Source organism: Streptomyces sp. NPDC034103 (assembly GCF_055575395.1).
Genome location: NZ_JBVISS010000022.1, coordinates 1 through 84,639, shown reverse-complemented (window position 1 = coordinate 84,639; position 84,639 = coordinate 1). Strand labels below are relative to the sequence as shown.

General features: G+C 71.7%; 82 protein-coding genes. 22 read left to right on the top strand and 60 right to left on the bottom strand.

What is annotated here, in order from left to right; translation table 11 throughout:
- Positions 1-290: 290 nt before the first annotated feature.
- The 20 genes from ACZ56U_RS37235 to ACZ56U_RS37140 form a co-directional block, all read right to left on the bottom strand.
- Complete coding sequence (locus ACZ56U_RS37235) at positions 291-869, bottom strand: TetR/AcrR family transcriptional regulator (RefSeq protein WP_469088358.1); 579 nt, start codon at positions 867-869, stop codon at positions 291-293.
- Between the two features lie 12 nt (positions 870-881).
- Positions 882-1,259, bottom strand: coding sequence for a fic family toxin-antitoxin system, toxin component (locus tag ACZ56U_RS37230; RefSeq protein WP_469088357.1), 378 nt, complete (start codon positions 1,257-1,259; stop codon positions 882-884).
- Positions 1,259-1,498: a hypothetical protein gene (locus tag ACZ56U_RS37225; protein WP_469088356.1), complete on the bottom strand. Its 240-nt coding sequence runs from the start codon at positions 1,496-1,498 to the stop codon at positions 1,259-1,261. The genes ACZ56U_RS37230 and ACZ56U_RS37225 overlap by 1 nt, the downstream gene beginning before the upstream one ends.
- 97 nt (positions 1,499-1,595) lie before the next feature.
- On the bottom strand, positions 1,596-2,666 hold the full coding sequence (locus tag ACZ56U_RS37220) for a methyltransferase (protein WP_469088355.1): 1,071 nt from the start codon (positions 2,664-2,666) through the stop codon (positions 1,596-1,598).
- A gap of 115 nt (positions 2,667-2,781) precedes the next feature.
- A complete protein-coding gene (locus ACZ56U_RS37215; RefSeq protein ID WP_469088354.1) occupies positions 2,782-2,955 on the bottom strand; it encodes a hypothetical protein in 174 nt (57 codons plus the stop codon).
- A gap of 106 nt (positions 2,956-3,061) precedes the next feature.
- A complete protein-coding gene (locus ACZ56U_RS37210; protein ID WP_469088365.1) occupies positions 3,062-3,583 on the bottom strand; it encodes a TetR/AcrR family transcriptional regulator in 522 nt (173 codons plus the stop codon).
- A gap of 154 nt (positions 3,584-3,737) precedes the next feature.
- Entirely contained in the window at positions 3,738-4,034 is a 297-nt protein-coding gene (locus ACZ56U_RS37205; RefSeq protein ID WP_469088353.1) for a DUF1330 domain-containing protein, read from the bottom strand.
- A gap of 87 nt (positions 4,035-4,121) precedes the next feature.
- A complete protein-coding gene (locus tag ACZ56U_RS37200; RefSeq protein WP_469088352.1) occupies positions 4,122-4,646 on the bottom strand; it encodes an anthrone oxygenase family protein in 525 nt (174 codons plus the stop codon).
- A gap of 87 nt (positions 4,647-4,733) precedes the next feature.
- On the bottom strand, positions 4,734-5,222 hold the full coding sequence (locus ACZ56U_RS37195) for a nuclear transport factor 2 family protein (RefSeq protein WP_469088351.1): 489 nt from the start codon (positions 5,220-5,222) through the stop codon (positions 4,734-4,736).
- Positions 5,223-5,252: 30 nt separating this feature from the next.
- Positions 5,253-5,483, bottom strand: coding sequence for an acyl-CoA carboxylase subunit epsilon (locus tag ACZ56U_RS37190; protein WP_469088350.1), 231 nt, complete (start codon positions 5,481-5,483; stop codon positions 5,253-5,255).
- Positions 5,484-5,493: 10 nt separating this feature from the next.
- Positions 5,494-7,023 (bottom strand): acyl-CoA carboxylase subunit beta, encoded by a 1,530-nt coding sequence (locus ACZ56U_RS37185; protein ID WP_469088364.1) that lies wholly within the window; start codon positions 7,021-7,023, stop codon positions 5,494-5,496.
- A gap of 35 nt (positions 7,024-7,058) precedes the next feature.
- Positions 7,059-7,895 carry a 4'-phosphopantetheinyl transferase family protein gene (locus tag ACZ56U_RS37180; protein WP_469088349.1) on the bottom strand — a complete coding sequence of 279 codons (837 nt, stop codon included), beginning with the start codon at positions 7,893-7,895 and terminating at the stop codon, positions 7,059-7,061.
- Complete coding sequence (locus ACZ56U_RS37175) at positions 7,892-8,230, bottom strand: acyl carrier protein (RefSeq protein ID WP_469088348.1); 339 nt, start codon at positions 8,228-8,230, stop codon at positions 7,892-7,894. Before ACZ56U_RS37175 ends, ACZ56U_RS37180 begins: the two co-directional genes overlap by 4 nt.
- Before the next feature lie 63 nt (positions 8,231-8,293).
- Positions 8,294-9,199, bottom strand: a complete 906-nt coding sequence (locus ACZ56U_RS37170; protein WP_469088363.1) for an alpha/beta hydrolase — start codon at positions 9,197-9,199, stop codon at positions 8,294-8,296.
- 491 nt (positions 9,200-9,690) lie between these two features.
- The gene (locus ACZ56U_RS37165) at positions 9,691-11,178 is read right to left on the bottom strand and encodes an FAD-dependent monooxygenase (RefSeq protein WP_469088347.1); all 1,488 of its coding nucleotides are present in this window, start codon (positions 11,176-11,178) and stop codon (positions 9,691-9,693) included.
- A 32-nt stretch (positions 11,179-11,210) separates the two neighbouring features.
- Complete coding sequence (locus tag ACZ56U_RS37160) at positions 11,211-14,453, bottom strand: FAD-dependent monooxygenase (protein WP_469088346.1); 3,243 nt, start codon at positions 14,451-14,453, stop codon at positions 11,211-11,213.
- 2 nt (positions 14,454-14,455) lie between these two features.
- Positions 14,456-15,394 carry an aromatase/cyclase gene (locus ACZ56U_RS37155; protein WP_469088345.1) on the bottom strand — a complete coding sequence of 313 codons (939 nt, stop codon included), beginning with the start codon at positions 15,392-15,394 and terminating at the stop codon, positions 14,456-14,458.
- A gap of 93 nt (positions 15,395-15,487) precedes the next feature.
- The gene (gene fabG / locus ACZ56U_RS37150) at positions 15,488-16,270 is read right to left on the bottom strand and encodes a 3-oxoacyl-ACP reductase FabG (protein WP_391243483.1); all 783 of its coding nucleotides are present in this window, start codon (positions 16,268-16,270) and stop codon (positions 15,488-15,490) included.
- 36 nt (positions 16,271-16,306) lie between these two features.
- Positions 16,307-16,579 carry an acyl carrier protein gene (locus ACZ56U_RS37145; RefSeq protein ID WP_469088344.1) on the bottom strand — a complete coding sequence of 91 codons (273 nt, stop codon included), beginning with the start codon at positions 16,577-16,579 and terminating at the stop codon, positions 16,307-16,309.
- A gap of 289 nt (positions 16,580-16,868) precedes the next feature.
- Positions 16,869-17,495 carry a hemerythrin domain-containing protein gene (locus ACZ56U_RS37140; RefSeq protein WP_469088343.1) on the bottom strand — a complete coding sequence of 209 codons (627 nt, stop codon included), beginning with the start codon at positions 17,493-17,495 and terminating at the stop codon, positions 16,869-16,871.
- 263 nt (positions 17,496-17,758) lie between these two features.
- On the opposite strand from ACZ56U_RS37140, the gene sigJ reads away from it, so the two are divergent.
- Positions 17,759-18,772, top strand: a complete 1,014-nt coding sequence (gene sigJ, locus ACZ56U_RS37135) for an RNA polymerase sigma factor SigJ (protein WP_469088342.1) — start codon at positions 17,759-17,761, stop codon at positions 18,770-18,772.
- Between the two features lie 12 nt (positions 18,773-18,784).
- Here the strand turns inward: sigJ and ACZ56U_RS37130 are convergent, their stop codons facing one another.
- From ACZ56U_RS37130 to ACZ56U_RS37065, 14 genes are all read right to left on the bottom strand, one after another.
- Positions 18,785-20,125, bottom strand: a complete 1,341-nt coding sequence (locus ACZ56U_RS37130; RefSeq protein ID WP_469088341.1) for a cation:proton antiporter — start codon at positions 20,123-20,125, stop codon at positions 18,785-18,787.
- A 26-nt stretch (positions 20,126-20,151) separates the two neighbouring features.
- A complete protein-coding gene (locus ACZ56U_RS37125) occupies positions 20,152-20,559 on the bottom strand; it encodes a nitroreductase family deazaflavin-dependent oxidoreductase (RefSeq protein ID WP_391243469.1) in 408 nt (135 codons plus the stop codon).
- A 26-nt stretch (positions 20,560-20,585) separates the two neighbouring features.
- Complete coding sequence (locus ACZ56U_RS37120) at positions 20,586-21,143, bottom strand: flavin reductase family protein (protein ID WP_469088340.1); 558 nt, start codon at positions 21,141-21,143, stop codon at positions 20,586-20,588.
- Between the two features lie 36 nt (positions 21,144-21,179).
- On the bottom strand, positions 21,180-22,679 hold the full coding sequence (locus tag ACZ56U_RS37115) for an FAD-binding oxidoreductase (protein ID WP_469088339.1): 1,500 nt from the start codon (positions 22,677-22,679) through the stop codon (positions 21,180-21,182).
- Between the two features lie 101 nt (positions 22,680-22,780).
- Entirely contained in the window at positions 22,781-24,415 is a 1,635-nt protein-coding gene (locus ACZ56U_RS37110) for an MFS transporter (protein WP_469088338.1), read from the bottom strand.
- Between the two features lie 107 nt (positions 24,416-24,522).
- Entirely contained in the window at positions 24,523-25,341 is an 819-nt protein-coding gene (locus ACZ56U_RS37105; RefSeq protein ID WP_469088337.1) for a dienelactone hydrolase family protein, read from the bottom strand.
- Positions 25,342-25,430: 89 nt separating this feature from the next.
- Entirely contained in the window at positions 25,431-25,796 is a 366-nt protein-coding gene (locus ACZ56U_RS37100; RefSeq protein WP_469088336.1) for an antibiotic biosynthesis monooxygenase family protein, read from the bottom strand.
- A gap of 11 nt (positions 25,797-25,807) precedes the next feature.
- Complete coding sequence (locus tag ACZ56U_RS37095) at positions 25,808-26,413, bottom strand: nitroreductase/quinone reductase family protein (protein ID WP_469088335.1); 606 nt, start codon at positions 26,411-26,413, stop codon at positions 25,808-25,810.
- An 11-nt stretch (positions 26,414-26,424) separates the two neighbouring features.
- Positions 26,425-28,119, bottom strand: coding sequence for an NAD(P)/FAD-dependent oxidoreductase (locus ACZ56U_RS37090; RefSeq protein ID WP_469088334.1), 1,695 nt, complete (start codon positions 28,117-28,119; stop codon positions 26,425-26,427).
- A gap of 59 nt (positions 28,120-28,178) precedes the next feature.
- Complete coding sequence (locus ACZ56U_RS37085; RefSeq protein WP_469088333.1) at positions 28,179-29,441, bottom strand: ketosynthase chain-length factor; 1,263 nt, start codon at positions 29,439-29,441, stop codon at positions 28,179-28,181.
- Positions 29,438-30,697 (bottom strand): beta-ketoacyl-[acyl-carrier-protein] synthase family protein, encoded by a 1,260-nt coding sequence (locus ACZ56U_RS37080; protein WP_469088362.1) that lies wholly within the window; start codon positions 30,695-30,697, stop codon positions 29,438-29,440. The genes ACZ56U_RS37085 and ACZ56U_RS37080 overlap by 4 nt, the downstream gene beginning before the upstream one ends.
- A 28-nt stretch (positions 30,698-30,725) precedes the next feature.
- A complete protein-coding gene (locus ACZ56U_RS37075) occupies positions 30,726-31,055 on the bottom strand; it encodes a TcmI family type II polyketide cyclase (protein WP_391243444.1) in 330 nt (109 codons plus the stop codon).
- Between the two features lie 214 nt (positions 31,056-31,269).
- A complete protein-coding gene (locus ACZ56U_RS37070; protein WP_469088332.1) occupies positions 31,270-32,151 on the bottom strand; it encodes a hypothetical protein in 882 nt (293 codons plus the stop codon).
- Between the two features lie 198 nt (positions 32,152-32,349).
- Positions 32,350-33,105, bottom strand: coding sequence for a response regulator transcription factor (locus ACZ56U_RS37065; RefSeq protein ID WP_391243438.1), 756 nt, complete (start codon positions 33,103-33,105; stop codon positions 32,350-32,352).
- Between the two features lie 295 nt (positions 33,106-33,400).
- On the opposite strand from ACZ56U_RS37065, the gene ACZ56U_RS37060 reads away from it, so the two are divergent.
- The 6 genes from ACZ56U_RS37060 (at position 33,401) to ACZ56U_RS37035 (ending at position 41,517) form a co-directional block, all read left to right on the top strand.
- A complete protein-coding gene (locus ACZ56U_RS37060) occupies positions 33,401-34,681 on the top strand; it encodes a KR domain-containing protein (protein WP_469088331.1) in 1,281 nt (426 codons plus the stop codon).
- Between the two features lie 433 nt (positions 34,682-35,114).
- Positions 35,115-35,900 (top strand): response regulator transcription factor, encoded by a 786-nt coding sequence (locus ACZ56U_RS37055; protein WP_469088330.1) that lies wholly within the window; start codon positions 35,115-35,117, stop codon positions 35,898-35,900.
- Complete coding sequence (locus tag ACZ56U_RS37050; protein WP_469088329.1) at positions 35,897-36,658, top strand: sensor histidine kinase; 762 nt, start codon at positions 35,897-35,899, stop codon at positions 36,656-36,658. Before ACZ56U_RS37055 ends, ACZ56U_RS37050 begins: the two co-directional genes overlap by 4 nt.
- Before the next feature lie 83 nt (positions 36,659-36,741).
- Positions 36,742-37,416, top strand: a complete 675-nt coding sequence (locus tag ACZ56U_RS37045; protein WP_469088328.1) for a LuxR C-terminal-related transcriptional regulator — start codon at positions 36,742-36,744, stop codon at positions 37,414-37,416.
- 208 nt (positions 37,417-37,624) lie between these two features.
- On the top strand, positions 37,625-39,937 hold the full coding sequence (locus ACZ56U_RS37040) for an ATP-binding protein (RefSeq protein ID WP_469088327.1): 2,313 nt from the start codon (positions 37,625-37,627) through the stop codon (positions 39,935-39,937).
- Positions 39,937-41,517 carry an AMP-binding protein gene (locus ACZ56U_RS37035; RefSeq protein ID WP_469088326.1) on the top strand — a complete coding sequence of 527 codons (1,581 nt, stop codon included), beginning with the start codon at positions 39,937-39,939 and terminating at the stop codon, positions 41,515-41,517. The genes ACZ56U_RS37040 and ACZ56U_RS37035 overlap by 1 nt, the downstream gene beginning before the upstream one ends.
- Before the next feature lie 18 nt (positions 41,518-41,535).
- Here ACZ56U_RS37035 and ACZ56U_RS37030 read toward each other — a convergent pair whose 3' ends face one another.
- The 6 genes from ACZ56U_RS37030 to ACZ56U_RS37005 all read right to left on the bottom strand — a co-directional run bounded on the left by ACZ56U_RS37030 (position 41,536) and on the right by ACZ56U_RS37005 (position 47,268).
- A complete protein-coding gene (locus tag ACZ56U_RS37030) occupies positions 41,536-42,456 on the bottom strand; it encodes an RNA polymerase sigma-70 factor (protein WP_469088325.1) in 921 nt (306 codons plus the stop codon).
- A gap of 64 nt (positions 42,457-42,520) precedes the next feature.
- On the bottom strand, positions 42,521-43,192 hold the full coding sequence (locus ACZ56U_RS37025) for a sigma factor-like helix-turn-helix DNA-binding protein (RefSeq protein WP_391243417.1): 672 nt from the start codon (positions 43,190-43,192) through the stop codon (positions 42,521-42,523).
- A 418-nt stretch (positions 43,193-43,610) separates the two neighbouring features.
- Positions 43,611-43,895 carry a hypothetical protein gene (locus ACZ56U_RS37020; protein WP_469088324.1) on the bottom strand — a complete coding sequence of 95 codons (285 nt, stop codon included), beginning with the start codon at positions 43,893-43,895 and terminating at the stop codon, positions 43,611-43,613.
- A gap of 73 nt (positions 43,896-43,968) precedes the next feature.
- The gene (locus ACZ56U_RS37015) at positions 43,969-45,258 is read right to left on the bottom strand and encodes a cytochrome P450 (protein WP_469088323.1); all 1,290 of its coding nucleotides are present in this window, start codon (positions 45,256-45,258) and stop codon (positions 43,969-43,971) included.
- On the bottom strand, positions 45,239-46,165 hold the full coding sequence (locus ACZ56U_RS37010; RefSeq protein WP_469088322.1) for an aromatic prenyltransferase: 927 nt from the start codon (positions 46,163-46,165) through the stop codon (positions 45,239-45,241). The genes ACZ56U_RS37015 and ACZ56U_RS37010 overlap by 20 nt, the downstream gene beginning before the upstream one ends.
- A gap of 29 nt (positions 46,166-46,194) precedes the next feature.
- Complete coding sequence (locus ACZ56U_RS37005) at positions 46,195-47,268, bottom strand: polyprenyl synthetase family protein (RefSeq protein ID WP_469088321.1); 1,074 nt, start codon at positions 47,266-47,268, stop codon at positions 46,195-46,197.
- Positions 47,269-47,529: 261 nt separating this feature from the next.
- Between ACZ56U_RS37005 and ACZ56U_RS37000 the strand changes: the two genes are divergently transcribed.
- From ACZ56U_RS37000 to ACZ56U_RS36990, 3 genes are all read left to right on the top strand, one after another.
- Positions 47,530-48,441, top strand: coding sequence for an aromatic prenyltransferase (locus ACZ56U_RS37000; protein WP_469088320.1), 912 nt, complete (start codon positions 47,530-47,532; stop codon positions 48,439-48,441).
- Positions 48,442-48,672: 231 nt separating this feature from the next.
- The gene (locus ACZ56U_RS36995) at positions 48,673-49,140 is read left to right on the top strand and encodes a TetR/AcrR family transcriptional regulator (RefSeq protein WP_391243400.1); all 468 of its coding nucleotides are present in this window, start codon (positions 48,673-48,675) and stop codon (positions 49,138-49,140) included.
- Between the two features lie 62 nt (positions 49,141-49,202).
- A complete protein-coding gene (locus tag ACZ56U_RS36990; RefSeq protein WP_469088319.1) occupies positions 49,203-50,759 on the top strand; it encodes a DHA2 family efflux MFS transporter permease subunit in 1,557 nt (518 codons plus the stop codon).
- Positions 50,760-50,840: 81 nt separating this feature from the next.
- Here the strand turns inward: ACZ56U_RS36990 and ACZ56U_RS36985 are convergent, their stop codons facing one another.
- The 9 genes from ACZ56U_RS36985 to ACZ56U_RS36945 form a co-directional block, all read right to left on the bottom strand.
- Positions 50,841-51,959, bottom strand: a complete 1,119-nt coding sequence (locus ACZ56U_RS36985; RefSeq protein WP_469088318.1) for an AfsR/SARP family transcriptional regulator — start codon at positions 51,957-51,959, stop codon at positions 50,841-50,843.
- 270 nt (positions 51,960-52,229) lie between these two features.
- Positions 52,230-53,441: a methionine adenosyltransferase gene (metK, locus tag ACZ56U_RS36980; RefSeq protein ID WP_469088317.1), complete on the bottom strand. Its 1,212-nt coding sequence runs from the start codon at positions 53,439-53,441 to the stop codon at positions 52,230-52,232.
- A 186-nt stretch (positions 53,442-53,627) separates the two neighbouring features.
- Positions 53,628-55,214: a class I adenylate-forming enzyme family protein gene (locus tag ACZ56U_RS36975; RefSeq protein ID WP_469088316.1), complete on the bottom strand. Its 1,587-nt coding sequence runs from the start codon at positions 55,212-55,214 to the stop codon at positions 53,628-53,630.
- A gap of 81 nt (positions 55,215-55,295) precedes the next feature.
- Positions 55,296-55,670 carry a DoxX family protein gene (locus ACZ56U_RS36970; protein WP_391243386.1) on the bottom strand — a complete coding sequence of 125 codons (375 nt, stop codon included), beginning with the start codon at positions 55,668-55,670 and terminating at the stop codon, positions 55,296-55,298.
- A 51-nt stretch (positions 55,671-55,721) separates the two neighbouring features.
- Positions 55,722-56,621 (bottom strand): aromatic prenyltransferase, encoded by a 900-nt coding sequence (locus tag ACZ56U_RS36965; RefSeq protein ID WP_469088315.1) that lies wholly within the window; start codon positions 56,619-56,621, stop codon positions 55,722-55,724.
- A 41-nt stretch (positions 56,622-56,662) separates the two neighbouring features.
- Complete coding sequence (locus ACZ56U_RS36960; RefSeq protein WP_469088314.1) at positions 56,663-57,658, bottom strand: methyltransferase; 996 nt, start codon at positions 57,656-57,658, stop codon at positions 56,663-56,665.
- Positions 57,655-58,812, bottom strand: coding sequence for a DegT/DnrJ/EryC1/StrS family aminotransferase (locus ACZ56U_RS36955; RefSeq protein WP_469088361.1), 1,158 nt, complete (start codon positions 58,810-58,812; stop codon positions 57,655-57,657). The genes ACZ56U_RS36960 and ACZ56U_RS36955 overlap by 4 nt, the downstream gene beginning before the upstream one ends.
- A 15-nt stretch (positions 58,813-58,827) precedes the next feature.
- Positions 58,828-59,382: a cupin domain-containing protein gene (locus ACZ56U_RS36950; protein ID WP_469088313.1), complete on the bottom strand. Its 555-nt coding sequence runs from the start codon at positions 59,380-59,382 to the stop codon at positions 58,828-58,830.
- A 68-nt stretch (positions 59,383-59,450) separates the two neighbouring features.
- The gene (locus ACZ56U_RS36945; RefSeq protein ID WP_469088312.1) at positions 59,451-60,518 is read right to left on the bottom strand and encodes a type III polyketide synthase; all 1,068 of its coding nucleotides are present in this window, start codon (positions 60,516-60,518) and stop codon (positions 59,451-59,453) included.
- 449 nt (positions 60,519-60,967) lie between these two features.
- On the opposite strand from ACZ56U_RS36945, the gene ACZ56U_RS36940 reads away from it, so the two are divergent.
- Positions 60,968-62,287 (top strand): multidrug effflux MFS transporter, encoded by a 1,320-nt coding sequence (locus ACZ56U_RS36940; RefSeq protein WP_469088311.1) that lies wholly within the window; start codon positions 60,968-60,970, stop codon positions 62,285-62,287.
- Between the two features lie 123 nt (positions 62,288-62,410).
- Here ACZ56U_RS36940 and ACZ56U_RS36935 read toward each other — a convergent pair whose 3' ends face one another.
- Entirely contained in the window at positions 62,411-63,076 is a 666-nt protein-coding gene (locus ACZ56U_RS36935) for a DUF4097 family beta strand repeat-containing protein (protein ID WP_469088360.1), read from the bottom strand.
- A 247-nt stretch (positions 63,077-63,323) separates the two neighbouring features.
- On the opposite strand from ACZ56U_RS36935, the gene ACZ56U_RS36930 reads away from it, so the two are divergent.
- Complete coding sequence (locus ACZ56U_RS36930; protein ID WP_469088310.1) at positions 63,324-64,076, top strand: GbsR/MarR family transcriptional regulator; 753 nt, start codon at positions 63,324-63,326, stop codon at positions 64,074-64,076.
- 18 nt (positions 64,077-64,094) lie between these two features.
- Here the strand turns inward: ACZ56U_RS36930 and ACZ56U_RS36925 are convergent, their stop codons facing one another.
- The 5 genes from ACZ56U_RS36925 to ACZ56U_RS36905 form a co-directional block, all read right to left on the bottom strand.
- Positions 64,095-64,451: a DUF3099 domain-containing protein gene (locus tag ACZ56U_RS36925; RefSeq protein ID WP_391243365.1), complete on the bottom strand. Its 357-nt coding sequence runs from the start codon at positions 64,449-64,451 to the stop codon at positions 64,095-64,097.
- 135 nt (positions 64,452-64,586) lie between these two features.
- Positions 64,587-66,362, bottom strand: coding sequence for a cytochrome bc1 complex cytochrome b subunit (qcrB, locus tag ACZ56U_RS36920; RefSeq protein ID WP_469088309.1), 1,776 nt, complete (start codon positions 66,360-66,362; stop codon positions 64,587-64,589).
- A 301-nt stretch (positions 66,363-66,663) separates the two neighbouring features.
- Positions 66,664-68,136 (bottom strand): NAD(P)/FAD-dependent oxidoreductase, encoded by a 1,473-nt coding sequence (locus tag ACZ56U_RS36915; RefSeq protein WP_469088308.1) that lies wholly within the window; start codon positions 68,134-68,136, stop codon positions 66,664-66,666.
- Between the two features lie 319 nt (positions 68,137-68,455).
- A complete protein-coding gene (locus ACZ56U_RS36910) occupies positions 68,456-69,895 on the bottom strand; it encodes a nitrosuccinate lyase (RefSeq protein WP_469088307.1) in 1,440 nt (479 codons plus the stop codon).
- Positions 69,892-71,934, bottom strand: coding sequence for an FAD/NAD(P)-binding protein (locus ACZ56U_RS36905; RefSeq protein ID WP_469088306.1), 2,043 nt, complete (start codon positions 71,932-71,934; stop codon positions 69,892-69,894). The genes ACZ56U_RS36910 and ACZ56U_RS36905 overlap by 4 nt, the downstream gene beginning before the upstream one ends.
- Positions 71,935-72,380: 446 nt before the next feature.
- Between ACZ56U_RS36905 and ACZ56U_RS36900 the strand changes: the two genes are divergently transcribed.
- The 10 genes from ACZ56U_RS36900 (at position 72,381) to ACZ56U_RS36855 (ending at position 81,449) form a co-directional block, all read left to right on the top strand.
- Positions 72,381-72,923 (top strand): hypothetical protein, encoded by a 543-nt coding sequence (locus ACZ56U_RS36900; protein WP_469088305.1) that lies wholly within the window; start codon positions 72,381-72,383, stop codon positions 72,921-72,923.
- The gene (locus tag ACZ56U_RS36895; RefSeq protein ID WP_391243348.1) at positions 72,920-73,114 is read left to right on the top strand and encodes a MerR family transcriptional regulator; all 195 of its coding nucleotides are present in this window, start codon (positions 72,920-72,922) and stop codon (positions 73,112-73,114) included. Before ACZ56U_RS36900 ends, ACZ56U_RS36895 begins: the two co-directional genes overlap by 4 nt.
- An 88-nt stretch (positions 73,115-73,202) precedes the next feature.
- The gene (gene mvk / locus ACZ56U_RS36890) at positions 73,203-74,219 is read left to right on the top strand and encodes a mevalonate kinase (RefSeq protein WP_469088304.1); all 1,017 of its coding nucleotides are present in this window, start codon (positions 73,203-73,205) and stop codon (positions 74,217-74,219) included.
- The gene (mvaD, locus tag ACZ56U_RS36885) at positions 74,209-75,240 is read left to right on the top strand and encodes a diphosphomevalonate decarboxylase (RefSeq protein WP_469088303.1); all 1,032 of its coding nucleotides are present in this window, start codon (positions 74,209-74,211) and stop codon (positions 75,238-75,240) included. Before mvk ends, mvaD begins: the two co-directional genes overlap by 11 nt.
- Positions 75,237-76,337, top strand: coding sequence for a phosphomevalonate kinase (locus ACZ56U_RS36880; RefSeq protein ID WP_469088302.1), 1,101 nt, complete (start codon positions 75,237-75,239; stop codon positions 76,335-76,337). The genes mvaD and ACZ56U_RS36880 overlap by 4 nt, the downstream gene beginning before the upstream one ends.
- The gene (fni, locus tag ACZ56U_RS36875; RefSeq protein WP_469088301.1) at positions 76,334-77,428 is read left to right on the top strand and encodes a type 2 isopentenyl-diphosphate Delta-isomerase; all 1,095 of its coding nucleotides are present in this window, start codon (positions 76,334-76,336) and stop codon (positions 77,426-77,428) included. Before ACZ56U_RS36880 ends, fni begins: the two co-directional genes overlap by 4 nt.
- Positions 77,425-78,486 carry a hydroxymethylglutaryl-CoA reductase gene (locus ACZ56U_RS36870; RefSeq protein ID WP_391243333.1) on the top strand — a complete coding sequence of 354 codons (1,062 nt, stop codon included), beginning with the start codon at positions 77,425-77,427 and terminating at the stop codon, positions 78,484-78,486. Before fni ends, ACZ56U_RS36870 begins: the two co-directional genes overlap by 4 nt.
- Positions 78,487-78,489: 3 nt before the next feature.
- Entirely contained in the window at positions 78,490-79,659 is a 1,170-nt protein-coding gene (locus ACZ56U_RS36865) for a hydroxymethylglutaryl-CoA synthase (RefSeq protein ID WP_469088300.1), read from the top strand.
- A gap of 104 nt (positions 79,660-79,763) precedes the next feature.
- Positions 79,764-80,780 carry a 3-oxoacyl-ACP synthase III family protein gene (locus ACZ56U_RS36860; protein ID WP_391243327.1) on the top strand — a complete coding sequence of 339 codons (1,017 nt, stop codon included), beginning with the start codon at positions 79,764-79,766 and terminating at the stop codon, positions 80,778-80,780.
- Positions 80,781-80,858: 78 nt separating this feature from the next.
- Positions 80,859-81,449, top strand: coding sequence for a malonic semialdehyde reductase (locus ACZ56U_RS36855; protein WP_469088299.1), 591 nt, complete (start codon positions 80,859-80,861; stop codon positions 81,447-81,449).
- A 79-nt stretch (positions 81,450-81,528) separates the two neighbouring features.
- Here the strand turns inward: ACZ56U_RS36855 and ACZ56U_RS36850 are convergent, their stop codons facing one another.
- The 5 genes from ACZ56U_RS36850 to ACZ56U_RS36830 all read right to left on the bottom strand — a co-directional run.
- Positions 81,529-81,855: a DUF6059 family protein gene (locus ACZ56U_RS36850; RefSeq protein ID WP_469088298.1), complete on the bottom strand. Its 327-nt coding sequence runs from the start codon at positions 81,853-81,855 to the stop codon at positions 81,529-81,531.
- Positions 81,856-82,055: 200 nt separating this feature from the next.
- Positions 82,056-82,184 (bottom strand): hypothetical protein, encoded by a 129-nt coding sequence (locus ACZ56U_RS36845; protein ID WP_391243318.1) that lies wholly within the window; start codon positions 82,182-82,184, stop codon positions 82,056-82,058.
- Between the two features lie 22 nt (positions 82,185-82,206).
- Entirely contained in the window at positions 82,207-83,616 is a 1,410-nt protein-coding gene (gene ahcY / locus ACZ56U_RS36840; protein ID WP_469088297.1) for an adenosylhomocysteinase, read from the bottom strand.
- Entirely contained in the window at positions 83,594-84,499 is a 906-nt protein-coding gene (gene metF / locus ACZ56U_RS36835) for a methylenetetrahydrofolate reductase [NAD(P)H] (RefSeq protein ID WP_469088296.1), read from the bottom strand. The genes ahcY and metF overlap by 23 nt, the downstream gene beginning before the upstream one ends.
- On the bottom strand, positions 84,496-84,639 hold a 144-nt coding region (locus tag ACZ56U_RS36830; protein ID WP_469088359.1), incomplete at its 5' end, for a vitamin B12 dependent-methionine synthase activation domain-containing protein. The genes metF and ACZ56U_RS36830, both read right to left, overlap by 4 nt.

Below are 84,639 nucleotides of genomic sequence, written 5' to 3'. Positions count from 1 at the left end.
GCGCGCGTCTCGCTCCGCGAGAACGACGCGCCGGCGCTACGCGCCGGAACATTGCCACGCTCCGCGCGGCAGCAAATTCCCGGCTTCGCCGGGAATTACGGCCAACTCCGTTGGCCGAAGCTCGAATTGCTCCGCAATTCGGCTTGCAGAAACTCGCTCCGCGAGTTTCTGGGGGCGTGCGTCACTCTTGCTATCAGATTGGATCTGGAATTAGTCGGAGTACCTCTTCACGGATGCACCCCGCGGGTCGGCGTTTCTGACAGGACGTCGGGGTTGCATGTGGCGCGCGTTCAGGAGGGCTGCTGGCTCGGCCAGTTGCGCAAGAGGGTGTCCAGGGCGTCCAGGATTCGGGTCCAGGTTTCTTGGGTGTCGGGGGTGCTGTGGCTGAAGCTGCCGGTCATTTCCAGGGTGATGTAGCCGTGGAAGGTGCTGCCCAGGAGGCGGACGGCGTGGGTCTGGTCGGGTTCGGTCAGGTCGTAGCCGCGGAGGATGGCGCGGGTCATCTGGGCGTGTCTGGCGCCTGCGCTGGCTGCGGCGGCTTCGGGGGTGAGGCGGAGTTGGGCTGCGGCGTAGCGGCCGGGGTGTTCGTGGGCGTAGTCGCGGTAGACGTCTGCGAGGGCCGTCAGGGCGTCTTTGCCTGCTCGGCCTGCCAGGGCTGTGGTGCCTCGGTCTGCCAGTTCCTCCAGGGCCAGGAGGGCGATTCTGGTCTTCAGGTCGTGGGAGTTCTTCACGTGTGAGTACAGGCTCGCGACCTTGACGTCGAGGCGGCGGGCGAGCTCTGAGACGGTGATCTGGTCGAAGCCGATCTCGTCGGCCAGGTCGGCGCCGGCTTCGGTGAGGCGTTGTGCGGTGAGTCCTGCGCGCGCCATGGTGGTGCCCTTTCAGGTGGCTGTGGGCCAGGTGCGCAGGTGGGTGGCGATCCTCGCGGTGGTGCAGGCGGGGTCGCGGAGCAGGTCGCGCAGGGCGATGGCGTCGTCGCGGGTGGGTTTGAGGGGGATGCCGGAGGCTTCCAGGTACATGACGCCGGTGGCGGCGGCGACGGCCATGTTGGAGCGTTCCAGCCAGCGGCAGCGGCCGAGGATGTGGATGAGGACGGCGGCGCGGGCGTAGGGGCCGTCGTAGACCGGCTGGTCGAGGAGTTCGGCCTTGTGGGCGGCTACCGCGGCTACCGGGATGCCGTAGTCGTCGGGGGCGGGGTCGCGGGCGCCTGCGATCTCGGCGACTTGCAGGATCCAGGGGACGTCGATGTGCAGGTCCATCAGGCGGCGTGGGCTCCTGGGGCGGTGCGGTCGGCGTCCTCGGCCTCGTCGAAGATCGCCTGGTGTTCGTCGAGGAAGCGGCGGGCGGCCTCCTGGCCGCGGGCGCGCAGGCCGTCGGTGTCCTCGCGGACGAGGGCGGCGATGTAGTCGCCGACGCTCAGGCCGCGGTCCTTGGCTCGGGCCTTGGCGAGTTCGGCGACCTCGTCATCGACGCGGGCGCCGAGTTGTGTCTTTGCCATACGAGGATGGTAACAGTTGTTACCAGCGCGTGCTTCCCGACATCTGCTCGGGCTCCGCAAAGGCCGAGAGGGCACGGATGTGCCCCCTCGGGCAGTGTTATGCGAGTTTGGTCGCGGAGAGGATCGCCTGGACCGGGATGACGTCCGGGGGCACCTCGGAAGCATCTTTGGTGATCGCCTGGTCCACCTTGAACCCGGCCTGCTCCAGAAGGCTCTGATAGACCGACAGCTTCTGCGGGCCGCCCTGGCCCATGGCGGCGCCGATGAAGAAGGCCGGGAAGAAGTCGACGTTGTAGTTGTCGGTCTCCTTGATGTTCTCCGGGTACACCGGCACCAGGATGTTGATCTGGCCGCCGACCTCCAGCGCGTCGTAGACGCCCTGGAGGATCCTGAGCACGTTGTCCTTGTCGAACATGTCCAGGAAGTGCTTGATCAGGACGACGTCGAACCCCTTGGGGATCTCGTCGAAGACGTTGCCGCCGATGAAGGACAGGTGCTCCTCGAGGCCTTCGGCGCGGAAGTTGGCCAGCGCCCTGGACTCCTTGTCCGGCAGGTCGAAAGTGGTGACCTTCAGGCCCTCGGAGGTCTTGTGCCGGTAGGTGTGGATCGCTCCGAGGCCGGTGTTGCCGGCCACGTCCAGGACCCGGGAGCCGGCCGGGATGTCGATGTTGGCGAAGAACCACGGGTCGATGTTGGCGGTGACCGTGTTCATCAGCTTCAGCCAGGAGTCGTTGAGGTCCTGGTGGTCGGCGACCGCGTCGTACAGGGTGCCCTCGGCGCCGTACAGCTCCTTCAGGCCGACGACCGTGCCGGTGCGCACCGACTCGGTCAGATAGAACAGCTGCCGCAGTGCGGTGACCTTGATGAGGTTCATGTAGGCGAGGGCGCGCTTGAGGTCGCTTTCGGCGACGGCTGCCAGCGCGTCCAGGGTGTAGGCGCCGGAGGTCTCGTCGTGGGCGACGAAGCCCTCCTTGACGAGCAGGAACAGCAGCTGTTCCACGGCGTCGGGTTTGGCGCCGACGGCCTCGCCGAGTTCGGTCGCGGTCTGGCCGGGCTTGTCCCGGAGCTGGTCGACGATGCCGAGTTCGAAGACTGACACCAGGGTCATGAAGCGCGAGGGCCCCACCATGTATTCGCGGAATCGCGCGAGGGTGGCTTGTGACGTCATGTCAGTGTTCCCTTCCGATTTTCTGGTTCCGGTTGAGCTTTTACTGATGACGGCCACATTTAGGGGGATCATGGGGCCGAGCCCATTTCTGTTCTGCCCACAAATTGCAGTCGTTCTACAAATGGAAGCCCCATGTGGAGAACGTCCTGCTGGTCTCCGACATCGGATGACCAAACCGCCGGGAGTCCAGGATCGGCCGGACGCCCTCCCGTGAGCAGGGCACGTCCAGCAGGTCGGCCGTCTCCTCTATCGCTGAATACAGGTCCGCCAGTTCTGTGTTGTTCGACATACGTTCCTGCACTTTCCATGCTGCGCACAGTTGTCGGGCGGAGGGATGCCGGGGGGGGTGGCCGCGACATGTCGTCGACGGCGGCGGGGGGAGGAACGGGAGGGGTTCAACCGACCAGGTAACGCTGGATCGTGGGAGCGACGAGCTTGACGACGTCCTCCACGGGGAGGGACGCGATCGGCTCCAGGCGCACCATGTAGCGCAGCGTCATCAGGCCCCAGACCTGGGCCTGGGCGGCGTTGATGTTCTCCGGCGGCAGGTCGGGGGTCTCCTTGGCCCCGAGCACGTGGCCGAACTGCTTGAACAGCTCGGACTTCGGGGTGGACATGACGGCGCGCATGGTGGCCTTCTCGTCCTCGCTGGTGTGCGCGGCGACCATCTGTGCCAGCAGGTGCACGCGTGCCTCGGGGTTCTCCCACAGGGCCAGGGACGCCCGCAGGACGCCCTCGCCCAGGTGGTCGAGGGGTCCGGAGAGTGACGTCCCCGCGGCTTCGCCGACCGCTCCCCCGAGCGCGCTTCCAGGGTCGCGGTGGTGTGTGTGGCTTGCGACATGTCCCCTCCAGTGGCAGACGCAGGCCCGTGGCGTGAACTCTGCGACTGCGCTCGCCCTTTGGTGGTAGTTCGCCATCATCACGCGTCTTTGGTCAACGCGAGCTGGAGGCGGACCGGACCGGCGAAAACGAAAAAGGCTCCCGCTTTGCCGGGGAAGCCGGCGAAGCGGGAGCCTGGGAGTCGTCGAGGGCGGGGCGGGTGGGGCGGGGCGGAGTCGTGGAGGGGGTGGGTCAGGCGGCTGGGACGCCTTCGAAGATCAGGATCCGGCCCCGGGTGTTGCGGACACGCAAGGGGACGATCTCCTGGTAGGCCGGGGAGTCGTACCAGCTCTGCGCTGCCTCCGCCGACGGGAATTCGATCACTCCGGTGAAGGCCTTGCTCTCGCCCTCCAGGATCTGCCAGGGGGCTCCCCGGACCAGGTAGCGGCCGCCGTGCGGCTCGATCGTGGAGACCAGCTCGGCGCTGTACCTCGCCACCATCTCGGGGTCGCCGGTGAGTTCGGCTTCGGCTATGACGTAGGCGGTCATGTGTCGTCCTTGTGGGGTCGCGAACGCGCCCGGCCCGCCAACGGGTGTTGGCGGGCCGGGCGCGTTGTGGTGTCTGGGGGCTGTGGCCTAGGAGCGGCTGGCCAACGGGGTCTCGGTGTGCGTCGTCGTCAGTGACCTGGCCTTGTGGGTCAGGGCCGAGAACGACAGCAGGGCGAAGGCCACGAGGGAGGCGAGGGTGCGTACCGCGTGGCTGGTCTGCCATTCGTCCCGGACGTCCGCCCAGTCCGACGGCGGGGACGCGACCGTCCAGTCCTTCTGGTCCGCGTTGATCGGGAGGTTCACCACGAACGTCAGGATCAGGATCAGCAGGAACAGGGCCAGGGCCGCGAGGGGGACGTAGAGGTTTCGGCCCTTCGCCTTCCAGGCGCCTATCACCACGATCGCCGTGGCGATGATCGTGGGGATGAGGGTGGCCGAGGCCAGGGTGTCCAGGGAGTCGAGCTCCACCTGGCGGACCTGGGCGTAGACCTTGCCGTCGTAGTCGCGCAGGGAGTTCTCCAGGACCATCACGCAGACCAGGAATCCCGTGAAGACGCCGCCGAACAGCAGGCCTATCCAGCGTGCGATCGTGAACAGCGGACCTTGCTTCATTCGTCACTCCAGGGCGGCTGTGGTGTGGTGTCGCTGACGCTCACCCGGTCAGGCTTCCACAGACCCGGTCGAGTGTCGGTGGAGATTTCAGGCTGCTGCCGTCTTGGCCCGCGGCGCCTCTCCGGACTGCCAGACGAGGTCGAAGACGAAGCGGTGGATGCGCCAGCCGTGCGGAGTGCGGCGGGCCTCGGCCTCGTAGTGGCCGCCGATGGTGAAGTCGGCCGCCGGCTCGTCGGCCCGGCGTACGTGCACGGCCATCAGGTGGGCGCTCACCCGGGCCTCGTCGCCGTCGAGGTCGACGGCCTGGTTCGCGCTGATGTGGTGGGTGCGGGCGAATGTCGTACGGGCCATCTGCTGGAAGTCCGTCAGGCCCTGAAGGCCCTTGAACTCGCCGAAGGGGAAGCTCAGGTGGACGTCCTCGGTGAAGATCCTCTCCAGCCAGGCGTCGCTGCCGCGGTCCTTGTCGAGGTGGTGGACGTAGCGGTCGCAGAGCTGGGTCAGCTCCGCGCGGTCGTTGAGGAGCCGCAGTTGGCGGTGGAGGGTTTCCAAGCCGGCCTCGTCCTGGAATACAGGCATCTTCTGGTCCTTCTGTAGTGGCGGGGTGGGTCAGGCTGCTCGTTGGAACTGGATGCTGCGCCAGGCCCGGGGCTGGAACGGGGTCGGCTGCTGGCGGTGCCAGCGGGCTGCCGTGGGTGGTCGGCGGGCCCCCGTGGTGTGTGCGCCGGCGCTGCTCAGGCGCTGGTGGAGTACCGCTATGACCGCTGCCAGTTCCTCCGGCGTGGGGTTGCCGCGCTCGATCCTCAACTCCAGGGCGGGGGCGGTGTCTTGGGTGGTCATGGGTGGCCTTTCACTGGGGAGGTGTGCCGTGTTTGCGGCGCGGCAGGGCCGCGTCCTTGGCGGCGAGCATCCGCAGGGAGCTGATGAGGGACAAGCGGGTGTCGGCCGGGTCGATGACGTCGTCCACCAGGCCGCGCTCGGCCGCGTAGTACGGGTGGACCAGGTTGCGCCTGTACTCGTCGATCTTCTGGGCGCGCATCTCCTCCGGGTCGTCCGCGGCCGCTATCTCGCGGCGGAAGACCACGTTCGCGGCGCCTTCGGCGCCCATCACCGCTATCTCGTTGGTCGGCCAGGCCAGGGCCACGTCGGCGCCGATGGAGCGGGAGTCCATGACGATGTACGCGCCGCCGTAGGCCTTGCGGAGCACCACCGAGACCCTCGGGACGGTGGCGTTGCAGTAGGCGTACAGGAGTTTCGCGCCGCGGCGGATGATGCCCTCGTGTTCCTGGTCGACGCCGGGCAGGAAGCCGGGGACGTCGACGAGGGTCACCAGGGGGATGTTGAAGGCGTCGCAGAACTGCACGAAGCGCGCGCCCTTCTCACTGGCCTTGATGTCGAGGACGCCGGCCATGGCGGCGGGCTGGTTGGCGACGACGCCGACGGTGCGGCCGTCGAGGCGGGCCAGTGCGCACACGATGTTGGGGGCCCAGGTGGCGTGGACCTCCATGTACTCGCCGTCGTCGACCAGTTCCTCGATGACCGCGCGGATGTCGTAGGAGCGGTTGCCGTCGGCCGGGACGGTGTCGTGGAGGGTGGGGCAGCTGCGGTCGGCGGGGTCCTCGGTGAGGGTTTCCGGGGGGAGTTCGCGGTTGTTGGCGGGGAGCATCGACAGCAGGTAGCGGACCTCGGCGATGCAGCTCTCCTCGTCGTCGTAGACGAAGTGGGCGACTCCGGAGGTGGAGGCGTGGACGTCGGCGCCGCCCAGGCCGTTCTGGGAGATCTCCTCGCCGGTGACCGCCTTCACCACGTCGGGGCCGGTGATGAACATCTGTGAGATGTCGCGGACGGTGAAGACGAAGTCGGTCAGGGCGGGGCTGTAGGCGGCGCCGCCCGCGCACGGGCCGAGCATCACGGAGATCTGCGGGATGACGCCGCTGGCCTGGGTGTTGCGGCGGAAGATGCCGCCGTAGCCGGCCAGCGCGCTGACGCCTTCCTGGATGCGGGCGCCCGCGCCGTCGTTGAGGGAGACCAGCGGGGCGCCTGCCGCGATGGCCATGTCCATGATCTTGTGGATCTTGGTGGCGTGGGCCTCGCCGAGGGCGCCGCCGAAGATGCGGAAGTCGTGGGCGTAGACGAAGACCGTGCGGCCCTCGACGGTGCCCCAGCCGGTGACGACGCCGTCGGTGTAGGGCCTCTTCGCCTCCAGGCCGAAACCGGTGGCGCGGTGCCTTCGCAGCGCCTCGATCTCGGTGAAGCTTCCCTTGTCCAGGAGCAGGGCGATGCGTTCGTGGGCCGTGAGTTTGCCCTTGGCGTGCTGGCGTTCGGTCGCGGCCGGGTCCGGGCCCTCGAGGATGCGGTCCTTGATCTCCTTCAGTTCCATGGTCGCCGCGGTGGACGAGGTGCTGTGCATGGCCATCACTCCCAGCTGGGGCAGACCTGCCGCTCGGCGGCGATCCGTTCGGTGGCGTCGTCGGTGTAGAGGCACTCGGTGGGCAGCCGCCTGGCGAGGATGTCCAGCGGGGCCGCGGCGGCGGGGGCGGAGGCACAGGGCGGGGTCACGACGGCTACGGCGGCCACGTGGGCCGGGCAGCTCGGCATGTTCTCGATGCGCCAGCCGCGCGGGCGGGCCGGGGCGTCCGGGTCGGTGCGCTCGCCGAGGTAGTCGGAGTTCAGCTCGCGGCCCAGCCCGGTGCCCAGGGCCTTGAAGTAGGCCTCCTTGCGGGTCCACAACCGGCCGAAGGCGAGGGGCCGTTCGGCCTCCTCAAGGGCGTTGAGCTCCTCCTGCTCGGCCGGGTGGAGCTCGGGCAGGCACAGCTCCACCGTCTCCAGCGTCGGCACCCGCTGGACGTCCACCCCGAGGGGCGCGGACGCGATGCTGATCAGCGCGATGCCGTGGCTGTGGGACAGGGAGAAGTGCACGCCGGTGCCGTGCAGGACGGGACGGCCGTGCGGGCCGCCGCAGCACGGGCAGGTGTCCCGGCCCAGCGGGAGTTCGGCGGGCGGGATGCCGGTGTAGGCGGTGAGCAGGCGGCGCAGCGCGATGTGCGCCATCAGGTAGGTGAGGCGGTCCAGGGGGCGGACGAAGGCCGCGGCCCGTTCGCGTTCGCGGTCGTCGAGTTCGCTGGTGACCATGTGCTCGGGGTGCTCCCCGGCCCATTCGGTGCCGATCACCCACAGGTGGGTCTGGTTGGCCTCGACGGTCAGCCGGGGTGCGGTGGTGCGGGGCGGTGCGGTCAGGCGCGCTGCGCTCATCGCGCCGTCCCGTACGCGGGCTCGGCCACCGATGCGGCGAGCAGGGCCGCGATCTCGCCGACGGTGTCCTCGCGCAGCAGGTCGTGGGTCTTGATGCGGACGTCGAGTTCGTCCTCCAGGCGGCGCTTGAGGCACAGCGCGAGCAGGGAGTCCACGCCGAGGCCGCGCAACGGCCGGTCGGGGCCGACCCGGTGGGCGGGGGGTACGTCGAGGACGTGGCCGAGTTCCCGGCAGAGCCAGGCGGTGATGGTCCGGGTGCGGGCGTCGAGGTCCATGGCGCGCAGCGCGGACGGGTCCGGTGGCCGTACGAACAGCGGGGCGGTGGTGTGGTTCATGGACGTGTCGCTTCCGTCGAGGAGGGAGCGGGGCGGTGGTGCGGGTGGGGGGTCGCGTGGGTGTCAGGCGGCCGCGGGCACGGTGGTGCCGGTGGCCGCCTTGCCTGCGAGGCACTCCTCGAGGAAGGCGAGGGCGCGCAGGTGGTAGGTGTGGGCGGTCCAGCCGAGGCTGATGTTGTGGCCGGCCTGCGGCTGGCGCTCCACCAGGAGGCGGGGTGCGTGCGGCAGCAGGGCGGGCAGTTCGGCGAGGGTGTGCTCGTCGTGGCGCCACCACCTCTCGTGTTCGGCGAAGGTGAAGCGGACGGGTACGCGGATCCTGGCGGCGACCGACGCGAACCGGGCGGGCCAGTGGGCCACTTCGGCGCGTTCGCGCTCGGGCATGGGCGCGACGATGTTCGGACAGTGGCGGAAGGTGTCCGGCGGATACAGGCGCAGGGCGCCCCAGTTGTGCTTCCAGTGGCCCTGGCCGCCCGCCGAGGGCAGCTCGTGCGCGGGTACGGCGAGGCGGTGGCCGAGGCCGGAGACGTCCAGGCCGAGCAGCGGTGCGGGCAGGCCGTCCGCGGCCGCGGTCAGGGCGAGTTTGCCGCCGTAGGAGTGGCCGAGGACGAACACGCCGGCGCCCAGGTCGTGCCGGGCCGCGTAGGCGGCGAGGGCCGCGCGGACGGTGGCCGACTGTTCGGCGAGGGTCTGCCCGTGGGGCAGGTCGGCGGTGGAGGCGCCGTAGCCGGGGCGGTCCAGGGCGAGGACGGTGTAGCCCAGGCGGGCACCGAGGGCGAGCAGGGACTGACCGGGCAGGGCCCGGCCGTCGAAGTACCCGGCGGTCATCCCGCCGCCGTGCAGGGCGAGGACGGTGGCGCGGGGTGGTCCGGCGGGCGGGGTGGCAAGGAGGGCGGACAGGGCGGTGCCGGCGGCGGGGAGGGTGATGCGGCGGGTGCCGGTGCCGGTGCCGGCGGCGGCGGGCAGGGTGATGCGGCGGGTGCCGGTGGGCGGTAGGGCGGTTGTGGTGGGTGATGCGGGTGCGGGTGGCGTGGGGATGTGGCCGGGGCCGGGTGGCGGCAAGGCTGGCGCGGTAGGTGATGCGGGTGCGGGTGGCGCCGGGATGTGGCCCGGGCCGGACGGCGGCAGGGCGGTCACCGTCGGCGATACGGGCACGGGGGGCGCCGGGATGTGGCCCGGGTCGGACGGCGGTAGGGCGGTCACCGTCGGCGATACGGGCACGGGGGGCGTTGGGACACCGCCGGGACCGGGTGGCGCCAGAGCGGACGCCGTAGGCGATACGGGCACGGGGGGCGCCGGGATGTGGCCCGGGTCGGTCCGCGGCAAGGCAGGCGCCGTAGGTGATGCGGGCATGGGAGCCGCCGGGTTGTGGCGCGGGCCGGACGGCGGCAGGGCGGGCGGTGGTGGGTCGGTTGTGGCCCCCGGCGCGGGGCGGCGGGGGCCGGGTGGTGGGGCGGGGGGTGTCACTCCGGGTGCTCCTGGGGGTCGGGGGGGCCGAACCAGCGGTGCAGGGCGGTGCGCAGGTCGTCCTCGTCCGTGTCGGGGTCGGCGGCCCAGGCGACGTAGCCGTCGGGGCGGATCAGGAGGGCCGGGGTGGTCGACAGGAGCGGTTCGGTGTCCTCGGGGTGGGCCGTGGTGGTGGTGACGCGGTCTTGCCAAGGGGCCGCGGCCGCGCGCAGGGCCGGGTCGTCGGTGAGGTCCAGGAGGACGCCGCGGGCCGGGTGGAGGAGTTCCATCGTGGTCAGCGGGCCGTCCGGGCCGGTCAGGGTGCGCGGGGGCAGCCGGCGGCCGAGGAGGGGGTGGGTGCCCTCGCCGACGTCGTAGCGGACGTCGAGGCCGGAGACCAGACCGGCGAGGTGGCGTTTGACGTCGTCGTACTGGATGAGCTCGCCCATCAGCTCGCGCAGGGGGCTCATCTCGGGGCCGCCGACGAAGAGCATGCCCTGGGCGTGGGTGTTCATCAGCAGGCGGGCGCCGGCCGCGTGGCGTTCGGCGTGGTAGGTGTCGAGGAGGCCGACGGGGGCGCGGCCGGTGACCTCGGCGGCCAGCTTCCAGCCGAGGTTGGCGGCGTCCTGCACGCCGGTGCTCAGGCCCTGGCCGCCTGCCGGGAGGTGGACGTGGGCGGCGTCCCCGGCCAGCAGGATGCGGCCGCGCCGGTACTCGGTGACCTGGCGGGTGGCGTCGGTGAAGGAGCTGACCCAGTGGGCGGTGCCGGCGCTGATGTCCTCGCCGGTGATGTGCTGCCAGGCGTCGGCGACCTCGGTGAAGCTCACCGTGCGTTCGCGTTCCCGGCCGGGTTCGACGTCGGGGACGACGATGATGCGGTCCACGCCGTCGCCGAGCGGCGCGGCCATCACCATGCCGCCGGGCAGGCGCTCGCCGAGGAAGCGCGGGCGCAGCTCGCAGCCGGCGACGTCGGCCAGGTACATGGTGCGGGTGGCGTCGGTGCCGGGGAAGGAGAATCCGGCCGCGCGCCGTACGGGGCTGCTGCCGCCGCCGCAGCCCACCAGGTAGGCGGCGGTCAGGCGTTGGACGCCCTGCGGGGTGGCGACGGTGATCTCGACGTGGTCGCCCTTCTCGTCGAGTTCCAGGAACTCCCAGCCGCGCCGGATGTCCGCGTCCAGTGAGATCGCCCAGCGTTCCAGGACGTCCTCGGTGTGCGACTGCGGGATGCCGCGGGCACCGAAGTGGGCGTCCTGGAGGACGGTGTAGTCGAACTGCACGCCGCCGAAGTGGCCCATGGGGGCCTTCTCCAGGTCCCCGAACCACGGCAGCAGGCCGCGCTGTTCGAAGACCTCCATGGCACGTGCGGTGAAGCCGAGCCCGCGGGACTGGCCGGTGGGCTGCTCCAGGCGTTCCACCACGACGACGTGGGCGCCGCCCAGGCGCAGTTCCCCGGCGAGCATCAGACCGGTCGGGCCGGCCCCGACGATGATGACGTCGGCGTCCATGGTCTCTCCTCTCCCCTACTCGTGGGTGGTGGTCAGCCGAACAACTGGGCGATGTGCGCGGGTGCCTTGGTGCGGCCCCACTCCAGGGCCTCGCCGAGCAGTTCCGGGGTGGCCTCGAAGCAGGTGTTGTCCGGGTCGCCGAGCGCGAACGGCTCGGGGAGGAACTTGGACTCGCGCACCTGCTCGAAGATCAGCTCGGCGGCCTCCGCCGGCTCCAGCCCGCCGGCCTCGACGGCCTGGCAGGTCATACGGGTCATGGTGAGCAGGCCGGCGATGTCCTCGCCGACGGGCGCGGGCAGACCGGGGGTGGTGGTCTTCTCCAGGTCTTTCAGGATCTGGTCGTCCTTGTGCTCCATGAAGCGGCGGTAGGCCCGCTCCACCGTCATCGTCGGCATGATGCTGGTCGACTCCCACACCCGGGTGACCGCGTTCCACAGGTCGTAGTGGCGAAAGCCCACGAAGGAGCTGTAGACGAGGTCGTCGTGGACGTCGTACAGGCCCTGCTGGAGGCGGTCGATGTACTCGAAGCGCTCGGTGGACCAGTCGCCGTCGCGGGAGGCCTCGATCAGGCGCCAGGCCAGGGAGTTGACGACCTCCAGGGTGTTGGTGAGGCCGCGCGAGTACAGCGCGTCGATGAAGCCGGCGGCGTGCGCGGTCAGGCAGTAGCGCTCGCCGACGGTGCTGGAGGAGGAGTACTGCAGGCGGCCGGTGGCGACCCAGGGGCGTACCGCGCGGGCGTCGGTGAACTGCTCGGCGATCTGCGGGAAGCGGGCCAGGAACGCGTCGAACTCCTGCTGCGGGGTGAGGTCCTGGGACTTGGGGAACTTCCGCTCGTCGAGGGTGAGGCCCACGCTGCACAGCGGGCTGATGGCGCCGTCGTGGTTGTCGAAGGGGATCACCCACAGCCAGCCGCCGTCGAAGACGTGGTGCAGGGTGCCGTGGTGCCAGGGGCTGGGCTGCTTGTGCGCGGCCGCGGCGGGGGCGTCGTCGTAGGGGGTGACGCCGACCATGTGCGTGAACAGGGTGCGGGAGTGGTGGCGGGCCCGGGTGGGCTCCTCGCGCAGGCCGAAGGCGTCGGCGACGGGTGAGCGGAAGCCGCTGCCGTCGACGAGGTACTCGGCGTGGTACTCCTCGCCGCGGTCGGAGCGCAGCACGGCTCCGTCGGGGCCGGTGGAGATGTCGGTGATGCGGGTGCCCAGCAGCGGGGTGGCGCCGTGCTTGACGGCCAGGTGGAACAGGTAGGCGTCGGTGTCCTGGCGGAACAGGTGGCTCTCGGTGCGCTGCCACTCGGGGACGACGAGCTGGTTGATCTCGTCGGGGTTCTGGTCCTGGCCCTCGCGGTGGTAGACGAAGCCGAAGTTCTGCTTGCGGCCGCTCATCGGGGAGACGTGGTCCTGGATGCCGCGGAAGCTGGCCAGGTGCACGATCTCGGGGACGTCGTAGCGCTCGCCGACGATCCGGGTCATGGCGGAGGTGTAGGGGATCGTGGACTCGCCGACGGCGAAGCGGGGGTGGGTGCCGGCGTCGATGAGGAGCACCTTGACGCCGTTGCGGGCGAGGACCGCGCCGAGCATGCCGCCGGCCATGCCCGCGCCGAGGATGGCCACGTCGTAGCGCTCGTGCGGCGCGGGGGCATTCGTGTTCATGGGGTCGCCCTTCGGGGAGTCGTTGGTGGCCTCGGCTTCGCCTTCGGCCTGTGGGGTCCCACCCGCACCAGCCGTGCGGCTCGTTGATTCGGGTGCGGGTGGCCCTTGTGGGGCGGAAGCGCCGTCGGCGGCTGCCGGTTCGGGGGTGGTTATCGGCCTCGGCGTCGATGCGGCGTCGGCTGTCGGGCGTTCCGTCGTAGGCGGCCCGAACCAGTGGGTCAGGGCCTCCGGCAACGGGGTGTGGCTCCGGGACGTCCAGGCGATGTGGCCGTCGGGGCGGAGCAGGAGGGCGTCGGTGCCGGGGAGGTCTGCTGTGGCGGTGACGGTGGTGATGTGGGCCGACCAGGGGGCCGCCTGCTCGTGGAAGGGGGCGGCGTCCGGGGTCAGGAGGAGGAGCAGCGGGCGGGCCCGGTGAAGCAACTCCGTTGTCGTCAGCTGACGATGACCTGCCGTCAGATACGTGTGCGGCAGGCGTACGCCCTCGTCGCCGTAGCTGATGTCCAGGCCCGCGATCATCGACGCCAGGTGGGTGCGGACCTTCCCCGACGACAGGAGTTCGGTGAACAGGGACCGGGTCGAGTCCGATTCCGGGCCGCCCAGGAGCAGTTGGGACTGGACCTTGATGTTGGCCAGGACCCTGCGGCCCACCTCGTGCCGTTCTGCGTGGTAGGTGTCGAGGAGGGTGTGCGGGCTCCGGCCGGTGGCGACCGCGGCCAGCTTCCAGCCGAGGTTCACCGCGTCCTGGAGGCCCAGGTTGAGGGCCTGGCCGCCGATGGGCATCTGGCGGTGGGCGGCGTCACCGGCGAACAGGACGCGGCCGTGCCGGTAGGCGGACAGCTGGCGATTGGCGTCGCCGAAGGAGTTCACCCACAGCGGGGTACCGGACGTGATGTCCTCCCCCGTGACCCGCTGCCAGACCTCGCACACCTCCTTGAAGTCCGGTTCCGCGGTGCGCGCTCGGGCCTCGCGGCCGAACTCGTGCACCATCACCCGGGTGACGCCGTCGCCGCGCCGGGCGGCCACGGCCATCCCGCGGGCCAGGCGCTCGAAGCGGCGGTTGGGGATGTCGATGCCCGCCACGTCCGCGCGCAGCAGCTCGCGGGCCGCGTCCTCGCCGGGGAAGTCGGCGCCCAGCAGCCGGCGCACGGTCGAGCTCTCGCCGTCGCAGCCCACCAGGTACGACGCCCGGATCCGCACCGGTCCGGCGAGGCCGGCGGCCACCGCCTCCACGGCGTCGGCCGTGGCGCGCACCGCGCGCAGGGTGTGCCGGCGGTGGATGCGGGCGCCGAGAGCCGCCGCCCAGTCCTGGAGGAGGCGTTCCGTCTCGGTCTGCGGGACCTTCCACTGCCCGGGGTGGGTGCTGGGCAGGGTCAGGTCCAGCGGGATGCCGCCGAAGTGGCCGCGCACCTCGCACGGCGGGGTGCCGAAGGCCTGGAGCAGGCCCCGGCTGTCGAGGATCTCCATGGTGCGGGCGTGCAGGGTCGAGGCCCGCGACTCGGTGGTCGGGGCGTCGCGGGTCTCCAGGACGACCACGTCGGCGCCGCCCAGGCGCAGTTCACCGGCGAGCATCAGCCCGACCGGGCCCGCGCCCACGACGACGACATCGGTGTTGAGCCGCTGGGCCGCCATGATCAGCGCTGGTTCTCTGCGTAGTCCTTGGCGTGGCCCAGGGTGGCGCGGCTGTTGGTGCTCAGCGCGCCGTGCACGTACGCGCGGGCGTCCGCGACCGTGGCGTCCTCGCCGAGGACGCGGGCGATGTTCTGCGTGTTGAGGACCACGGTGTGCTGGGAGGAGGCGGTGGTGGTGCCGTCCGCGTCCTCGGTGAACGTCCAGTAGCCGGTGTGCAGGGTCATCAGCGCGGGCAGCGTGATCTGCTTGTAGGCGATCTTCTGGTGCGGGAACGTCACCCGGTACGACTTGGTGGTGTGCGTGGAGCCGTCCTTGGCGCGGGTGTCCATCTCCAGGCTCTGCAGGCCCGGGGCGGGCTCCTCGAAGCGGACGGTGGCCACGTGCGGCAGCCGCTCGGGCCACCGGTCGGCCTCGTTGACGAAGTCGAAGGCGTCCTTGGCGGAGCCCGCGATCGTGACGGAGTCCTCGAAGGAGAACGTCACGTCCTCGGTGGCGTGGGCGAGTTCGACGTTGGTCTTCAGGGCCGCGAGCTCCGAGCGGGAGTTGCGGTCGACGGCCTCGTCGATCCAGGCCAGGCCCTTGGGGTCGTCGTCGATGGCCCGGTAGTCGTGCAGCAGGCGTACCCGGGACGTGGAGTCGGTCAGCGGCTCGATGATCCAGGTGCCGCCCATCGCGGCGACCGGCGGGGTGGAGACCTCCTGGCGGAAGGTGATGCGCAGGGCGGCGGCGTCCAGGGTGCGGCGCGAGGTCCAGTTCTTCGGCTCGCCGTTGGCGGTGGCCCAGATGCGGATGCGCTCGCTGTCGCCGTCGCGTTCGACGTGGTCGACGTAGAGGGTGGGCGGGAAGATCCGCGGCCAGTTCTCCACCTCGGCGATCAGGCGGTAGACGGCGGCTGCGGGGGCGTCGACGTCGACGGTGTGCTCGACCTCGCGGAGCGTCATGGCTGAACTCCCTTTCCGGGGTGGGGTGGGGGCGGGGTGCGGTGGGCGTGCCTGGTGGGCGCCAGGTCACCGCCGTACCGCCCCCGGGCGGGTCTAGAAGTTGCCGAGGCCGCCGCAGACGTTGAGGGCCTGGGCGGTGATGGAGGCGGCGGTGTCGGAGGCGAGGTAGCCGACCAGGCCGGCGACCTCTTCGGGGGTCGAGTAGCGGCCGAGGGGGATCTTCGCCTGGAACTTGGTGAGGATGGCGTCCTCGGTGGTGTCGTAGGCGGCCGCGTAGCCCTGGCGTACGCGCTGCGCCATCGGGGTCTCCACATAGCCGGGGCAGACCGCGTTGACGGTGATGCCGGTCGGGGCGAGCTCGTTGCCGAGGGCCTTGGTGAAGCCGACGACGCCGTGCTTGGACGCCGAGTAGGGGGCGCCGAGGACCACGCCCTGCTTGCCCGCGGTGGAGGCGATGTTGATGATCCGGCCGCGGTCCTTGTGCCGCATGCCGCCGGCGTTCAGGACGGCCTTGGTCATCCGGAAGACGCTGGTGAGGTTGGTGTCGACGACGTCGTCCCACAGCTCATCGTCGATGTCGGCGGTGACGCCGCCGCCGCTGCGGCCGGCGTTGTTGACGAGCACGTCGATGGTGCCGAACCGGTCCACGGCGGCGGTGACGAAGGCGGTGACGCTGCTCGCGTCGCGTACGTCGACGACGGCTCCGTCGACGTCGAGGCCCTCCTCGCGCAGTTCCTTGACGGTGCTGGTGACGTTCTCGGCGGTGCGCGCGCCGAGGAAGACGCGGTGGCCGCCGGTGGCCAGGAGCCGGGCGACGGCGAGGCCGATTCCGCTGGTGGCGCCGGTGACGACGGCGACGCGCTGGTCCTGCTGCATGGTGGCTTCTCCCTGGGTCCGGGTGGCGGGCGTGGGTCAGGCGGCGGTGGCGGTCGACGTCAGCAGGGCGTTGACGGCGGCGATGAGGGTGCGGGGGGTGCGGTTGTCGGTGAAGACGTCGTCGTCCAGGGCGATGCCGTACTCGCGCTCGATGCGGCCGCCCGTCTCCAGCAGGGCCAGCGACTCGTAGCCGAGGGACTCGAAGTCGAGGTCGAGGATGTCGCCGTCCAGGTCGATGCCCTCGTCGGCGCCGGCGCCCTCCAGGAGGATGCGCTTGAGGTCGGTGAGGGTGAACGCGGAGGAGCTCATGAGGGGGGTCCCTTCGGGGATCGGCGGTGGTGGTGGGTGGGGTGGGCATGGCGATGCCCCTGCCGGTGGGGCTTGGCAGGGGCATCAGGGTGAACAGGAGAGAGCGCCTGGGAGCTCGGGGGGTTCTGTCGGCTTGCGGCTGCGGGCTCGCGGTGGCTGGTCGCGCAGTTCCCCGCGCCCCTGACGGGGCGCTGCGGGCATGGGAACGCCCCTGCCGGGGCGGGGGATGTCGCCGGCAGGGGCGCGCTCCAGGGGGCCCGTCACGGGGCCCGTCAGGGGGCCGTGGGGGTCAGGCGCCCCACATGTTGCGCTTCTTGTAGTTCGACTCCCAGAACAGCTTGTTGAGGACCTTCACCGGGGCGGGCATGGTGTCGAGGAACGCCTTGCGGTCGTCGGGGGTCTGGCTGTCGGTGATCCAGGGGAAGTAGACGGCCGCGCCCTTGGGGCCCTGCTTGCGGGCCATCGCGCCGCGGAAGGCGTCCCAGTCCTTGGTGGTGCAGACGTCCTGGATGAGCGGCAGCGCCTCGGTCTCCTCGTGCTTCATGTGGTCGCCGAGGACCCGGATGAGCTCGGCGACGCGGTCGGCGAGGTCGGGGGTGTTGCGGGCCAGTCCGTCGTCGACGGAGGCGAGGACCGGGTCCAGGAGGGCGTGCTCGGCCTCCATCTCCTCCATCAGTTTCCGGTCGGCCGGGCGGTCGGTGACGCCGGCCGCGACCCGCGGCCACAGGTCGGAGTCCTCGACGGTGTGGTGCACGTGCAGCTGGTGCTTGAAGTTCTCCCAGCCGTCGCGCACCTGCGGTGAGGTGGCCCGGCCTGCGGCGACCGCCGCGGCGAGCCGCTTCATGTCGCGGCGGAAGGCGTCGTGGGTGGCGTACATGACGGCGAAGTTGATCGGGGCCTGCTGTGCGACTGCCATGGTCTGGGTGCCTTTCTCGGGACCGGCCGCGGCCGGTTCGCTGGATGGGAGAACTCGCTGTCGCGAGTGGGGAGTCCGGCCCCTTCCGGCCGGGCTCCCCACGCCCCGCGGCCCGGGCTGCCCTCGCGAATGAGAGGGATCTGCCGTGGCCGGGTGTGACACGAGCGGCCTGATTTGTGAGCTGAATCACATTCGTCGGGTCGATGTCACATTTTTCGGGCCGCGGCCGTCTCGGGTGTGAGCTCGTCACAGGGAGGTGCACCATGTCCGACAGCCAGGCAGGCGACCCCGCGGCCGATGCGATCGAGGCCTCGACAGAGGTCTTCGTCGGTTACCGCGAGTTGTTGTTCTCGATCGTCTACAACCTGCTCGGAACCGTCGCCGACACCGATGACGTGCTCCAGGAGACCTGGTTGTCGTGGTCGGCGAAGAAGCTCCGGGCCCCGCACGAGGAGATCGACAACCCCCGGGCCTACCTCGTGCGCATCGCGGTCAACCACGCGCTGGCCCGCAAGGCGGTCATCAAGCGGCGCCGCGAGACGTACGTGGGTCCCTGGCTGCCGGAGCCGCTGGTGACCCGGGGCGGCGACGAGGAGCCGGCCGCCGCGGAGCCCGCCCACCGGGCGTTGCAGAGCGAGTCGGTGTCGATGGCGCTGATGGTGGTCCTCGAGACCCTCTCGCCGCTGGAGCGGGCGGTGTTCGTGCTGCACGACGTCTTCGGCTACCCGCACGCCGAGATCGCCGGGATCCTGGACCGCAACCCCTCCTCGGTACGCCAGCTCGCCCACCGGGCGCGCGCCCACGTGCAGGCGCGGCGCCCCCGCTACCAGGCCGATCCGCAGGTCCAGCAGCAGGTCACCGAGCGGTTCATCGACGCCGCTCTCGGCGGCGACCTCGCTCTGCTGATGGAGATGCTGGCACCGGACGTGACCATGTGGACCGACGGCGGCGGCAAGGTCCGTACCGCGGGTCTGCGGCCGGTGATCGGGCGGGAGAAGGTCTGCCGGCTGCTGGCGGGCTACGCCAGCCGGACACCGAAGGACATCGGCATCCAGTACCGGCACGTCAACGGCGACCCCTCGGCGGTGGTGTTCTCCGAGGACTCCCCGTACGCGGTGCTGGTCATGGACCTCACGCCCGAGAGCGACCAGGTGCGCGGCATCTACGCCGTGGTCAACCCGGACAAGCTGGCCCGGGTGCGGTCGGGAGAGTCCGCCGAGGCCACGGAGCCCGCGGAGTCCGCGGAGTCCGCCGGGTCCGCCGGGGACGAGGCCTGAGCGCCGTGGGCGTCAGTGGGTGCCGTGTCCCCGGCCGGCGGCCGCTTCGGCGATGTCGCCGCGGGGTCCGGCCTGCTCCGCGGCGGCCGGAGTGCCGGCTGCGCTCCCCACCAGGGGCATCGGACGGCCTTTCAGCAGGCGGTTGAGGACGGGCGCCGCGATCCCGGTGGTGACCAGGGCCATGAGCACCATCGCGGAGAACAGCTGCACGGTCAGCAGTCCGAGGCTCAACCCCACGTTCAGCAGCACCAGTTCGGTCAGACCGCGGGTGTTCATCAGGACGCCGAGCACGGTGGCGTCGCGCCAGTCCATACCGGTCAGCCGGGCGGACAGGGCGACGCCGCCGAGCTTGCCCAGACAGGCCACCACGATGATGGCCACGGTCTGCAGGACGCCGCCCGCGGTCAGCGTGGTGAGGTCCACGGCGAGGCCGGTGACGACGAAGAACACCGGCAGCAGCAGCTTGCCGACGGTCTCCAGCGGCGGCAGCGCCACCCGGTGCAGCAGGCTGTCGTGGCGCCGGGGCATCACCAGGCCGAACATGAACGCGCCGAAGATGGCGTGGATGCCGATGTGCGAGGTGACGAACGCCGAGGTGAACACCCCGGAGGCGAGCAGCACCGGAACGTACTGCGTGTGGGTGACGCGCAGCCGGTCGCTGATCGTGGCGAGCACGGGGCGCACCAGCCACAGCATGACCGCGAGGTAGACGGCCGACCAGGCCATCACCCCCAGGAACCCGGCGGCGCCGGTGGCGGTGGTCAGGGCGACCACGACGGCCAGCATGCACCAGGCGAGCACGTCGTCCGCGGCCGCGAGACCGAGGGCGAGGGTGCCGGCGCGGGTCGACTGCAGTCCCTGCTCGGCGATGATCCGGGCGAGCACCGGGAAGGCGGTGATGGACATGGCGACGCCGAGGTACAGCGCGAACTCGGTGAACGGCACGGTCTTTCCGCCCACCACGTCGTGGGAGCCGTAGATCATCCAGGCGAGCCCGACCCCGAGGGCCATGGGCAGGGCGAGCGAGCTGATCCAGATGGCGCCGGTGGAGCGGAAGCGGCCCTTGAGGGCGCCGCTGTTGAACTCCCAGCCGATGATGAACATGAACAGCAGCAGACCCACCTGGGAGACGACGCCCAGGTGCGGGCGTATCTCGGCGGGGAAGATCCGGTCGGGCAGGTCGCCGGGGAACAGGCCGAGCAGGCTCGGTCCCAGGCAGATGCCGATGGTGATCTCACCGATCACGGCGGGCTGTCTGACCCGGCGACACAGGGCGGTGATCGCGGTCGCCAGGGCGAGGATCAGGGCTATGCCGCCGATCGCCGTGACGGTGATCCACTCGGAGTGGGGCACAGCAGTCTCCTGTCAGGAGGCGGCGGTCATGGCCGGACCGGCGCGATGGTGGTCTCGACGGGGCGCAGTTCGATGAAGTCGAAGGCCTTGAAGCGGCGCAGCACGGGCCGCAGCGGTGCGGGCACGACGGCCTGCCGCGGGTCGGTGAACACGTGCGGCTGGTCCAGGCGGATCAGCTTTCCGCGGGTGTGCAGTTCGCAGCCGCCGGCGGCGATCGTGTTGCGCACCCAGTCCGACTGGGGGCCGTAGGGCAGCGACATGACGTAGTGCGGGCCGCGCCTGAACACCTTGACCGGGGTGCGGTAGACGCGTCCGGACTTGCGTCCGACGTGCAGGACGGCGCCGAACCCGGGCATCCGGGTCAGCACGGGTCCGACGAAGCGGTTGGCGAAGGTGCGGTTGAAGCGGGCCAGTCGCCGTTGGACAGCGGACATCCGAGAACTCCTTTTTGCGTGCGGGGTCAGACGTCGAACATGGGGTGGGTACCGCGCTGTTCGGCCTCCAGGGAGCCCATGGAACCGCGGAAGAAGATCAGTGGCTCGGACTCGCCGCTGGGTGCGCCCAGTTCGGCGACCTCACCGATGAAGATCGTGTGGTCGCCGCCCGCGACGGCGTTGACCAGACGGCACGACAGATACGCCATGGCGCGGCTGAGCACGGGCACGCCGGCCGCGGAGTAGTGGTGGTCGACGCCGTCCAGGTTCGCGGTGTGCCGGCCCGCGAACGCCCAGGCGAGGGGTTCTTGGCGGCCGGCGAGGAAGTTGACCGTGTAGGCGCCGGACTCCTCCACCACCGCGCGCAGGCGGGACGCCTTGTGCAGGCAGAACAGCACCAGCGGCGGGTCGAGGGAGACGGAGGTGAAGGAGTTGACGGTGGTGCCGGCCGCCTGTGCGCCGCTGCCGCTGGTGATCACGGTCACGCCGGTCACGAACAGGCCGCACACATTGCGCAGCACCTTGCCGTCGATGGGAACGTCGGCGGTTCGCTGCGGCAGGACACCTGGCTGTGTCGCGGTCATGCGCGCCCCCTGGGGAGACAGGCCCCGGTGAAGGGGCTAGCGGATGCTCTGGGCGTACGTGAACAGGCCGTACGGGTCGTACAGGGCCTTGGTCGCGGCGAGCCGCGGGTAGTTCTCGGCGTAGTAGGACCGCTTCCAGTCCTTCAGGGCCGGGTCGACGAAGTTCTGGTAGGTCTCGCCGCAGGACCAGGGGTCGATCGCGGCGAACGCGCGGTCCACCCACACCCGGGCGGCGGCCTGTCCTTCGGCGGTGGGTGCGGCGGGGATGGTGGCGAGGTAGTTGACGGTGTAGAGGCTGTCGCGGTGCACGTAGGCGGTCGCCGTGCGGGAGAGGTCGGCCGCGGCGCCGCCGAGGGGCAGCACCTGCAGCTGGCGGATCTGGCCGGCCTGCCGGTCCGCGTCGAACACGGCGAGCGCCGCCGCCCAGCCGCTGCGCGCGAGGGGCGCCTTGGCCATGCGGCTGCGTTCCAGGCCGAACGCGGGCCGGGTCAGCTGTCCTTCGGGGTGGAGGTCGGCGGCGCGGTGGCACTGCTCGGCCGTCCTGGTGGCGCAGCCGTAGACGCCCATCATCAGCGAGCGGTAGGGCAGGACGGCGTCCGTGCGGGACGCGGGCGGCCCGGTCAGGGCGAGCAGTCGGCCCACCTCGTCGGCGAGCCGGTCGGGCGTGCCGTCGGACACCAGGCGGATCGCCGGGACCGGGGTGGCGCCGGGGGCCGCGTCGGGGAGCGTGATGACGGCGGCGCCGCCTATCTCGCGGGGGGCGTCGGCGAGCCAGCGGGCGTAGCCGTCGAGCATGTCGAGCGCCTTGTCGTAGGCGAAGACGAGTGTGGAGGTGGCCACGTCGGTGACGGCGGCGGTGGTGGCGGTGTAGGAGGTGACGACGCCGAAGTTGCCGCCGCCACCGCCGCGCAGCGCCCAGAACAGGTCGCTGTGGCGGCTGGGGGAGGCGGTCACGGTGCGGCCGTCGGCGAGGACGACCGTCACGGAGGTCAGCGCGTCGCAGGCCACCCCGAGGGAGCGGGTCAGGAAGCCGAGGCCGCCGCCCTGCACGAAGCCGCCGGCGGCGACGGTGGGGCCGGCGCCGACGACCACGGCGCGTCCGGCGGGGGCGAGCGTGGTCAGCAGGTCGACGTTCTGGGCGCCGGGCCCGAAGGTGGCCCTGGTGCCGTTCAGGCTCACGGAGTTGAGGCGGGAGACGTCCACGACCAGGCCGGTGGTGGTGGAGTAGCCGCCCATGCTGTGGCCGCCGCTGCGGACGGCGACGGGCAGGTCGTGGTCCTTGACGAAGGCCAGGCACAGGGCGACGTCGGCGGCGTTCGCGCAGTACGCGACGGCCTGCGGGGCGATGGTGTCGAACTGCTGGAGTTCGAGCTGTCGGGCGGTGGCGTAGGCGGCGTCGCCGGGCAGCACGAGGGTGCCGGTGAGATGGGCGCGCAGCTGCTGCCAGGGGGTGGTGGCGAGGGCCGGTGATGGTCGGAGGGCGGCGACCGCGAGGCCGCCGCCGGAGGCCGCGAGAAGTGTTCTACGACTGATCATGTTCGGTTCCCAACACAAGCGCCCCCGGCCCTTTTGGGGGCCGGGGGCGCTTGTCGGTCGTACGGATGTGAGGTGCGCCGGGTGCGGGTGGTTCCCGCGGGTCAGTGCGCGGCGGTGGCGTCCTTGGCGGGGGCGGTCTCCGGCTGGGCGGGCGGCACGCCGTGGCCCATGCCGGACGGGGTCGGCCCGCCCTTGAGGGCCAGGCACAGGGCCGCGCCGGCGAACATCGTGAGGGCGGGCACCAGCATGGTGGGCTGGAGGGCGTCGACGAAGCCCTGGTGGAAGACCTTGGCGGCGAGTTCCTGGATGGTGTGGGCGACGTCCTGCGGCACGCCGTTGGGCAGTGAGGCGCCCTGCTGGGTGCCGACCTCGACGTGCTGGGCGCCGTCGGCGAACCCGGAGACGAAGTCGGAGCGGTAGTCCTCGGGCAGGGTCTTGGCGGCGGTGGCGGCCTCTTCGCGCAGCGCGGAGACCAGCTTGGCCTGGAGCACCGCGCCGATGACGGCGCCGGCGAGGACCGACCCGACCTGGCGCAGCGCGTTGTTGACGCCGGAGGCGGCGCCGGTGAGCTGGGGCGGCACGTTGCGCATGACCTCGGCGCCCATCGGGGCGAAGGTGCAGCCGGCGCCGAGACCGGCGACGAAGAGCGGGCCGACGAACGCGGTCCAGGAGCTGTTGGTGTCGGCGACCAGGAAGATCCAGGTGATGCCGATGCCGAACATCGACAGGCCCGCGGTCAGGATGTACTTGCCGCCGAACTTCTCCGACATGATGCCGGCCGGGCCGGCCGTGAACATCGAGCCGAGCGCGAGGGGCACCAGGACCAGGCCGGTCTTGATCGGGCTGAAGCCCAGCACGGACTGGAGGTAGATCGTGGTCGGCAGCAGGATGCCGAGGACGCCGAAGGACACCGCGATGCCGACGAGGTTGACGACGGAGAAGTTGCGGTCCTTGAACAGGGAGAACGGCAGCAGCGGTTCGTTGTCCTGCTGGCCGCGCTCGTACAGCAGGAACGCGGCGATCAGGACGGCGGAGCCGGCGAGCAGGGCCTTGATCCAGCCGTTCCACTCGTAGCGTTCGCCCTCGATGAGGCCGAAGGCCAGGCAGAACAGGGCCGCGGAGGCGAGGATCGTGCCGATCAGGTCGAAGTGGTGCTTGACCACCCGGACGTTCTTGGGGATGAGCCGGAAGCCGAGGACCAGCACCAGCAGGCCGACGGGGATGTTGACGAAGAACACCCACCGCCAGTCCAGGTGGGTGACCAGCAGGCCGCCCAGTGTCGGGCCGATGGCTCCGGAGACGCCGGCGACCGCGCCCCACACGCCGTAGGCGGCGCCGCGCTTCTCCGGCGGGAAGACGTCGGTGATGATCGACAGCGTCTGCGGCATCAGCATCGCCGCGCCCACGCCCTGCAGCGCGCGGAACGCGATGAGCTGGGCGGGGTCCTGGGCCAGACCGCAGGCCAGGGAGGCGAGGGTGAACAGGGCCACGCCGGTCAGGAAGAGGTTGCCCTTGCCCCGGATGTCACCCAGGCGCCCGGCGGTGATGATCAGGGTGGCGAGCACCAGGGTGTAGGCGTTGACGACCCACAGGATCTTGTCCAGTGACGCGCCGAGGTCGTCGGTCATGTCCGGGATGGCGATGTTCACGATCGTCAGGTCGACCAGGGTCATCACGAACCCCAGGCACAGGACGCTCAGAACCGCCCACGGGTTTGTCTGCCGTTCTCGAGTCATGTTCCTCTCCTTGTCGCGGCGTCAGGCGCGCACGTTTGTGTGGCGGTGCACCCAAGAGGGCGGGTCGGGCTCGGGTGTGACATGCCGCGCCGGAGGTGTGACGCACGTCACATTCGGGCGGCGGGGGTGAGGCGTTCCCGCAGGAAGGCGACGACACGTCGGCGGGCGGCCAGGGCCTGGTGGCCCGGCGTCTCGCGCACCTCCGCGGTCAGCACGGAGTGGGCGCTCTTGGCGAAGCCGCCCGCGTTGCCGGGAGCGGAGTCGAGTTCGATGACCTCGAAGGCGTCCCCGAGCCGGGCCCTCAGCGCGCCGAACCGCTCGGCCGGGGAGATGGCGTCCTTGCTGAAGCGCAGTCCGAGGACGCACAGGCCCTCGCCGCGGGTCCGGGCGGCGACGGCGTCGAGTTCGTCCCCCGCGAGCCCCGGGTCGGCCTTGCGGCCGCGGCTTGTCGGGAAGGGCACGGAGGGCTGGCTGACGACCGGGGCGAGGACGACCGGGTCGACGGCGGCGGCGAGCGCGAACCCGCCGGTGAAGCACATGCCGATCACGCCCACACCGGGCCCGGGGGTGCGGGCGGCCAGGTCGCGGGCGAGGTGGCGCAGGTAGTCGGCGACGGGCCGGCGGGCGTTGACGGCGAAGGCCCGGAACTCCGCCGACACGCACAGTCGCGCCGCCACACCCAGGGTGTAGGGCGGCGAGTCCGCGCGGCCGGGGGTGCCGAACAGGGAGGGGACGGCGACCGTGAACCCCTCCTGGACCAGGTGCTCGGCCAGGCCCAGCACCTCGGGGGTGATGCCGGGGATCTCCGGTACCAGGACCACGCCGGGCCCCGTCCCCTTCTCGTACACGTCGTGGGTGACGGGGCCGCCGGTGAAGGAGCGCCGGCTCCATCCGGTGAGGTCCGAGGTGGGTGCGGTGCCGCTCACGGCGTACTCCTTGAGAAGGCGGGTGAGAGGGGCGCGTCGACCGCCGTATGGCCTTGGGGCGTACGGCGGTCAGGCGCGGGGCGGGCCGGTCAGGCGACGCAGATGCCCTCGACGGCGACCTTCTCGTAGATGTGCGGGTAGGCCGTGATGCCGTCGGGGTACTTGGCGGCGGACTGCTGGAACTCGGGCTTGCTGAAGGCGGCGAACAGGGCCTCGGTGGACTCCCACACGGCCACGTTGACCAGCAGGCGGGAGCCGGCGATGCCCTTGTGGAGCTGGGTCTGGATGCAGCCTGGGCTGCCCTTCATGTACGCGGCGTCCTCCTGCCAGATCTTCAGGAACTCGTCGTAGAGGTCCTCGGGGACGTCGAAGACGTTGACCAGGGTGATCGGGCCGGTCTGCGACTGGAACTGCTTCATGAGGGGGGTGGACTCGTCCAACGCCTGGATCTTCATGGTCGCCTCTCTCAGAGGTGTTCGGGGTCGAGGTCGTCCGGGGTGATCTCGATGACCGGGATGGGGCGGCTGGCGCGCTTCTGGAACTCCGCGATGAACGGGAAGACCTCGCAGAACTCGCGCCACCTGCGGTCGCGTTCCTCGCCGGTGAGGATGCGGGTGGTGGCGGGGAACTGCTCGGGGCCGATGTCCACGCTCACCTGCGGGGTGGCCCGCACGTTGTGGTACCAGGCGGGGTGGCTGGCCTGCGGGCCGCCGGGCACGTCGAAGTGGCCGGGGGCGGCGCAGACGATGTAGCGGCCGTTGTCGTAGACGTAGCCGACCGGCAGGGTGCGCTTGAGGCCGGTCTTGCGGCCGGTGGTGGTCAGCAGCATCGCGTCCAGCCGGCCGAAGTGCCCCATGATCTTCCCGCGGGACGTGCGGTACAGGAACAGGTGCAGGTGCAGGAAGGACTTGTTGACCTTCTTGACGTACTTGTTCGGCGGCTTGGAGTACAGGTAGACGTTGAAGCGGGTGAACGCCTGCACCAGCGGGTTGGTGTTCTCCATCTGGGGGCGGGTGGAGGACCAGGAGGACAGTGCCGCCTTGTCCTCGTCTCGTGCGGTGGTCTGGGACATGGCCGTCCTTCCTAGAGCGCCTTGTTGCCCTTGAGCGCCGAGCGCAGGCCGCTGCTCACCAGGGAGCGGGCGATGTCGCGCATCTCGCCCTGGGGGGCCTTGCGCAGCGACCAGTTCATGAACTTGGCGACCATCGCCGTGGTCGGGTACACGAAGCGGGTGGACTCGTCGTCCTTCCAGCCGAACACCGGGTTCAGGCCCTCGCACTCGCGCAGCGCCGCGAAGATCGTGTCCGCCGCGGTGTCGCCGTCGAGTTCGCCGATCTCGTACTTCTCGCAGACCTCCGCGGTCAGTTCGAGGATCTTCTTGAACTCGTCGTGCGGCCACCACAGGCCCGGGTAGGGGGTGTTCTCCAGCTCCTTCAGGTGCTGTTCGTCGCCGGTGAGCTCGTACTGGGCGCGGGCCCGGTGCAGGCGCATGACGCCGGGGGTGAGGAAGCCGCCCCACACCCTGAACACCGCGTTCCACAGCCGGAAGTGGGAGAAGGAGATGTAGGAGGCGTTGACGAGGTCGTCGTTGTACTGGAGCAGACCGCGCTCCAGCTGCTCGACGTACTCGAAGCGCTCCACCGACCAGTCGTCGTCCTTGACCGACTGGAGGATGCGCGTGCACAGCGAGTACACCACCTCGAAGGTGTTGGACAGGCCGCGCGAGTACAGCGGGTCCAGGAAGCCGGCCGCGTGCGACATCAGGCACCAGCGGGGGCCGATCGAGCGGCTGGAGGAGTACTGCAGGCGGTCGGTGGAGACCCACTCGCGCACCCGCTTGGCGCCGACGAACTGCCGTTTGACGGCCGGGTACGTGTCGAGGAAGCGCCGCCACTCCTCGTCCGGGGTGATGTCCTTGGGCTTGGGGTAGGTGCGCTCGTCCATGGTGATGCCGACCGAGCACATCGGGTTCTTGGAGCCCTTGACGTTGTCGAACGGGATGATCCAGAACCAGCCGCGTTCGATGAGGTGGTGCAGGGTGCCGCCGTGCCACTGGGCGGGCGGGCGCTTGCTGACCGGGTGGTGGGAGACGTCGTCGAAGGGCTTGACGCCGATGTAGTGCGTGAACATCGAGCGGGCGTGGTGCTTGAAGCGGGCCGGCTGCTCGCGCAGGGCGAACTTCTCCGCCAGCGGGGAGCGGAAGCCGCTCGCGTCGATGAGGTACTTGGCGCGGAAGACCTCGCCGTTCTTGCCGGTGACGGTGACGCCGTCGTCGTCGAAGTCGAGGTCGGTGGCGAACCAGTTCTGCCGGGTGACGCAGCCGTACTTGGCGGCGACGTTGAAGTAGTACTGGTCGCTGTCCTGGCGGAACAGGTGGCTGGCGTCGGTGAGGACCTTGGGGATGACGAACATCGTCGCCTGCTCCGGGTCCGGCTCCCGGCCCTCCTCGTGCTTGATGAACCCGAAGCTCTGCTTCTTGCCGTGGTGCGGGCCGATGTTGTCGGCGACCGCCTTGGCGCTGAGGAGATGGCCGAGCTCGGGCACGTCGAAGCGCGACTTGAGGATGTGCAGCCATTCGATGAGCTGCGGGGTCATCGACTCCCCCACGGCGAACCGGGGGTGCTGGCCGGCGTCGACGAGGACCACCTTGGCGCCCTGGCGGGCCAGGATCGCCCCGGCGACCGAGCCGGCCAGGCCCGATCCCAGGATGAAGACGTCGCAGTGCTGGACGTTGTCGGACCTCTTGGCCTGGCCCTGGGCCATGACCTTGCTGGGCATACGCGCCACCCTCTCTTCGGACGTTGTCGGTGCCGTGTGTGTCGGGGCGCGGCCGGCGGTCACTGCCCGCTCCGGCGCACGACCATGGCGGAGTTGAACCCGCCGTATCCGCGGGCGAGGACCAGGGCGGTGTCCACCCGGGCGGTCCGCGCCTCGCCGGTGACCAGGTCCAGGCGGTAGGCCGGGTCCGGGGTGACGTGGGCGGTGGGCGGGATCACGCCGTCCCGGATGCTCAGCAGGGCCGTGGCCACGTCCAGCGAGGCGGCGCCGGACAGCAGCCGTCCGGTCATCGTCTTCGGGGCGGTCACAGGGACCGCCTCGGGGCCGAAGACCGCGGTCACCGCGTCGGCCTCGGCCCGGTCGAGCTGGGGGATCGCGGCGGCGTCCGCGAAGACCACGTCGACGTCACCGGGTGCGGTCTGGGCGTCGGCGAGCGCGATCCGGATGGCCCGCTCCAGGCCCGGCTCGCGGCCGGTGCCGGGCGGCGGGTCGAAGGTGGCCGCGTATCCGGCGAGTTCGCCGTAGATCCGGGCCCCGCGGGCCTGTGCCGCGTCGGCGTCCTCGAGGATGAGCAGGGCGCCGCCCTCGCCGGGCACATGGCCGGCCGCCTCCAGGTCGAAGGGCAGGTAGGCGCGGCCGGGGTCGTCGCCGGTGGACAGGCGTCCGCCGGCGAGCTGGGCGACGTGCCCCCAGGGGCACAGGGAGCCGTCGACGCCGCCGGAGACGATCAGCTTGCTGCCCTTGCGGATCATCCGCCGGCCCTGCGCGAGGGCGTCGAGGCCGCCCGCCTGGTCGGAGACGACGACACCGGAGGGGCCGCGCATGCCGTGCCGGATGGAGATCTGGCCGGTGTTGACGGCGTAGAACCAGGCGAAGGACTGGTACGCGCTGACGTACTGGCCGCCCTGGCTCCACAGCGCCTTGAGTTCGCGCTGGCCGAACTCGAAGCCGCCGGAGGAGGCGGCGGTGACCACGCCCATGTCGAAGGGCGCCCACTCCTCGGGGGTGACGCCGGCGTCGGCGAGGGCCCAGTCGGCGGCGACCAGGGCGAGGCGGGTCATGTGGTCGGTCTGCGGCAGCAGCCGGCCCGGCAGGTGGTCCTCGGCGCGGAAGCCGGGGATCTCGCCGGCCAGGCGGGCGGGGTAGCCGGAGGCGTCGAAGCGGGCGATCTCGGCGATGCCGCTGCGGCCCTCGACGGTGGCGGCCCAGAAGTCGTCGGTGCCCAGGCCGTTGGGGGCGGTGACGCCGAGTCCGGTGACGACGACGCGGGCGGTGGCGGTGGCCGGGGTGTCCTTGACGGCCGTGGTGGTCGGGGTGCTCATGCTGCCCTCCGCAACACCATGGCGCTCTGGAACCCGCCGAAGCCGCTGCCGACGCTCAGCACGGTGTCGGTGCGCTGTTCGCGGGCGGTCAGCGGCACGTAGTCGAGGTCGCACTCGGGGTCGGGTTCGTGGAGGTTGGCCGTCGGCGGGACCACGTTGTTCTCGATGGCGAGGACCGAGGCGGCGATCTCCAGGGAGCCGATCGCGCCGAGCGAGTGCCCGACCATCGACTTGATGGAGCTGACGGGGGTCCGGTAGGCGTGGTCGCCGAGGCTGTGCTTGAACGCCGCGGTCTCGTGGCGGTCGTTCTGCTTGGTGCCCGAGCCGTGGGCGTTGATGTAGTCGACCTGCTCGGGGTTGATGCGCGCCTCGTCCATCGCGAGCCGGATCGCCTCGGCCATCTCCAGCCCGTCGGGCCGCAGCCCGGTCATGTGGAAGGCGTTGCAGCGGGTGGCGAAGCCGGCGATCTCGGCGTAGATGTACGCCCCGCGCGCCTCGGCCCGCTCGCGCTCCTCCAGCACGAACATGGCGGCGCCCTCACCGAGGACGAAGCCGTTGCGGGTGCGGTCGAAGGGCCGCGAGGCGTGCTCGGGGTCGTCGTTGCGGGGGGTGGTGGCCTTGATGGCGTCGAAGCAGGCCACCGTGATGGGCGAGATGGGGGCGGCCGCGGCACCGGCGAACATCACGTCCGCGCTGCCCTCGCGGATCAGCTCGGTGGCGTAGCCGACCGAGTCCAGGCCCGAGGTGCAGCCGGTGGAGACGACCGCGGCGGGGCCCTCGGCGCCCACCTTCCAGGCGACCTCGCTCGCGAAGGAGCTGGGGACGAAGTAGTCGTACAGGTGCGGCACCGCGTAGCGGTGGTCGACCAGGTCCAGGCGGCCGCCGTCGGAGACGATGCGGTACTCGCGGTCCAGGGCCATGGTGGCGCCGACCCCGCTGCCGACCGTCACTCCGGTGCGGTGCGGGTCGAGGTCGGCGAGGGCCAGGCCGGAGTCGGCGAGGGCCTCGGCGGTGGTGACGACGGCGAACTGGGCGGCGCGGTCCATGCGCCGCACCTCCTGCGGGCTCAGGCCGTGCAGTTCGGGTTCGAAGTCGATCTCGGCGGCCACCCGTGAGCGGAACGGGGTGGCGTCGAAGGAGGTGATGGTGCGGGTCGCGGTGCGGCCGGTGCTGAGCAGGTTCCAGAAGTCCTTGGTGCCGATACCGCCGGGTGCCACCACACCGATGCCGGTGATCACTACTTGGCGTCCCATCAGGACGTCGCTCCCTTCCTGGGGAAGTGCGTCACGAGGACGGGGTCCACTGGTAGAAACGCCGGGCCATCGCGTCCGCGGGGGAGCGCCAGGTCGCCGGGTCGTACGCCTCGATGAAGGGCTTGAGGTCGTCGCTGACCTTCACGAACAGCGGGTGGGTCTTGGCCTGCTCGATGGCCTCGCCGCCGTGGTCGTCGTCGAAGTCCTGAAGGTGGAAGTACAGGCCTCGGTAGGCGAAGAGCTGCCGCCGCCGGGTCCCCATGAGGTGCGGCATCTCGGTGCCGTCGAACTCCTGGAACACCCGGGCCACGTCACCACTGGACCCGGGGTCCATCCGCGCCACGATCAAAGTGCTGTGCATGGGCTCTCTCCCTGGCTGGAAAAGGCGGTGACAGCCGCCGGAGGGAATTTCCTGATGGAATCCGGGAGGGCTTAAACGGGAATTGTTGAATTCTCCGCGCCCCGTGCGCAGTTCACCGGATCCTCACTTACAGCTTCTTCGCTCACCGGGTGAATAACAACGCGTATTCGTGCAGATCCATGTCAGAAATTCTTCAAGGGAATCCGGCGGACCGTCAGATTCCGGTCGCGCCCTGGGTGGAGCGGCGGCGCGCGAAACACGCGTGGACGTCCGCCTCCGCGTAGTACGTGCGGCCCTGCCGCGACCGCCGGCGCCAGCCCTGCTCGCTGGCCAGGCGGTAGACGGTGCCGGTGGGCGTGCCCCAGAGCCTGGCGACGTCGGAGGCGGTCAGCCAGCGCTCCTGCGACCCGCCGCCCTCGCTCTCACCCTCGCTCTGATCGCGCATCGCGCGGCGCAGCTCGGTCCACAGCCGGCCCGGCCAGGCGTGCGCGGCGTCCGCGTCGCACCGGATGCCGGCGGGGGCCCCTCGGCCGCGCAGCTCCGCGCTGAGCCGGCCGGTGCAGCCCGGCGCCACGCACGGGCCGATGCTCACCCGGCGCGCCGGTTCGCCGCGGGCCACCCGGTGCGCGGCCCGGACCAGGCGCGCCACCTCACGGCTGGCGTCGGCGGCGGCCGGGTGGGCGGCGAGCCAGTCGGCGTGCCGGACCAGCAGCACGGCGAGGGCGGCGACGTCGCGCCGCGGGGCGGGCACCCGGCGCTCGGTGACGACCAGGCCGCTCCAGGAGCTCAGGGTGGCGGTGATCTCCGCGCGGACGTCGGCGGCCGCGGCGTTGAACGGCAGACCGGAGGGGACCGGCCCGCCGCTGGTGCGCTCCTGCCGCTCGCCGCCGCCGGAGCGGCCGCCGAGGACCTGCTCCAGTTCGGTGTGCAGCGCGGGCAGTTGGCGCAGGCGGGCGACGAGCAGGTGCAGACACGACCGGCACAGGCGCAGGCGGGGCGCCGCGCACTCGACCGGTGCGCTCGTCCGCCTGCGGCAGTCGTCGCCCTCGCAGCGCGGGCGGGAGGCGGCGGCGGACGTCATTTCTGGCAGGTTCATTCGGTTCATTCGAATCCCCCGTGGGCGATGAAAAAATGTCACCTTTGCTGCCCCGCACCCGGAAAGGCGCACGCCATGGACGTACGCCTTCGGATGCGGACGATGGGTGGAAGAAGATGGATGAACGAAGATGGGTGACGAAGATGGACGGAAGAAATCGCGGTGCCGGAATGCGGGAAAAGGCGGGACCGCGGGCGTTCAGGCCCGGCCGATCCGGAAACCCACCCCGTGGACGGTGATGATCCAGTCGCGGGAGCCGAGCTTGGTGCGCAGGCTGCTCACATGCGTGTCGACGGTGCGCCGCGACCAGGAGTCGGCCCACACCTCGCGCAGCAGCTGCTCGCGGGTGACGACCGTCTCGGGCCGCGACGCCAGCAGGTACAGCAGGTCGAACTCCTTGCGGGTGACGGCGATGGTGCGGCCGCCCAGGCGGACCTCGCGCAGCGCCGCGTCGATGCGCAGGGCCCCGAACGACAGCACGCGGCGCTCGATGCGCGGCTGCACCCGGCGCATCACGGCCTCGATGCGGGCCAGCAGTTCTCTGACGCCGCGCGGTTTGACCAGGTAGTCGTCGGCACCGGCCTGGAGGCCGAGCACGACGTCGAGTTCGCCGCCGCGGGCGCTGAGCACGACGACGGCGGTACGGCCGGACGCGGTCAGCTGACGGCACACCTGAAGGCCGTCCACGTCGGGCAGGTCGGGGTCGAGCAGGACGATGTCGACGTCGGCCTCGCCGTAGGTCTCCAGCGCGGCATAGCCGTTGCGGGCGCGCTCGACGTGGTGCCCGTGCCGGCGCAGCGCCTCGGCCAGCGGTGCCGCGTCCTCGGCGCGGGCGTCGACGATCAGGACACGCCAAGCCGTGTGCGCCGCCGGAGCGGCGCGGGCGTCGGCGTCGAACACCTCGTGGCGTGCTGGCGCGTGTGGGTTCAACAGGTCGGCTGAAGCCTGACGCATGACTCACCTCCACATCAGCCGGGATTCAAGCCTCGTACGGTTTCAGCCACGGTAGGCAACGTCGTGCCAGCTCCCGGTCAGCTCAAGTACAGAGGAGCCGCAACGGCAGGCATGGGGTTGGCCAGCGGTGCGGCGGGCCGATCAGGTGCGGGCTTGCGGAATGTTGACGTACCGGTGCGGCGCAGCTGACACAGCCGTGCCGTCGGGCTGTCGTGACACCGCCGATGCTGACTGCAGGACCCGATGTGATCACCGCCGCGGCTGTGATCACCGACCACGACGACGGGGTGGAGCGATGGACGCGAGCATGTCGGCGGTGGACCGGCCGCCCCTGGGCGGTGCCTCGGGGTCGGTGCGCCACCGCGCCGTGTGGGTGCCCGCCGCCACGCATCCGCGCACTCCCCCGGTGCTGCCCGTCGAGCGGATGCTGCTCGTGATCGACGGCCGGGACAACGGCCGTGCCTGGGTGCCGGGTTCGGTGCGCACCGTCCGGGTCGGCCGCGATGTGACGGGCAGCGCGCTGTCCTGGTCGACGCGTCTGGGCGAGTTGCGGGAGGCCGGGCGGTTCCCGCGCGGCATCGTCGTCGACCTGCCCGCCGCCACGACCAGCGCCGAGCACGCCGCCGATCTGGTGCTGCCGCTGCTGCGGGCGCTGAGCTGCTCCACCGGCCCCCACCCGGTGCGGCTGGCGTTCCTGGTCACCGGCCGGGCCCGGCCCGAACTCTCGGCCGCGCTCGGTGCGGTGGCGCAGGTCGCCGGGGTGGAGGACGGCCGGCTGAGCGCGGTGTCGGTGCGGGTGGAGGCGCTGCCTGGCTGGGCCCGGGACCCCTTCCACGTGGCCCGCGCCGAACTCGCCCTGCCCCGGCCGGGTCTGGCCGAGGTCCGCTACACCGGCTCCGGCCGCGAGGTCCGGGGCCTGCGCGCCCACGACGGCGCCGGTCCGGCCGCTTCGGCGGTGCCGCGGCGGGGCGGCCGGTACCTGGTCGGGGCGGGTCCGGACGGGTCGGGAGAGCACCTCGCACACCGGCTGGTGCGCGAACTCGGGGCGTGTGTCGTGCTGTTCGGGGCGGACCCGGATACCGAGCCGGAACGGCCCCGCACCGTCGGCACAGATCGCGGGGCGTTGGTGCGGGCCGGTGGGCGGGTGAGCCGGTACCCGGACGTCCGGGTCGCCGTGCAGACCGCGCTGCGGGCCTTCGGGGGGCTGGACGGGGTGGTGCACTGCCCCGGGGGCGGGGAGCGGGGTCTGCTGGGCGGACAGTCCGCGCAGGCCGCCCGGGAGACGGTCGCGGACGCGGTCAGCGGTGCCACCCACCTGGACCGGGCCACCTCGCGCCTGCCCCTGGAGTTCTTCGTGCTGGCCGTGGACGCCGATCCGTATCAGGCCGTCGCCGGCGCCTCGGTGCCCGCCGCCGTCGGGCGGGCCTTCGGCTCGGTCGCCGCCACCCGCGGCCGGCTCGCCACCACCGGCGCCCGCCACGGGACCTCCCTCGCCGTCTGCCACCCCGGCGCCCTCACCGACCTGCTGCACCCGGGCCGGGACACCCGGCCCGAAGCGGCCGGCCGGGCCGCGTGACGCGGGGCGCAGAGCGGTGTCTTCCAGCGCCAAGGTGCCGGCGCGCGCCGCGTAGCCCCGCTCGCAGGCTGCCACCCCGGCGCCCGCCACGGGGTCTCGCTCGCCCTCTGCCACCCCGGCGCCCCGCCCACCCGCCACACCCCGACCGGGGTACCCGGTCCGAAGCCGCCGGTCGGGCCGCCTGACGCAGGGCGCACCGCGGTGATCTTCCCAGTGCCATGACAAGGTGCCGGTCCGTATCCGCACCGTCCGTGGCAACCGGGCCGCTCGTGCCGCCCGCCATGGCAGGGCTCTGTCACGAAACATCCGGTCAAGCGCACGGTTTCGCGCACGGTCTGGCGGAATGTTGACGTCCGTCGCGCCCGCTCAGCAACCTCAAGGACTCCGGTCATGCGTACGAAGCCCTTGAACCCTTGAGAGGAGCGTGAGCGCGATGGACGTACTGGTAGTCGAGGACGATGACGGGATGGCCGAGGCACTTCAGCAGATGCTGCATCTGCACGGCCACGAGACCCGCCGCAGCGACACCGGTACCAGCGCCCTGGCGAGTCTGTCGGGCACCAAGCTCGTCCTGCTCGACCTGAGCCTGCCCGACCTCGCCGGGCACGAGGTGTGCCGGCGCATCCGGGAGAACTCCTGTGTGCCCATCGTCGTGCTCAGCGGCAGCCACCATGAACTCGACCGCGTGACAGCCCTGTACGCCGGGGCCGACGACTTCGTGCCCAAGCCCTTCAGCCGGCATGAACTGCTGGCCCGCATCGAGGCGGTGCTGCGCCGCAGCGCCTGCTGCTGCGGGCGGTCCCAGGAGGGCGCGGCCGCCGACTTCGCGCCGCTGCCCGTGCAGGAGACCCGCCCCCGCCGTACCCCGCAGGAGCCGGCCGGGGAGCCGGACGCGGCCCAGGACCGGTTACGGGCGGGTCCGCTGTGGCTGGACACGCGCACCCGCCGGGTCTTCATCGACGACGACGAGATCCGGGTCACCCGGAAGGAGTTCGACCTGCTCGCGATGCTTCTGGAGGAGCCCGGCACGGTCATGCAGCGCGAGGACATCATGGCCCGGGTGTGGGACGAGAACTGGTTCGGCTCCACCCGCACGCTCGACGTCCATGTCGGCTCCCTGCGCGGCAAGCTCGGCAGCACCCACTGGATCGAGACGGTCCGCGGTGTGGGCTACCGGCTGACCGTGCCGACGGCCCTGGGCGCCGGGGCCGAGCGATGAGCGGGAGCAGTCAGGCGGGGAGCGTCCTGCCGCACGAGGTGGCCGGCCGTCCGGACGACGCGGGGGTACGTCCGTACGGTGGTCAGGACCTCGGGCTCGACGTGGCCGCGAGCCCGTACGGGCTCGCGGCCGCCGCCGCGCACCAGCTGCGCGGGCCGCTGTCGTCGATCCGGCTGCGGCTTCAGATGCTCGCCGAGCGCCGGCCCGACCTCGGCGAACTCGCCGGTGTGCTGGGCGAGGTGGACCGGCTGGCCACGTCGCTGAACCAGATCCTGGACTGGGGTGCCGCGGGGCGGGAGCCGCCGCCCGAGCCGGTCGAGGTGCTCGACGTCGCCGCCGCCCGGGCGGACGCCTGGAGTGTGCTCGCCGACGCGCGGGACGTCCGCATCGACGTCACCGGGACCGCGGCGACGGCCCTTCAGGCGCACGGCGCGCTGGAACACGCCCTGGACGTCCTGCTCGACAACGCGGTGCGGGCGAGCCCGCCGGGCACCGCCGTCACCTGTGCCGTGCGCGTCGACGGGGCGCAGGTGCGCGTCGGCGTCACGGACCGGGGGCCCGGCATGACAGACGCGGAACTCGCCGTCGCCGGGCGCCCGTTCTGGCGCGGGGCGGCGGGTGCCGGGCGCGAGGGCAGTGGGCTGGGACTGTCGATCGCCCTGTCCCTGCTGCGGGCCTCCGGCGGCCGACTGGACCTCGGCCGTGCCGCCTCGGGGGGCCTGGCCGCCACCGCCGTGCTCCCGCTGGCCCCCGACTGACATTCCTGCCACCAACTCGCCGTCCACTCAAGGAAGTTGCCCCCACCCGCCGGACTCCGGCGCCGACCCCCTGGAGCCCCCGCATGGCCATCGAGGTCCTCCTTGCCCACCCCCACCCGTCGACCCGGGCCGCGCTCTGCGGGGCGCTCGCGGCGGAGGACGACCTCGAGGTCGTGGGCGAGTGCGGTGACGGCAGGCAGGCGCTGGAGCTGGCCGAGCGGTTGCTGCCGGGCGTCCTGGTGGCGGGGCTGCGGCTGCCCGGGCTGGACGCCGCGCAGCTGACCCGCCGGCTCGTCGGGCGCGGCGGCGTCCGCTCGGTGCGCTCCGTGCGGGTGGTCGTCCTCGCGGACGGCGCCTCCACCGGGCTCGCCTTCGAGGCGCTCAGAGCGGGTGCGCGCGGAGTGCTGCTCCAGGACACCGACACCGGCGAACTGCCGCGCGCGCTGCGGCTGGTCGCCGGTGGCGGTGCCGTGGTCTCGCCGCGGCTGACCCGGCCGCTGATCGACGCGTGCCTGCGCGGCCCCGACGTCCTCGAGACGCCCTCCCTGGACCGTCTCACCGCGCGCGAACGCCAGGTGCTCTCCCTGGTCGGCACCGGCCTGTCCACCCAGGAGATCGCCGACCGTCTCGTCGTCGCCGAGGTCACGGCCAAGACCCATGTGCGCCGCACCATGGCCAAACTCGGCGCCCGCAACCGCACCCAGCTGGTCGCCATCGCCTACGAGAGCGGCATGCTCAGGCCGCGTGCGCGCACGTAGGTCCCGGGGAAGCCGCCGTGCCCGCGGCGGCCCCGGACGCCGGTGTCTCAGCCCGGTCTTGAGCCGCGTTCGAGCCTGTCCAGCGATGCTCGAAGCACGGCTCGGCGCGATGTGACACGGGGAGGCTTCCCGCGCGGGCCGGTGCGCACAGCGTGGGAGGTCCTGAAACCGGCGAGGCACGAGGCCGGGCGGCTGTACGGGGGCACGTATGTCAACGGATCTGTGGACGTACCGACCGGCGGCCGCACTGGTGGGCCGGGAATTCGATCTGATCGCGGTTCAGGGCAGGCTCCAGGACCCCGCCGTGCGGCTGGTCACCCTGACCGGACCCGGCGGGGTGGGCAAGAGCCGGCTGGCGGCCGAGGCCGCCGCCGGGGTCGCGGAGCTGTTCCCCGGCGGGATCCACGGCATCGACCTGCCGGCCTGCGTGGACCTGGAGTCGGTCCTGGAGAGCGTCGACAAGACCGTGCGGGACGTCACCGAACGCACCCTGCTGCTGCTCGACGGCGTCGAACACGTCGCGGGCGAGCTCGCACCGGCGCTCGCCCGGCATCTGACCGCCGCTCCCCTGCTCACCGTGCTGGCCACCGGCCAGGAGATCCTGCGGATCTACGGCGAGTGCGTGGTGCCCGTGCCGCCGCTGCCGCCGCCGGGCGCGCTGCCGGAGCCCGACGTCGCCGAGGTCCAGGACAATCCGGCCGTCGAGCTGTTCGTGCGCTGCGCGCAGCGGGCCAACCCCGCCTTCGCGCTCACGCCCGAGAACGTCGGGGCGGTCGTGGAGGTCTGCAACCTGCTGGAGGGCGTCCCGCTGGTCCTGGAGCTCGCCGCGCGCCGGCTGCGGCTGTATCCGCCGCAGGAGCTGCTCGCCTGGCTGCGGCGGGGCGGCGACAGCCACCTGCCCGGGCCCGTCGACGTGCCCGAGCGGCAGCGCTCCACCCTCGCGATCGCCGAGTGGAGCTGCCGCGGGCTGAGTGGCGGGCAGCGCCGGCTGCTGGCCCGGCTCGCCCTGTTCCCGGGGGGCGTCACCCTCGCCATCGCCGAGAAGGTCTCCCCCCTGGGGCCGGCCGAGACCGCCGTGGCGCTGGAGACCATGCTCGACCGCGGTCTGCTCGCCCTGGCCGAACAGCCGCGCGCCGACAGCCGGTTGACGATGCCGCGCACCGTGCGCGCCTACGGTCTCGCCCTGCTCGACGAGGCGGACGAGGAGGGGGCTTCGGCCGCCCGGCGGGCGCAGGCGCGCTGCTACCAGCGGCTGCTTCCCGCCCTGGAGGGCCGCTTGAAGGGCTCCGAGCAGCAGCACTGGCTGCGGGTCGCGGTCGCCGAGCACGACAACGTCCTCGCCGCGCTGCGCCACTTGGAGGAGGACGAGAGCGCCTACGAGGACGACGACGCGCGGGCCGCGGCCCTCCTGGAGCGGGCCGCACTCGTCGGGGCCTGTCTCCAACCCTGGCTGGTGCGCGGCGAGTTGAAGGAGGGGCTGCGCTGGTTCGACGCGACCGGGCAGGCCCTGAAGGAGGCCGGGCGGGGCGAGCGGGCCGAGGACGAGGAGTGGCTGCGCGCCCGGGCCCGGCTGTACTCCGGCGCCGGTGTGCTCGCCGCGGCCCTCGGCGACCACGACGGGGCGGCCCGCCGCCACCGCCGCGCCGTCGCCCTGTACAAGCGGCTGCGGGACGCGCCGGGTGCCGCGCTGGCCTCCGCCCGCCTCGGACACGCGCTGTTCCGGTGCGGCGAGCGGCCCGAGGGCCGGTCCCTGCTGGCCGCCTCACTGGCCACCCTCGACGCCTACGGCGACACCGCCGGCTCCGCCGAGGCGGCCGCCGCGCTCGCCGAGGTGCTGCTCGCGGCCGGCGAGACCAAGCAGGCGCGGGCCCTGCTGGAGCGGGTGGGCCGCGTCCAGCGGCAGAACGGTGCCGTCCGCGACCTGGCCCGCACCGTCCACCTCGGTGCCCGGCTGCGCCTGTACGAGGGGGACGACGGCGGCGCCCGGTCGGCGCTGAAGGAGAGCATCGAGCTGTTCGAGTCGATCGGTGAGCGCACCGAACTGCCCGCCGTGCTGGAGATGTTCGCCCTGCTCATCCTGGCGCAGGCGGGTCAGCCGCAGCGCGCCGCCCGGCTGCTGGCGGCGGCCGGCGCGCTGCGCTCCGCCACCGGCGCGGGGATCGTGCCGGAGTGCCGGGACCGGCTGAGGGAGGCCGTCGAGGAACTGCGCCGCCGGCTCGGCGGGGCGGTCTTCGCGACCGTGTGGGCCGAGGGTGTGCGGCTGCGCCCGGAGGCGATGGCCGCCGAGGCGCTCGCCGCGGCCGAGCCGGGCGGGTCCGACGACGGCGCGGAGGGCGTCGCGCTCACCCCGCGCCAGTTGCAGGTGGCGCTGCTGGTCGCCGACGGCATGACGAACCGGCAGATCGCCCAGCACCTGGACATCGCCGAGTGGACGGTGGTCAACCACGTCCGCAACGTGATGCGGAAGCTGGGCTGCGCCTCCCGGGTCCAGGTCGCCTGGGCCGTGGGCAGGAGCCGGTGATGGCGCCCGACGACACCCCGCTCGCGCGGCTCCTGGCGGACCTGCGCCCGCCGCAGGAGGTCGCGCGGGACTTCGTGGGGCGTGGCTGGTGGCGCACCGAGACCGTGCTGCACGACGTGTACCGGGGGGCGGCCCGGCATCCGCACCGCACCGCGGTCGTCTCCCACCAGGCCGGCCGGCCCGCCGCGAGCCGGGTGACTCGGCTGACGTACGCCCAGCTCGCCGCGTTCACCGGCAGGTTCGCGCACGCCCTGGACGCGCTCGGGGTACGCCCCGGTGACCCGGTCGCCTTCCAGTTGCCCAACCGCTGGGAGACGGTGGCGCTGCTGCTGGCGTGTCTGCGGTCGGGTGCGGTGGCCGTGCCGGTGATGCCGGGGTACGGGGCCCGGGATCTGGAGGCGGTGCTGAGGGCGGCCGAGCCGCGGCTGTGCGTCGTGCCGGACCGGTGGGAGGGCGCCGCGCCGGCCCGTGTCCTCGCCGGTCTCGCGCCCCGGCTGCCGTGGCTGCGGCACCGGGCGGTGCTGGGTGACACGGTGGACGCCGGTGCCGTCGACTTCCAGCGGCACTTCGTGCACACCCCGCACGAGCGGTACCGGTCCGGCGGGTGGCTCAGGGTCCCGGCGCGGCCCGCGGACCGGCTCGCCGCGGCGGTGACCTCGCTCGGTCTGGGGGCCGCGCACAGCATGGCCCTGCACACCCCCAACTCGCTGCACGCGGGCCTGCCCCAGGTCTCACGGCCGGACGCGGCGGTGTTCTCGGCGCTGCCGCTGGCGTCGCTGCCGGCGCTACTGCACACGGTGATCGGGCCGCTCACGCACGGCGGGACGGTCGTCCTCCAGGACGTGTGGGACGCGGAGAGCGCGCTGGAGCTGCTGGCCGCGGCGCGGGTGCGGCAGGTGCACGCGACACCCGCGCAGTGGGCGGAGCTCGCCGCCGCGCGGCAGCGCCGGCCGCGGGAGGCCGTCGAGCTGTACGACGCCTTCACCTCCGATCCGGCCGGCACGTCCGCCGCGCTCGGCCGGCGGGTCCACGCGGCCCTCGGGGTGTCGCCGCGGGCGCTGCCGCGCTCCGCCGCCCACACCGGGCGGGACGGGCCCCCGGAGAGCGGGCCGTCCCGGTTAGGGCCGCGCGGACCCGCCTCGCCGCTCGCGGTGTGGCGGCGCGGCGGCGGGCTCGGTCTGACCTGGGGCGAGGACGGGGCGCTTGGGACCGGGGAGGTGGTGGACCTCGACGAGTGGGGGCATCCGCGGCTGCGCACGGAGGAGGTCGGCGGGATGTTCCTGGTCCCGGTCACCGAGCTCGAGGCGCTGCTGCTGGGGCACCCCCGGGTGGCCGAGGCCGCGGTGGTGGCCCGCGCCGATCCCCTGCACGGCGAACTGCCCTGCGCGGTCGTGGTCCCCGACGGCGCCCCGCCCAGCCTTCTGGAGCTGCGCGGACATCTGTCCGAGCGGGGTGTGCCGCCCGCCCACCTCCCCGCCGACCTGGTCCTGCTGGGCGCCCTGCCCCGTAACGACGCCGGGGAACTGCGCCGCCGCCACCTCCAGGACACCGTCGCCCGGCGCCCGCCCCGGGCGGCGTGAGGGCGACGGCGGTGCCGCTCACAGGGTGCGGCGCGCCTGCTGGGCCTCGCGGTTGATGGCCCAGGCGTCCGCCACCGGGCCCAGGTGAGCGAGCTTGTCGGGGTTGGTCACCGAGTGGATCGTCCGGATCCGGCCCTCGCGGATCTCCAGCGTCCAGGTGTTGAGGATCTTGCCGTCCCGGTCGCGGAGGATCGCGCCGGGCTCGCCGTTGAGCTCGCGGGTCTCCAGGGTGACGTCCACCCGCGCGAGCGTGGTGAAGAAGGTGGTGAGCAGCCGGGCCACGGGGTCGTCGCCGACGACGGTCCTGGCCAGTTGCGGGGCCTTGCCGCCGCCGTCCCCGACCACCTGCGCGTCGGCGGCGAGCAGTTCGCGCAGACCGTCGACGTCGCCCTCCTTCAGGGCGTCGAAGAACCGTCCGGCGAGCGCCTCGCACTCCTTGCGGTCGGCCTCGAACCGGGGCCGGCCCTCGTCCATGTGCCGGCGCGCCCGTACCGCGAGCTGCCGGCACGCCGCCTCCGAACGTCCCACCGCGGCGGCGATCTCGGGGAAGCCGAAGGTGAACACCTCCCGCAGCACGAACACCGCCCGCTCCAGCGGTGAGAGCCGCTCCAGCAGCAGCAGGGCCGCCGTGGACAGCGAGTCGGCGAGCTCGGCGGAGCGCGCCGGGTCCTCGTAGGAGTCGGTGAGCAGGGGCTCGGGCAGCCACGGTCCGACGTAGGTCTCGCGCCGGACGCGGGCCGAGCGCAGCACGTCCACGGAGATCCTGGTCACCGTGGTCGACAGGTAGGCCTTGGCGGACCTGGGCTCGGTCGTGGAGGCGTTCCAGCGCAGCCAGGTCTCCTGGACCGCGTCCTCGGCCTCGCTCACGCTGCCCAGGATGCGGTAGGCGATCGCGAACAGCAGCGGCCGCAGTTCCTCGAACTCCTCGGTCCGTGTCACGCCGGCTCCTCCCTCTTTCTTCTACGGTCCTACGATCCCGTCCGGCCGGGTCTCGCATGTCGGTTCAGGTCGGCGCGGGGGCGTCCGCGGGGGCGGGGCCTGGGTCCTTGACCCATCGGATGGTGTGGATCCGCCCGTCGAGGACGTCGAGGGCGAGGGCGCTGAGAACGGTGCCGTTGCGGTCGCGGAAGACCGCGCCGGGACGGTGGTCCACGTCCTGCGGCTCCAGGGTGACGCCGACGCGGACCAGGGCCGGGACGATCGTGGCGAGGACCCGGGCGACGTGCTCGGCGCCGGCGATGCGGCGCGGCCAGGGCGGGGCGGCGCCGGTGCCGTCGGGCGCCGTCGACAGGGCGGCGGTGATGCGCCGGCAGGCGGCTTCCGAGCAGCCGACGGCGGCCGCGATCTGGGCGGTGCCGCAGCCGAGCACCTCGCGCAGCACGAACACGGCGCGCTCCAGCGGGTTCAGCCGTTCCAGCAGGGACAGCGCGGCCGCGGCCTGCGCCTCGGCGGGCTCCACCGGCCTCGGCCGGGTCCCGCGCTGGGCGTCGAGGCAGATGCGGGCGACGGTGGCGACGAGGAACCGGCGGCCCGAGGCGGTCTGTTCGGGGGCCGCCTCGTAGCGCAGCCACGCCTGGTGCACGGCGTCCTCGGCCCGGCTCGCGCTGCCGAGCATCCGGTGGGCGATCGAGAACAGCAGGGGCCGCGCCTCCTCGAACTCTTCCAACCGGCTCATGCTGGCCCCTCCTTGGATCCGAGCGGGCGTCGGGCCACCGCCGCCCTCGCGCGTCGTGCGGTCGGCGGCGGCTGCGCGGGCGTGCCGCGACGGGCCGCGCCGCCCGCGCTGTCGGTCGCGGCACCCGCAGGGCGGGAGGTCCGCGGGCGTGGCCCTGCCCTGCCCGGGCCGGCGGGTGTACGTCATGGCGCGGGGGTCCGGGGCCGCGGGAGTGACGACATGCCGACACGCCCGCCCGTCTCCGGGGGGATGGAGACGGGCGGGACGACTCGTAGCCCCACCCTAGGCGGGTGCGGGGCCCATGTCCCGCGCCCGCCAGGGGAGTTCGAGCCGGACTGCCGCGGAGGTCGAGCGTCCGCGGCGGTACCGGTCCGGGGGCGGGGGCCGGGGGGTCGGCGGGCGCGGCCCCGGTCCGGTGTCAGTGGCGGTCCTGGTCGGCGTAGACGGCGAGGAACGCGGCGAGTTGGCGTACGGTGCCGCCGCCGGACGGGCCGAGGGCGGTGAAGGGGACGGGGACGCTGTGGCCGAGGCTCGCCGACAGGGTGCTGTGCGTGCGCAGGGCGGCGGCGGCCAGACGGCCGGACGGGTGGGGGTCGTGGTCCGGTGCGGTGCCCGCCATGGAGCGGGCCTCCGCCCAGGCCTGGGAGGTGAGTTCGGCGGTCCGTGCGTGTGCGGTCCGTGCGTGTGTCGTCGGGGTCGGCATGACGGCACTCCTCGCTTGTCGGGGTACGGAGGCGGAACGGGTTGCGGACGCGGGTGGCGGGCTTGGACGCCGGCTAGCGCGGCTCGGGGAGCATGAGCAGCCGCTGGGGGTGCAAGGTGGTGTGTGCCGCCGCGCGGACCCGGCCGCCGGGCGGGAGGGTCAGCCGCCATTCGCGGACCACCGCGCCGAGCAGGATCTCCAGCTCCTTCCAGGCGAACGCCTCCCCCACGCACCCCCGGGCTCCGGCGCCGAAGGGGATGTAGGAGGCGTCGTGCGCGGACGGTCTCAGGGTCAGCCAGCGGTCGGGGTCGAAGCGGTGCGGGTCCGGGTAGCGGCCGGGGTCGCGGTGCAGGAGGTAGGAGCTGAACATCACGTGGGTGCCGGCGCGCAGCGCGCGGTCGCCGAGGGTGACGTCGGCGAGGGTCTTGCGGCAGGTGATCCACACCGGCGGGTACAGGCGCAGCACCTCCATCAGGAAGCGCAGGGTGTAGCCGGGCGGGCCGTGCCCGTGGCCGATGCGGTCGCTGTCGTCCGCGGCGGCCGTCCGGGCCAGGTCCTTGAGGACCTTCTCCTCGATCAGGGGGTGCTCGGACAGCGTGTACAGGGCCCAGGACATCACCGAGGCGGTGGTGACGGTGGCCGCGGTCAGCATCATGACGGCCTCGCCGCAGACCTCGTCGGCGCTCAGCGCGGGGGTGCCGGGGCGGCCGGGGTCCGACAGCAGGGTCGAGAGGTAGCCCGCCGTGGCGTCCGGGGAGTCCAGCTGGGCGGCGACGAGCGCGCGGAGGTCCGCGAAGGCCTGCGCCGAGCGCCGGGACGTGCTCTGCCGCCGGGCCCGCGCCGCCGCCTTGCCGTACAGCGGCTTGCTGATCAACTCCCAGGCGACGACGGCGAGTTGCTGCTCAAGCCTGCTCGACGCCTCGCGGGTGAGCCCGGCGAAGAGGGTCCGCAGCGCGATGGCGCCGGCCGCCCGGCACATCGCGGCCTGGACGTCGACCTCCTGGCCGGGCCGCCACGCGGCGGCGGTGTCCCGGGCGACCTCGGCCATGACCGGGGTGTGGTCGGCGACGGCCGCACCGCGCAGATACGGGTGGGCCAGCCGCCGGTAGTGCCGGTGCAGGGTGTCGTCCTGCGCGAGGAGCCCGGCGCGGCTGAGCAGCCTGGCCTTCTGGAAGAGCTCGCCCTTGCCGTAGCGCTTGCCGTCCTTGATCAGGACGCGGTGGACCAGGGCCGGGTCCGTGACGAACTCGGCCCTCTCGCCGTCCACCGTCACGGTGCGGACCGGGGGGCCCCCGAGGAGACGCTCCATCCGGCTGAAGCGGAACTCCAGGGGGCCGTTCGCGCTACGCGGCCTCGACGACATCGTCGGCGGTGTCGTCGATCGACGGCATCTGGTCCAGCCGGCTGCGGGTCTGGAAGCGGTAGTACGGCTGGAGCTTGTAGTACTCCTCGCCGGACGCCGTCATGGCCGCGTACACCATCTTCGGGTCCTCGCGGCCGTAGGGCATGTTCGCGAGGAAGTGCTCGATCTTCGGGCCGAGGCGGGCGGGCAGCGACAGCGGGTCCTGGGTCTTCACGCCGAAGGCGAGGCGCTCGATCCGCGGGGAGTCCCAGCTCAGCGTGGCGTAGAGGCCGAAGGCCTTCCCGCAGAACGCCAGCATCTGCTCGCTCGGGTCGGGCATGCCCAGGGCGCGGTGCATGCCCAGGACCTCCGACGGGTGGTGCAGTTCGTCGGGGAAGCCGGTGAAGTACAGGTTGACGGTGCCGCTGCGGTAGTCGATGGCGACGACGTCGACCTTCTCGGACAGTCCGCGGTCGGCGAAGAAGGCGAAGTTCTCGGCGAGGCTCGGCGGCATCGAGGGCAGGTCGCGGAGCGTGGCGAGGCTCTGGCCCTCGCCGCCGGGGAAGTACACCCAGATCTTGCGGAAGCCGCCGACGATCCCGAAGTCGATGCCGTAGCTGTCGATGGGGCAGTGGCGCTGGATGTCGGCGAGGAGGGACTCCGCGGGGCGGCCCGTCTCGGTGATCAGGCCGTGGTCACGGGCCCGGAGGTAGGGGTCGATGGTCCGGGGCATCGTGAAGCGGCAGTCGAACTCCCCCTCGTGGCGGGCGTTGGTCGCCACCCGGAAGGCGATGACGGCCTGGGGGATCGCGTCCTCGTACGCCTCGAGGATGGGCAGGACCTTCTCGCGCGCGCAGGCGACGTCGATGAGCCCCGCCGATTCCTCGACACCGGCGAGGAGGTCCGCCAGCTGCGTGCTTCCCGACATTCTTCCTCCAACTGTCGTGCTCGGGCGGGTCACTTGTTGCGGTAGGCCACGCGCAGGGCCATGTTGGACAGCTCGGCGCGCCACTCCGGGGCGATGGGCGCGTCGGCGATGGCCGCGCGGCCCTTCTCGACGAGGCCGGCGATGTGCCGTTCGACGTCGTCGGGGACGCCGGTGTCCAGCAGTCGGGCGCGCACCTCGTCGGGGGTGTGTCCCGGTTCGGTGATGAGGCCGTGGATGCGGTCGTCGCGCTGCATCGCCCAGCCCAGCAGCAGGGTCATCTTGTGCTGGCTGAAGTCGAGGCCGGCGGTCTTGCCGGTCTGGGCGGCGTCGCCGAACGCGTCGAGCAGGTCGTCGCGGAGCTGGAACGCCTCGCCGACCGCCTCGCCGTACTCCGCGAGGGCGGGGGCGAGGTCGGCGCGGCCCGCCGCGCTCGCGCCGACGACCAGGGGGCGGTGGATGGTGTACCGGCCGGACTTGATCAGGGCGATCAGCCGGGACAGTGCCGGGTCGACGGAGAACTCGGCGGCCGCGGCGACGTCCATGTACTGGCCGATCATCACCTCGGAGCGCAGCCGGTGCCATTCGGCGAGGCCGCCCGAGGGGGCGCTGGACATCAGCTCGTCGGAGTAGACCAGCGCGAGGTCGCCGACGAGGAGGGCGACGCCCTCACCGAACCGGCGGGACTCGCCCTGCCAGCCGCGGCTGCGGTGCACCGTGGAGTGCAGGACGTGCACGGCGGGCTTGCCGCGGCGGGTGCGGGAGTCGTCCAGGACGTCGTCGTGGACGAGGGCGGAGATGTGCAGCAGTTCCAGGGCCGCGGCCGCGTCGATGATGCCGGGGTCGTCGCGGTCGCCGCCCGCGGCGAGGTAGCCGGCGATGCAGAACGCCGGGCGGACCAGCTTGCCGCCGGCCTCGACCAGGTCGCTCAGCGCGTCGATGGCGACGACCGCCCGCTCGTCGACCTCGGCGTAGCGGGCGCGTTCGGCGGCGAGGAAGGAGACGAGCCGGTCCTGCACGCGCCCCAGCAACTCCTCGACGGTGCGCCGGGCGGAGGCGGCCGACTCCTGGGCCCGGCCGGTCCGGGGGATCACTTCAGTGGTCACGACACATCTCCTTGGACAGAGCTTTGCGCTGTGGCGACAAACGCGAAGGGGGTGACCGCGTCAGATTGCGCGGTGCGAATGCAGCGGAGCTGGAGCGTGGTTGGAGTGGAAGCCAAGCGGAACGGCAGGTAACCGGCAGGAAAGGGGAGCTCGTGGGAGGAGTGGGCGGACGGGCTCGACCGTTATCCGAGCCATTGCCGAGCGCGCTGCCGGAGGGTCGTGCCGTATGTCGCGCACGTAACCCGACCCTTGGAGGACCTCATGCCGGAACCCGCTGGATTGGACAAGGTCTATTCGGCGGTCGAGGAAATGGCCCGGCTGCTGGATGTGCCTTTCTCACCCGAGCAGCTCTCGCCGGCCGTGACGGCATTCGGGGACGAACTCCCGGTGGCCCACATCGTCTTCAGCATGGCGGCCGGTGACAGCCATCGCGGGGAGCTCGACTTCGACTTCTCGGTGTCCCCCCAGGGCGCCGACCCCTACGCCACCGCGCTGGCCCACGGCCTCATCGAGGAGACGGACCACCCGGTCGGCTCGCTGCTGGCGGAGGTCCAGGCGCGCTGCGCCATCGCCAGCTACGGCGTCGAGTACGGCATCATCGGCGGTTTCAAGAAGTCGTACGCCTTCTTCCCGCTCGACGACTTCCCGCCGGCGGCGAAGTTCGCGGGCATCCCGTCCATGCCGCCCGCCCTGACCGAGCACGCGGACCTCCTGACCAGCCTCGGCCTGGATCACACGGTGTCGGCCATCGGGGTCAACTACCCCAAGCGCACCCTGAACGTGTACCTCGCCATGCAGGCGGTGGAGCCGGAGACCAAGCTCGCGCTGGTGCGCGCGCTGGGCTTCCCGGAGCCGGACGAGCGGGTCGCGGAGTTCGTGAAGCGGTCCTTCTCCATCTATCCCACCTTCAACTGGGACTCCTCCGCGGTCGAGCGCATCTGCTTCTCGGTGAAGACCAAGAACCCGCGGGAGCTGCCCGCGCCCTTCGACCCGGACATCGACAAGTTCGCGCGCGAGGTGCCCCATGTGTACGAGGGGGGCCGCGAGTTCGTCTCCGCCGTGGCGCTGGCACCGTCCGGCGCGGCGTACTACAAGCTCGCCGCCTACGTCCAGAAGGCGCAGGGGTCCTCGAACGCCGCTTTCGCCGCCGACCGGAACGACGCCGCGGCATAAAGCGCAAGTCGACCCGCTCTGTGGTGAGACTCGAGTGGGCGGCGGCAAAATCTTGCCGCGACTCGATCCCTTCACGATCGAGTCTCTATTCGAACCGGGCCGATTCATTCGGGTCCGGATGTGTCGACAGCGGGCGTCAAGTCCGCACCAAGTGCCTGGCAAGTCGACGGCAAGCGGAATGGGCGACCATTCCCGCGATAGCCGATGTTTTCACCTGGAGGGTGAGCACGCATGTCTACTGCAACCGAAGTGGAAGAACAGCAGGCCATCATCACCGCCTATGGCGAGGCATTCGCGAAGGCGGGCGCGGCGGCGTACAACGGGCCGCGCGAGAAGCTTGCCGAGAACATCGTCCGGCTGACTCTGGAGTTCTTCGAGGACCCCGAGTGGCAGCCGCGGCTCCTCCAGGCCGTGCGCACCGCGACCGCGAGCGAGGAGGGCGCGGAGCCGATGCGCAACCTGTTCTCCGCGCAGGTCTTCGCGCAGGCGGGCGTCGCTCTCGACGAGGACCCGCTGAGCATCGACGAGCTCGCCGGCAAGCTCAGCATCAAGGCGATCAACATCAACGCCTCGGCCTCGCAGCTGTGGGGCGTTTTCCTGTGGCGTTACGTCCTGCGCGTGGAGCCGATCGCGTCGGCGTCGATCGACGAGATCGTCGAGCTCCTCACGCCCACGGTCCAGCGCTACATCGTCGGCTAGTCACCACACCGGCCAGCGGAAGGAACCGTCCGGCCCCGGATCACTGGGAGACCACTAACGTCATGAGTATCTCAAGCAAAGATTCACTAGACCCGGCAGGCGGCGGGACCGGCGGCGACCCCCGGCGCTGGCAGGCGCTGGCCGTCCTCACCGCGGTGCAGTTCATGCTCATGCTGGACGTCACCGTGGTGAACATCGCGCTCCCCAACATCCAGGACGATCTCGGTTTCTCCACCGAGGGGCTCGCCTGGGTGGTCAACGGCTACCTGCTGATGGCCGCCGGATTCCTGCTGCTGGGCGGGCGCATCGCCGACCTGCTCGGCCGCCGCAAGGTCTTCGTGACAGGTGTCCTGCTCTTCGGCGTCTCCTCCATCATGTGCGGCGCCGCGAACAGCCCCGGTCTGCTCGTCGCGGGCCGGTTCCTCCAGGGCTTCGGTGAGGCGCTCGCGGCCCCGGCCGCGCTGGGTCTGATCGCCGTGCTGTTCACCGACTCCAAGGAGCGCGCCAAGGCGCTGGGCATCTGGGGCGGACTGGCGGCGCTCGGCGGGGCGGTCGGCTCGGTCGTCGGTGGTCTGGTGACCGACTTCATCGACTGGCGCTGGGTGTTCTACATCAACATCCCCATCGTGGTGCTGGCGCTGCTGATGATCCCGCGCCTGATGCCGGAGAGCCGGATGGCCCGCCGCGACGGCCAGGGCCTGGACCTGGTCGGTGCGGTCGCCGTCACCGGCGGTCTGGTGGCCGTCGTCTACGGTCTGCTGGAGGCCGCCGAGGACTCCTGGAGCTCCTCGAACGTGCTGCTGCCGCTGGTGGGCGGTATCGCCGCGCTGATCTTCACGGCCGTGTGGGAGTCGCGTGTTCCCGAGCCGATGATCCCGCTGCGCTTCTTCAACAACCGCACGCGTGTGACGAGCAACGTCGTCAGCATGATGTCGTTCGCGTCCTTCTACACCTACGCGTTCGTGGCGACGCTGTTCCTCCAGCAGGTGCTCGACTACTCGCCGATGGAGACGGGTCTGGCCTACATCCCGCTCACCATCGCGACGGGTGTGGGCATGGGTGTGTCCACCGCGCTGATGCCCCGCATCGGCGTCAAGCCCCTGGTGGTCATCGCCTTCTTCGGCTCCGCCCTCGGCCAGTTCATCGCCGCGAGCGGCTTTGACCCGGACGCCAGTTACGTCGGCGGGGTCATGCCCGGCCTGGTCGTCTTCGCGCTGTTCAACGGCATGGGCTTCCCCGTTCTGATCAACGGTGGTCTGCACGAGGTCACCGGGCAGGACGCGGGTCTGGCCTCCGGTGTGCAGACGTCGATGCAGCAGATCGGCGCGGCCCTCGGCCTCGCGACCCTGGTGCCCGTCGCGCTGCGGTACATCACCGACCACGCGGGCGACGGCAACCCGGCCGCGGTCGCCTCCGACGGTTTCGCGCTGGCGCTGTACGTCGGCGCGGGTGTGCTCGCCGCCGCGGGTGTGATCGCCCTGTTCCTGCTCGGCCAGGTGAGCGCCGAGAAGCGGGACGCGCACGCGGAGGCCGCCGGTGTGCTGGCGGAGGAGGCGCCGGCCGTCGAGACCACCGAGGTCCGGACGCAGGCGCCCACCAACCAGACCGCCAAGGCGTGAGCGTGGCCTGAGCTCCTCGCCCTCGCGGCAGAACGAAAGCACCACCCCCGGATCCGTCCGGGGGTGGTGCTTTCGTGTGGGCTACAGCTCGGCCGGCAGCGGTGAGTGGCGCAGTGCGCCGTGCCCGGACAGCGGGCGGCGGGCGTTCCAGTGCGGTGCGCGCTGGTCCGCGGCCGGCAGGGGGCGCCGGGCCGGCTGCATGGCCGCCCGGGGCCGCGGCCGCCAGTCCAGGGACGGCGCGTGGGTGAGGATCTGCTTCTCCAGCAGTTGCAGCGCCGGCCGGGGATCGATCCCCAACTCCTCGGCGAGCCTGCGCTGGTTGCTGCGCAGTGCCGCCAGCGCGTCGGCCTGCCGGCCCGCCCGGTACAGGGCCAGGCCCAGCAGTTCGCAGCCGTACTCGCGTAAGGGATGGTCCTGGACGAAGGCCTCCAGCTCGGCCACCGCGATCTCGTGGGCACCGGCCGCGAGCAGGGCCGCGCAGCGTCCCTCGACCACCGACAGCCGCAGCTCCTCCAGGCGCGCCACGTCCGGCCGTACGCAGGCGGTCTCCGCGACCTCGGCGTAGGCGGGCCCGCGCCACAGCGCCAGCGCCGCCTCGAACTCGTGGACCGCGGACGATGGGTCGCCCCGGTCCAGTGCCTGCCAGCCGGCGGCGGCGCGTTCGTCGAAGTGGTGGACGTCGACCTCGACCACCCGGCCGTCGAGCAGGTAGCCGCGCCCGTAGGTGCGCAGCACTGTGGGCCGGGTGCGGGGCGCGCGGCCGGGTTCCAGTACCCGCCGCAGGTTGGCGACGTAGGCGTGGAGCGAGGACACGGCCGCCGGCGGCGGGTGTCCGGTCCACAGCTCCTCGACGATCGCGTCGCAGGCCACCGGCCGGCCCACCTTGCTGACCAGCAGTGCCAGCAGGGCGCGCTGCTTGGGCGCGCCCAGGTCGACGAGTCGGTCGTCGACGACGGCCTCGATGGGACCCAGGGCGCGGAAGGCGACCATGGGGCGCGGTGCGGGCCGCCGGGCGTCCTCCGCTCGCCCGGGTGCCGCGGTCGCGTCGTCGAGTGCGCGTGCGTGTTCTCTCGCCACGCGGATGCGCAGCGCCTGGTTCGTACGGCGAAGCTCGCGTACCTCGCGTTCCAGTTCCGCGATGCGCCACGCATCCGGAGTACCGGGGCTCGCGATGCCGGTGTCGACCCTCTCGTCCGCCATCCGTGAACTCCCCTTTCCACGGGTGTGTTTCACCTGTCGTGGATTTCGGGCGGGCAATTCCGCAGCCATTGTGCGGGAGTGCGGTAGGGCGGGGTTCTGCGTGCCGAGCGGGCGCCGACCGATCCTCCAGTGACGCTCAAGTCGCGTGGCCGAAAATGGTAGGGCGGGTGGGCGGGGCGACCGAGGCCCTGGTCGGCGGGGAGCGGCGGCGCGGGGGTAGGGAAGCCGCTCCCCGCCGGCTGGTGGGCCGGGGGTGTCCTGGTGGTGCCGTCAGTCCTCGGCCGCCGCCTTGCGCAGGGCCTCGGCGCGGTCGGTGCGTTCCCAGGTGAAGTCCGGCAGCTCACGGCCGAAGTGGCCGTAGGCGGCGGTCTGCGAGTAGATGGGCCGCAGGAGTTCCAGGTCGCGGATGATGGCGGCCGGACGCAGATCGAAGACCTCGCCGATCGCCCGCTGGATCTTCTCCACCTCGACCGTGTGGGTACCGAAGGTCTCCACGAACAGACCCACCGGCTCGGCCTTGCCGATCGCGTACGCCACCTGCACCTCACACCGCGAGGCGAGGCCCGCGGCGACGACGTTCTTGGCGACCCACCGCATCGCGTACGCGGCCGAACGGTCCACCTTGGACGGGTCCTTGCCCGAGAACGCACCCCCACCGTGGCGGGCCATCCCGCCGTAGGTGTCGATGATGATCTTCCGGCCGGTCAGACCCGCATCACCCATGGGGCCACCGATCTCGAACCGGCCCGTCGGGTTCACCAGGAGCCGGTAACCCTCGGTCTCCAGCTTGATGCCCTCATCCGCAAGCTGGCCCAGCACATACTCGACCACCTCGTGCCGGATGTCCGGCGTCAGCAACGACTCCAGATCGATGTCGGCCGCGTGCTGCGAGGACACCACCACCGTGTCCAGACGCACCGCCTTGTCACCGTCGTACTCGATGGTGACCTGCGTCTTGCCGTCCGGACGCAGATACGGGACCGTCCCGTCCTTGCGGACCTCGGTCAGCCGGCGCGACAGGCGGTGGGCCAGTTCGATCGGCAGCGGCATCAGGTTCGGCGTCTCGTCTGTGGCATACCCGAACATCAACCCCTGGTCGCCCGCACCCTGCCGGTCCAGCTCGTCGTCGTCGCCCTCGACCCGCGTCTCGTACGCGGCGTCGACGCCCTGCGCGATGTCCGCCGACTGCGCCCCGATCGACACCGACACACCACACGACGCACCGTCAAAACCCTTGGCCGAGGAGTCGTAACCGATGTCGAGGATCTTCTCCCGGACGATCGTGGCGATGTCGGCGTACGCGTTGGTCGTCACCTCACCGGCGATGTGCACCTGGCCGGTGGTGATCAGCGTCTCGACCGCCACACGCGAGGTGGGGTCCTGGCGCAGCAGCGCGTCGAGGATCGCGTCGCTGATCTGGTCGGCGATCTTGTCTGGGTGTCCCTCGGTCACGGACTCCGAGGTGAACAGGCGGCGGGACATGACTCTCCAAGGTGACTGGACGGACAGGGGAATGCGGTGAGCGCGGCAGTGCCCCGCCGCTCACGGGGCACTGCCGCGGCCTGCGGCGGTTCGGGCGGTCTTCGTCACGTCTCCCGGCTCAGCCGCCGTCCGGCCGGGGGGTCAGGGCGTCGGGCCCCCAGACCGTGACGGCGTGCCGATCACCACTTACGCGGACTTCTGGAGCTGCTCCTCGAAGCGTCGGGCCAGTGCGAGGCGCTGCACCTTCAGCGTGGCGGTCCTGGGCAGCTCGGCCTGCGGGATCTGGACGGGGTCGGCGAGCTGGGGGAACGCGGTGACGGCGACCCGCCAGCGGTTCATGTCCAGCGGCTTGTCGTCGACGGTGCAGATCACCGGGACGGGCCGGGAGTCGGGGCCCTGCACCACGACCAGTTCGGTCAGCTCGTGCAGCTGGCCCAGTACGACGTCCTCGATCTCCAGGGAGCTCTTGACGCCGGGGATCATGTCGACCTCGCGGTCGAGCATGTGCAGGCAGCCCCACTTGGTGCGGTAGCCGACGTCGCCGGTGCGCCACCACTCGCCGTCGCGGTTGGCGTCGTAGCGCTCCTGCTCGCCGAAGTAGGTCTTGGCGATGCCGTCCCAGGCGACCTCGATGTAGCCCGGGTTGGTCTCGGAGGGGGTGTCGCCGTCCCTGCTGACCACACGGATCCTCGCGGCGCCCTTCGGCATGGCCCAGCCGACACAGCGGCCGTTGGCCTTGTGCGCGGAGTTGCGGAAGTAGGCGCGGCCCACGGCGGGGCCGACCTCGCTCTGCCCGTAGATCTGGAAGAACAGGGCGCCTCGCCGGTCGGAGGCCTTGAGGAGCCTGCTCATGGTGCCGGGGTGGATGGCGTCGAAGGTGGAGCTGAAGACCTTCACCGAACCGAACGGGGCGCGCGGGTCGTCGGCGAGCTCCTCCCACTCCATCAGGGAGTTGGGCAGCGCCTCGATGAACGCGGGCCGGTGCTTGACGAACTGCTCGGCGACCTCGGCGGGGCCGGTCTCCCGCATCAGCAGGACCGGGTACTCCTTCAGCAGCGCCAGGGACATCGCCGCGACCATCCGCGAGTGCACGAAGGGCACGTTGATCGCGACGGTCTCCTTCTTCCGCATCAGCGACAGCAGCCGCCACTGCGGTACGAGGCGGATGCCCTGGGTGCGGGGTGTGTGCACGACCAGCTTGGGAATGCCGGTGGTGCCGGAGGTGTGGGTGATGACGGCGGCCTCGTCGATGGGCCGTACGACGGGCTTGACCCGGGGGCTGCCCGCGAGTTCGGCGAGTGAGATCGACCCGGGCCGGTGGTCGGCCGAGGTGATGACGCGCCGGGTGAGGTCGTCGAGCGGCACGTCGGCGAGGACGTCGAGCTTGGCGCCGTCGGTGAGCAGGGTCGGCTGGTCGACCCGCTCCAGCAGGACGCCCACGGTGGCGGGGTCCAGCGCCGGCGACAGGTTCACGACGACGCCGCCGATACGGGAGACGGCGGCGGCGAGCATCCAGTGGTCGGCGTTGGCCGTCTTGTAGATGACGACACGCTCGTCGGGCCGGACCCCGGCCGCCCACAGCCGGCCGGCCAGGTCGTCGACGTATTCGGCGTACTGGGCCACCGTCAGACGCCGTCCGGCCTCGGGCAGGACGCCCAGGTCGTGGTCGAGGGTGATCGGGGTCGACGGGTTGACGGCGGCGGCCATCTCCGGCAGGAGGCCGATGTGAAGACCGCGCTTCTGTATCGATTGATAGGCCACGGAGCCCTTCATCTGGGCTGTCTCCTTCTGTGATGGGCGGTGAACGTTCGGGCGGTCGCCGGCCGTGCGGGGTACGAGGACCTGGGGTTCGCCTCAGAAGGAGTGCGGGCCGAAGCGGCCCCACGCCACGAAGGCGGCGACGGCGAGCAGGACCACGTTCACCACGATCGCCTGCTTCTCGTTGCGGCGCTGGTGCGTCAGAGCAGCGCCGATCATCAGCAGCACCAGTCCGGTGGCGGCCAGGGGCACCAGTACCGGCGCGATGTCGAGAGCGGCCGGGAGGATCAGGCCCAGCCCGGCCAGCACCTCCAGGGCGCCGATGGTCTTGACGGTGCCGGAGCCGAAGTCGTCGACCCAGCCGTAGCCGGCCGCGGCCAGCTTCTGCCTGGGCTGGACCAGCTTCTGGAGACCGCCCGCCAGGCAGGCCGCGCCCAGCACGCCCGCGACGATCCACAGGGCAATGTTCATCAGGGTTTCCTTCGACGGATTCGGCTGGAGGAGGCGGCGCCCGGTCACCTGTCAGCGGCTGTCGGGCACCAGCAGGGTGGTCTCCACCTGGGACCGCCACCGGTAGTACGACTGAAGCTTGTGGTACTCCCCGGCGGGCGCCACGGTGATCGCGTAGACGAACTGGTGGCCGTCGGTGCGGTACGGGGAGTTCTTCAGGAAGTGCTCGATGTCCGGCTCGATCGGCACCGGCAGGGACAGCGGGTCGTCGATCATGGCGGCGACGGTGATCCGCTGGACCTTCGGGGAGTCCCAGGTGATGGTGGCGTAGAGGCCGAACGCCGCGCCGGCGAACCGCAGCAGCCGCTCGCTCGGCGCGGGCAGCCCGACCTCCGCCAGCAGCGAGGTGAGCGTCTCGCGCCTGAACACCGAGGCGGGCGCCGCCCCGAAGTACAGGTTCACCGACCTGTGCCGGTAGTCGATGCCGACCAGGCTCACCTTCTCGGCCACGCCGTACCGGGTGAACAGCTCCAGGTTCTCGGCGGCGGCGGTCGGCATCGACGGCAGCGCGACCAGCTCGGACAGCGGCTTCAGGTCGTCCAGCGGGAAGAAGGACCAGGTCTTCTTGAACCCGCCGACGACCCCGAAGTCGATGCCGCTGAACCCGATGGGGAACTCCGCGTGGAGCTCCCCCAGCAGGCTGCCGACAGGGTGGTCCGTCGCCTCGACCAGCCCGTGCTCCACGGCGACCGCGTAAGGGTCCAGGGCCGCCGGGAGCATGGTGTAACGGCAGTCGAGGTCACCGGCGTTGCGCTCCCCCGTGGCCACCCGGAAGGCGGCCACGGCCTGGTCGAGGGTGTCCCCGTACGCGGCCAGGATCGACCGGACCGTCTGACGCGAGCAGTCCACTCCCACCAGTCGGGAGACTTCCTCGATGATCGAAAGATCTGCTGGGTCGGCGTTGCCCCGCATATCCCCACCGTTCGGTTGTCGGCACGACGAACTGACAGTTACTAGCGGGCGATGACCATCGTGGCCGGCGCGGCGGCGTGGAAGGAGACCTCCTCGAAGCCTGCCTTGATCAGCCAGTCGCGGTAGTCGGAGCGCCGCCAGGTGCCGCCCTCGTTGCTCTTGAGGAGCATCTCCAGGGCGAACAGCAGCGGGAACGCCGGGGCGGCACGGTCGTCGTCGACGACGTAGTCGGCGACCACCAGGGCCCCGCCGGGCTTGAGGGCCTTGCGCAGCCGGGAGAAGACCTCGATGTTGCTCTCGGCGTTCTCCTGGTGCGCGATGTGGGAGTACACCGCGATGTCGTACTCGCCGTCGCCGAAGTCGGTGGTGTGGAAGTCACCGTCGATGGTGGCGAAGCGGTCACCCACACCGTGCTCGCCGACCAGGCGGTGGGCGATCGCGTTGATCGGCTCCCAGTCGAGCTGGGTCGCGCGGGCCGCCGGGTTGGCCTTCAGCCAGATCGACGAGTAGATGCCCGAGCCGCCGCCCACGTCCAGGATCGAGATCTCACCGGCGTCCGCGATGCCGAGCGCCTCGACACCGGCCTCCGCGGCCGGCACCGACACCGCCGCGATGGCCGGGACGATGCCCTCCCAGTGCGGGTTGTCGGCCACCTCGGTCTCGCCGCCGGCGAGCGGACCGCCGACGCGGACCACCTCCGGCAGGTCGACGAGGCTGCCGGTGTGCTGGAGCTTCAGCTTGGCGAAGCCGGCCAGCGAGGCGGGCTTGCCCTCGACGAGGAACTCGGACGCCGCGGGGGTGTTGCGGTAGCGCCCGTCCTCGAGGACCAACAGCTCCACGCTGACCAGGCCGTCGAGCACGCTCTGCGCGCCCCGCTCCGAGATCTGGGCCCGGGCCGCCACCTCCGCGGCCGTGCCCGCGCCGTTCTCCAGGTGCGTGAAGACGGAGTGGGTGGCCGCGGCGCCGATGACACCGGTGTTCCAGTAGCCGTTGATCAGCCTCATCACACCGTCCGGTGCAGGCTGGGTGTTCGTCATGCCGCTCCCTTCAAGATTCGGCCGGTCTTCGCGTGGGTGCGCAGCGCGCCGCGCAGCACCTCGGAGACCCGCTCGACCTGGCTCATGGTCAGCTCGGCGTGCATGGGTATGCCGAGGTTGCGCTGGAAGAGGTCCGCCGAGACCGGGCACACCTGCCGGGACTTGAAGGCGGGCTGCACATGGCTCGCCCAGGTGCCGTGCAGGGTGCCGATGCCCTGGGCGCGCAGCTCGGTGGCGACGGCGCCGCGGTCCACGCTCGGGTCCAGGGTCACCAGGTAGGACTGCCAGGAGTGGGTGCGGTCCGCCGGTACGTGCGGCACCGTCAGCAGCTCCTCGTCGGCGAAGAGTTCGGCGTAGCGGGCGGCGACGGCGTTGCGGCGCTGCATCAGCTCCTCGATACGGCCGAGCTGCACCTGGAGGATCGCCGCGGCGATGTCGGAGAGTTTGAAGTTGTAGCCGATCTCGGTGAACTCGGGGATGGGCAGGCCGATGACCTGGCCCATGTCGAAGATGCTGCCGATGCCGAAGGACGCCAGCTGCCGCGCCTTGGCCCCGATGGCCGGATCGGTGGCGATGAGGGCACCGCCCTCGCCGCTGGTGGCGCCCTTGCGTCCGTGGAAGGACAGACAGGCCACCTCGGCGAGCGAGCCCGCCTCGCGCCCCTGGTAGGTGGCGCCGACGCCGCAGGCGGCGTCCTCGATGAGGAACAGGCCGTGCCGGTCGGCGATGGCCTGCAGTTCCGTGTAGTCGGCGGGCAGTCCGACGACGTCGACGGCGATGATGCCCACGGTCCGCTCGGTGACCAGGGCGGCGACCGCCTCCGGGTCGACGGTGCCGGTGTCGGGGCGCACGTCGGCGAAGACCGGGGTCCCGCCGACGTAGCACACCGCGTGCGCGGGCGCGGGGAAGGTGTAGTCGGCGACGATGACCTCGTCGCCCGGCTTGACGCCGAACGCGAGCATCGCCAGGTGCAGGGCGGCGCCGCAGTTGCTCACCGCGACCGCGTCACCGGCCCCGTACCGTTCCTTCAGCTGAGCCTCGAGGGCCTTGCCCTTGGGTCCCTGGCCGGCGGGCCAGCCCGAGGCGAACACCTCGGCGACCGCCGCCAGTTCCTGTTCCCCCAGGCTCGCGAAAACGAGGGGGATCTTTTCGATGTCGCTCATCTCTGTTTACGCTCCGCGCGATTCGGAGGACGGGGAGTCGAGAAGGACAGGCGGTTCGAAGCGCTGCGGCGTGATCTGGCTGACGTCGTAGCGCTTACGCATCTCGTCGATGGCGTCGGGGTTGATCCCGCCGTTCTCCCAGATCTCCGCGATCTCCTCGAAGTACTGCTCGTGAATGGGTGACGGATAGCACTGGAACAGCATGCGCGCCGGTTTGTCGGAGGCGTTCCTGAAGGCATGCGGAGTTCCGGGTGGCACGAACATGCAGGCACCCTCGGTGGCGCGGACGACCTTGTCCCCGTCGGGCGACTCCCATTCGTGCCAGTCCTGTTCGGTGCGCTGGGTCGGCTCGAAGGCCAGGAGCTGGAGCTCCCCTTCCAGGACGTAGAAGAACTCCTGCGCATCGCTGTGGACATGCGCACCGACATCGAACCCGGGCGGCACGACCACCTCGAATATCGATATCGAGGAGCCGTGCTCCTGCGTGGCCTTGAAGGTCACTTCCTGCGCCTTGGTGATCAGCTTTCGCCCCTGACCGGGCGGGAGGATGAGGCCAGTCATGTGGTCAGCTTCCTTTGTCCGCGCAGAGTTTCACTCGAGTGAGGGTGCCGGTGCGTTCCCGTGGGGCGTCAGTCCAGCTCTTCGGGACCGTCGACGCTCCAGCGGCCCAGCGCCATCTCGGCGGTGATGCCGGGGCCGAAGCCCGCGATCAGGCCGGTGGCGTCCTGGATCGGGGTGTCCTCCTCGAACAGCCTGCGGGCCGCGTCGAAGACGACGGCGCTGGCGATGTTCCCGTACTCGGTGAGGGTGGACCAGCTGTGGCGGAACACCATGCGGTCGACCTCGAGGAACTTGGCGAGGTCGTCCAGGATGCGCGGACCGCCGGCGTGGACGATGTAGAAGTCCAGCTTGCCCGCGTCCCAGCTGTGGTCCTTGGCGAACTCGCGCAGCACCGGCGCGAGCGGCTCCATCGTGCCGGGCACGCGGCGGTCCAGCTGGAAGTGGAAGCCGGTGTCCTTGACGGCGTAGGAGATCCAGTCCTCGGTGTGCGGGATGAGGTAGGAGGCGTTGCGCTCCAGCTCGATGCCGACACCGCCGTTGCCGCGCACCACGGCGGCCGCGACCGCGTCGCCGAACAGGCCGTCGGAGAGCAGCGAGCCGATGTCGTCGGCGTCGGGCTGGTAGCACAGCGAGCACAGCTCGCAGGAGACGATCAGGACGTTGCTGCCGGGGTGGGCCAGGCAGAAGTCGTGGGCCCGGTTGACGGCCGCGCCGCCCGCCGCGCAGCCGAGCTGGGCGATGGGTATCTGGCGGGTGTCGGAGCGGAAGCCGAGGTGGTTGATGAGCCAGGCGGTCAGCGACGGCATGCTGAAGCCGGTGCACGACACGTAGATGATCGCGTCGATGTCACGGGCGGCCAGGTCGGCGTTGCGCAGGGCCTCTTCGATGACCGGCGGGGTGAGCTTCTTGGACTCGGCCTCGTAGATGCGGTTGCGCTCCGTCAGGCCCGGGTGCTTGAGGGTCTTCTCGATGGGCTGGACGATATGCCGCTTCAGCACTCCGGTGTTCTTGATCAGCCGGAGCGCCAAGGGAAGCTGCGGCTTTCCCGCATGGGCTTGGGCAGCGAACTCGAGCGTCTCGTCGATCGTGATGATGTGTTCCGGCGCGCTCACCGCGGGCTTGCATAGCCTGGGCATATCTGGGCTCTACTTTCTCTAGAGTCTGCCTTCTGTACGTGAAGAATCCGCGCACAGCTTCCGGAGAGAGCGCAGCACACGGGAGAAAACACCGCGGCGCGCGGGGATTCGATACGAGAGGAAACCCGTGCCGGACTCGGCACGGACGCGGTCTCACCGGTTCAGAACCGTAAGACACCTGCTCAATCCCCTGCCCCGGAAATGATTTTGGGCAGGGAAGGCGTGCAGAAATAGTGACACGTCCGAACTCCCGCGCCAAGGCCGTCTCAGAGAGATCAGAGCCATCCCGAGGCAAACTCAAGCAGCGCACTGACGAGTCTCGACCTCGGCACATCAACGGCCTTGCCGGAGTATGGGCTCACCTCAGGCGCCACCCGCGCGCTGCCGTTTCTGTAGCGGTCTGCTGCGAGCATCGGCCATAGCCACGAAACGACTGACGCGGAGGGCGCATGTCTCAGCAAGCCGAGGAAGCCACCGCCAAAGGCAGGCGATTCCCAGGGCTGCGGTCCCCGTCGAAGGCCAGAGGAGACACGGCCGGCGCCGACAGGTCGGCACGCCGGACCTCGCTCCTGGTCACCTTCCTCCTCGGTGCCCTCGCCGCGGTGCCGCCGATGTCGATGGACATGTACCTCCCGGCCCTGCCGGAGGTCACCCGCAGCCTGAGCTCGACCGCCGGCACCGTCCAGCTGACGCTCACCGCGTGCCTGATCGGCATGGCCATCGGGCAGCTCATAGTGGGGCCGATGAGCGACCGGTGGGGCCGGCGCGGACCACTGATGGCGGGGCTGATGGTCTACGTCGTCGCCGCCGCGATGTGCGCCCTGGCCCCCAACGCCGAGCTGCTCATCGCCTTCCGGGTGCTCCAGGGTCTGGCCGGTGCGGCCGGCATCGTCATCGCCAGGGCCGTCGTACGCGACCTCTACGACGGTCTCGCCATGGCCAAGTTCTTCTCCACCCTGCTCCTGATATCCAGCCTCGCCCCGATCGCCGCACCGGTGATCGGCGGCCAGGTCATGCACTTCACCAGCTGGCGGGGCATCTTCGTCGTCCTGACCGTGATGGGCATCGGTCTCACCCTGCTGGTCTGGCGCCGGCTGCCGGAGACCCTGCCGCCCGAGCGGCGCCAGAACGGCGGGGTGCGCGGGGCCCTGTGGATCATGCGGGGGCTCTTCATCGACCGGGTCTTCACCGGGTACCTGATGGTCAACGGCTTCGCGTACGGGGCGCTGTTCTCGTACATCGCCGCCTCGCCGTTCGTCATCCAGGACATCTACGGGGCGTCCCCGCAGACGTTCTCGCTGCTGTTCGGCGTCAACTCCTTCGGTCTGCTGCTCGTCGGCCAGGTCAACGGCAAGCTCCTCGTGGGCCGGGTCCGCCTGGACAAGGTCCTCGGCTGCGGGCTCGCGGTGCTCGCGGCCGCCGGGATGGCCCTGCTGATGGTGACGACGGGCGTCTTCGGAGACCCCGGCACGATCGGGATCGCGAGCTGCATGTTCGTGATGATCTCGTCGCTGGGCCTGATCGTGCCGAACACCAACGCCCTTGCCCTGATGCGTACTCCGCACGCCGCCGGGTCGGCGTCCGCGCTGGTCGGTACGTCGTGCTTCGTCATGGGGGCGATCGCCTCCTCGCTGGTGGGCATGTCCGGCAAGGAGACGGCGACGCCGTTGGCCGTGGTCCAGCTGAGCAGCGCGCTGCTGGCGATGGCCTGCTTCCTGGCCGTGTGCCGCCCCTGGAAGAACCGGCCGACGGAGACGCCCAGGCGCTGAACCACCCCCCCTCCCTCCGCCCCCTGCACGAACACGGCGGCGTACTCCGACACCGGGTCGGCGTACGCCGCCTTTGTGCTGCGTGCGCTGTCTGCTCGGGTGCCTTCTCAAGCGGCGCGGTGGTCAGAGGCTGCGGGCGGTGATGTCGCCGTGGGTGGTGCTGGCGTGCAGCGTCAGTGCGGTGACGCCGTCGTTCTTGAGGGAGTTGTCGACGCGGCCGTAACCGGTGCCGGCGTCGAGAGCGGCGGAGACGCCGCGCGCGGCGCCGACCGAGATGTCGCCGGACTGGGTGCGCAGGGTGACGGTGCCGCGCGTGGCCTCGGTGACGGTCAGGTCGCCCTGCTGGGTGCTGATCTCGGCGTCGCCGCCGAGGCGGCCGATGGTGATGTCGCCGGCCTGGAGGGTCAGGTGGGCGTCGGCGGTCTCGTCGAGCTTGATCGGGCCCTGGGCGCCGTCGACGGTGACGTCGCCGAGCCGTCCGACGCCGCGCAGTTCACCGTGGGAGGCGGTGGCCCGGACGTGTGAGCCGGCGGGCAGCTGGACGGTGACCTCGACGGCACCGGAGGGGCCGAAGAGCTCGTTCTTCGCCTCCGGCGCCTCGATGCGCACGACACCGTCGACGTGGCTGACCGTGATCTGCTCGGCGGCCTTCACGTCCCGGCTCTTGGCGGGGTTGGCGGGGCGGACGTCGACGGTGGTGTCGGTGCGGTCGGCGGCGATGAGCTGGATGCGTCCGGCGGGGATGTCCAGGACGGCGGTGACGGCGGCGGGGGTGGCGAAGGTCTGCATCGTGATCTCCTGCGGCTTGTCGTTGCTGTTTCCGATGAGTGAAAAGCTACGTTGCATTTACAGATCGGGCAACGAGTTTGTTGCACTTGAGAGGTAAACCAGCAGTTCAGAGGTGATAAATCGTTGCAGTGACCCTCCAGGCAAATGCAACACGCCATGCCTGTTCGTTGCAATAGATTGAGCGTGAACGCTATGCTGGCGCTCCCACGCAGCACGGAGCAGCAGGAGCAGCACGAAGGAGCCCGAGGTGCCCGGAGGCAGACTCACCCAGCAGGAACGTCAGCAGATCGCGCTGGGACTGGCCGACGGCCTCGCCTACGCCGAGATCGCCCGGCGCCTGGACCGCCCGACCTCGACGGTCACACGCGAGGTGATGCGCAACGGCGGTCCGGCCGCCTACCGCGCCGAGACGGCCCACCGCGCCACCGAACGCCGCGCCCACCGCCGCAGGCGGACCGCCCCCAGGGATCCGCGGGCACCCCAACAGGCCTACGGGCGGGACGCGGAGGCCGTGCGCGAGTACGAGGAGACCTTCACCAACGTCATGATGGGCTCGGGCATGCCCACGATGATGTCCCGGGTGATGACCTGCATCACCCTCACCGACAGCGGCAGCCTCACCGCCGCCGAACTCGTCGAGCGCCTGAACGTCAGCCCGGCGTCCGTCTCCAAGGCGATCACGTTCCTGGAGAGCCAGGGGATGGTGCGCCGGGAGCGCGACGAACGCCGGCGCGAGCGCTATGTCGTCGACGACGACATCTGGTACCAGTCCATGATGGCCAGCGCCCGCTCCACGGCCCAGATCGTCGAGATCGCGCGGGAGGGTGTCGGTGTCCTCGGCCCGGGCACCCCGGCCGCGGTCCGCATGGAGAACATCGCCCGCTTCCTCGACTTCGTCTCCGAGAGCATCGCCCGCGCCGCGGAGCAGGCCCGCGAGATCCTCCACACCAAGCCCGGGACACCCCCGGACGGCACCGCCGCCGATCCGGAGCGCGCGTGACCCTCTCGGCCGTGACGGTCAGCCCGTCCGGTCGGGCTCCGGCGGCAGGATCAGGGTGGGTTCGAGGACGACGCGGGTCGCGGGCTCCTCGACCATGCGGGCCAACTCGGGCCGTACGCCCCGCTGTTGACGCCAGCCGGCCTGGGCGGCGACGACGGCGACGTACGGGATGACGACGCCGCCGACCAGGGCGCACACGGCGACGGCGGGCCAGCGGTCCCAGGTGAGGGCCATCAGGACCACACAGGCGCTGCGCACCAGCATGGCGGTGACATAGCGGCGCTGACGGCCGCGCAGGTCCTGGCTCAGGCCGGTGCGGGCCCCGGTGATGGACTCGGCCGCGGGCGCGTCCCGCTGCCATGACGTGCGGTTCATCGGGCCTCCGTGGGTGTTCCGGCGGGAGCGCCGGGCGGGGTGCCCGGCCGGCGGTGGAACGACGGCGGCGCGGGTGACCGTTCTCTGATCACCCGCGCCGCCTGGTCCGGCCCGGTGGTGCGTGGTGCCGCCGGGTCAGTGCACTTCCTGGTCCGACTCCCGTCCCCCGACGGCCGCCTGGCCGTCGGCGCCCCGGTGTCCGTTGGACGAGCCGTGCCCGTTGGACGAGGCATGTCCGTTGGACGAGCCGTGTCCGTTGGCGGAGGGAAGAGCGGCCGGCGCGTGGCCGAGGTGCTCCAGCGCGTGCTGCATCTCCTGCGGGGTCGGGTGCGGGATCTGGTTGCCGTACAGCCAGCGGCTGAACCGGTACCGCAGCATCTCCTTGCGGAGGTTGGGGTTGGGCACGCCCGCCTCGTCGTGGGTCGCGGGGGCCGGCAGGACCTCGGGGATCTCGCGGGACAGCAGGGTGTACTCCTGTCCGCGTTCGAGGCGTGCGTGGACCTCGACGAACTCGCCGTGCGGCAGCCGCTTGATCCGTCCGGTCTCGCGGCCGTGCAGCAGCTTCTCGCGGTTGCGCAGCTGGAGGGCGAGGCAGATCCGCCGGGTGACGACGTAGGTCAGCGCCGGGACGACGAAGACGCCGATGCGGACCGCCCAGGTGATCGAGTTCAGCGACAGATGGAACCGCTCGGCCAGGACGTCGTTGGCGCCGCCGAAGAACAGCACCAGGTAGAAGGAGACGAACGAGCAGGCGAACGCGGTACGGGCGGGGCGCTCGTGCGGGCGGTCGAGCAGGTGGTGCTCGCGTTTGTCACCGGTGACCCACGCCTCCAGGAACGGCCACAGGGCGATCACCGCCATCATCACGGTCGGCAGGATCACCGCCGGCAGCAGGACGCCCATGTTGACGGTGTAGCCGCCCGGCACGACGAACTCCCAGGCGGGCATGGCCCGCAGGGCGCCTTCCAGGAAGCCCATGTACCAGTCGGGCTGGGAGCCCTGGGAGATCTGGTCGGAGCGATAGGGGCCGTAGGTCCACACCGGGTTGACCTGGGCGATGGCCGCCATCACCGAGAGCACGCCGAAGACGAGGAAGAAGAACCCGCCCGCCTTGGCCGCGTAGATCGGCATCATGGGCTGGCCGACCACGTTGTTCTCGGTGCGTCCGGGGCCCCGGAACTGGGTGTGCTTGTGGTAGAAGACCAGGATCAGGTGGATCGTGACCAGGGCCAGCACGATGCCCGGGATCAGCAGGATGTGGATGCTGTAGAACCGCGGGATGATGTCGTGGCCCGGATACTCGCTGCCGAACAGGAACATCGTCGCGTAGGTGCCGACCACCGGGATGGCGAGCGTGACGCCCTCCGCGATGCGCAGACCGGTGCCGGAGAGCAGGTCGTCGGGGAGCGAGTACCCGACGAAGCCCTCCAGGGTGACCACGACCAGCAGCACGAAGCCGATGAGCCAGTTGGCCTCACGCGGATTGCGGAACGATCCGGTCAGGAAGTGCCGCAGCATGTGGATGCAGAGCGTGGCGATCATGATCAGCGCCGCCCAGTGGTGCAGCTGCCGGATGAACAGGCCGCCGCGCACGTCGAAGCTGATGCGCAGGGTGGACGCGTAGGCCTGGGACATCGGGATGCCCTGGAGCGGTTCGTGCGACCCGTGGTAGACGGTCTCCGTCATGCTCGGGTCGAAGAACATCGTGAGCCAGACGCCGGTGAGCAGCAGCACGATGAAGCTGTAGAGCGCGATCTCACCGAACATGAACGTCCAGTGGTCGGGAAAGACCTTGCGAATCAGAAAGCGGAAGTTGTAGATCCCGAGCCGCCCGTCCGCCCAGTCGGCGACTCGTTCGCCCTTGGACGGTTCGGTGCGCGCACTGTGCGGCGCCCTTTCGGTCGTGCTCATACCCGCGCGCCCTCCCCTCGCCGCTCGGCTGTCACAGGCAAGGTGGCCTGCCGCGGCGCAAGCCGGCCGGTGCCCTGGAGCGGTGGAAACGCTATCCACGCGTCAGCAAACAGAACAACCGCGCTCAAGTGATACTCAAGTGGCAACTCAAGCGTTTCTCGAGTGAGTTGTGGGACGCCGGCGGACAAGTGGGCCGTGCTGTCGGTCAGTTGATCCACTGCTGTCATGGCGTCGAGCGTATGGCGGTGCGTTTTCGGCCGCGACGGTGTATTACGCGCCACTCGGCCGAAACGCGGCGCGCTCACGATCCCCGCCGTTCGCCGGCCGGTGCCGCGGTCGGCCAGTGGGCCGAGGAGCCGGTGGGCCGGGGCCGCGCGACGGACCCGGTGGCGACCCCGATGGCCGGTACCGACGGCTGGACGGGCCTGCGCCTGCGGGCCTCGGGGCCGTGGGTGAGGCTGGGCGGCGCCGTGGCGGTGGCGGCCTGCCGGGGGCCCAGGGCGACGCGCAGCGCGCGTGAGCGCAGTGCGACGGGCGGCACGAGGGCCTGGTCCTGGTGGAGCAGCAGGGCCGCCGCGTGCGGGTCGGTGGTCGCGGCGGCCGCGAGCCGGGACGCGTAGCGCCGGCCGAACCGGGCCCGCAGTCCGCGGGCCGCGCCCAGGGGGCGGGTGCTCGCCTGCCAGGCGGGGGCGATCTGGTGGGCCAGCGCCCGGCGCAGCCGGTGGCTGATGCCGATCGCGGTGCCGTGCGCGGTGAGCAGGTGCTGGAGGACCAGCGCGGACTCCACGGCGAGGGTCATGCCGTGGCCGTGCGCCGGGTCGAGGGCGGCGAGGGCGTCGCCGACCACGAGGAACTGGTCGGGCCAGCGGCGCAGCCTCTCGTAGTGGCGCAGCCGGCTGTCGGTGCGGGCGCTGCCGTAGACGGGGCCGAGCGGGGTGGCCGTCGCGATGAGGTCGCGCAGCAGCGGGTGGCGCAGGGCCGCGGCGGCGCTCAGCAGTTCGGCGTGGTCGGCGGGCGGCGGGGTGCCGTCGCCGGTGGCGATCGTCACCGACCAGCGGCCGCCCTCGACGGGGTTGAGCACGGCCTGGCGCGGATCGCCGGGCGCCGCCATCACCCACAGGCTCGTGAAGTCGGCGACATGGCCGACGGGGGGCGCGTACAGGGTGGTGGCGTACGACGTCCCGGTGGCCGCCACCGACTCCGCGGGCTTTTCGTAGCCGAGCTCGGCGAGCCACTCGGGGGCCTGCGAGCCGCGTCCGGAGGCGTCCACGACGAAGTCGGCGCGGATGAGGTGCTCGGGGTTCCAGCCGTCGGGCTCCCTGCGGTTGCGGCGGCGCGCCCAGACGCCGGTGACGGTGTCCTCGGGGCCGGGCTCCAGCGCGACGACCTCGTGCTCCTGGAGGAAGGTCACCTTGGGGTCGGCGCGCAGCCGGTCCCGTACGACCGAGTCGAGCAGGTCGCGGCCGGCGCTGAGCATCGACAGGTCCGTGGCGCAGCGCGGCAGCCAGCCGGCCGGGCCGAGCAGCAGCATGTCCTCCGGGATGCGCACCCGGACCGCTCCGGCGCGCACGAGGTCGTCGCAGATGCCGGGGAACAGCAGCTCCAGGCCCTGCTGGGCCGCGGTCATCAGGCCGTGGGTGTGCCGTGCCTGCGGCACCCCTCGGCGGCGACCGGGGCCGCGGGGCAGCCAGTCGCGCTCGATCACGGTGACCCGGTCCATGAAACCCGCCAGCGCCCGGGCCGCGGTGAGCCCGGCGAGGCTGGAGCCGATCACCAGACCGTGCCCGTGACCCCCGCCCCTTTCCACAACACGCGCGTCCAGACTCAACTCGGCCGCCTCCCCAGTGCGTTGTGCTTGCATCATGCGCCGCGCCACGCCCCGAGCCACCAGGTTCGACACCGGCTCAAGCGACATTCGAGACGGCCGCGAGGGGGATTCGAGTGGAGCGTGGAGCGGGACGTGGGGCGGGCGAGGGGCGGGTGAGGGGCGATCAGGGTCCGGACCAGGGAGGAGAGGGCGCCGCCGACCACGGCCCGGCGCCGCGGGCGGCGGCGGAAGCATCCGCCGCCGTCCCTCGGGCGGATGGCGGCCGTCAGGGCGCCGGGGCCCGCCCGGGTCGTGGCGCGGTCAGGGCACGGTCCACCAGAGCGCCCGCGACGCCCGTGTAACCGGCCGGGTCCAGGAGGGCGGCGGCCTCCTCGCGGGTCAGCACGCCCGCCAGTTGGGGCAGGTCGGCGAGGACGTCGGCCAGTGGCAGGCCGGTGCGGGAGGCGACCCAGGAGGCCTGGGTCAGCAGTTCCTTGGCGGCCGTCTTGCCGATACGCGGGGCCAGCACCGCGGAGACCCGCTCCGAGACGAGCTGGCCGCCGGTCGCCTGGAGGTTGGCGCGCATCCGTTCCGGGCGGACGGTCAGGCCCCGGGCGAGCTCGACGGCCGTGTGCGCGGCGCCCCCGGTGAGCCGCAGCGCCTCCCGCAGCGGCTGCCACTCCGCGTGCCACATCCCGGCCGACCGCTCGTCCTCGGTGGGCAGGCACTGCGACAGCACGGCCGCCAGCGCCGGGACCTGGAGGGAGGCGGAGCGGATCAGGGTGGCGAGGACCGGGTTGCGCTTGTGCGGCATCGCCGAGGAGGCGCCCCGCCCGGCGACCGCGGGCTCGGCCACCTCCCCGATCTCGGTGCGGGTCAGCACCAGCACATCCGCGGCGATCTTGCCGAGCGCCCCGGTGGTGTGGGCGAGCGCGGCCCCCAGGTCGGCGACGGGGGTGCGCAGGGCGTGCCAGGGCAGGACGGGCACGGCCAGCTGGGTCTCGTCGGCGAACGCGGCGCCCAGATGGTCGAGCACGGCCGCGGGGTCCGCGTCCGCACCGGCGTACTGGAGATAGCCGGCCAGGGTTCCGGCCGCGCCGCCGAGCGCCACCGGGAGCCCGCCGTCGGCGAGCCGTTCCAGGCGTTCCACGGCGTCCAGCACCAGGGCGCGCCAGCCGGCCGCCTTGAGCCCGAACGTGGTGGGCACGGCGTGCAGGGCGAGGGTGCGGCCCGCCATCACCGTGTCGCGGTGCGCGGCCGCGAGCCCGGCCAGCGCCTCGGCGACCGCCCGCAGGTCGGCGACGATCAGGCGCAGCGCCCGCTGGGCCACCAGCATGGCGCCGGTGTCGAGGACGTCCTGGCTGGTGGAGCCGCGGTGCACGTACTCGGCGGCCTCCGGGGTGCGTTCGGCGACCACCGCGGTCAGCGCCTTGACCAGACCCACGACGGGGTTCGCGGTCTCCCGCGCGGCCAGCGCCAGTTCGCGTACGTCGAGCAGCTCCGCGCGGGCGGCGGCGGTGATGGCCGCGGCCGCCTGGGCGGGGATCGTGCCGCAGCGGGCCTGGGCGCGGGCCAGGCCGGCCTCCGCGTCGAGCATCGCCTGGAGCCAGGCGCTGTCGCCGACGGCCGCCTCGACGGGGGTGCCCGCCCGGACCGGCGACAGCAGCCCGGCGTCCAGGTGGTCGGGCAGGGTTCCCGCCCACGGCGGCGTGTGCACCGTACTCATACGGCCGCCCTCGCGTCCGCGCTCTGCAACTCCGTGACCGGGTGCGGCAGTTCGGGCAGGGCGAGGACCGCGGCCGCGATGGCGTCGGAGTCCTCCAGGGTGACCGAGCCGACGCCGGGGCGGATGCCGGCGGCGGTCACCCAGTGCACGGACTCGGTGGGCACCCCGTAGGCGAAGCGGCGCGGATGCGGTACGCCGCGCGCGTCGATGACGTGGTACGGCCGCTCGGACACGGCGAGGCCGCCGGTCTCGTAGTCCGTGCCGCCCGTGCCGTCCCCGGCGGGGATGCGGTAGGGGTGGCACTGGCCGGTGGCCCGCAGGTGGTTCATCAGCGGGTCGGCGGTGCGCCGCAGGTCGATCTCGGGCAGCCGGGCCTCGATGAGGACCGTGGCCCGCACCCGCACGTCCGGTATCTCGCTCGACGTGCCGATGAAGCAGGGGCCGTACGGGTCGTCGGGGTCGGGGGTGACGCGCATGCCGGGGCCGGTCACGTCGAGGACGCCGGCGTCCAGGAGCGCGGCCATCTCCTCGATGCGGGAGGCCGGCGGGCCGATGGACAGGTAGGCGTTGAGCGGGGTGTACCAGCCGTCGAGGTCGTCGCGGTGGGACGCGGCGGTCAGTCCGGCGTGGTCGACGGCGAGCCGCAGCTCGTTGCGCAGGTCGCGCAGGATGTCGAGGGCGGCCTTGACCGGACCGCTGACGTTGCCCTGGCGGGCCAGCCGGACGTCGTCGTCGAGGTGGCCGCGCAGCCAGGCGCGGAAGGCGGCCTGGTCGGTGAAGACCCGGTCGCCGTAGGGGCGGGCGACCCGCTTCCAGTCCCAGCGTTCGGCGCTGCCGATGCCGGTCGCGTCGAGCAGCACGTCCTCGTCCGCGCCCGGTTCGGCCTCCAGGTAGGCCTCGACGAACTCCTCGACGACGTCGGGGAGTTCACCGCGCGACTCCAGCAGCGCGGCGTAGTAGACGCTGCACACCTCCTTGGAGACGAGCGGCCACAGGTCGGCGGCGAAGTCGATGGCACCGCCGTGGGGGGCGCGGGCGCGCAGGGCGGCGATGTATCCGGCGGTCAGCAGCCGCGGGAAGTAGCGGCCGTGCGCGCCCTTCTCGTTCTCGCCGCGCGCCTGGTAGGGCACGCCGCGCCGGGAGCCGGCGTGCAGGCGGGGTTCGCGGCCCGAGGGCCGGTAGACCAGACGTCCCTCGACGCGGGTGAAGACGCCGCCGCGGCCGTGGGTGAACAGGGCGAGGTAGTCGAAGAAGTTGAGCCCGAGCCCGCGCAGCAGCACGTGCTCGCCGGGCCGGATGCCCGACAGGTCCACGTCGGCGGGGTTGGCCGGGGCGAGGTAGGTCAGGCCGTGGTGCTCGGCGTACTCGGTCAGCTCCCGTTCGGTGTCGGAGAGCTGGGCCGGTACGTGGCCCTGGGCGAGGACGACCGCGGACAGTCCGGTCAGCCGGGTGCCGTCCTCCAGCTCGACGGTCTGCTCCCCCGCCGGCCCGTCGTCCTCGAGGGCGACGGCCCGCACCGGGTGCGTCAGTACCGTCAGATGCGCCGCCGCACCGGCGACGACCCGCTGGAAGGCCCACGTCAGGTAGCAGCCGTACAGGGCGCGGGTGGGGTAGGAGTCGGGGCCGAGACGGCGGGCCTCGGCGAGGACGCCGTCGTCGTAGCCGCCCGGCGGGACGGCGTCGAGGGTGCGCGAGACCAGCGCCTTGGCCCACTCGTACAGGCTCGGCCCCTCCTCCAGCGGTCCGTCGATCCGGACGCTGGCGTCGGTGTAGACCGTGACCTGCGAGGACACGGTGTTCATCAGCAGGTGCCGGGACTGGGTGGGGCGCCACACCCGTCCCGAGCCGGGCGGGTCCGGGTCGACGACATGCACGGTGACGGTGTCCCAGCGGGGCGACTTCCGCTCCTGTGCGCACAGCCGTTCCAGGACGGAGAGGCCTCGTGGGCCGGCTCCGACGAGGCAGACCTCCAGGTGCGCCGCCCCGTCTCCACGGGCCGACTGGGTGGATTGCCGGGTGTCCGGATAGCCGAATGGCATCGGATCGCCCTGGGCAAACTGACTGGCCGCCTTCACGAGCGGCCCTGCGGTGAGTCCGACGCCGACTGCGCGTCCGCCTCCATGCGTACCGTCCACAATGCCTCCTTCCTCCGCCACGGTCGGGGCAGGCGCTCAACCCTTGCTCGGCCCTTGATGGAAAGCCGCTGGAGGAATTGCGGAGGCCCTGGCCGACCGCTGTCGGGCAGGCGGTGTCCTGCCATCTCCGGCGGGCCGCGAACGGGGCTGTATCGGGACTCCAGCACCGCTCGCTACGTTCGGGAAAAAGGCGTCACCGGATCGACCCGGCCATTTCGCGCAACACGGTCGCGGAGGGCGAGCCGCCTCATGAAGGAGATTCGTCGATGGTTCACCCGTGCTCCAGAAATCACACTCATGAGAGCAGCGCCGTCCCCGGTTTCGTCCTTTGTGCCGCCTGTATCAGCCAGGTGGAACGCGATCTGCGCATCATTCCCGCACTGCACCAGGAGTCCTTGCACCATGTGTCGCCGACCCATCGGCGGAGCAATCCCACCCGGGTGTCGGGGAGTCGGCGGCGGGACCACCTGAACATCTCGGTGCTGGACGCCCGTCACAACATCCTCGCGACGCTGGAGTCCTGGGCGGAGATCGTCGTGGAGCAGCTCGGCGTCACCGCGCCGGCCCGCACCGTTCCGCAGCTGGCCCGGTTTCTGACCCGGCATCTGGAGTGGCTGGCCGCCCAGCCCCCGGCCGCCGATTTCGCGAGTGAGGCCGAGGCCCTCGTCGCCGAGCTGCGCGGCATGATCGACCCCGAACCCGGGGCGTTGCAGAGCCTGATCCGGCAGTGCGTGGTGGACGGGTGCGGCGGCACGATCAGCGCCTCGCCGAAAGACGCCGGAAAGCCGGGGAGCCGGAGCATCGCATGCTCGGCGGGCCACTCCTGGGAAACGCATGAATGGCTGACTCTGCGGCAGCTCATGGAGCGGCAGCGAAAGGGTGTCTCGGCATGACGAAACCGCCACGCCACCGGCTTGTTCCCACGAATGTCGCCGCACTCGCCGTGGGGGTGTCGGAAGCGACGATCCGCAAATGGGTGAGCCGCGGGAAGATCACCCGCTATGGCGCGCCCAACTGCCGTTCGGAGTTCGACATCGAGGAACTCACGGAGATCGCCATGAGGCGTCGTACCGAAACCCGGTGACGATGTCCCATTCCCCCGCACCACCTTCTGCTCCGCGCCAGAAAATCCAACCGCCCGTCTCGAAGAACTTCGTGAAACGACAAGGGGAGTGAGTGCGTTGACTCTACCGACCTCAGTGGAGGGGGTTTCGGATAACCATCGGGCTCGCTCGGTCGGCATCGGTCGCGCCCATGCCAAGGCCATCCTGCTGGGCGAGCACGCGGTGGTGTACGGAACCCCGGCGCTCGCGCTGCCGATCCCGCAGCTGACGGCCACGGCGAACGCCGGATGGTCCTCCCACTCCGCCGACGCCCCGGGCGGCTTGTCCTTCACCATGACCGGTTCCGCCTCGCGGGCGGTGGTGACGCTGGCCTCGGACGGTCTGCAGAAGCTGGCCTCGGCGTTCAAGGAGCGCATGGGCGTGCCGGGCAGCCCGCACCTGGACGTCATCCTCGACGGCGCCATCCCGCCGGGACGCGGGCTCGGTTCCAGTGCCGCGAACGCGCGGGCGATCGTCCTGGCGCTGGCCGACCTCTTCGGCCGTGAGATGCCCGACTCCACGGCGTTCGACCTGGTGCAGACGGCCGAGAACATGGCGCACGGCCGGGCCAGCGGCGTCGACGCCATGGCCGTCGGCGCGCCGGGCCCGCTGCTGTTCCAGGCGGGCCGGGCCGAGGAACTGGCCATCGGCTGCGACGGGTTGTTCATCATCGCCGACAGCGGCACCGCGGGCAGCACCAAGGAGGCCGTGGAGCTGCTGCGGGAGGGATTCACGCGCGAGGCGGGCGCCGAGGAGCGGTTCCTGGGCCGTGCGACCGAGCTCGTCGAGGAGGCCCGGCGGGCCCTCGCCGACGGCTCGCCGGAGGAGCTCGGCGCGCGGCTGACGGACTATCACGAGCTGCTGCGCGCGGCCGGTCTGAGCACCGACCGGATCGACGCCATGGTCGCCGCCGCGCTCGACGCGGGCAGCCTCGGCGCCAAGATCACCGGCGGTGGGCTGGGCGGCTGTGTCCTCGCCCTCACCCAGCCCGAGCAGGCCAGGGAGGTCGCCGGGCAGCTGCACGAGGCCGGCGCCGTCCAGACGTGGGTCGTACCGCTGAGGAGGCTCGTCACCCATGAGCACTGAACAGCTCGCGCGACCGCGCGCCGAGGCCGGGACCGTGACGGACGCCACCGCCGTCGCGCACCCCAACATCGCGCTCATCAAGTACTGGGGCAAGAGCGACGAGCGGCTGTTCCTGCCGCGCACGGACAGCCTGTCGATGACCCTGGACATCTTCCCGACCACCACCCGGGTGCGGCTCGCCGCGGGGGCCGACGAGGACGCGATCACCTTCAACGGCGAGCGCGCCACCGGTGAGGCCGCCCGGCGCATCAGCGCCTTCCTGGACCTCGTACGGGAGCGGGCGGGCAGTACGGCACGGGCCGTCGTGGACACCGAGAACACCGTGCCCACCGGGGCCGGCCTCGCCTCCTCCGCCAGTGGTTTCGCCGCCCTCGCCGTCGCCGCGTCGGCCGTCTACGGGCTCGACGGCGACCCGCGGTCCCTGTCCCGGCTGGCCCGGCGCGGCTCCGGCTCGGCGTCCCGGTCGATCTTCGCCGACTTCGCCGTCTGGCATGCCGGCACCGACGACCTGAGCTCCTACGCCGAGCCCGTCGACGCCGCCGCCGGCCTGGACCCGGCGCTCGTCGTCGCCGTCGTCAACGCGGGCCCCAAGGAGGTGTCCAGCCGTACGGCCATGCGCCGTACCGTCGACACCTCGCCGCTGTTCGAGCCGTGGGCCGACTCCGGCAAGGCCGACCTCGTCGAGATGCGGGCGGCGCTCAGCCGGGGCGACCTGGACGCGGTCGGCGAGATCGCGGAGCGCAACGCGCTCGGCATGCACGCCACCATGCTCGCCGCCCGCCCCGCCGTGCGGTACATGTCACCGGCGTCCCTGACCGTCCTCGACAGCGTGGCGCAACTGCGGCGCGACGGCGTCCCGGCCTACGTGACCATGGACGCCGGGCCCAACGTCAAGGTGCTGTGCCGGCGCGCGGACGCCGACCGGGTGGCCGCCGCCGTGCGCGCCGCCGCCCCCGACGTCGCGGTGCACACCGCCGGACCGGGCCCGGGCGCCCGCCTGCTCACCGGGGGCGGACGATGACCTCCCGGCGCACGGTCGTACGGCACGCGCCGGGCAAGCTGTACGTCGCGGGCGAGTACGCGGTCGTCGAACCCGGCGGCACGGCGATCCTGATCGCGGTCGACCGGTACATCACCGTCACCGTGACCGGGGCCGACGACACCGGCGTCGTCATCGCCTCCGACCTCACCGCGCGCGCGGTGCGCCACCAGTGGCGGGACGGCCGGCTGACCGGGGGCGACGGGACGACGGAGTACGTCGCCGCCGCCGTCGAGACCGTGGCCGGGCTGCTCACCGAACGCGGCCTGCCCGTCCCGGCGTTGAGCGTGTCCGTCACCAGCACCCTGCACGACAACGGCCGCAAGTACGGCCTGGGCTCCAGCGGCGCGGTGACGGTGGCGACGGTCGCGGCCGTGGCGTCGTACTGCGGGCTCCGGCTGTCGCGCGAGGCCCGGTTCCGCCTCGCCCTGCTCGCGACCGCCCGGATCGACCCCAAGGGCTCCGGCGGCGACCTCGCCGCCGGCACCTGGGGCGGCTGGATCGCCTACCGGGCGCCCGACCGGGAGCACGTGCTCGCCCTGGCCCGCGACCGGGGTGTCGAGGAGGCGCTGCGCGCCGACTGGCCGGGCTTCGAGGTACGCCGGCTGCCCGCGCCCGAGGGTCTGGCCCTGGAGGTGGGCTGGACCGGCAGGCCGGCCTCCACCACCAACCTCGTGGCCGGGCTGCACCGGCGGATCTGGCGGGGCAGCCCCTCGCACCAGAAGTTCATGGAGACCAGCCACGACTTCGTGCACGCCGCGATCGGCGCCCTCGAGACCGGCGACGGCCCGGGCTTCGCCCAGCAGATCCGGCGCGCCCGGCAGGAACTGGCCCGCTTGGACGACGAGGTCGGCCTCGGCATCTTCACGCCCGAACTGACGGCGCTGTGCGACGCGGCCGAGGCCGTCGGCGGCGCCGCCAAACCCTCCGGGGCGGGGGGCGGCGACTGCGGCATCGCCCTGCTGGACGCCGACGCCCCGCACGACATCGCGCACGTAAGGCAACGGTGGGCCGCGGCCGGGGTGCTGCCCCTGCCGTTGCGTCCCGCCCCTGAAGGGCCCGAAGGGAACGAAGAATGAGTAGCGCTCAGCGCAAGGACGACCACGTCCGGCTCGCCATGGAGCAGCAGCACGCGCACAGCGGACGCAACCAGTTCGACGAGGTGTCGTTCGTCCACCACGCGCTGGCCGGCATCGACCGGCCGGACGTGTCCCTGGCAACCACCTTCGCCGGTATCGCCTGGCAGGCGCCGCTCTACATCAACGCCATGACCGGCGGCAGCCCCAAGACCGGTGTCATCAACCGGGATCTGGCCGTCGCCGCCCGCGAGACCGGCGTGGCCATCGCCTCGGGCTCGATGCACGCCTACTTCAAGGACCCGTCCTGCGCGGACACCTTCCGGGTGCTGCGCACCGAGAACCCGGACGGGTTCGTCATGGCCAACGTCAACGCGACCGCGTCGGTCGACAACGCGCGGCGCGCCATCGACCTGATCGAGGCGAACGCCCTGCAGATCCACCTCAACACGGCGCAGGAGACGCCCATGCCGGAGGGCGACCGCTCCTTCGGCTCCTGGGCGGCGCAGATCGAGCGGATCGCGGCGGCCGTCGACGTCCCCGTGATCGTGAAGGAGGTCGGCAACGGGCTCAGCCGCGAGACGATCCTCGCGCTGCCGGGCCTGGGCGTGCAGGTCGCCGACGTCAGCGGCCGCGGCGGCACCGACTTCGCGCGCATCGAGAACGGCCGGCGTGAACTCGCCGACTACGCCTACCTGCACGACTGGGGCCAGTCCACGGTCGCCTGTCTGCTGGACGCGCAGGACGTCGGCATCCCGGTGCTGGCCTCGGGCGGGGTGCGCACCCCGCTCGACGTGGCCCGCGCCCTCGCCCTCGGCGCGCGTGCCGTCGGCTCCTCCGGGGGCTTCCTGCGCACCCTGCTCGACGGCGACGTCTCCGCCCTGGTCGCCAAGATCTCCACCTGGCTCGACCAGTTGGCGGCCCTCCAGACCATGCTCGGCGCCCGAACCCCCGCCGACCTCACACGCTGCGACCTGCTGATCCACGGCGAGCTCCGGTCCTTCTGTGCCGACCGGGGCATCGACACGCGGCGGCTCGCCCAGCGCTCCAGCTCCATCGACGCCCTCCACGAGATGACGGGAAGCACACGATGACCGAAGCACACGCGATCGCCGGGGTCCCCATGAGGTGGGTGGGCCCCCTCCGCATTTCGGGGAACGTCGCCAACACCGAGACACAGGTCCCGCTCGCCACCTACGAATCGCCGCTGTGGCCGTCCGTGGGCCGCGGCGCGAAGGTCTCCCGGCTGGCCGAGAAGGGCATCGTCGCCACCCTCGTGGACGAGCGGATGACGCGTTCGGTGCTCGTGGAGGCCACCGACGCGCTGACCGCGCTGACCGCCGCCCGGACCATCGAGGCGCGCATCGACGAACTGCGCGAAGTGGTGCGCGGTTGCAGCCGGTTCGCCCAGCTGATCGGCATCCGGCACGAGATCAACGCCAACCTGCTGTTCATCCGGTTCGAGTTCTCCACCGGCGACGCCTCCGGCCACAACATGGCGACCCTCGCCTCCGACGCGCTCCTGGCGCACCTGCTGGAGACGATCCCGGGCATCTCCTACGGGTCGATCTCGGGCAACTACTGCTCGGACAAGAAGGCCACCGCCATCAACGGCATCCTCGGCCGCGGCAAGAACGTCGTCACCGAGATCCTCGTCCCGCGTGACGTGGTCGCCGACGTCCTGCACACGACGGCCGCGAAGATCGTCGAGCTGAACATCCGCAAGAACCTGCTCGGCACCCTCCTCGCCGGCGGTATCCGCTCGGCCAACGCCCACTACGCCAACATGCTGCTCGCGTTCTATCTGGCGACCGGCCAGGACGCGGCCAACATCGTCGAGGGCTCGCAGGGCGTCGTCATGGCCGAGGACCGCGACGGCGACCTGTACTTCGCCTGCACCCTGCCCAACCTGATCGTGGGCTCGGTCGGCAACGGCAAGGGTCTCGGCTTCGTCGAGACGAACCTGACCCGGCTCGGCTGCCGGGCCGACGTCGCGCCCGGCGAGAACGCCCGCCGGCTCGCCGTCCTCGCCGCGGCCACGGTGCTGTGCGGCGAGCTCTCGCTGCTCGCGGCGCAGACGAACCCCGGCGAGCTGATGCGGGCGCACGTCCAGCTGGAACGCGACAACAAGACCGCAAAGGTTGGTGTATGAGGCATGTCCATATCCATCGGAATCCACGATCTGTCCATCGCGACCGGCGAGTTCGTCCTGCCCCACACCGCGCTCGCCGCGCACAACGGCACCGACATCGGCAAGTACCACGTGGGCATCGGCCAGGAGTCGATGAGTGTCCCGGCCGCCGACGAGGACATCGTGACCATGGCGGCGACGGCGGCCGCGCCGATCATCGCCCGGCACGGCAAGGACCGCATCCGTACGGTCGTCTTCGCCACCGAGTCCTCGATCGACCAGGCGAAGTCGGCCGGCATCTACGTCCACTCGCTGATCGGGCTGCCCTCGGCCACCCGTGTGGTGGAGCTGAAGCAGGCCTGCTACGGGGCGACGGCGGCCCTGCAGTTCGCCATCGGCCTGGTGCGGCGCGACCCCGCCCAGCAGGTCCTGGTGATCGCCAGTGACGTCTCCAAGTACGAGCTGGACAGCCCGGGCGAGGCGACCCAGGGCGCGTCCGCGGTGGCCATGCTGGTGAGCGTGGACCCGGCGCTGGTGCGGATCGAGGACCCCTCCGGGCTGTTCACCGCCGACGTCATGGACTTCTGGCGGCCCAACTACCTGTCCACCGCGCTCGTCGACGGCCAGGAGTCCATCGGCGCCTACCTCCAGGCCGTCGAGGGCAGCTGGAAGGACTACTCGGAGCAGGGCGGGCGCGCGCTCGAGGAGTTCGCCGCGTTCTGCTACCACCAGCCGTTCACGAAGATGGCGTACAAGGCCCACCGCCACCTGCTGAACTACTGCGGCTACGACACCGACAAGGACGTCATCGCGAGCGCCCTCGGCCAGACCACCGCCTACAACACGGTGATCGGCAACAGCTACACCGCGTCGGTGTACCTGGGCCTGGCCGCGCTGCTGGACCAGGCGGACGACCTGTCGGGCCGGCCGCTGGCCTTCCTCAGCTACGGCTCCGGCTCCGTCGCCGAGTTCTTCTCCGGCACCGTCGTCGCCGGCTACCGGGACCACCTGCGCACCGCGGAGAACCTGGAGGCGATCGCCCGGCGCAGGACGGTCGACTACGCCGGCTACCGCGAGCTGCACGAGTGGACGTTCCCGACCGACGGCGGCGACCACGCCACCCCGGAGCAGACCACCGGCCCGTTCCGGCTCGCCGGGATCAGCGGCCACAAGCGGATCTACCAGACGCGCTGAGCGTCTCGCGGGCCGGCGGCCCCTGGGCGGTCCTCTCGGGGACCGCTCGTCCGCCGGCCCGTTCGTACCGCCATTCACAGACCACTTGAGGGGAGGGCAGCCGCATGACACCGACCACGATCGCCGCCCACGGCAGCCCCATGAAGGACATCAGGATCCTCGGTACCGGGGCCTATGTGCCGGAGCGGATCGTCTCCAACGACGAGGTCGGCGCGCCGGCCGGCGTCGACGACGCCTGGATCGTCCGCAAGACCGCCATCCGGGAGCGGCGCTGGGCCGCCCCCGAGCAGGCCACGTCCGATCTGGCGACGGCCGCGGCGCGGGCCGCGATGGAGGCGGCCGGCATCACCGCCGAGCAGCTGTCCATGATCGCGGTGGCCACGTCCACGCCGGACCGGCCGCAGCCGCCGACCGCGGCCTATGTGCAGCGCAACCTCGGCGCGGCCACCACCGCGGCCGTGGACGTCAACGCGGTGTGCTCCGGCACCGTGTTCGCGCTCTCCGCGGTCGGCAGCGTCATCCTGCGGCGGGGCGGCTACGCGCTGGTGATCGGCGCGGACCTGTACTCGCGCATCCTGAACCCGGTCGACCGCAGGACGGTCGTGCTGTTCGGTGACGGCGCCGGCGCCATGGTCCTCGGCCCGACCACGCACGGTCCGGTCGTACGGCATGTCGCCCTGTACACCTTCGGCGCCCTGTCGGACCTGATCCAGGTGCCCGGGGGCGGCAGCCGGCAGCCCCTCGACGCGGCCGGTCTCGACGCGGGCCTGCAATATTTCGCGATGGACGGGCGCGAGGTGCGCCGCTTCGTCGTGGAGCAACTGCCGCAGCTGACCAAGGGGTTCCTGCACGAGGCGGGCGTCGAGGCCGCGGACATCAGCCACTTCGTCCCGCACCAGGCCAACAGCGTCATGCTCGACGAGGTCTTCGCCGAGCTGGCCCTCCCCCGCGCCACCATGCACCGCACGGTCACGCACTACGGCAACACGGGCGCCGCCTCCATCCCGATCACCCTCGACGCGGCCGCCCGCGAGGGCGCCTTCCGCCCCGGCGAGCTGATCCTGCTGGCCGGCTTCGGCGGCGGCATGGCCGCGAGCTTCGCCCTGGTCGAGTGGGGGTGAGGGCCGCGCACGGACACCGCGCCGAACCGACTCAGGGTTCCCGATCCCCGTAGAAGCCGCTGCTGAAAGGTTGTATCCATGTCGCTCGTGCTCGACGCCGCCGCCCAGGACCTCCTCTTCCGTGAGGCCCGGACGGCCAACACCTTCACCGACGAGCCGGTGACGGACGAGCAGATCCTCGCGATCTACGACCTCGTCAAGTACGGTCCCACCGCCTCCAACCAGAGCCCGCTGCGCATCACCCTGGTGCGCTCCCCCGAGGCCCGTGAGCGTCTCGTGCGGCACATGGCCGAGCCCAACCGGCCGAAGACCGCCACGGCGCCGCTGGTGGCGATCCTCTCCACGGACAACGAGTTCCACGAGGAGCTGCCCAAGCTGGTCCCGCACTTCCCCCAGGTCAAGGACGTCCTGTACGCGGAGCGCCCCACCCGCGAGGCCTCCGCGCTCCTCAACGGCGCCCTTCAGGCCGCGTACTTCATCATCGGTGTCCGGGCCGCGGGTCTCGCCGCGGGTCCCATGAGCGGCTTCGACGCCGCGGGCGTCCAGAAGGAGTTCCTGGACGACGACCACACCCCGCTGATGGTGGTCAACATCGGCAGGCCCGGCCCGGACGCGTGGTTCCCGCGCGCCCCGCGCCTGGACGCCGACGAGGTCATCACGACCATCTGAATCCGGCCACACGGCACGAGGCCGGGTGCGCGGAGCTCGACGGCTCCGCGCACCCGGCCTCGCGTGTGTCACGAGCCGGTCAGCGGCGGTCGCGGGCCCGCTCCTCGTACGCCGGCCACACCTCACGGACCAGGAGCCGCTCCTGCGGGGACAGCGGTACGTCCTCACGCAGCCGCTCGGGGTGCGCCGTGGGCGGTCCGCCCACGCCCGGCGGCAGCACCAGGAACCGGTTCTGCGCGTAGCGCACCAGGCGGTTCTGGGAGCGTGAGGCCGAGCGGGGCGGTTCCATGGCCTGCATGGCCTCGGGGCCCACATAGAGGGCCCCGTGTGCTGCCAGGCCCCGCCACAGAGGCCGCAGGCAGCGGCTGACCGTCATCCGCAGAACGCCTCGCAGCATCCGAATCATGTCTGCACCTCCACGCCTCCGCTCGTCGTCTCCTACAGAGACTGACAAGGTTCACTCGTGGACCGGTCGAGAAGACGTGGTGCACGGCCGCGCTGTTTTCCGGCCATCGGACACCGCCCGGACACCTTCCGCGCACGACGACGAGGCGCGCCGCACAACTGCTGCGGCGCGCCTCGTGGACGGGACGAACGGGTACGTCGTCAGTCGATACCGCGGACGACGTGCGGCTCCCAGGCGTCGTCCTCGTCGGCCCCGGCGAGCCGGAGCGGCGGGGCGAGAGCCGGGACGTCGTGGGACTGTCTGAGGTCCTCCTCCAAGATGTCGTACACGTTCTCCTCCTGCTCGGTCGGCTCAGTAGCGGTAGTGGTCGGGCTTGTAGGGGCCGTCGACGTCGACACCGATGTACGAGGCCTGCTCGGGGCGGAGCGTGGTGAGCTTGACGCCGAGCGCGTCGAGGTGGAGCCGGGCGACCTTCTCGTCGAGGTGCTTGGGCAGCGTGTAGACGCCGATCGGGTACTCGGCCTGCTTGGTGAACAGCTCGATCTGGGCCAGCGTCTGGTCCGCGAAGGAGTTGGACATCACGAACGACGGGTGGCCGGTGGCGTTGCCCAGGTTCAGCAGGCGGCCCTCGGACAGGACGATGATCACCTTGCCGTCGGGGAAGGTCCAGGTGTGGACCTGGGGCTTGATCTCGTCCTTGACGATGCCGGGGATCTGGGCGAGGCCGGCCATGTCGATCTCGTTGTCGAAGTGGCCGATGTTCCCGACGATCGCCTGGTGCTTCATCCTGGCCATGTCCGAGGCCATGATGATGTCCTTGTTGCCGGTCGTGGTGATGAAGATGTCGGCGGTCTCCACGACCTCGTCCAGCGTGGTCACCTGGTAGCCGTCCATCGCGGCCTGGAGGGCGCAGATCGGGTCGATCTCGGTGACGATGACCCGGGCGCCCTGACCGCGCAGCGACTCCGCACAGCCCTTGCCGACATCGCCGTAGCCGAACACCACGGCGGTCTTGCCGCCGATGAGGACGTCGGTGGCGCGGTTGATGCCGTCGATCAGGGAGTGCCGGCAACCGTACTTGTTGTCGAACTTCGACTTGGTCACGGCGTCGTTCACGTTGATCGCCGGGAACAGCAGAACGCCGTCGCGTTGCATCTCGTACAGGCGGTGGACGCCGGTCGTGGTCTCCTCGGTCACACCGCGGATCTCCGAGGCGATCGCCGTCCAGTCCAGCGGGCTGTTCTCCAACAGGGCCCGCACGACGGCCAGTTCCTCGTTCTCGGCGGCCGGCAGCTCGCCCGTCTTGCGGTACTCGACGCCCTTGTGGACGAGGAGGGTGGCGTCACCGCCGTCGTCGAGGATCATGTTCGGGCCGGCGTGCCCCGGCCAGGTCAGGGCCTGCTCGGTGCACCACCAGTACTCCTCCAGCGTCTCGCCCTTCCAGGCGAACACCGGGATGCCCGCGGCGGCGATCGCGGCGGCCGCGTGGTCCTGGGTGGAGAAGATGTTGCAGGACACCCAGCGGACCTCGGCGCCGAGCGCGACCAGGGTCTCGATGAGGACGGCGGTCTGCACCGTCATGTGCAGGGAGCCCGTGATCCGGGCGCCGGCGAGCGGCTGCGCCTCCGCGTACTCCTTGCGGATCGCCATCAGGCCGGGCATCTCGTGCTCGGCGAGGGTGATCTCCTTGCGGCCGAACTCGGCGAGGGAGATGTCGGCGACCTTGAAGTCCGTGAAGTCAGCGCTGGGCTGCGAGGGCATGCTGGGCACTCCTTGAGTTCGTCACGTTGCGATGGATTTCGAGCGTCGCCGTCGAGCGGTTGAGCGTGATGTAGTGCAGCCCCGGGGCGCCTTCGGCGAGGAGCCGTTCGGCCATCGCGGTGGCGTACTCGACGCCGATGCGGTGGCCGTCCGCCGGGTTGTCGCGCACGGCGTCCAGGCGGTGGGCCAGGTCCTCGGGGAAGGCGGCGCCGCTGAGTTCGGCGAAGCGGGCGATCTGACGTACGTCGGTGGCCGGCATGATCTCCGGGATGATCGGGGTGTCGCAGCCCGCGGCGACCACCCGGTCGCGCAGCCGCAGATAGTCCTCGACCTTGAAGAACATCTGGGTGATGGCGTAGTCCGCGCCGGCTCTGCACTTGGCGACGAAGTGCCGGATCTCGCTGTCCCAGTCCGCCGAGCGCGGATGCCGCTCGGGGAACGCGGCCACGCCGACGCTGAACTCCCCCGACTCCTTGACCAGCCGCACCAGTTCGTCGGCGTGGGTGAAGCCGTCGGGGTGCGGGATCCAGGGGGCGTTGGGGTCGCCGGGCGGGTCGCCGCGCAGGGCGAGGACGTCCCGGACGCCGGCGTCGGCGTACTGGCCGATGATGTGCCGCAGCTCCGCCACCGAGTGACCGACCGCGGTCAGATGGGCGACGGGCCTGAGGGTGGTGTCGGTGGCGATCCGCTTGGTCACCTCGACGGTACGGTCCCGCGAGGACCCCCCGGCCCCGTAGGTGACCGAGACGAAGGCGGGCGCCAGCGGCTCGATCCGGCGGATCGCCTCCCACAGCGTCCGCTCCCCCTTGGCCGTCTTGGGCGGGAAGAACTCGAAGGAGAACGACGGCGTCCCCCGGTCGAGGAAGTCGCGCAGTGTGGTCATTCCCGGCCTCCGGCGTTGAAGTAGCTGGCCTCGGGGTGGTGCAGGACGATCGCGTCCGTGGACTGCTCGGGGTGCAGCTGGAACTCCTCGGACAGGTGGACGCCGATGCGCTCCGGCTGGAGCAGTTCGGCGATCTTGGC

Bases quoted from the DNA above. Each gene is read 5' to 3' on its own strand.
- ACZ56U_RS36855 (WP_469088299.1), top strand. From the start codon at position 80,859: ATGTCGCTCGTGCTCGACGCCGCCGCCCAGGACCTCCTCTTCCGTGAG.
- ACZ56U_RS37160 (WP_469088346.1), bottom strand. From the start codon at position 14,453: ATGGCGGCCCAGCGGCTCAACACCGATGTCGTCGTCGTGGGCGCGGGC.
- ACZ56U_RS37230 (WP_469088357.1), bottom strand. From the start codon at position 1,259: ATGGACCTGCACATCGACGTCCCCTGGATCCTGCAAGTCGCCGAGATC.
- ACZ56U_RS37000 (WP_469088320.1), top strand. From the start codon at position 47,530: ATGCCGGAACCCGCTGGATTGGACAAGGTCTATTCGGCGGTCGAGGAA.
- ACZ56U_RS36895 (WP_391243348.1), top strand. From the start codon at position 72,920: ATGACGAAACCGCCACGCCACCGGCTTGTTCCCACGAATGTCGCCGCA.
- ACZ56U_RS37110 (WP_469088338.1), bottom strand. From the start codon at position 24,415: ATGACTCGAGAACGGCAGACAAACCCGTGGGCGGTTCTGAGCGTCCTG.
- ACZ56U_RS37070 (WP_469088332.1), bottom strand. From the start codon at position 32,151: ATGAACCTGCCAGAAATGACGTCCGCCGCCGCCTCCCGCCCGCGCTGC.
- ACZ56U_RS37095 (WP_469088335.1), bottom strand. From the start codon at position 26,413: ATGTCCCAGACCACCGCACGAGACGAGGACAAGGCGGCACTGTCCTCC.
- ACZ56U_RS37210 (WP_469088365.1), bottom strand. From the start codon at position 3,583: ATGGCGAACTACCACCAAAGGGCGAGCGCAGTCGCAGAGTTCACGCCA.
- ACZ56U_RS37195 (WP_469088351.1), bottom strand. From the start codon at position 5,222: ATGCCTGTATTCCAGGACGAGGCCGGCTTGGAAACCCTCCACCGCCAA.
- ACZ56U_RS37055 (WP_469088330.1), top strand. From the start codon at position 35,115: ATGGACGTACTGGTAGTCGAGGACGATGACGGGATGGCCGAGGCACTT.
- fabG (WP_391243483.1), bottom strand. From the start codon at position 16,270: ATGCAGCAGGACCAGCGCGTCGCCGTCGTCACCGGCGCCACCAGCGGA.
- ACZ56U_RS37025 (WP_391243417.1), bottom strand. From the start codon at position 43,192: ATGAGCCGGTTGGAAGAGTTCGAGGAGGCGCGGCCCCTGCTGTTCTCG.
- ACZ56U_RS36985 (WP_469088318.1), bottom strand. From the start codon at position 51,959: ATGGCGGACGAGAGGGTCGACACCGGCATCGCGAGCCCCGGTACTCCG.
- ACZ56U_RS37235 (WP_469088358.1), bottom strand. From the start codon at position 869: ATGGCGCGCGCAGGACTCACCGCACAACGCCTCACCGAAGCCGGCGCC.
- qcrB (WP_469088309.1), bottom strand. From the start codon at position 66,362: ATGAGCACGACCGAAAGGGCGCCGCACAGTGCGCGCACCGAACCGTCC.
- fni (WP_469088301.1), top strand. From the start codon at position 76,334: ATGAGTAGCGCTCAGCGCAAGGACGACCACGTCCGGCTCGCCATGGAG.
- ACZ56U_RS37225 (WP_469088356.1), bottom strand. From the start codon at position 1,498: ATGGCAAAGACACAACTCGGCGCCCGCGTCGATGACGAGGTCGCCGAA.
- ACZ56U_RS37020 (WP_469088324.1), bottom strand. From the start codon at position 43,895: ATGCCGACCCCGACGACACACGCACGGACCGCACACGCACGGACCGCC.
- metK (WP_469088317.1), bottom strand. From the start codon at position 53,441: ATGTCCCGCCGCCTGTTCACCTCGGAGTCCGTGACCGAGGGACACCCA.
- ACZ56U_RS36850 (WP_469088298.1), bottom strand. From the start codon at position 81,855: ATGATTCGGATGCTGCGAGGCGTTCTGCGGATGACGGTCAGCCGCTGC.
- ACZ56U_RS37205 (WP_469088353.1), bottom strand. From the start codon at position 4,034: ATGACCGCCTACGTCATAGCCGAAGCCGAACTCACCGGCGACCCCGAG.
- ahcY (WP_469088297.1), bottom strand. From the start codon at position 83,616: ATGCCCTCGCAGCCCAGCGCTGACTTCACGGACTTCAAGGTCGCCGAC.
- ACZ56U_RS37125 (WP_391243469.1), bottom strand. From the start codon at position 20,559: ATGTCCGCTGTCCAACGGCGACTGGCCCGCTTCAACCGCACCTTCGCC.
- ACZ56U_RS37050 (WP_469088329.1), top strand. From the start codon at position 35,897: ATGAGCGGGAGCAGTCAGGCGGGGAGCGTCCTGCCGCACGAGGTGGCC.
- ACZ56U_RS37155 (WP_469088345.1), bottom strand. From the start codon at position 15,394: ATGACGCTCCGCGAGGTCGAGCACACCGTCGACGTCGACGCCCCCGCA.
- ACZ56U_RS37060 (WP_469088331.1), top strand. From the start codon at position 33,401: ATGGACGCGAGCATGTCGGCGGTGGACCGGCCGCCCCTGGGCGGTGCC.
- ACZ56U_RS36870 (WP_391243333.1), top strand. From the start codon at position 77,425: ATGACCGAAGCACACGCGATCGCCGGGGTCCCCATGAGGTGGGTGGGC.
- ACZ56U_RS37010 (WP_469088322.1), bottom strand. From the start codon at position 46,165: ATGTCGGGAAGCACGCAGCTGGCGGACCTCCTCGCCGGTGTCGAGGAA.
- ACZ56U_RS37185 (WP_469088364.1), bottom strand. From the start codon at position 7,023: ATGGAACTGAAGGAGATCAAGGACCGCATCCTCGAGGGCCCGGACCCG.
- ACZ56U_RS36940 (WP_469088311.1), top strand. From the start codon at position 60,968: ATGTCTCAGCAAGCCGAGGAAGCCACCGCCAAAGGCAGGCGATTCCCA.
- ACZ56U_RS37090 (WP_469088334.1), bottom strand. From the start codon at position 28,119: ATGCCCAGCAAGGTCATGGCCCAGGGCCAGGCCAAGAGGTCCGACAAC.
- ACZ56U_RS37065 (WP_391243438.1), bottom strand. From the start codon at position 33,105: ATGCGTCAGGCTTCAGCCGACCTGTTGAACCCACACGCGCCAGCACGC.
- ACZ56U_RS37165 (WP_469088347.1), bottom strand. From the start codon at position 11,178: ATGGACGCCGACGTCATCATCGTCGGGGCCGGCCCGACCGGTCTGATG.
- ACZ56U_RS37220 (WP_469088355.1), bottom strand. From the start codon at position 2,666: ATGACGTCACAAGCCACCCTCGCGCGATTCCGCGAATACATGGTGGGG.
- ACZ56U_RS36860 (WP_391243327.1), top strand. From the start codon at position 79,764: ATGACACCGACCACGATCGCCGCCCACGGCAGCCCCATGAAGGACATC.
- ACZ56U_RS36865 (WP_469088300.1), top strand. From the start codon at position 78,490: ATGTCCATATCCATCGGAATCCACGATCTGTCCATCGCGACCGGCGAG.
- ACZ56U_RS37085 (WP_469088333.1), bottom strand. From the start codon at position 29,441: ATGAGCACCCCGACCACCACGGCCGTCAAGGACACCCCGGCCACCGCC.
- sigJ (WP_469088342.1), top strand. From the start codon at position 17,759: ATGTCCGACAGCCAGGCAGGCGACCCCGCGGCCGATGCGATCGAGGCC.
- ACZ56U_RS36950 (WP_469088313.1), bottom strand. From the start codon at position 59,382: ATGACTGGCCTCATCCTCCCGCCCGGTCAGGGGCGAAAGCTGATCACC.
- ACZ56U_RS37145 (WP_469088344.1), bottom strand. From the start codon at position 16,579: ATGAGCTCCTCCGCGTTCACCCTCACCGACCTCAAGCGCATCCTCCTG.
- ACZ56U_RS36965 (WP_469088315.1), bottom strand. From the start codon at position 56,621: ATGCGGGGCAACGCCGACCCAGCAGATCTTTCGATCATCGAGGAAGTC.
- ACZ56U_RS37120 (WP_469088340.1), bottom strand. From the start codon at position 21,143: ATGACCGCGACACAGCCAGGTGTCCTGCCGCAGCGAACCGCCGACGTT.
- ACZ56U_RS36975 (WP_469088316.1), bottom strand. From the start codon at position 55,214: ATGAAGGGCTCCGTGGCCTATCAATCGATACAGAAGCGCGGTCTTCAC.
- metF (WP_469088296.1), bottom strand. From the start codon at position 84,499: ATGACCACACTGCGCGACTTCCTCGACCGGGGGACGCCGTCGTTCTCC.
- ACZ56U_RS37200 (WP_469088352.1), bottom strand. From the start codon at position 4,646: ATGAAGCAAGGTCCGCTGTTCACGATCGCACGCTGGATAGGCCTGCTG.
- ACZ56U_RS36905 (WP_469088306.1), bottom strand. From the start codon at position 71,934: ATGCCATTCGGCTATCCGGACACCCGGCAATCCACCCAGTCGGCCCGT.
- ACZ56U_RS36910 (WP_469088307.1), bottom strand. From the start codon at position 69,895: ATGAGTACGGTGCACACGCCGCCGTGGGCGGGAACCCTGCCCGACCAC.
- ACZ56U_RS37180 (WP_469088349.1), bottom strand. From the start codon at position 7,895: ATGAGCGCAGCGCGCCTGACCGCACCGCCCCGCACCACCGCACCCCGG.
- ACZ56U_RS36935 (WP_469088360.1), bottom strand. From the start codon at position 63,076: ATGCAGACCTTCGCCACCCCCGCCGCCGTCACCGCCGTCCTGGACATC.
- ACZ56U_RS37015 (WP_469088323.1), bottom strand. From the start codon at position 45,258: ATGTCGTCGAGGCCGCGTAGCGCGAACGGCCCCCTGGAGTTCCGCTTC.
- ACZ56U_RS36995 (WP_391243400.1), top strand. From the start codon at position 48,673: ATGTCTACTGCAACCGAAGTGGAAGAACAGCAGGCCATCATCACCGCC.
- mvaD (WP_469088303.1), top strand. From the start codon at position 74,209: ATGAGCACTGAACAGCTCGCGCGACCGCGCGCCGAGGCCGGGACCGTG.
- ACZ56U_RS37115 (WP_469088339.1), bottom strand. From the start codon at position 22,679: ATGATCAGTCGTAGAACACTTCTCGCGGCCTCCGGCGGCGGCCTCGCG.
- ACZ56U_RS37040 (WP_469088327.1), top strand. From the start codon at position 37,625: ATGTCAACGGATCTGTGGACGTACCGACCGGCGGCCGCACTGGTGGGC.
- ACZ56U_RS36925 (WP_391243365.1), bottom strand. From the start codon at position 64,451: ATGAACCGCACGTCATGGCAGCGGGACGCGCCCGCGGCCGAGTCCATC.
- ACZ56U_RS37215 (WP_469088354.1), bottom strand. From the start codon at position 2,955: ATGTCGAACAACACAGAACTGGCGGACCTGTATTCAGCGATAGAGGAG.
- ACZ56U_RS37140 (WP_469088343.1), bottom strand. From the start codon at position 17,495: ATGGCAGTCGCACAGCAGGCCCCGATCAACTTCGCCGTCATGTACGCC.
- ACZ56U_RS37100 (WP_469088336.1), bottom strand. From the start codon at position 25,796: ATGAAGATCCAGGCGTTGGACGAGTCCACCCCCCTCATGAAGCAGTTC.
- ACZ56U_RS36990 (WP_469088319.1), top strand. From the start codon at position 49,203: ATGAGTATCTCAAGCAAAGATTCACTAGACCCGGCAGGCGGCGGGACC.
- ACZ56U_RS37045 (WP_469088328.1), top strand. From the start codon at position 36,742: ATGGCCATCGAGGTCCTCCTTGCCCACCCCCACCCGTCGACCCGGGCC.
- ACZ56U_RS36880 (WP_469088302.1), top strand. From the start codon at position 75,237: ATGACCTCCCGGCGCACGGTCGTACGGCACGCGCCGGGCAAGCTGTAC.
- ACZ56U_RS36970 (WP_391243386.1), bottom strand. From the start codon at position 55,670: ATGAACATTGCCCTGTGGATCGTCGCGGGCGTGCTGGGCGCGGCCTGC.
- ACZ56U_RS37035 (WP_469088326.1), top strand. From the start codon at position 39,937: ATGGCGCCCGACGACACCCCGCTCGCGCGGCTCCTGGCGGACCTGCGC.
- ACZ56U_RS37190 (WP_469088350.1), bottom strand. From the start codon at position 5,483: ATGACCACCCAAGACACCGCCCCCGCCCTGGAGTTGAGGATCGAGCGC.
- ACZ56U_RS36945 (WP_469088312.1), bottom strand. From the start codon at position 60,518: ATGCCCAGGCTATGCAAGCCCGCGGTGAGCGCGCCGGAACACATCATC.
- ACZ56U_RS36960 (WP_469088314.1), bottom strand. From the start codon at position 57,658: ATGACGAACACCCAGCCTGCACCGGACGGTGTGATGAGGCTGATCAAC.
- ACZ56U_RS37075 (WP_391243444.1), bottom strand. From the start codon at position 31,055: ATGCACAGCACTTTGATCGTGGCGCGGATGGACCCCGGGTCCAGTGGT.
- ACZ56U_RS37175 (WP_469088348.1), bottom strand. From the start codon at position 8,230: ATGAACCACACCACCGCCCCGCTGTTCGTACGGCCACCGGACCCGTCC.